Below are 115,343 nucleotides of genomic sequence, written 5' to 3'. Positions count from 1 at the left end.
GAGCAGAAACAGCGCTTCCTGCAGCCGATGATCGAGGGCCGCTTCTTCGGCACCATGGCCCTGACCGAGCCACATGCAGGCTCGTCGCTGTCGGATATTCGTACACGGGCAGAGCCGGCGGCTGACGGCACTTATCGCCTCAAGGGCAACAAAATCTTCATTTCCGGTGGCGACCATCCGCTGTCGGAAAACATCGTGCACATGGTGCTGGCCAAGTTGCCGGACGCGCCGGCCGGGGTGAAGGGCATTTCGCTGTTTATCGTGCCCAAGTTCCTGGTCAACGACGATGGCAGCCTGGGCGCGCGCAACGACGTGCTGCTGGCCGGGCTGTTTCATAAGATGGGCTGGCGCGGCACCACGTCCACGGCACTTAACTTCGGCGATAACGGTAACTGCGTCGGCTATCTGGTGGGCAAACCGCACCAGGGCCTGAGCTGCATGTTCCAGATGATGAACGAGGCGCGCATCGGCGTCGGCATGGGCGCAGTGATGCTGGGTTACGCCGGCTACCTGTACTCACTGGAATACGCCCGCGAACGCCCGCAAGGTCGCCTGCCCGACAGCAAAGACCCCAGCACCGCGCCGGTCTCGATCATTCAGCACGCCGATATCAAGCGCATGCTGCTGACGCAGAAGGCCTATGTGGAAGGCGCCTTCGACCTCGGCCTGTACGCCGCGCGGCTGTTCGATGACACCACCACCCTGGAAACCGACACCGCGCGCAAGCAAGCTCACGAACTGCTCGACTTGCTCACACCGATCGTCAAATCCTGGCCGTCGGAGTTCTGTTTGAAGGCCAACGAACTGGCAATCCAGATCCTCGGCGGCCACGGCTACACCCGCGAATACCCAGTGGAGCAGTACTACCGCGACAACCGCCTGAACCCGATCCACGAAGGCACCCACGGTATCCAGTCCCTGGATTTGCTCGGGCGCAAGCTCGCCCAGAACGGCGGCGCGGGCCTCAAGCAACTGATCCGCCTGATCGCAGAAACCGGCGCGCGGGCGCAGCAGTACCCGTCACTCACGGCGCTGCGCGACCCCCTGGAACAGTTAGTTAACCGCCTGCAAAGCGTGACGATTGGCCTGCTGACCGACCTCGCCCAAGGCAAGATCAACAGCAGCCTGGCGAATTCGGCACTGTACTTGAAGGTGTTCGGGCACACGGTGATTGGCTGGCGCTGGCTGGAGCAGGCGATTCGCGCTGAGGAAGGCTTGGCCAAGGGCAATGCGGCCGATGTTGCCTTCTATAAAGGCAAGCTCCAGGCCGCTCGGTACTTCCTGACCTGGGAAGTGCCGAGCTGCCATCATGAACTGGCGATTCTGGAGGCACGCGATGACACGTGCCTGGGGATGCAGGATGCGTGGTTCTAACCGCTAAGGCTGGCCGATAGCCTTGGCGATGACGTCGACCGTGGCGCTGACTTGCTCTTGGTAACGGTCGAGTTCCTGCTGGTGCTGCTTTTGCATTTCGATCTGCTCGGCGCACAGGTTCAGCGCGGCCAGTACCAATAACTTGTCACCGATCAGCGTCGGGTACTTTTTCTTGGTGGTGGCCAGGGAAGCCTTGAGCATGGTCACGGCGTGCATCAGGGTTTGATCTTCCCCGTCCGGCGCCTTGATCGAGTAATCCTCTCCGAGAATCGAAACGACCTTTATCCCTTCATTCATGCGCCGACAGGACCTGCGCTCACACGCTCAACCAGTGCCTGGATGCGCGCGGCGGTGGCGCCATGCTTTTCTTCCTGCTCCATCAGGTTCAGTTGCAGGCTGTCGTTTTCGTCCTTGGCACGGGCCAGTTCCGCCTTGAGGGATTCGTTGCTGCCCAGCAGGTCCTGATTTTGCTGTACCAGGTCGCTGACCAGTTGTTCCAATTGGCTGAGGGATGCTTCTAACATTTTGATTTCTCGGGCTTTTTAAAAGGGCGGTGACGATAAAGAAAATTCACCTCGGAAGCCAGGGTTATCCCAGGCCGGCAGCCCGTTTTTTAAGGGCCGGGCCGCGCTTTCGACCCTTAGTGACTGCATTTACCCCATCTGGTTCCTGAATCCCCCCCAACCCCTCGTCAGATGCAATAAAAACGCGCGCGCCCTTAAGACTTTAGTCGCATGGCCGATAGCAGATGCACACCCCGTCTCGTGGCCGCACGGATCGCGCTTCTCCCCAGGATTCCAGCATGTCTCTTCGTAATATGAATATCGCTCCGAGGGCTTTCCTCGGCTTTGCGTTTATTGGTGCACTCATGTTGTTTCTCGGTGTGTTTGCCCTGAACCAAATGAGCAAGATCCGTGCGGCAACGGAAGACATCGCCCAGTCCAGCGTGCCAAGCATTCGCGCCCTCGACGAATTCACCCAGCTGACCCTGCGCCTGCGGGTGTTGTCGTACCGCTTGCTGACCAACCGCGAGCCGGACGTGCAGCAAAAGACCCTGGAAGCCTTCGAACTGCGCAACCAGCAGATCCGCACCGCCCAGGGCGTCTACGAAAAAGTCATCGAGAGCAGCGAAGAACGCGCCGCCTATGACGAATACGTGCGTTTGCTCGGCCAGTACCACCAGATCGAAGAGCGCATGAAGAGCTTGTCCCGCGCCAACCAGATCGACGAGCTGCGCACCATGCTCAACACCGAACTGCTGAGCAACTCCGAGCAAGTCAACGCGGTGCTGACGCGCCTGCTGGACATCAATAACGCGATGGCCAACGCCAGCAACCAGCAAGCCAAAGACCAATACGACATGGCCTTTAAGCTGGTGGTGGGCCTGCTGATCGTTGCCACGGCGCTGACGTTGCTGTTCGCCTGGTTGCTGACCCGCAGCATCACCTTGCCGATCGCCCAAGCCCTGGAAGCGGCTGAAGAAGTCGCCGAGGGCAACCTGACGCGCCCGATAAAGGTCGACGGCAACGACGAAGCCGGCCGCCTGCTGGCTGCCATGGCCAAGATGCAGGACAAGCTGCGCGACACCCTGCAACGCATTGCCGGTTCCGCTACCCAGTTGGCGTCCGCCGCCGAAGAGCTGAACGCCGTCACCGACGAAAGCGCCCGTGGCCTGACCCAGCAAAACAACGAAATCGAACAAGCCGCCACCGCCGTCAACGAGATGACCAGCGCCGTCGAAGAAGTTGCGCGCAATGCCGTGAGCACCTCCGAAGCCTCGCGCGCCGCCACCACCTCCGCCGGTGACGGCCGTGACTTGGTGCAGGAAACCGTCAGCGCCATCGAACGCATGAGCGGCGACGTGCAAGCCACCGCTACGCTGATTGGCGACCTGGCGAATGAATCGCGCGACATCGGCAAAGTGCTGGACGTGATTCGCGGCTTGGCCGACCAGACCAACCTGTTGGCCCTGAACGCGGCGATTGAAGCCGCGCGGGCCGGTGAAGCCGGCCGTGGGTTTGCCGTGGTAGCCGATGAAGTGCGGGCGTTGGCCCATCGCACCCAGCAGTCGACCAGCGAGATCGAGCGGATGATCGGCAGCATTCAGACCGGCACCGAGCATGCGGTGGATTCGATGCGCAACAGCACCGAGCGCGCGGAATCGACGCTGAACATCGCCAAAGGCGCCGGGATGTCACTGGATACCATCAACACCGCGATTGTGGAGATCAACGAGCGCAACCTGGTCATCGCCAGCGCGGCGGAAGAGCAGGCGCAGGTGGCGCGCGAAGTGGACCGTAACCTGGTGAATATTCGTGACTTGTCGGTGCAGTCGGCGACGGGCGCCAGCCAGACGAGTACGGCGAGCAGTGAGCTGTCGCGCCTGGCGGTGGATTTGAATGGGATGGTGGGGCGGTTCAGGCTTTAACTGACACCGGTGCCCCCTTGCGGGAGCTGGCTTGCCTGCGATAGCAATCTAACAGTCAATATCCCCAGTGACTGATACACCGCAATCGCAGGCAAGCCAGCTCCCACATTGATCAGCGTATTCCCACAAAAGCTTTTTGACAGCGCAGCAATTCAACAGGTTAGAATCGCTGGCACGCAGACTGCATGGTCAGTTTGCGCCCCGTCTTCCCAGCTCTGGAGTACTGCCTTTGAATGCGACGACCATCAACAGCCTGTTCTTGATCGGCGCGTTGCTGGTGGGTGCGAGCATTCTGGTGAGTTCTCTTTCGTCGCGCTTAGGTATCCCGATTCTGGTGATCATCCTGGCCGTGGGCATGCTCGCCGGCGTCGACGGCGGCGGCATCATCTTCGATAACTACCCAACCGCCTACCTGGTGGGCAACCTCGCCTTGGCAGTCATCCTGCTAGACGGCGGTTTGCGCACACGGGTGGCGAGTTTCCGCGTGGCACTCTGGCCGGCGTTGTCGCTGGCCACGGTGGGGGTGTTGATTACCACCGGCCTCACCGGCATGGCCGCCGCTTGGCTGTTCGACCTCAATATCATTCAAGGCTTGCTGATCGGCGCCATCGTCGGCTCCACCGACGCCGCCGCCGTGTTCTCACTGCTGGGCGGCAAGGGCCTGAACGAGCGGGTCACCGCCAGCCTGGAAATCGAATCCGGCAGCAACGACCCGATGGCGGTGTTTCTCACTGTCACCCTGATCGACATGCTCGCCACAGGCCAGACCGGCCTGCACTGGAGCCTGCTGACCCACCTGATCCGCGAATTCGGCATCGGCGGCATCGTCGGCTTGGGCGGCGGCTGGCTGATGCTGCAGATGGTCAACCGCATCAACCTGGCCACCGGCCTGTATCCGATTCTGGTAATCGCCGGCGGCCTGGTGGTGTTCGCCCTGACCAACGCCTTGCACGGCAGCGGCTTCCTCGCCGTGTACCTGTGCGGCCTGGTGATCGGCAACCGCCCGGTGCGCAGCCGTCATGGCATTTTGCATATGCTCGACGGCATGGCCTGGCTGGCACAGATCGGCATGTTCTTGGTACTCGGCCTGCTGGTCACGCCCCATGACTTGCTGCCCATCGCCCTGCCGGCGTTGGGCCTGGCACTGTGGATGATCCTGTTTGCGCGGCCGCTGTCGGTGATGGTCGGCCTGCTGCCGTTCAAGGCGTTCCACGGTCGCGAAAAAGCCTTTATCGCCTGGGTAGGCCTGCGCGGCGCGGTGCCGATCATTCTGGCGGTGTTCCCGCTGATGGCCGGCCTGCCCCACGCGCAGCTGTACTTCAACCTGGCGTTCTTTATCGTGCTGGTCTCGCTGCTGGTGCAGGGCACGAGCCTGCCGTGGGTAGCCAAGCTGCTGAAAGTGACCGTACCGCCGGACCCTGCGCCGATCTCCCGCGCGGCCCTGGAAGTCCACGTCACGAGCGAGTGGGAGCTATTCGTCTACCGCTTGGGCGCGGAAAAATGGTGCATCGGCGCAGCCCTGCGCGAACTGAAAATGCCCGAAGGCACGCGCATCGCCGCGCTGTTCCGTGGCCAGCAACTGCTCCATCCGTCGGGTAGTACGGTGCTTGAAGTCGACGATTTGCTCTGCGTGATCGGCCACGAACACAACTTGCCGGCCCTGGGCAAACTGTTCAGCCAGGCCCCGCAACGCGGCCTCGACCTGCGCTTCTTCGGCGACTTCGTCCTCGAAGGCGACGCCCAGCTGGGCGCGGTGTCGGCCCTTTACGGCCTCAAACTCGAAGGTATCGACCCGGATATGCCACTGAGCCGCTTCATCACCCAGAAGGTCGGCGGTGCGCCGGTTGTGGGCGACCAAGTGGAATGGAACAACACGCTGTGGACCGTCGCAGTCATGGACGGGAACAGAATCGGAAAAGTCGGCGTCAAATTCCCCGAAGGAAGTCGTCCGGGCCCTGGACTCTTCCTCTAAACTGCGGGGCTATTGGCGCCACGCCCCCCACCTTATTTACCTTGTTCGACCGGTATCCATGACGACTCTGCGCACCTTTTTAGCTACCGCCCTGCTGGGCCTGACCCTTTGTGTCGGCAGCGTTTACGCCGCCGACCCACCCAGCGCCGAGGCCATCCAGCAAACCCTGGACAAGCTGCCCGACCGCAAGCTGCCTGACGCCGACATGAAGGCGCTGCAAACCATCCTGCAACAGACCCTGATTTACCTGGGCAACAAACAGGATTACGAACAGCGCCTCATCGACCTCAAGCGCCAGCTGGAAGACGCCCCGCGTCAGACAACCGACAACCAGCGTGAATTGGCCAGGCTCAAGGCCACTAAAATCATCCCAGTGACGCAACGCTATGCCACCCTGCCGGTGCCGCAGCTTGAGCAATTACTGGTGCAGCGCACGACACAGCAAGGCGACCTGCAAAAATACATGTCTGACGCCAACAGCATGTCTATCGCCGCCCAGACCCGCCCCGAACGCGCCCAGACTGAAATCAGCAGCAGCCAGACCCGCATCCAGCAGATCAATTCGATCCTCAAGGCGGGCAAAGATAACGGCAAGCCCCTCACTGGCGACCAGCGCAACGTATTGAACGCCGAACTGGCCGCCCTCAACGCCTTGATTCCTCTGCGCCGCCAGGAACTGGCGGGCAACAGCCAACTGCAAGATCTAGGCAACAGCCAGCGCGACCTGGCGACGGAGAAAACCAGCCGCCTGGAGCAGGAAATCCAGGACCTGCAAACCCTGATCAACCAGAAACGCTTGGCCCAGTCCCAGCAGACCGTTACCCAACAGTCCATCGAAGCGCAGAAAGCTGGCGGCAGCAGCCTGCTGGCCACCGAAAGCGCAGCCAACCTGAAGCTGTCCGACTACCTGCTCAGAAGCACCGACCGCCTCAACGACCTGACCCAGAAAAACCTGCAGACCAAGCAGCAACTGGACACCGTGACCCAAAGCGACTCGGCGCTGGACGAGCAGATCAACGTGCTCAAGGGCAGCCTGCTGCTCTCCAAGATTCTCTATAAGCAGAAACAAGCACTGCCAAGCCTCAGGGTCGATCGCGACCTGGCGGACGATATCGCCAACATTCGCCTGTACCAGTTCGAGATCAACCAGGAACGCGAGAAAATCAACACCCCCAGCGCCTATGTGGATAACTTGCTGGCCAATCAGCCACCGGATGACGTCACCCCGCAACTACGCCGCACCCTGCTGGAACTGGCGATCACCCGTAGCGACCTGCTGGAGCGCCTGAGCCGTGAACTGAGCGCGCTGCTGAACGAATCCATCACCCTGCAACTGAACCAAAAACAACTGCTCAGCACCACCACCACCCTGCGCGCGACACTCGACGAGCAAATGTTCTGGATCCCCAGCAACAAGCCGCTGGACACCGAGTGGCTGGAAACCGTACCGGCGCACCTGAGCAAGCAAGTCACCACCCTGCCATGGGCCTCCAGCGTCAGCGAACTGTATGACGGCCTGACCCAGCGCCCGCTGCTGTTCCTGCCATTGCTGCTGCTGATCGGTGCCCTGTTGTGGCGGCGCAAAGCGCTGTACCAACGGCTGAACAAGGTCCATCTGGACATCGGCCACTTCAAGCGCGACAGCCAATGGCACACGCCGCAGGCTATCCTGATCAATATCTTGCTGGCGATGCCGGTCTCCCTGGGCCTGGCGCTGTGCGGCTACGCGTTGCAAATCGACGCCCGTGGGCAAAACGCCAACCTGGGCTCGGCCCTGCTGCAAATCGCCCAGGCATGGTTGGTGTTCTACACCGCTTACCGCATCCTCGCACAGGGCGGCGTGGCGGAACTGCACTTCCGCTGGGAAAAAACCCAGGTCCAATTCCTCCAAGGCTGGGTGCGCAAGCTCGGGCTGGTGGTACTGGCCCTGGTGGCCGTGGTGGCAATCGCCGAGCACCAACCGGCGGCGCTGGCCGACGACGTGCTGGGCATCGCCGTGGTGCTGACCTGCTACGCACTGATGGCCTGGCTGCTGGGCCGCCTGCTGCTGCACAGCCCGACCCACGAAAAAGCCTCACTGTTTCGTAAAGCCATGGGCCTGATGTTTACCGCCCTGCCCGTCGCCCTGTTCATCGCGGTGTGCTTTGGCTACTACTACACCGCGCTCAAACTCAGCGACCGCTTGATCAACACCCTGTACCTGCTGATGTTCTGGCTGGTAATCGAAGCCACCTTCGTGCGTGGCCTGGGCGTTGCCGCACGGCGCCTGGCCTACGCGCGCGCCCTGGCCAAGCGCCAGGCGGCCAAGGAAGCCGGTGATGGCGAAGCGGTGATCGAAGAGCCGACCCTGGACATCGAGCAGGTCAACGAACAGTCCATGCGCCTGATCCGCCTGGCCTTGCTCGGCGGTTTCATCGCGGCGCTGTATTGGGTGTGGAAAGACCTGATCACCGTGTTCTCCTACCTGGACAACATCACCCTTTACGAATACTCCAGCGGCACCGGCGCCAATATCAGCATGGTGCCGATCAGTATCGGCGACTTGCTGGGAGCGTCGATCATCGTCGGCATAACCGTTGCCCTGGCGCGCAACTTGCCCGGCTTGCTCGAAGTACTGGTGTTGTCCAAGCTGGATTTGGCCCAAGGCAGCGCGTATGCAACCACCACCTTGCTGTCGTACATGATTGCCGGCATCGGCTTCGTGTCCGCCTTGTCCACGCTCGGCGTGAGCTGGGACAAATTGCAATGGCTGGCGGCAGGCTTGACGGTGGGGTTGGGCTTCGGATTGCAGGAGATCTTTGCCAACTTTATCTCCGGCATCATGATCCTGTTCGAACGCCCGGTGCGTATCGGCGACACCATCACCATCGGCAACCTGTCGGGCACGGTCAGCAAGATCCGCATCCGCGCCACCACCATCACCGACTTCGACCGCAAGGACATCATTGTCCCGAACAAGACCTTCATCACCGGCCAGTTGATCAACTGGTCGCTGACCGACACCATCACCCGGGTCACCCTGAAACTGGGCGTGGACTACGGCTCCGACCTGGACCTGGTGAAGGAATTGCTACTCAAGGCCGCGCGAGAAAATCCACGCGTGCTGAAAGAGCCGGAACCCCATGTGTACTTCCTCAACTTCGGCGAAAGCACCCTCGACCACGAACTGCGTATGCACGTGCGCGACCTCGGTGACCGTAACCCGGTGATCGACGAGGTGAACCGCTTTATCAACCGCGAGTTCAAGACCCACCACATCAACATCTCGTTCCGCCAGATGGAGGTCTACCTCAAGAACCTCCACGGCCAGGAATACAAACTGGTGGAAGTCGACACCCCGGCCAAGCCCGCCAATGACGGAAGCGCGCAAGAACCGCCGCCGAGCAAACTCGACTAACGCGCCTATCCCCAGCAGAATGCTCGGACATTCTGCTGGAGATGGCCGGTGAAAGCCCTCGACGAACTGACCTTCGACAACCGCTTCGCACGCCTGGGCGACGCGTTCTCGACCCACGTACTGCCTGAGCCCCTCGACGAACCGCGCCTGGTGGTGGCGAGTAATGCGGCCATGGCCCTGCTCGACCTCGACCCGGTGGTGGCCGAAACGCCTGTGTTTGCCGAGCTGTTCAGCGGGCATATGCTGTGGGCCGAAGCGGAGCCTAGGGCGATGGTCTATTCCGGGCATCAGTTCGGCGGCTACTCCCCGCAATTGGGCGATGGCCGCGGGTTGTTGCTCGGCGAGGTGTACAACCAAGCCGGCGAGCATTGGGACCTGCACCTCAAAGGCGCCGGGCTGACGCCTTACTCGCGCATGGGCGATGGCCGCGCGGTGCTGCGCTCTTCGATTCGTGAGTTTCTCGCTTCCGAAGCCCTGCACGCCTTGGGCATCCCCAGCAGCCGCGCCTTGTGCGTAATCGGCTCCAACACGCCGGTTTGGCGTGAGAAACAGGAACGTGGCGCGATGGTGTTGCGCCTGGCGCACAGCCATATCCGCTTCGGGCATTTCGAGTATTTCTACTACACCAAAAAGCCCGAGCAGCAGAAGGAATTGGCCGAACACGTGCTTTCATTGCACTACCCCGAGTGCATGGAGCAACCCGAGCCATACCTGGCGATGTTCCGCGAAATCGTCGAACGCAATGCCGAAATGATCGCCAAATGGCAGGCCTACGGCTTCTGCCACGGCGTGATGAACACCGACAATATGTCGATCCTCGGCATCACCTTCGACTTCGGGCCGTTTGCGTTTCTCGATGACTTTGACGCGCACTTCATCTGCAACCACTCCGATCACGAAGGCCGTTATTCCTTCAGCAATCAGGTGCCGATTGGGCAGTGGAACCTCAGCGCGCTGGCCCAGGCGCTCACGCCGTTTATCAGCGTCGACGCCTTGAAGGAAGCCCTCGGGCTGTACCTGCCGCTGTATCAGGCCCATTACCTGGACCTGATGCGCCGCCGGCTAGGGCTGACCATCGCCGAAGAGGATGACCAGAAACTGGTGGAGCAGTTGCTCAAGCTGATGCAAAACAGCGGCGTGGACTACACGCTGTTCTTCCGCCGCCTGGGTGATGAGTCGACGGCGCTGGCCGTGGCGCGGCTGCGTGATGACTTTGTCGACCTCGCCGGGTTCGATGCCTGGGCCGAGCAGTACAAGGCCCGCGTTGCGCGGGACGGCGACTACAGCGAAGCACAACGCCGCGAGCGCATGCACGCGGTAAACCCGCTGTACATCCTGCGCAACTATCTGGCGCAAAACGCCATCGCCGCCGCCGAGTCAGGCGATTACAGCGAAGTACGGCGCCTGCATGAAGTGCTGAGCAAGCCGTTTGAAGAGCAGGCTGGGATGGAGCAATACGCCCAACGGCCGCCGGATTGGGGTAAGCATTTGGAGATTAGTTGTTCTTCATAAAACCTTTAGATAAACGTTTCCACTGACACCCTGAAACGTTCCGCCAGCCAACGTATTTGCCGCACGTTGAGCTGGCGCTTTCCGCTCAGGATTTCTGAAACAACCGACTGTGTACCTACACCTGGCAGATCACTCTGGTTTAAACCGTGCTCGCGCATCATGTAGCGCAGCACGTCGACGCCACTGGCGACGGGCATTGGGCGATGCTCATGATCGTAGGCTTCGATCCAGTCACTGAGGATATCTACCAAGCTCATCAGCGGGCTGTCCTCGTTTTCGCCGACCAGGCTTAACAACTCGTCCAAACCACACACCAGTGCGTCGTAGTCCGCCTCGTTTTCTGGTTTGCGCATCACTGGCGAAACAAATTGCCAGTGTTCGGCCGCTACTCGCATAAGCGCACTCATCTTATTTTTTCCTTCCATTTATCTTTCTCATAATCGCGGTGATCAAGCAGGTGCTTGATGTAAACGCGCTGCGCCCGATACTCCACGCCAGCAATAAGCCGCAGCTTGTTGCCTCCAATATCGAATACATGAAACTCCCCGACCTTATCCGTGGCGGGAAACATGGCTTTCATCGCCGCGAAGTCTTTGGGGGCGTTTTGCTTCATTACCCGATACCACTGATCCAAAGCCGTTGCTGAACGTGGCCACTTTTCCTTTGCTTCCCAGATCCTTTTCTCGCTGATCACTCGCATGCAACATCCTTATCGCATCTTGCTATGAAGGTTAAACCCGAATCCGAATTATCGCAATTTGCTATATTTGCAAACAGACAGATGGCGTAAAACAGAACAAGCGCTGACAGCTTAGATAGGCCGCCTCACACCAGCTTGGGCAAACTGTGAGTGGATGAGTCATTTGCTCCACACCTTGATAAACCCGGTCGCTGACTCCAAATTCACTCCATGGCCAATTCCAAGGAGCCCACCATGTCCGAACCTCTCGTCATCCCCTGCCCTCATTGCAACGGCCTCAACCGCATCCCCGGCGAGCGCCTGGGTGATGCGCCGAAATGCGGGCGCTGTAAGCAACCGGTGTTGCTGAACAAGCCCTTTGAGCTGAAACAAGGCGACTACGCGAGCCAAATAAAAGGCGACCTGCCGTTGCTGGTGGATGTGTGGGCCGAATGGTGTGGGCCGTGCAAGTCGTTTGCGCCGGTGTTTGAGCAGGCGGCTGGGCAGTTGGAGGGTAAGTGTCGGTTGGCCAAGCTGGACAGCGAGGCTAATCAGCAGCTGTCGGCGCAGTTGGGGATTCGCTCGATTCCCAGTTTGATTCTGTTCAAGAACGGCCGCGAAGTGGCGCGCCAGAGTGGGGCGTTTCCGTTGCCGCAGTTGATGAGTTGGTTGCGCAGCCAGGGCGTGTAACCCAAACCCAATATCAACTCGGTCAAATGTGGGAGCTGGCTTGCCTGCGATGGCATCACCTCGGTCTAACTGAAGACCAAGTTGCCTGCATCGCAGGCAAGCCAGCCCCCACAGTTTGACCGCGCTTTAAGCTCGGGGTACGGGGGTTTCGCGGTCCATCATCTGGCCTACGAGTTGTACGCCGAGTTCGCTTAATTGGTGGATGGCCAGGGCGACGTCGCGGTGTTCGCCGGTGAGGTCGCTGGATAGCTTGAGTAGCAGCGTGCGCACGGAAGAGAAGGTTTCGTAGCTGTTAAGCACGAGGGTTTCGGTGGGGAGGTTGGGTGCAACGGTATAAAGGTTAACTATGATGGAACGTCTCCTAGTAGAAGCCGCAACCAGCCGCTACTAAACGGAGGGTGGCAGCTGTACGCAGGTTAGTAGACCGGGGAGACGCAAACCGGCGCGCTCGAAAGCGCCCTCCGTACAGCCACCATCACGTTCAGGAAGGTCCTGACCGAAGAGTTGCTGTACGTCTCACCACGGGCTACTAAACCCGATCACCGAACATTCAGTGACCGAAGAACCTTAAAGACGCCCATCCAGACGCACAAGCCGGGCGATTCTGGCTTATCTGTAGGCAATGAGACAAGGCACACCCCCGCTTGCCAGACCCTTCCTACAGCCCCTGTGGGAACAATCCAAATCCCCCTGCAGGAATGCAAACCAAATGTGGGAGCTGGCTTGCCTGCGATGGCATCACCTCGGTCTAACTGGCAGACCGAGTTGCCTGCATCGCAGGCAAGCCAGCTCCCACAGGGTTATTGTGGTGCTGGCAAGAGTCACGCGTTTTCCAGCAAGTTATGCAACTCCACAAACTGCTGCGTCAGCTTATGCCGTGGGTCCAGGTGGATCAGTGGCTTGTTCTCCTGATGCGACTCGCGCATGCGCACGGAGCTGGCCAGGTACACCGGCAGCACCGGCAGGCCCTCGGCAATCAACTCATCGAGCATCTGCTGAGGCAGGCTTGCGCGGGCCTGGAACTGATTGACCACGATGCCTTCCACTTCCAGGCCTTCGTTGTGGTCTTCCTTCAATTCTTCGATTTCTGCCAGCAGGCCATACAGCGCCTGGCGCGAGAAACTGTCGCAATCGAAAGGGATCAACACGCGATCAGCGGCAATCAGCGCCGATACCGCATAGAAATTCAGCGCCGGCGGCGTATCCAGGTAAATTCGGTCGTAATCTTCGCTCAACTCGTCCAGCAGCTTTCGCAGCTTGTTGATCTTGTGCTTGGCTTCAAGTTTGGGCTGCAGGTCCGCGAGCTCGGCGGTCGCGGTGATGACGTGCAGGTTGTCGAACGGCGTTTCGTAGATATCCACGCGGTTCTTCTTGGAAAACGGCCCGGAAGACAGGGTTTGCTTGAAGAACTCGGCAATGCCCATCGGGATATCGTCGCCGGTCAGCCCGGTGAGGTACTGGGTTGAGTTGGCTTGTGCATCGAGGTCCACCAACAGGGTTCGATAGCCTTCACTGGCGCTGACCGCCGCCAGGTTGCAGGCAATGCTGGACTTGCCAACGCCGCCTTTCTGATTGAACACCACACGCCGCATGGAAAAACCTCCGTGTATCAATGAATGTCCGAGTGTAGAGGGCAAAAGCGCCTGTTAGCTACCTCGTTCATTCATGCACTGCTGCATCAACCGCGCGTCTCACCTCGACTGACATACGTAGCCGATACGCAAAAAGGAATATTCCTACAAGCCAGTCCGGCATCGGGTAAAGGACAATCGGTAAATCTTTACTACCAAATTGTAATTAGCCATGAACAATTCTTTACCAACGTTTGCTAGAACCCCGCAGCACCGGGATAATGCGCGCCACTCGGCTATTGCTCCCTGTCCCGGTATTCGGGGCCAACGGCCGCACATGGAAGCCCGCAGGGGCGGGATAACTTCTCAGTGATCACTTTCAACATCGCCCAATGGCGCGCCTGGGCTCCCGGCCTGGAAAGTGCGCACGACTGGCACGCCTGGTGCCAAGCCCCGGTGTTGCTGCCTGCCAGCGATGCTTCGCCGGACGTATCCTTCCTGCCGGCCATGCAGCGCCGCCGCCTGAGCCGACTGGCGCGCATGGCCTTTAGCGTGGGTTGGCCGCTGGCCGAAGGCCTGCAAGACCTGCCACTCGTGTTTATTTCACGACACGGCGAAACCCCGCGCACCCTCGATATTCTCAGCGACCTGGCCAATGATCAGCCCCTATCGCCGACCCAGTTCAGCCTGTCGGTGCACAACGCGGTGATCGGCCTGTGGTCGATCCTGCGCAATGAAACCAGCGAAATGACTGCCCTAGCCGCCGCCGGCGATGGCCTGGAGCACGGCATGCTCGAAGCCGCCGCGCTGCTCAACGAGGGCGCCCCCGCGGTGTTGCTGGTAATCACCGAAGAACAACCGCCCGAGGCCTATGCCAGCTGGATCCATGACGTGCCCTTTCCCTACGCCGTCGGCCTGCTGCTGACACCGGGCGACGAGTGGCAAATGGAACTAAACAGCGGCGCTGTCCAACTCAGTCAAACCCAGTGGCCCCACGCCCTGAACCTGCTGCGCACCCTGCTCACTGAACAGGTCGCCTGCCAACATGCTTGGAAGAACCGTGTATGGAACTGGCAACGCAAGCCTTGACCGACAAACCACGGGACGCCTATTACTGGCGCCTGTTCGCCACCGCCGCCAGCTTCTTCATGTTCGGCGTGGGCGGGCTGTGCCTGCGTTTGCTGGTATTCCCGTTGCTCAGTTGCCTGCCGGGCAGCGCTGAACAACACCAGCGTCGCGCTCGCCACACCATCAGCAAACTGTTCTGGTTCTTCATCCGCATGATGCAGCGCGCCGGCGTGCTGACCTACAGCGTCGAAGGAGCAGAAAAACTCGGCCGCCCGGGCCAGATGATCGTCGCCAACCACCCGTCGCTGATCGACGTGGTGTTTTTGATCGGCCTGATGCGCCAGACCAATTGCGTGGTCAAGCAGAGCCTGTTCCAGAACCCGTTCACCCGTGGGCCGGTGCGCGATGCAGGCTATATCAGCAATGACGGCAGCGCCGAAATGCTCGATGCCGCCGCCGAGGCACTGCGCCAAGGCCAGACCCTGATCATCTTTCCGGAAGGCACCCGCACCACACCTGGCGCGGCGCCCGCCTTTCATCGCGGTGGCGCCGCCATTGCGCTGCGCGGTGCGACAATCATCACCCCGGTGGTGATCAAGGTCAGCCCCACCACCTTGACCAAGGCAGAACCCTGGTACCGCATTCCTAAACGTCGATTTCATTTCAGTTTGCGCGTGGGTGCCGATATAGAACCACACGCCTTTGCCGCACTCGGGCCCGCGCCCCAGGCTTCACGCAAGCTCAACGATTACCTGCACCACTATTTTATTAAGGAGCTCGCCGAAGATGAGCGACCAACACCGCCTTGAGCACGACATAAAGACGCTGATCATCGAGGCCCTGGGCCTGGAAGACATCAGCGTCGACGACATCGGCAGCGACCAGACCCTGTTCGGCGAAGGCTTGGGCCTGGATTCGGTAGACGCCCTGGAATTGGGCCTGGCGATCCAGAAAAAGTACGGCATCAAAATCGATGCCGACGCCAAAGACACGCGCAATCACTTCACCAACGTGGCCAGCCTTGCGGCGTTCGTCACGGCCAGACAGGCAGCTTGAGACCGGACCATGCAAACTCGTGACGATATTTTCAACACCTTGCGCGACGCCTTGGTGGAACTGTTTGAACTGGAGCCTTCGCGCGTCACCCTCGATGCCAACCTGTACCAGGACCTGGAGATCGACAGCATTGACGCCGTGGACCTGATCGACCACATCAAACGCCAAACCGGCAAGAAGATCGCCGCCGAAGAATTCAAGGCTGTGCGCACCGTAAACGACGTGGTTGAGGCGGTGTACCGTCTGGTCACACCTGCCGCATGAGCCGGCTGATCGGCCTTGGCCTGTTGCTGGCGGGGCTGCTGTATCCGTTTGCGGTGTATTACGGCACCGAGCACTTTGCGCCGTGGCAATTCGGCTTGCTGCTGGGCAGCCTGTGGCTGCTGCGTGCGCTGACCGGCGCACGACGCCCCGGCAGCCGCTGGATGGCGGTGGCGGTGATTGTGTTTTGCCTGTTACTGGCCTGGTTCGACAACCCGCAGCTGCTGCGCTGGTACCCCAGCCTGGTCAGCGCCTTCATGCTGGCACTGTTCGGCCTGAGCCTGAAATACGGCCCGCCAATGGTCGAGCGCCTGGCGCGCATGACCGACCCGCACCTGCCGCCCAAGGCAATTATCTATACGCGCCAGGTCACCGTGGTGTGGAGTGTGTTTTTTCTGTGTAATGGCCTACTCGCCGCCGCCCTCACCTTATGGGCGCCGCTGAGCTGGTGGACGTTGTACAACGGCCTGATCGCCTACGGGCTGATGGGGTTGTTGTTTGCCGTGGAATGGCTGGTACGACAAAGGGTTCGAGGCCGCGTATGAATGGGTTGAAACTTGAGCACCTGCTGCTTGAGCCGCTGGAACAGCGTTTGGTCACCACCGAACCTGCGATGAATCACGCCCAGCTGTGGGCGCAATCCCTGAGCCTGGCGGCAGGCTTGCAGGCGCGCGGTATCCAGCGTCTGGCCGTGCACCTGGAAGACGCAGGCCTGCTGGCGATTGCCCTGCTCGGCGCCTGGCGTGCCGGCGCCAGCGTGTTGCTGCCCGCCGACCTGCAGCCCCAAACGCGCCAGCGCTGGGACGACGCCGTGGATGCCTGGCTGATTGAGGCCGCCGATCTTGACGCGCTGTATCAGCCGCCGTTGAGCGCCGCCGCACTCGACCTGGATACCTGCCAACTGAGCCTGTGTACCTCCGGCTCCAGTGGCGAACCCAAGCGCATCGACAAGACCCTGCGCCAACTGGCTAACGAAGTTCAGGCGCTGGAAACCCTGTGGGGTGCGGACCTTAAAGACGCGTGCATCATCGGCAGCGTTGCCACCCAACACATCTACGGTTTGTTGTTCCGGGTGTTGTGGCCGTTGTGCGCCGGTCGCACCTTTGTGCGCAAACAACTGGCCTTCCCCGAAGACATGCAGCGCGCTAGCCGCGAACACCCACAATTCGCCTGGGTCGCCAGCCCCGCGCTGCTCAAGCGCATGGGCGACAACCTCGACTGGCCCGCGCTGAGCCAGGTGGCACGGGTGTTTTCCTCCGGTGGCGCGTTGCCCATCGAGGCCGCCGGCAGCCTTTATGACCGTTTGCAGCAATGGCCGACGGAAATCCTCGGTAGCTCGGAAACCGGCGGCATCGCCTGGCGCCAAGGCGCGCAGCCGTGGCAGCCGTTCGCCGACGTAGCGCTGAGCCAGGATGCCGACGGCGCCCTGCGCATTGCGTCGCCTTACCTGCCCGAGGGGCATATCGAACAGACCGCCGACGCCGCCCGCATTCATTCCGATGGCCGCTTTGAGCTGCTGGGCCGCCTGGACCGCATCGTCAAGCTGGAAGAAAAACGCATCTCCCTGCCCATGTTGGAGCAGGCGCTGATGGCCCACGCCTGGGTCGCCGAAACCCGCCTGGGCGTGGTGCAGGAAAACCGCGCCTCCCTCGGCGCGCTGGTGGTGCTGAGCGCCGATGGCCTGCATGCGCTGCGCAATCAGGGCCGCCGCACCGTCACCCAAACCTTACGCCAGCACCTGAGCCAACACTGCGAAGCACTGGCCCTGCCACGTCGCTGGCGGTTGCTGCGCCAGTTGCCACTGAATGCTCAAGGCAAACTGCCCCAGGCGGATGTGGCGGCGCTGCTGCTCGCACCACGGCCAAAAGCGCCCGAAGTGCTGGAGCAAGTCGAAGCCAACGGTGAATGGACCGTGCAACTGAGCATCCCGCCGGACCTGGCCTACTTCAGCGGCCACTTCCCGGTCACGCCGGTTTTGCCAGGTGTGGTGCAGGTGGAATGGGCCTTCAACCTCGGCCAGCAGTTGCTGGATTTGCCCACAACCTTTGCCGGCATGGAAGTGCTCAAGTTCCAGCAACTGGTACGCCCCGGCGACCACGTTGAACTGCACCTGCGCTTCGACCAGGAACGCGCCAAGCTGTACTTCGCCTACCGCAACGGCGTCGCGGCCTGCTCCAGCGGCCGGATCCAACTGGTAAACGCCATGCATAACTGCGCCCTGATCCCGGTCTACAACCATGAAGCCGCCGTACCCGCCGTGGTCCACAGCCTGCTGAACAGCGGCCTGCCGTGCCTGTTGGTCGACGACGGCAGCAGCCCGGCCTGCGCGGCGGTCTTGGCGCAATTGGCCACACTCGAAAACGTCACCCTGCTGACCTTGCCCAACAACCAAGGCAAAGGCGGCGCAGTGATGGCCGGTTTCCGCGAAGCCGCGCGCCTGGGCTTCACGCATGCCCTGCAAGTAGACGCCGACGGCCAGCACGACCTGCGCGAAGTCGAGAGTTTCCTCGATACCTCACGCAGGCACCCCGACGCCGTAATCTGCGGCTACCCCGAATACGACGACAGCGTGCCCAAGGGCCGCCTCTACGCACGCTACCTGACCCACGTGTGGGTGTGGATCAACACCCTGTCGCTGCAGATTCGCGACTCGATGTGCGGCTTTCGCGTGTACCCGCTGGCGCCTACGCTGGCCCTGATGGACTCGGCCTACATCGGCACGCGCATGGATTTCGACTCCGACATCCTGGTGCGCCTGGCTTGGCGTAACCAGCCAATGCGCTGGCTGCCGACCAAGGTGCACTACCCCGCCGACGGCGTGTCGCACTTCCGCCTGCTGCGCGACAACGTGCGCATCTCGGCCATGCACACGCGGTTGTTCTTCGGCATGCTGGTGCGTGCGCCGATGATCCTGTGGCGACGGTGGCAGGCATGAGCGACAACACCAAGCACTGGGCCGACCGCGAAGAACGCGGCAGTTTCTGGCTGATGAAACTCACCGCCGTCGCCGCTAAAGTCCTTGGCCGCCGCCTGCTGAGCCCGTTGCTGTACGGCATCGTGCTGTACTTTTTCCTGTTCGGCCGCACAGCACGCCACAGCGCCTGGGAATACCAGCAGCGCCTGGCCGACTGGAGCGGGCGCGATGAGCTGCGGCCTACGCATAAAAAAGTCTTCGGCCAGTTCATGGCGTTTGCCGACTCATTGCTCGACAAGCTCGACGTGTGGAACGGCAAGCTGCACCTGGAACAGATCGAAATCAACGACCCGGCGCAATTGCGCGGGCAACTGCGCGGTGAACGCGGGCAGATGCTGGTCGGCGCGCATTTGGGCAACCTTGAAGTGTGCCGCGCGCTGGCCGAAATGGGTGAACAAGTCACCATGAACGTGCTGGTGCACACCAAGCACGCCGAGCGTTTCAACCGCCTGCTGGGCGAAGCCGGGGCCACCCATTTGCGCCTGATCCAAGTCAGCGAACTGGACCCGGCGACCATGCTGCTGCTCAGCCAGCGCCTGGACGACGGCGAATGGCTGGCAATTGCCGGCGACCGCGTACCCCTGCACGGCGGGCGCAAGGTGCGTGTGGATTTCCTCGGTTTTGACGCAGCATTCCCCCAAGGCCCGTGGCTGCTGGCCGGGCTGCTCAAATGCCCGGTGAACCTGCTGATGTGCCTGAAACACCAGGGCCGCTATCGCTTGACCATCGAGCCCTTCGCGCAATTGATCGAATGGAAGCGCAGCACCCGCGAGCAGGTCATCGCCCTGTGGACCGCGCGCTACGCCGCACGCCTGGGCCAGTTCTGCCTGGAAGCGCCCCAACAATGGTTCAACTTTTACCCTTTCTGGAAGACCGATGACGACGCATCTTGAGCCGGTAACCTTTGGCGAACGCGCTTTGCGCATTGAATACGTGCTGGCCTTGGCCAACCGTCAGGCGCCCACGCAGTTGCAGGGCGACGCGGCGTATCGCCAGCGCATTGCCAAAGGCGCGCAGTTCCTCGACTCGCTGCTGGACAAGGAAGGCGTGATCTACGGCGTGACCACCGGCTACGGCGACTCGTGCGTGGTGGCGGTGCCGTTGCAGCACGTCGAGGCGTTGCCACGTCACCTGTACACCTTCCACGGCTGCGGCCTGGGCAAGTTGCTCGACGCACAAGCCACCCGCGCGGTGCTGGCGGCGCGCTTGCAGTCGTTGTGCCACGGCGTTTCCGGGGTGCGTGTGGAGTTGCTGGAGCGTCTGCACGCATTCCTGGCGCACGACGTGCTGCCGCTGATCCCGGAAGAAGGCTCGGTGGGCGCCAGCGGGGATTTGACGCCGCTGTCCTACGTGGCCGCGACCTTGTCCGGCGAGCGCGAAGTGATGTTCGGTGGCGAACGTCGCCAGGCCGCCGATGTGCACCGCGAACTCGGCTGGGAGCCGCTGGTGCTACGCCCCAAAGAAGCCCTGGCCTTGATGAACGGTACCGCCGTGATGACCGGCCTCGCCTGCCTGGCCTTCGCCCGCGCCGACTACCTGCTGCAACTGGCCACGCGCATCACCGCGCTGAACGTGGTGGCGCTGCAAGGCAACCCGGAACACTTTGACGAGCGCCTGTTCGCCGCCAAGCCGCACCCGGGGCAGATGCAAGTCGCCGCGTGGCTGCGCAAAGACCTGGCGATTGATGCGCCAACCGCACCGCTGCACCGCCTGCAGGATCGCTACTCGCTGCGCTGTGCGCCCCACGTGCTCGGCGTGCTGGCCGACAGCCTGAACTGGCTGCGCTCATTTATCGAGATCGAACTGAACAGCGCCAACGACAACCCGATTATCGACGCCGAAGAAGAACGCGTACTGCACGGCGGGCACTTCTACGGCGGGCACATCGCCTTCGCGATGGACAGCCTCAAGACCTTGGTGGCCAACGTCGCCGACCTGCTCGACCGCCAGCTCGCACTGCTGGTGGATGTGCGTTACAACCACGGCTTGCCGAGCAACCTGTCCGGCGCGCCGGCCGACCGCGCGATGATCAACCACGGCTTCAAGGCCGTGCAGATCGGCACCAGTGCCTGGACCGCCGAAGCGCTGAAAAACACCATGCCGGCCAGCGTGTTCTCGCGCTCCACCGAGTGCCATAACCAGGACAAAGTGAGCATGGGCACCATCGCCGCCCGCGATGCCATCCGCGTGCTGGAGCTGACCGAACAGGTGGCCGCCGCCACCCTGCTCGCGGCCAACCAAGGTGTGTGGCTGCGTGCCCAGGCTGAGGATGCGCGGCCACTGCCGCCGGCCTTGGCAGCCATGCATGAAGCACTCGCCAAAGACTTCCCGCCGGTCATCGAAGACCGTGCGCTGGAAGGCGAACTGCGCCTGTGCCTCAAGCGTATCGCCGAGCAACACTGGAGGCTGCATGCGTAGCCAAGGCGTGTTGCATTGCGACACTGAAATCCGCGTGCCGTTTTTCGACATCGACACCATGAACGTGGTGTGGCACGGGCATTACGTGAAGTACCTGGAAGTGGCGCGCTGCGCGCTGCTGGACAAGCTCGGCCATAACTACACCGCGATGCTCGAATCCGGCTACGCCTGGCCGGTGATCGACATGCAGCTGCGCTACGTGCGCGGCGCCACCTTTGGCCAAACGATCAATGTGCGCGCCAGCCTGGTGGAATGGGAGAACCGTTTGAAGGTGAATTACCTGATCACTGATCTGGCCAGCGGCGAACGCCTGACCCGCGCCAGCACCGTGCAAGTGGCGGTAGAGATTGCCAGCCGCGAAATGCAGCTAGCCTCGCCGAAAATATTCACCGACGCCGTCGAAAGGGCCTTGGCATGAGAGTTTTAATCCTGTTTGCAAGCGTGATGCTGAGCCTCAGCGCTCATGCTTTTGAACGGCCGTCGAAAGGGCCTTGGCATGAGAGTTTTAATCCTGTTTGCAAGCGTGATGCTGAGCCTCAGCGCTCATGCTTTTGACCTGCAACAGCTGAGCGACCAGTTGGCTAAACCCTCAGTGATCCACGGCACCTTCACCCAGGAAAAACACCTGCGCGCCCTGCCGCAACCCTTGGTCAGCAAAGGCACCTTCGTGCTCGCCAAAGACCACGGCCTGCTGTGGCTGTTGAAAACGCCGTTGCAACAGGACTACCGCATCAGCACCGAAGGCATCGCGCGCCGCGACGCCAACGGCTGGCAGCTGCTGCCGAACAAGAGCGCCGGTGCCGAGCAGAACCGTCTGTTCCTCGCCGTACTCCAAGGCGACAGCAGCGGCCTGCAGCGCGACTTCGACCTGCAACTGCAAGGCGAGGCCAAGCAATGGAAGCTGACGCTGACCCCACGCTCATTGCTGCTCAAGCAAGTGTTCACCCAGATCAATATCGACGGCGGCGAGCTGGTCCAAACCATCCAACTGCTGGAAACCCAAGGCGACAGCACCGTGCTGCGCATGCAGGACAGCACGGCCGGCCAACCGTTGAGTGAAGCGGAGAGCCACGACTTTGCCCAGTGAGCGCCTGTTACCGCGCCTGTTCCTGATCCTGCTGGTGGCTGTACTGGCCCTGGCCGGGTGGCAGTGGCGCCAGGGTGCGCCGCTGTCGGCCAACCTGATGGAGCTGGTGCCGGGCAGCACGCCGGATGCACTGGAGCTCAAAGCCGAACAGCGCATGCAAGAACCGCTGAACCGCGAAATGCTGGTGTTGGTCGGGCATGCCGATCGGCAACAAGCCGTGACAGTCGCGCAGCAATTGGGCGAGCGCTGGCAAGCCAGCGGGCTGTTTGAAAAAGTGCAGTGGAACCTGCAAGCCGACCTGCCGGCGTTGCGCGAGCAACTGCTCCGCGGGCGACTGGCGATGCTCTCAGCCAAAGACCGCGAACAACTGATCGAGCACCCCGACGCCTTCATTCAGCAGCGTGTGCAAGCGTTGTTCGACCCGTTCACCGGGTTCAGCCTGGTGCCAAGCCAGGACGACTGGCTGGGCCTCACCGGACGTATCCAGAACAGCCAGCCGCAGCACGGTTCGGTGCAACTGGATATCGGCAGCGGCGCGTTGATCGCCGATGCCGACGGCAAAAGCTGGGTGCTGCTGCGCGCGCGTACCACCGGCAATGCCTTCGATATGAAACTGCCGCTGCAAGTGGCGGATCTGCTCCAGGCCAGCCGCACGCAGGCCAGTGAACAAGACGCGCAATTGCTCGCCGCCAGCGGGCTGCTCTACGCGGCCAATGGTCAGCAACAAGCGACCCGCGAAATCACCTGGGTCGGCGGCGGCGCCACCCTGGGCATTCTGTTATTGCTGTTGTTGGCGTTCCGCCGCTGGCGCGTGCTGCTGGCCTTTGTGCCGGTGCTGGTGGGCATGCTGTTTGGCGCGGTGGCCTGTGTGGCGCTGTTCGGCCATATGCATGTGATGACCGTGGTGCTGGGCTCCAGCCTGATCGGCGTGGCGGTGGATTACCCGCTGCACTACCTGTCCAAAAGCTGGAGCCTGCAGCCGTGGCGCAGTTGGCCGGCGTTGCGCCTGACGCTACCAGGGCTGAGCCTGAGCCTGGCCACCAGTTGCATCGGCTACTTGGCGCTGGCCTGGACGCCCTTCCCGGCGCTGACGCAAATCGCGGTGTTCTCCGCCGCCGGTTTAGTCGGCGCCTACCTGTCGGCCGTGTGCCTGTTGCCCGCGCTGCTCAAAGGCGTGGAGCTGCGCCCAGCGCAATGGCCGCTGCGCATCGCTGAAGGCCTGTGGCTGTTGCGTGCAGCCTTGATCAAACGCGTACCAAGCCCGGTGCTGCTGGCGCTGGTGCTGGTGTTTTGCGCCGGTGGCCTGTGGCACCTGAACAGCAAAAACGATATCCGCCAATGGATCGGCGCCCCACCGCACTTGCTGCAGGAAGCCCAGGCCGTGGCGCGCATCACCGGGTTCCAGCCCACCAGCCAATTCTTCCTGGTACGGGCCGACAATCAGCAGCAGTTGCTGGAGCGTCAGGCGGCCTTGGGCCAGCGCCTGGACCAACTGGTGAATATGGACAAGTTGCAGGGCTACCTGGCGCTCAACCAACTGGTCAGCCTGCCCGCCGAGCAACAACAACTGCGCGATGCGCTGAACCAGTTGCCGCAACACTGGCAGCCGCTGCTGGACCTTGGCGTGCCCGCCAGCGCGCTGCAAGCCGAAGTCGCGCAGCTGCAAGCGCTGCCCACCGAAGACATCGATGCCGCGCTGGCAGGCCCGTTGGCCGAGCCTTGGCGCACATTGTGGCTAGGCCCGGTAAACGGCGGCGTGGCGGCGATGGTCAGCCTGCAAGGCTTAAACAACCCTGCGTTGCTACGGGTGCAGGCGCTGGACCTGCCCGGCGTGCAATTGGTCGATCGCCTGGGCGACTTGAACCGCGTGTTCGCCGACACGCAGATCAGCGCCGCTGAATTGAAATTGATGTCGTGCGTGCTGATCGTGCTGTTGCTGATCCTGCCGTTCGGCTTCGGCGGCGCCTTGCGCATCGTCGCACTGCCGCTGCTCGCGGCGCTGTGCAGCCTGGCCAGCCTGGGTTGGTTGGGCCAACCGCTGACCCTGTTCAGCCTGTTCGGCCTGCTGCTGGTCACGGCCATCAGCGTCGACTACGCGATCTTGATGCGCGAGCAAATCGGCGGCCCTGCCGTGAGTCTTTTAGGTACGCTACTGGCAGCGCTGACGACTTGGTTGTCGTTTGGCCTGCTGGCAGTGTCGAGTACGCCGGCCGTGAGTAATTTCGGCCTGTCGGTCAGTTTGGGCCTGGCGTTCAGCTTTATGCTGGCGCCTTGGGCCGGCCAACAGAAGCACGCCTTATGAATGTGATTACCGCCAAAATGGCAAGGAGCCATCGTGCCCACAGTTGAAATGGAACGTCGCCAGGTGGTGGTGATTGGTGCCGGCCCGTCCGGTGCGATCGCTGCCGCGCTGTTAAAGCGCAACGGGCATGATGTATTGATTATCGAGCGTCAGCATTTCCCACGTTTCTCGATTGGCGAAAGCCTGCTGTCGCACTGCATCGATTTTATCGAAGAAGCCGGCATGCTCGAGGCCGTCCAGGCGGCAGGCTTTCAGTTGAAAACCGGCGCCGCGTTTGCCTGGGGCGAGCGCTACAGCGCGTTTGATTTTGGTGACACGTTCAGCAACGGCAAGCCCACCACCTTCCAGGTGCAGCGCGGCGAATTCGACAAATTGCTGGCCGACCAGGCCGCCGTGCAAGGCGTGGACATTCGCTACGGCGAAACCATCGTCGGCGTGGACTTCGCCGGCGAAAGCCGCTACCTGCACGTGCGCCGCGAGAATGGCAGCGAGTACCACCTCAAGGCCAAGTTCGTGCTCGACGCCAGCGGCTACGGCCGCGTGCTGCCGCGCCTGCTGGACCTGGAAGCACCGTCAAATTTCCCGCTGCGTCAGGCGGTTTTCACCCACGTTGAAGACCACATCGACCACCCAGGCTTCGACCGCACCAAGATCCTGATCACCACCCACCCCACCCAGCGCGACATCTGGTTCTGGACCATCCCGTTCAGCAACGGTCGCTGCTCGGTGGGCGTGGTTGCGGCCAAGGAGCATTTCGACGGCCGCGACAGCGACCTCGACGCCTGCCTGCGCGGCTTTATCGCAGAAACCCCAAGCCTTGCCGGCGTGCTGCAAAACGCCGTGTGGGACACGCCCGCGCGCACCATCGGTGGCTACTCCGCCAACGTCAAAACCCTGCACGGCCCGGGCTTTGCGCTGCTGGGCAACGCGGCGGAATTCCTCGACCCGGTGTTTTCTTCAGGTGTGACCATCGCCATGCGCTCGGCAAGCATGGCCGCGGGGCTGCTGCATCGCCAACTCAAGGGCGAAACAGTGGATTGGCAAACCGAGTTTGCCGAGCCGTTGAAGCGCGGCGTCGATACCTTCCGTTGCTACGTCGAAGGCTGGTACGCCGGCACCTTCCAGGATGTGATTTTCCACCCGAGCAGCTCGCCGGAGATTCGCCGGATGATCAGCTCGATCCTCGCCGGCTATGCGTGGGATGAGCGCAACCCGTTTGTCAGCGAGCCCAAGCGGCGGTTGCGGATGTTGTCGGAGATTTGTGCGGGCGAAACAGTATGAGCACTCAATACCTGAGTAAAAACTACGTCGAAGAAACCAAGTTCGGCTTCTGGTTCCTGCGCAGCCACACCTGGCAGCATCACGTGTTGCGCGTGGCGATCAACGACCTGCGCAGCTTGTTCACCGAGCCACTACCGGTAGCGCCGGTGTTGCTGGACGCCGGTTGCGGCCAGGGCAAATCGTTCCAGTATTTACAGCACGTGTTCGCGCCGCAGCGGCTGATCGGCCTGGACGCCGACCCTCACAGCCTGGAACTGAGCAAGGCCGAAGCCGCGCGCCAGGGCCTGACCATCGAGCTGATCGGCAGCGACTGCGCCACCCTGCAAGTGCCGGATGAAAGCGTCGATATCCTGTTCTGCCACCAGACCTTCCACCACCTGGTGGAACAGCATCGCGCCTTGAAAGAGTTCTACCGCGTGCTCAAACCGGGCGGCTACTTGCTGTTTGCCGAGTCCACCGAAGCCTACATCGACACCTGGGTGATTCGCTGGCTGTTCCGCCACCCGATGCACGTGCAGAAAAGCGCCGAAGAGTATTTGCAAATGCTGCGCGAGCAGGGCTTTGAATTCGGCCCGCAGAACGTCTCGTATCCGTACTTATGGTGGAGCCGTTCCAGCGATTTCGGCTTGCTCGAGCGCTGGGGCCTGCGCAACCCGCCACCGGTGGGCCAGCGTGAAGAGACCTTGGTGAACTGCGTGGCGCGTAAGCCTTTAGTGAGCGCCGCACCATGATCCGCCTGCTGTTGATCGGCTGCCTGTTGCTGCTGAGCGCCTGCGCTAGCCAGCCGCCATTGCCGGAAAAACCCCCAGCCCTGGCCTTGCCGATGCAACTGCATGTGCAGCGCCTGGCAGGCGGCCAGAGCCTGGATTGGCTGCTGGTGATCCAGCGCGAAGGCGCAGCCATTCGCTGGTCGATGATGGACCCGCTGGGCATTCCCCAGGCCCGGCAAAAGCTGGTAGATGGCCAGTGGCAGGCCGATGGCTTGCTGCCGCCCAACCCTCAAGCCCGCGAGTTGTTCGCCGCACTGCTGTTTGCCCTGACCTCGGCGGATGACGTGCGCGCGCTGTACCCCAGCGCCCAAGCCATGGACCTCACGCGCACGCTGCCAGGCCATTGGCAAATCGTGTATCAGTCTTCCGAGGTGTTTAGCGTGAACATGACGGGCCAGCCGTTGAGCTACCGCATCACGCCGCTTGGGGTTGCCCGATGACAGCTTATCTAAATGCGCTGGGCGTGATCTGTGCCTTGGGGCGCGGCCAGGCCGAGGTCAGCCGCAGCCTGTTTGCCGGCGACTGCTCCGGTATGCGCGCCGAGAGCGGCTGGGTGCCGGAACGTGTGTTGCCGGTGGGTGGCGTGCGCAGCGAGCTAGCGACTATCCCTGTCGAACTGAACCAGCAAAGCAGCCGCAACAACCAGTTGCTGCTGGAAGCGGCGTTGCAGATTGAAAGCGAGATCCGCCAGGCAATCCACGATTACGGCGCATCGCGAGTCGGCGTGGTTTTGGGCACCAGCACTTCGGGCATTGACGAAGCCAGCCGTGGCATCGCCAATTACCTGCGCGACCAGCAATTCCCCGGCGACTACGACTACCAACAACAGGAACTCAGCGCCCCGGCGAATTTCCTTGCCGACTGGCTGCAACTGAGCGGCCCGGCCTATGTGATTTCCACCGCCTGCACCTCCAGCGCCCGCGCGTTGATGAGTGCTCAACGCCTGCTGGACCTGGGCATGTGTGACGCGGTGATCTGCGGCGGTGTCGACAGCCTGTGCAAGCTGACGCTGAACGGTTTTACCTCGCTGGAAGCCGTCTCCAGCGAGCGCTGCAATCCCTTTTCAGTGAACCGCAATGGCATCAATATCGGCGAAGCGGCGGTGCTGTTTCTGATGACTAAAACACCTGCACCCATTGCTTTGCTGGGCAGTGGCGCCAGTTGCGACGCGCACCATATCTCCGCGCCCGAGCCCACCGGCAAGGGCGCGTTGCAGGCGATGCGCAAGGCTTTGGCCAGCGCGAAGCTTGCGCCCGAGCACATCGGTTACCTGAACCTGCACGGCACCGCCACCCAACACAACGACGCCATGGAAAGCCTGGCTGTCGCCAGCCTGTTTCCCGAAGGCGTGGCCTGTTCTTCGACCAAGCCCATGACTGGCCACACGCTCGGTGCAGCCGGCGCGCTGGAAGCGGCGTTCTGCTGGCTGAGCCTGACACACGGCTTGGTACCACCGCATGTGTGGGACGGCCACGCCGACCCGGCGCTGCCGGCCTTGCAATGGGCGCAGGCCGGCGACACCCTGAAAAAGCGCTGCCTGATGAGCAACTCGTTTGCTTTCGGCGGTAATAACGTCAGCCTGATAATCGCAGAGGCCCCATGATCGATTGGCCACTCGCCGAACTGCTGCCCCATGCGGGCGACATGATCCTGATCGACCAGGTGTTGTCGTTCGATGAAGAGCAGATTCACACCCGCCTCACCGTCAAGCCCGGCGGCCTGTTCAACCGCGCGGACGGCAGCCTGCCGGCCTGGGTCGGCATCGAGCTGATGGCGCAAAGCGTCGCCGCCTATGCCGGGTGCCGCGCGCGCCAGAAAGGCGATGCGGTGGAATTGGGCTTCCTGCTCGGCACCCGCAAGTTCGAGTGCAACGTGGAACACTTCCCGGCAGGCGCCGAGTTGCGCATCCACGGCCTGCGCTCGCTGGAAGACGACAACGGCATGGGTGTGTTCGAATGCCACCTCACCGGCGACGGTATCCAGGCCAGCGCACGCTTGAACGTATTTCGACCGCCACAGGCGGCCAATTATTTAGATGAACCGAAGGACGAAACGCCATGACTGAATCCGTACTGGTCACCGGCTCCAGCCGTGGCATCGGCCGCGCCATTGCCCTGCGCCTGGCGCAGGCCGGGCATGACATCGTGCTGCATTGCCGCAGTGGCCGCGTTGAAGCGGACGCGGTGCAGGTCGAGATTGAAGCCTTGGGCCGCAAGGCTCGCGTGCTGCAATTCGATGTGGCGGATCGCGCCAGCTGCAAGGCAATCCTTGAGGCCGACGTGGAGCAACATGGCGCCTACTACGGCGTGGTGCTCAATGCCGGCCTGACCCGCGACGGTGCGTTCCCAGCCTTGTCCGAAGACGATTGGGACGTGGTGATGCGCACCAACCTCGACGGTTTCTACAATGTGCTGCACCCGGTAATGATGCCGATGATTCGTCGTCGCACCGCCGGCCGTATCGTGTGCATCACCTCGGTGTCGGGGCTGATCGGCAACCGTGGGCAGGTCAACTACAGCGCGTCGAAAGCCGGCTTGATCGGCGCGGCCAAGGCCCTCGCTATTGAATTGGGCAAGCGCAAAATCACCGTCAACTGTGTGGCGCCCGGCTTGATCGACACTGCGATGCTGGATGAAAACGTGCCGGTAGAAGAGCTGATGAAAATGATCCCGGCACAGCGCATGGGCACGCCGGAAGAAGTCGCCGGTGCAGTGAATTTCCTGATGTCGGCCGAGGCTGGCTACATCACGCGCCAGGTGTTGGCCGTGAACGGAGGCCTGTGCTGATGAAGCGCGTCGTCGTCACCGGCATGGCCGGCATGACCTCCCTGGGCTGCGACTGGGACACCATCGCCGCCAACTTTCGCGCCAACCGCAGCGGCATTCGGCGCATGGACGAGTGGGACCGTTTCACCGAACTGAACACGCGACTGGCCGGGCCCATCGACGATTTCGTGGTGCCTGCCCATTGGACGCGCAAGCAACTGCGCAGCATGGGCCGCGTCTCGCGCCTGGCCGTGTGGGCGGCAGAGCAGGCGCTGCAGGACGCCGGCTTGCTCGGCGACGAGTCGATCAAGGACGGGCGTATGGGCGTGGCCTGTGGCTCGTCCACCGGTAGCACCGATGAGATCAAGGCGTTCGGCAATATGCTGCTGAACTCCGTGGCCGAGGGGCTGAATGCCAACTCCTATGTGCGCATGATGCCGCACACCACGGCGGCGAATATCAGCATCTTCTTTGGCCTCACCGGGCGGCTGATCCCGACGTCCAGCGCCTGCACCAGTGGCAGCCAAGGCATCGGCTATGCCTACGAGGCGATCAAGTTCGGTCGCCTGCCGTTGATGCTCGCCGGCGGCGCGGAAGAATTGTGCCCTACCGAAGCGATGGTGTTCGACGCGCTGTACGCCACCAGCCTGAAAAACGATGCGCCACAGACCAGCCCACGCCCTTACGACAGCGGCCGCGATGGCCTGGTGATCGGCGAAGGCGGCGGCATGTTGGTGCTCGAAGAACTCGAACACGCGTTGGCACGCGGGGCGCACATCCACGCCGAGCTGGTGGGTTTCGGCAGCAACGCCGACGGCCAGCACACCACACGCCCGGAGCAGAAAACCATGCGCCGCGCGATGGAACTGGCCCTGGAAGATGCCGGGCTTGAGCCTTCGGCCATCGGCTACGTGAACGGCCATGGCACTGCCACTGATCAAGGCGATATTGCCGAGACATTGGCGACCAGCAGCCTGTTCGGCAGCCGCATGCCCATCAGCTCGCAGAAAAGCTTCCTCGGCCACACCTTGGGCGCGTGCGGCGCACTGGAGTCCTGGTTCAGCATTGAAATGATGAACCGCGACCAGTACGTGCACACCTTCAACCTCGATTCGGTCGACCCGCAATGCGGCGAGCTGGATTACCTGCAAGGTGGCTTTCGCGAAATGCACAACGATTACGTGATGAACAACAACTTTGCGTTTGGCGGCGTCAACACCTCGCTGATCTTCCGCCGCTGGTCCTGAATTTTTAATCGATTGGAGAAAACGGAATGTCTTCCTTGCTACGCGCCACCCTGATCACCCTGGCGTTGCTGACCACCGCCGGCTGCACCAACAAACCGGTGCTCAACACCCAGCACGCGCTGCCGGCCGACACCCAGGTCAGCGAAGACAAAATGAAGCAGGTCATCGTCAACGCCCTGCAAAAACGCGAGTGGACCGTGCAACGCCTGAGCCCACAACTGGTGCAGGCCGAAATCACCGTGCGTAACCAGTACTACGCCGCCATCGACATCCGTTACACCCGCAACAGCTACGCCATCACCTACCGCGACAGCCGCGACCTGGGCTACAAGGACGGCAAGATCCATCGCAACTACAACCGCTGGGTGAACAACTTGGACAGCGACATCATGGCGGGTTTGCGCAGCAATGGCGCGAATGAGCCGGGGTCGGCGGCGCAGTTGTTTGAGCAGACGGGGACGTCGAAGCAGAACTGATACACCCGCTTTCCTGTGGCGAGGGAGCAAGCTCCCTCGCCACAGGTTATTCGCCCGTCATACCAACGCCTTACGGGTTAGAAGTTCCACAAACGCCCGGGGGTCGGCGGCGCAGTTGTTTGAGCAGACGGGGACGTCGAAGCAGAACTGATACACCCGCTTTCCTGTGGCGAGGGAGCAAGCTCCCTCGCCACAGGTTATTCGCCCGTCATACCAACGCCTTACGGGTTAGAAGTTCCACAAACGCCTTGGCCATCGGGGTTTGCGCGCCTTTGCGTTGCACCAGCCACACGGCCGTCACTGCTTCCTGATCGAGCAGCGTGCGATACACCACGCCATCAATGCGTATGCGCTGGTAAGACGCCGGCAGCACCGACACACCCAACCCCGCCGCCACCAAACCGATGATGGTCATCGCCTCTCCGGCTTCCTGGGCGAAGTGCGGGCTGAAGCCGGCGTCACGGGCCAGGCTGAGCAGTTGCGCATACAGGCCACTGCCATAGGTGCGTGGGAAGAATACAAACGGCTCCTGCGCCAGTTGCGCCAGGTGCAAACCGCGCTCGCTGCCTTCCACCAGCGGGTGGCCGGCATTCAGTACGGCGACCAGAGGCTCACGCATCAGTTCGATGACGCTAAGCGAGTCGGGCAACGGCAGCGGCCGCATAAGCCCGACCTGGATCGACTCATCCACCAGCGACTCGGCCACTTCGGTGCTGCTCATCTCTTGCAGGTTCAGGTGCACCGCCGGGAACGCCTGACGAAACGCAAAGATCGCCTGCGGAATGCTGGAATTGAACGGCGCCGACGAGGTGAAGCCAATCTTCAACTCCCCCAGTTCGCCCAACTGCGCGCGCCGGGCCACGTCCGCCGCCTTGTCTACCTGCGCCAGCACTAATCGCGCCTCGTGCAGGAACAACCGCCCCGCCTCACTCAGCTCGACCCGACGATTGGTCCGCTCAAACAAGCGCGCGCCCACCTCTTGCTCCAGCGCCTGAATCTGCTGGCTCAGCGGCGGTTGCGAGATGCCCAGTACCTGCGCGGCACGGCCAAAATGCAGCTCTTCGGCGACGGCGATGAAGTACCGCAGGTGACGCAATTCCATGCAAACCTCATTAGGTCGTTAAAGCTATCAAACAGGTCGAATAATATATTGGAAAGAATCATTAGGCAGCTATATTCTTTTTTGCATTGCCAGTCCTGGCAGGCTTTCCCTCGCCGAGGTCCCCGTGAAATCTGCTGTCGCTCCATCTGCTCAAGACGTCCCACCTACCGCCTTAGATGAGGTGGTGGCACAGCTCAACGAGCAGTTCATCGAAAAAGGCACGCCGATGTTCATGCGCACCGTGCTGGCGCTGTTCTCCGGTGGGTTTGCGACCTTTGCGCTGCTGTATTGCGTGCAGCCGATGATGCCGGCGCTGTCCCACGAGTTTTCCATCAATGCGGCGCAAAGCAGCCTGATCCTGTCGGTTGCCACGGCGATGCTTGCCTTGGGATTGCTGATCACCGGGCCGATTTCCGACCGGCTGGGGCGCAAGCCCGTGATGGTGTCCGCGTTGTTCTGTGCCGCGCTGGCGACCATCGCCAGTGGCTTGATGCCGACGTGGGAAGGGATTCTGCTGATGCGCGCGTTGGTGGGTTTGTCACTGAGCGGTCTGGCCGCTGTAGCGATGACCTACCTGAGCGAAGAGATTCACCCGCAACACATCGGCCTGGCCATGGGGCTCTACATTGGCGGCAACGCGATTGGTGGCATGAGCGGGCGCCTGATCATGGGCGTGCTGATCGACTTCGTCAGTTGGCACACCGCCACGCTGATCATCGGCGCCCTGGCGCTGATCGCGGCCACGGTGTTCTGGAAGATCCTCCCCGAGTCGCGCAACTTCCGCGCCAGCAGCCTCAAGCCACGCAACCTGATGGATGGCTTTGTCATGCACTTCAAGGACGCGGGCCTGCCGTGGTTGTTCCTCGAAGCGTTCCTGCTGATGGGTGCGTTCGTGACGATGTTCAACTACATCGGCTATCGCCTGCTGGCTTCGCCTTACGAATTAAGCCAAGCCCTGGTCGGCCTGCTGTCGCTGGTGTACCTCTCGGGCATCTACAGCTCGGCGAAAATCGGCTCACTGGCTGATCGGCTCGGCCGTCGTCGTGTGTTGTGGGGCACCATCGTGCTGATGCTTTCGGGGATGTTACTGACACTGTTCACCCCGCTATGGCTGGTGGTGCCGGGCATGCTGATCTTTACCTTCGGCTTCTTCGGCGCCCACTCGGTGGCCAGCAGCTGGATCGGCCGCCGCGCAGTCAAGGCCAAGGGGCAGGCGTCGTCGCTGTACTTGTTCTGCTACTACGTGGGCTCGAGTATTGCGGGTACGGCGGGTGGGTTCTTCTGGCATTTTGCCGGGTGGAATGGGATTGGTGGGTTTATCGTGGCGCTGTTGATTGGCGCGCTGTTGGTGGCGTTGAAGCTGGCGAAGCTGGCGCCGCTGGGGAATGTATAGGCCTGACGCGATTTGCTGTATGTGGGAGCTGGCGTGCCTGCGATAGCGGTAGTGAATTCACCACCGCTATCGCAGGCAAGCCAGCTCCTACATTTGTTTTGTGTACACCCTAATAAAAAGCCCGGCACTGCCGGGCTTTTTCATTACTCGTGGTACTGCGCCGACAGCTCATGCACCGCGCGCAGGAACGCGCCGGCATGTTCCGGGTTCACTTCCGGCGTGATGCCATGGCCGAGGTTGAACACGTGCCCGCTGCCCTTGCCGTAGCTGGCCAGGATGCGGCCGACTTCGGTGCGGATCGCTTCCGGCTTGGCGTAGAGCACGGTGGGGTCCATGTTGCCTTGCAGCGCCACCCGGTTGCCAACGCGGCTGCGCGCGTCACCGAGGTCGCAGGTCCAGTCCAGGCCGAGTGCATCGGCACCGGCGTCGGCGATGCTTTCCAGCCACAGGCCACCACCTTTGGTGAACATGATCACAGGTACTTTGCGGCCTTCGTGTTCGCGGATCAGGCCGCTGACGATTTTGCGCATGTAGGCCAGGGAGAATTCCTGGTACGCCGCCGACGACAGGTTGCCGCCCCAGGTGTCGAAGATCTGCACCGCTTGCGCACCGGCCATGATCTGGCCGTTGAGGTAGCTGGTCACCGACTGGGCCAGTTTGTCCAACAGCAGGTGCATGGCTTGTGGGTTGTCATAGAGCATGGCCTTGGTCTTGCGGAAGTCTTTCGACGAGCCGCCTTCGACCATGTAGGTGGCCAGGGTCCATGGGCTGCCGGAGAAGCCAATCAGCGGCACACGGCCATTCAGCTCGCGGCGGATGGTGCTGACGGCGTCCATCACGTAACCGAGGTCTTTGTGCGGATCAGGGATCGGTAGGGCTTCGATGTCGGCGAGGGTGCTGACGACTTTCTTGAAACGCGGGCCTTCGCCGGTTTCAAAGTACAGGCCTTGGCCCATGGCGTCAGGGATGGTGAGGATATCGGAGAAAAGGATGGCCGCGTCCAGTTGTGGGTAGCGGTCCAGCGGCTGCATCGTGACTTCGCAGGCGAACTCCGGGTTCATGCACAAGCTCATGAAGTCGCCGGCATTGGCGCGACTGGCGCGGTATTCCGGCAGGTAGCGACCGGCCTGACGCATCATCCACACGGGCGTGACATCTACGGGTTGCTTGAGCAGGGCACGAAGGAAACGGTCGTTCTTGAGGGCAGTCATGTCGGCATCCGCAAAAAAAGTACGGGCATTTTCTCAGAGCGCGACGCAAAAGGCACGGAGTGAGCCGTGCCTTTTGTCTATCGGGTCAATTTGTCGCGGTGATTGGACCTCGCACTTGAGCCTCTTCGTTGACTCGTAGCATCGCCTCGGTGTATCTGATGTAAGGTCCGTAAAGAACACGCCCGCTTTTGTGTGCGGCTTAGCCGGGCTTAGACGCCCAGGTAATCCAGGATCCCTTCAGCGGCATTACGCCCTTCGAAGATCGCGGTTACCACCAGGTCAGAACCCCGAACCATATCGCCACCGGCGAAGATTTTCGGGTTGCTGGTCTGGTGCTTGTACTGGCCTTGTTCCGGGGCTACAACACGGCCCTGGCTGTCGGTCTGGATTTCGAACTGCTCGAACCACGGCGCCGGGCTTGGGCGGAAACCGAAGGCGATGACCACGGCGTCAGCCGGGATAATCTCTTCGGAACCCGGGATCGGCTCAGGGCTGCGACGGCCACGGGCGTCCGGCTCGCCGAGACGGGTCTCGACCACCTTCACGCCTTCGACACGGTCTTCACCGACGATGGCGATCGGCTGGCGGTTGTAGAGGAATTTCACGCCTTCTTCCTTGGCGTTCTTCACCTCTTTGCGCGAGCCGGGCATGTTGGCTTCGTCACGACGGTACGCACAGGTCACCGACTTGGCGCCCTGGCGGATCGAGGTGCGGTTGCAGTCCATCGCGGTGTCACCACCGCCGAGCACCACAACCTTCTTGCCTTTCATGTCGACGAAATCTTCCGGCGACTTTTCAAAGCCCAGGTTGCGGTTGACGTTGGCGATCAGAAAGTCGAGCGCGTCGTAAACGCCCGGCAGGTCCTCACCGGCAAAGCCGCCCTTCATGTAGGTGTAGGTGCCCATGCCCATGAACACCGCATCGTATTCGGCGAGCAGTTGCTCCATGGTGATGTCTTTACCGATTTCGGTATTGAGACGGAACTCGATACCCATGCCGGTGAACACTTCGCGACGGTGGCTCAGTACGGTTTTTTCCAGCTTGAACTCGGGGATGCCGAAGGTCAGCAGACCGCCGATTTCCGGGTTCTTATCGAACACCACCGGGGTCACGCCGCCACGCACCAACACGTCGGCGCAGCCCAAGCCCGCCGGGCCTGCTCCAACGATCGCGACACGCTTGCCGGTCGGCTTGACCTTGGACATGTCCGGGCGCCAGCCCATGGCGAACGCGGTGTCGGTGATGTACTTCTCCACCGAACCGATGGTCACCGCGCCGAAGCCGTCGTTAAGGGTGCAAGCACCCTCGCACAGACGATCCTGCGGGCACACCCGGCCGCAGACTTCCGGCAGGGTGTTAGTCTGGTGCGACAGCTCGGCGGCGGCGAGGATGTTGCCCTCAGCCACCAATTTGAGCCAGTTGGGAATGAAGTTGTGCACCGGGCACTTCCATTCGCAATACGGGTTACCGCAACCCAGGCAGCGGTGGGCCTGGTCGGCCGAGTGCTGGGGTTTAAAGGGCTCGTAGATTTCCACGAACTCTTTCTTGCGTTGACGCAACAGTTTCTTCTTCGGATCTTTGCGCCCGACATCGATGAACTGGAAGTCGTTATTCAGACGTTCAGCCATGTTAAAACCTCATCAAACTGTTCAGGCGCATATCACTGCGGGTTGGCACGGATGCTGGAAAGCAACGTTTCAGCAGCCATGTTAAAACCTCATCAAACTGTTCAGGCGCATATCACTGCGGGTTGGCACGGATGCTGGAAAGCAACGATTTCAGGTTGGCAGCCTTGGGCTTGACCAGCCAGAAACGACGCAGGTAATCATCGAGGTTTTCAGCGAGGTTACGCCCCCATTCGCTGCCGGTTTCCTCGACGTATTCGTCCAGCACGTGCTGCAAGTGGTTCCGGTAGGACTCCATGGCTTCACCGCTGATCCGCTGGATCTCGACCAACTCGTGGTTGACCTTGTCGACGAAGGTGTTGTCCTGGTCGAGCACGTAGGCGAAACCGCCGGTCATGCCCGAACCGAAGTTGTAACCGGTCTTGCCCAGTACCGCGACAAAGCCCCCGGTCATGTACTCGCAGCAGTGATCGCCAGTGCCTTCCACCACGGTGTGGGCACCGGAGTTACGCACGGCGAAACGCTCACCGGCCGTACCGGCGGCGAACAGCTTGCCGCCGGTGGCACCGTACAAGCAGGTGTTGCCGATGATGGCACTGTCCTGGGTCTTGTAGATGCTGCCTTTAGGCGGAACGATCACCAGCTTGCCGCCGGTCATGCCCTTGCCCACGTAGTCGTTGGCGTCACCTTCCAGGTACATGTGCAGGCCGCCGGCGTTCCACACGCCGAAGCTCTGGCCCGCAGTGCCGTTGAAGCGGAAGGTGATCGGCGCTTTCGCCATGCCTTGGTTGCCGTGCTTGCGCGCGATTTCGCCGGAGATGCGTGCGCCGATGGAGCGGTCGCAGTTGCAGATATCCAAGGCGAATTCGCCACCGCTGGCGTCGTTGATCGAGGCGCTGGCCATCTCGACCATCTTCTCGGCCAGCAAGCCTTTGTCGAACGGCGGGTTGCGCTCCACCTGGCAGAATTGCGGCTTGTCTGCCGGGATGTGATCGCTGCCCAACAGCGGCGTCAGGTCCAGGTGCTGTTGCTTGGCAGTCTGGCCTTCGAGGATTTCCAGCAGATCGGTACGCCCGATCAGCTCTTCCAGCGAGCGCACGCCCAGCTTGGCTAACCACTCACGGGTTTCTTCGGCGACGTAGGTGAAGAAATTCACCACCATGTCGACGGTGCCGATGTAGTGATCCTTACGCAGCTTCTCGTTCTGAGTCGCGACGCCGGTGGCGCAGTTGTTCAGGTGGCAGATGCGCAGGTATTTGCAGCCCAGGGCGATCATTGGCGCGGTGCCGAAGCCGAAGCTTTCGGCGCCGAGGATCGCAGCCTTGATCACGTCGAGGCCGGTTTTCAGGCCGCCGTCAGTTTGTACACGGACTTTGCCGCGCAGGTCGTTGCCGCGCAGGGTCTGGTGAGTTTCAGCCAGGCCCAGTTCCCACGGCGCGCCGGCGTACTTGATGGACGTCAGCGGCGAAGCGCCGGTGCCGCCGTCGTAGCCGGAGATGGTGATCAGGTCGGCATAGGCCTTGGCCACGCCAGCGGCGATGGTGCCCACGCCGGCTTCGGCTACCAGTTTCACCGAGACCAGCGCCTGCGGGTTGACTTGTTTCAAGTCGAAAATCAGCTGCGACAAGTCTTCAATCGAGTAGATGTCGTGGTGCGGCGGCGGCGAAATCAGGGTCACACCCGGCACCGCATAACGCAGCTTGGCGATCAAACCGTTGACCTTGCCGCCTGGCAGCTGGCCGCCTTCACCGGGCTTGGCGCCCTGGGCGACTTTGATCTGCAACACTTCGGCGTTGACCAGATATTCCGGGGTTACACCGAAACGGCCAGTCGCAACCTGCTTGATTTTCGAGCTCTTGATAGTGCCGTAGCGCGCCGGGTCTTCACCGCCTTCGCCGGAGTTGGAACGCGCACCCAGGCGGTTCATGGCTTCGGCCAGGGCTTCGTGGGCCTCAGGCGACAAGGCGCCGAGGGAAATACCCGCGGAGTCGAAGCGCTTGAGGATCGATTCCAGCGGCTCGATTTCGCTGATGGCCAGCGGCGTGTCCAGGGTTTTCACCTTGAACAGGTCGCGGATCATCGACACCGGGCGGTTATCCACCAGCACGGTGTATGCCTTGAACTTGGCGTAGTCGCCCTGCTGCACAGCGGCTTGCAGGGTGCTGACCACGTCCGGGTTGTAGGCGTGGTATTCGCCACCGTGCACGAACTTGAGCAGGCCGCCTTGCTGGATCGGCTTGCGCGCGCTCCAGGCTTCGGCGGCCAGGGCTTTCTGTTCGGCTTCGATGTCGACGAAACGCGCACCCTTGATGCGGCTCGGCACGCCACGGAAGCTCAGCTCGCAGACTTCTTCAGACAGGCCGATGGCTTCGAACAATTGAGCGCCGCGATAGGACGTGACGGTGGAGATACCCATCTTCGACAGGATCTTCAACAGGCCCTTGGTGATGCCTTTACGGTAGTTCTTGAACACCTCGTAGAGGTCGCCCAGCACTTCACCGGTACGGATCAGGTCACCGAGCACTTCGTACGCCAGGAACGGATAAACCGCCGAGGCGCCGAAACCGATCAACACCGCAAAGTGATGCGGGTCGCGGGCTGTGGCGGTTTCGACGAGGATGTTGGAGTCGCAACGCAGGCCTTTTTCGGTCAGGCGGTGGTGCACCGCACCGGTCGCCAGGGAAGCGTGGATCGGCAACTTGCCTGGAGCGATATGACGGTCAGTCAGCACGATCTGGGTACGACCGGCACGCACCGCTTCTTCAGCCTGATCGGCGACGTTACGCACAGCGGCTTCAAGGCCGAGGCTCTCGTCGTAGTTCAGGTCGATGATCTGGCGGTCGAAGCCTGGGCGCTCCAGGGTCATCAACGAACGCCACTTGGCTGGCGAGATCACTGGCGAGCTGAGGATCACGCGGGAGGCGTGCTCAGGCGACTCCTGGAAGATGTTGCGCTCGGCACCGAGGCACACTTCCAGCGACATCACGATGGCTTCGCGCAGCGGGTCGATCGGTGGGTTAGTCACCTGGGCGAACTGCTGGCGGAAATAGTCGTATGGCGTGCGCACACGCTGGGACAGCACGGCCATCGGCGTGTCATCGCCCATGGAGCCGACCGCCTCGTAGCCTTGCTCGCCGAGCGGGCGCAGCACTTGGTCGCGCTCTTCGAACGTGACCTGGTACATCTTCATGTACTGCTTGAGTTGGTCGACGTCATAGAAAGCCGAACCGTGGTCGTTGTCTTCCATGGTCGCCTGGATGCGCAGGGCGTTCTTGCGCAGCCATTGCTTGTACGGGTGACGCGACTTCAAGCGGTTGTCGATGGCGTCAGTGTCGAGGATCTGCCCGGTTTCGGTGTCCACGGCCAGGATCTGGCCAGGGCCTACGCGGCCTTTAGCGATAACGTCTTCAGGCTTGTAGTCCCATACGCCGATTTCCGACGCAAGGGTGATGAAACCGTTGGTGGTGGTGACCCAACGCGCCGGGCGCAGACCGTTACGGTCGAGCAGGCACACCGCGTAGCGGCCGTCGGTCATTACCACGCCGGCCGGGCCGTCCCACGGCTCCATGTGCATCGAGTTGTACTCGTAGAACGCACGCAGGTCCGGGTCCATGGTCTCGACGTTCTGCCACGCTGGCGGAATGATCATGCGCACGCCACGGAACAGGTCAATGCCGCCGGTGACCATCAGCTCGAGCATGTTGTCCATGCTGGAGGAGTCGGAGCCCACACGGTTGACCAGCGGGCCGAGCTCTTCGAGGTCCATCAAGTCGTTGGCGAACTTGGTGCGACGGGCCACAGCCCAGTTGCGGTTGCCGGTGATGGTGTTGATCTCGCCGTTGTGGGCGAGGAAGCGGAATGGCTGGGCCAGCGGCCATTTCGGCAGGGTGTTGGTGGAGAAGCGCTGGTGGAACACGCAGATTGCGGTTTGCAGGCGCTCATCGCTCAGGTCTGGATAGAAGGCGGTCAAATCCGCCGGCATCATCAGGCCTTTATAAATGATGGTCTTGTGCGAAAAGCTGCAGATGTAGTGGTCGGTATCCAAGGCGTTGGACACTGACGAACGACGACGCGAGGTAAACAGCTTGATCGCCATGTCCTGGTCGCTCAGGCCACTACCTGCGATGAACACTTGTTCGATCTGCGGCAGGCGCTCCAGGGCCAGGCGGCCGAGCACGCTGGTGTCGATCGGCACTTTGCGCCAGCCGACAAGTTGCAGGCCGGCAGCGAGGATCTCGCGGTTCATGTTCTCGCGAGCGGCTTCGGCTTTGACTGGGTCCTGGTTGAAGAAAACCATGCCCACGGCGTATTGCTTGGGCAGGTCGACCGAAAATTGCTCTTTGGCGACAGCGCGCAGGAACTGGTCGGGCTTTTGAATCAGCAAGCCACAACCGTCACCGGTCTTGCCGTCGGCGTTGATCCCACCGCGGTGGGTCATGCAGGTCAGGGCCTCGATGGCCGTTTGCAAAAGGGTATGACTGGGCTCGCCCTGCATGTGGGCTATCAGGCCGAAACCGCAGTTATCCTTGAATTCATCGGGTTGGTACAGACCTGCTTTCATAGACACTTTCTCACCAGGCTGCCTCTTATACCGAGGCAAATTTCTTTTTAATTCAACCGGTTACCTTCCACGCCGAACGTACGCCGGCTTAGCGGGGGCAAAAGGGAGGTCATTGTACACACCGACACGAACGCTCACAAATTTAGCGACGAAATGTCGCAAATCTATGTCGCATTTATGAAAGGTTTAAAGCGATATGCTGTGCTAGTCAAACTTTTTTAATTCTGACCGCTACGACTCAAAAGTGACGTGTGCAGACACCACAAAGCGCGCGGCCTTCAGGGCTGCACGCTTTGTCGTTTTTTTTTGAGGTGCCGAGAGGGCGGCCTGGGTAAGGCCGCCGAATCTTCAGCGAGTTGTTGCGAGTTCTTGTTGAACGCTGGCAACAGTGCGAGGCCAAGGTTTACCAGCCTGAACCTTCGCTGGCAAGGCCTTGATAGCGGATTCAGCTGCTGCACGGCTGGAGAAGTTGCCGTAAGTGATCACGTAGAGAGGCTTGCCGTTGAGCACTTTCTTGAAATAACGGTACTCGCCGCCCTGCTCTTTCACGAACGCCTGGGCATTGGCTTCGGAGCTGGTGCCGAGGATCTGCACCACGAAGTTGCCGGTCGGCTGGCTGGTGTACCAGCTGCTGCCGGCGGCGCCTGCCTTGGCGACAGTGGCTGCTGGTTTTTCAGCAGGCTTGGCAGCCGGTGCCGGCTTGGCGGCTGGTGCCGGTGCGACAGGCTTGGCAACCGGAGCCGGTTTGGCGGTGGCGACGGTCGGTGCCGGGGTCGGCTTGGCCGCTGGCGTGGCTGCCGGGCCGGCTGGTACGCCTGCAGGCGGCGCGGTAGTGGTCACGGTCGGTGGCGTGGCACTGGAGCCTTCCACCGGCACACCGTCGTCGCCTTCGGAGATACCACCGGCTTCTTCGGCGAGCGGGCCGCGCATCACCGGCTGGCCCACCATCGGCAGGTTGGTCGGTTGGCCGGAGTTGGCGAATTCGACATTTGGCGTGGGCTTGCCCAGTGGCAACTGCGCCTGTTCGGTTGGCGCGCCGGCGGTGGCGGGTGCCTTGCTGCGACCTGGGATCAACCAGGCGGCGGCGACAGCGACCACGACAACGGCGGAAATAGCCAATACGTGCTTCTTAGGCATAGTAAACCCCATCTTTGGACGCTTAACCGCAGAGCGGCTTGCAATCATGGCTTCGATCAAGGCATCCCGGGCAACCTGGTTGATGGTGCCAGGCCAGCCGTCGGAGCTTTCGTGAATATCAGAGATCTGCGCAGCGGAGAAAAGTTCGATACCGGCCCCGGCGCCTTCGAGGCGTTGAGCCAGGTATTCGCGGGTCTCTTCCTCTTCGTACGGCTGCAATTCGATAACGTGAAACAGCTCCTGGTCGCCACTGATCTGCTCCAGATCAGCGATCAACGACGATTCGCCAAAGAGGAACACGTGCGGGCGGCCTTCAGGCGTGCCCGCGGCCAGCGCCAGCAGGGCTTCCAGAGCGGATTCGTCGAGCTGCTCGGCGTCGTCCACCAGCAGGTAGACTTCCTGGCCGGTCAGGCCCAGTTGCACCACTTGCTTGAGAATCGCGTTCGGCTCGGCCGTGGCCACGTTCAGCGCTTGGGCCACTTGGCGCAACACGCCCGCCGCATCACCGGCGCCACGGGCCGACACCACCACGCTCTGTACCGATTGCTTGTTGGTGCTGGCGACCAGCGCCTGGCGCAGCAGGGTCTTGCCGCTGCCCAACGGGCCAGTGACTACCAGCAGCAATTGGCTGTAGCGCGCCAAATGGTGCAGTTGGCCAAGCACCGGCTTGCGCTGGGCAGGGAAAAATTTGAAGCCCGGCACCCGTGGAGCAAAGGGGTCGTGGCTTAGCTGGTAATGGCCGAGGAACGCCTCGTCGGCATGCAAACTAGTCATCGGGATCTTATTAACCTTTAAGCTGGGCCAGGGCGCGGTAATCCGCTCCCAGCGTGGCCTGTAAAATCTCTTTCGGATAATCGTCGGTCACTACCGCTTCGCCCATGCGGCGCAGCAGTACCAGTCGCAGGCGACCGTCGATCACTTTCTTGTCGATTGCCATATGTTCGAGGAAATCCGCCTCGGTCATCTCGGTAGGTGGAACGACCGGCAAACCGGCGCGCTGGAACAGGCGAATGCCACGATCACGTTCCTGGGCGCTGATCCAGCCCAGCCGTTGCGACATCTCCAACGCCATCACTGTGCCAGCCGCTACGGCTTCCCCATGCAACCACACACCATAGCCCATGTGCGTTTCGATCGCATGGCCGAAGGTGTGGCCAAGGTTCAGGGTGGCGCGTACGCCGGACTCCCGCTCGTCGGCATTCACCACCAGCGCCTTGGCGGCGCAGGAGCGGGAAATCGCTTCGGTGAGTGCAACCTGGTCCAGAGCGCGCAGGGCGTCCATTTGTTCTTCAAGCCAGGTCAGAAACGGCTCGTCGCAGATCAGCCCGTACTTGATGACTTCCGCCAGGCCCGCCGACAGCTCGCGCGGCGGCAGGGTGTTGAGGGTGGCGGTGTCGATCAGCACAGCTTGGGGCTGATAGAACGCGCCGACCATGTTCTTGCCCAGCGGGTGGTTGATGCCGGTTTTGCCGCCCACCGACGAATCGACCTGGGACAACAAGGTGGTCGGCACCTGGATAAAGTCCACACCGCGCTGGTAACAGGCCGCCGCAAAGCCGGCCATGTCGCCGATCACACCGCCGCCCAGGGCAACCACGGTGGTACGCCGGTCATGACGCGCGGTCAGTAGGCCATCAAAGATCAGTTGCAGGGTTTCCCAGTTTTTGTGGGCCTCGCCATCCGGCAAGATCACCGAAATCACCGAGTACGCCGCAAGGCTGCGGCTCAGACGCTCAAGATACAGCGGCGCGACCGTTTCGTTGGAGATGATCGCCACTTGCCGCCCGGCAATATGCGGTGCGAGCAACTCGGGCAGGTCCAACAAACCTTCGCCAATATGGATTGGGTAGCTGCGCTCGCCTAGATCGACCTTAAGTGTCTGCATGTGTCCCCGCGTGAAGATGTATGTACGATCGGCAACGCTCGGATCTGACGTCGCCTGATGGCTCTGCGCCACACCCCTAAGGCTGATAGCGCGCCGCCGAGAATAGCGCATTTCGGGTCTGGCTTTAACGGGGTGGCAACTGCTGCAAGCGCTCAAGAATGTCGAGAACCACCATTCGTGGTGGCCGCTCATCGGTTTCCACCACCAGATCGGCGATTTCCCGATAGAGCGGATCGCGCAGCGCCAGCAAATCCCGCAAGGTCTTGGCTGGGTCGGCGGTACGCAACAGCGGGCGATTGCGATCACGGGCGGTACGGCCCACTTGCTGCTCGACCGACGCATGCAGATAAACCACGCGACCACCGGCATGCAGCGCCCGACGGTTTTCATCGCGCATGACCGCGCCGCCGCCGGTGGCCAATACCACGCCATCGCAGCCGCACAGCTCGGCAATCATCGCCTGCTCGCGGTCGCGAAAGCCCAGTTCACCTTCCTTATCGAAGATCCATGGGATATTGGCGCCCGTGCGCAATTCAATTTCCTTGTCGGAATCTTTGAATGGCAGGCGCAGCTCTTTGGCCAGCAAACGGCCGATGGTGCTTTTACCAGCCCCCATCGGTCCTACAAGAATCAAATTTCGCACAGAATCAACGACTCACAGCAATCGCCTGGTTATTCATAATACGCGGAGTCAGGAATACCAGCAGCTCGGATTTTCTTTGCGCAACCACATCGCGCCGGAAAAGGCGGCCAAGATACGGCACATCGCCCAAAAATGGCACTTTATCTACCACTTTGCTTTGGGTATTGGAGAAAACCCCGCCGATGACGATGGTCTCGCCATCCTTGACCAATACCTTGGCATTAACTTCGTTTTTCTTGATCGGCGGCACGTCATTGAGCTTATTCAGGTAATCGGGCTCATCCTTGGTGACCTTGACCTCCATGAACACCCAGCCGTCAGGGGTAATTTGCGGGGTGACCTCCAGCGACAGCGAAGCCTCCTTGAAGGACACTGACGTTGCACCCCGGCCGCTGGATTCCTGGTAGGGGATTTCGGTGCCCTTGAGGATGCGCGCGGTTTCCTTGTCGGAGGTGACCACCTTGGGCTGTGAGACGATTTCACCGTTGCCGGTTTTCTCCATGGCGGTCAGCTCCAAGTCCAGCAACAGGTTGTCGGTGATATAGGCGATGCCCAGGCCTGCCGTACCGGTGAGCGAACCCATGTCGACAAACGGTGAGCTGGGCGGGTTTACCGGCGGCTCAACCCCTTCGCCCAAGGGCTTGCTGATACCACCCGCGCCCCAGTTGCCACGGTTGAGTCGGCCGCCCCAGCGCACGCCCAGGCTTTTGTCGTAATCGACATTGGCCTCGACGATCCGCGCTTCAATCATCACCTGGCGCACTGGAATGTCCAACTGCGCCACGATCCGCCGCAGCTCTTCGAGCCGCTCGCTGGTCTGGTAGGCGATGATGTTATTGGTGCGGTCATCCACCGCCACTGAGCCGCGCTCATCGGTGATGCCTTCCAGGCCCGTCACCGACTGGAACAACTTGGCCAGGTCCGCCGCCTTGGCGTAATTGACCTGCAACAGCTCCCGGCGCAACGGCGCCAAATCCGCCATCTGTTTACTTGCCTCCAGTGTCAGCAGTTCGCGAGCCGCCAGCTCTTCGGCCGGCGCCACCAGCAACACACCGGCTTTCACGCGCTTGTCCAAGCCTTTGCTTTGCAGCACCAGGTCCAGCGCCTGATCCCAGGGCACCTCTTTGAGCCGCAGGGTGATCGAGCCCTGCACCTCATCGCTGGCCACCAAGTTAAGCCCCGCGACATCCGCAATCTGCTGCAATACGACACGCACATCGATGTTCTGGAAGTTAAGGTTCAGCTTGTCGCCGGCATAGGGAGTGCCCAGAGCTGCCTGACCGGGAGGCGGCAGCTGGATCAGATCCACACGATTGGGCACAGCAGATGCCATCGGTGCCGTGAACGCTATCCATAGCGCCACACCGAAGGACGAGAAAGTCCTTTTCATTGTTTGATTCCGTTATGAGTTGACGTTTAACACGAGGGTTCGCGAACGCTCCAGCCATGCGCCCTGTTCATCCGGGAACAGTTCGGCCAGTTCGATGTAACTGTCATGAATAGCTGTGACCCGGCCATGGTGAGGCCCCAAGTAATCGCCGACTGCTAGGCGATGCACCGTCGAGGCCGCACGCAGCAATACAAAGGTCTGTAAGCCACGGGACAACGTGCCGACCATTTCGAACCGGTCGATGGCCAGACCTTCCAAGGCGCCACGCTTGCGCGCGAGGTCCGGCGCACGCGCCGGCCGGCCTGACACGTGGCCCACTTGCAAGGCCAGCGGCTGGAACGGATCACGCAGGGAGGCGGCGGCGTAGACAAATCGCGCGCCCTGCTCGACTGCCTGGGCAGGCTTGCCATGGCCTGAGGCGCTTCGATAACTCTTGGCCAGCAGATCAAGGCGCAGCAACGACCCATCAGGCCGAAGCACCACATCATGTGCGGTGACGATGCGCGGCAGCCCGCCCAAGCCGCTCACAAACATTGCCAGGTCGTGGTAGGCGCCAAACACACCGACCTGCACGGGTTCCTCGATGTAGAACGGATGAGGCTGCTCATCCAATACCGTGACGTCCTCGACCACCAGGCCATTGGCAACCGCCAGCCGGGCAATGTCTTCCAACAAGCCGGGCATGTCGGATTCGCCGGGCAACTGCCGTAAAAGCCCGGCGACCTGATCCTCCGTCACTTGAGCCTGACGGGTGAGCCCCTCAAACCCCGCGACCTTGCCGGCATTTTGCGCGTGCGCCTGTTGCAGGATTACTTCCTGCGCCTCTAACGCTTGCAGCCGCTCACGGGCCGGGGCCAGCAACACAACATCGCCCACCAGCACCACCAGGCCCGCCAACGCGCAGCCCAACAGGGCCTTACCGGGTAAGGGCCATTTCGCAGCGTTGTGAGAGAGCGTAGAGAAGTCGAGCCTGGGCAGGCTCAAGGCTGGGCCTCGGTGGATTCGCCCTGGCGCACCATGAGTTGGAATTCGTTGCCGCCACCCTCGCCCTGCGCACGCACATGCTGCAACCGGGTAGCGTGGGCACCTTCAGAGGCCTGCAAGCGGCGCATCAACTGGGCGATATCCTGGCTGGACTCGGCACTGCCACTGATACTCACCGTGCCGCCCTTGGCGACAACCTCATGCAGGTGCACGCCATCGGGCACCGCACGCGCCAACTGGTCCAATAGCTGCGCGCTGGCCGAACGGCCTTCGTGCAGGTCCTGCACCACCTTCATGCGTTGCGCCAATTGCTGGCTTTGTTCTTGAAGGTTGTCGAAGGTCTTGAGACGCGCATCCTCGACGGTGACTTCCTTGCCCAAATGGTTATTTCGCGCGGCTTGCCGGTCAATTGCCTGGTCGATCACCTGATCCGCCAGCCACACCGCCGCGAGCGCCACACAAGCGAACGCCAGCAAAAATATCAGGAAGTATTTGCGCCGCCGTTCCGCCAGCGCCTGGCGCCAAGGCAAAAGATTGATTCGTGTCATCCAGCGAAACTCCTCAGGGCCAACCCGCAAGCAATTCCCATCCCGTGGGCATCCACGGCCCACTGTGCGCCATCGACTCGATGGCCCGGCATGAAGCTGGCGAAATCCTGACTGCAAGCGCGCTCCAATGCAAACCCTTCGACATCCACGACCCGCGTCACCAGCCCGGCCAGGGCCAAAACCGCTTCGCGGGCTTCGACCTGCTGCTTGAGGCACGCCGCCAGCAGCACCTCGACGCGGGCCGGGTCGTGAGCCAAAGGGCCGCGCACCTGAAAATCGATGGCGACGTCGTCCAAGGGGTAAGGAATGTATTGATCGGCCTCCATCTGGATCTTCCAGACCATCTCCTCGTCGCTGAGCCCTGCCGCCATTTCTATCACCCGCGTGATAACCGAAGGGCCCGCCACCGCCACAGCCGCCTGCCTGGCCGAAGTATGCAACTCAGATAACGCCTGTTGCAGTACCCGCCCAATCGCCTCAAGGTCCAGCAGCGTGCCATCAACCACCGCATTGGCAGGCAAGCGCTGTGTGACATAGCCATGAACGCTATAGCCACGGGTTGAACGGCCCAGTTCAATCAGCTTGATGCCGGTGTCATTGATGTCGACGCCCAGCATGGTGTCGACTTTTCGCCTGAAAAATCCCTTTCTCATAAAACTCCCTAAAACTTTGCCTGTCATACCGCCTGATTAGCGCGGGGCATCGTGCATTCGGTCGACTTGTTTGAGTGGTGCGAATGACGCCCCAGGCCGAAAATGCTTTAATGCCCAGCGTTTTTCCCCGCTTTTTTCTGCTGCTCGGGTTGATCCATCGTTTGTTATGCATGCCCCGACGCGTAACTCATTCTTTTCTCTGGAAATCCAAAAGCCTTGATTCGTCTGCTGAAGTTTTTCGGGTACTCCATTGTCGCGATCGTCTGCGGGCTGATGCTCGTACTCAGCGGGGCCTACCTCTACCTTAGTCCGGGTTTGCCCTCCGTAGAGGCACTCAGAAGTATCCAGTTGCAGATTCCTTTGCGGGTCTACAGCAGCGACGAAAAACTGATCGCGGAGTTCGGCGAAATGCGCCGCACACCGATCCGTTTCGCCGATATTCCGCCCAATTTCATCAATGCCCTGCTCTCGGCTGAAGATGATAATTTCGCCAACCACTACGGCGTCGACCCCAGCAGCCTGGTGCGTGCGGCCACTCAGTTGGTAAAAAGCGGACACATTCAATCCGGCGGTAGCACCATCACCATGCAGGTGGCGAAGAACTTCTTCCTCACCAGCGAGCGCAGCTTTTCGCGCAAGGCCACTGAAATCCTGTTGGCCCTGCAGATCGAACGTCAGCTGACCAAAGATGAAATCCTTGAGCTGTACGTGAACAAGATCTACCTGGGTAACCGCGCCTACGGCATCGAAGCGGCGTCCCAGGTCTACTACGGCAAGTCGATTCGTGACGCCAGCCTGGCGCAGATGGCGATGATTGCCGGCCTGCCTAAAGCCCCTTCACGCTTCAACCCACTGGCCAACCCGGCGCGCAGCAAAGAGCGCCGCGACTGGATCCTGGGCCGCATGTACAAGCTGGGCAAGATCGACCAGGTCGCCTATGAAAGCGCCGTGGCTGAGCCGTTGAACGCCAGCTACCACGTGCCGACGCCGGAAGTGAACGCACCCTACATCGCGGAAATGGCGCGGGCCGAGATGGTCGGCCGCTATGGCAGCGAGGCCTACACTGAAGGCTTCCGCGTGACCACAACGATTCCGAGCGACCTGCAGGAAATCGCCAATAACTCGGTACACGCAGGCTTAGTCACCTACGACCAACGCCATGGCTACCGTGGCCCTGAATCGCGCCTGCCGGGCAAGACCTTGAGCGCCTGGACCACAGAATTGGGCAAACAGCGCCCAATCAGCGGCCTGGAGCCGGCCATCGTCACCCAAGTGAATAAAGATGGCGTGCAGGTGCTGACCCGCACCGGCGAAGGTCATGTTTCGTGGGACAGCATGAAGTGGGCACGCCCCTTCCTGAACACCAACAGCATGGGCCCGATGCCCAAGCAGCCGTCTGACGTGGCGCAAGTGGGTGATTTGATCCGCGTGCAACGCCAGAAAGACGACAGCCTGAAGTTCAGCCAAGTACCTGTGGCGCAAGGCGCGCTGGTGTCCCTGGACCCGCAGAACGGTGCGATCCGCGCCCTGGTCGGCGGTTTTGCCTTCGAGCAAAGCAACTACAACCGCGCGACCCAGGCCAAGCGCCAACCGGGCTCGAGCTTCAAGCCGTTCGTCTACAGCGCTGCGCTGGATAACGGCTACACCGCCGCCAGCCTGGTCAACGACGCGCCGATCGTGTTTGTCGACGAGTACCTGGACAAGGTCTGGCGCCCGAAGAACGACACCAACACCTTCCTCGGCCCGATCCGTATCCGCGAGGCGCTGTACAAGTCGCGCAACCTGGTGTCGATCCGCTTGCTGCAGGCGATGGGCGTGGGCAAGACCATCGACTACATGACGCGCTTCGGCTTCGCCAAGTCGGACCTGCCGCCAAACCTGTCCCTGGCCCTCGGCACCGCGACCCTCACGCCAATGGAAATCGCCACGGGCTGGAGCACCTTTGCCAACGGCGGCTACAAGATCACGCCGTACCTGATAGAAAAGATCGAAAGCCGTAACGGCGACACCCTGTTCACCGCCAACCCGCCACGCGTGCCGGGTGACGTGGTCAATGGCGTGGCCGCGACGGATGGCCTCGCGGCACCGAGCAACGGCGGAATCACCATCGAACCGACCCCAGGCGCAGCGCCTGCGGCAAACGCCGCTGCGCCCACCGAGCCACAAGCGCCGGCAGTGGCTGAGCGGATCGTGGATGGTCGCACCACATATATCCTCAACAGCATCCTGGAAGACGTGATCAAGAAAGGCACCGGCCGTCGCGCACTGGCACTGGGCCGTGCGGATATCGCGGGCAAGACCGGTACCACTAACGAATCCAAGGACGCCTGGTTCTCCGGCTACAACGGCGACTACGTGACCACCGTGTGGACCGGCTACGACCAACCGGAAAGCCTGGGCCGCCGCGAGTTTGGTGGCACCGTCGCGCTGCCGATCTGGATGAGCTACATGGGCGCGGCCTTGAAGGACAAGCCGCTGCACACCCAGCCCGAGCCGGAAGGCATTCTCAGCCTGCGGATTGACCCGGTGAGCGGCCGTGCGGCATCGCCGAGCACGCCGAATGCGTTCTTCGAGCTGTTCAAAAGCGAAGACACGCCACCGTCGGTCAACGAGCTGGGCAATGGCGTTGCACCGGGCAGCCCGCTGCCGGCGGACGAGGGGGCACCGATCGATCTCTTCTAACTCGATCTGCGGCTGAGCGCAGCTCCAATGTAGGAGCTGGCTTGGTACCGCCACAAAAAAGCCCCGACTCGCGAGAGCCGGGGCTTTTTGTTGGTGCGCTACAACGGCTTAGCCGTTGAACACATCATCCACGCTTTGCAGCGGGTAGTGCTTCGGATACGGCAGGGTAGCCACACCGGTCTCGATGGCGGCTTTGGCCACGGCATCGGAGATCAGGGTGATCAGGCGCTTATCCATTGGCTTGGGAATGATGTACTCACGGCCGAATTCCAGCTTGATGCCACCGTAGGCGTCGCACACTTCCTGAGGCACCGGCAGTTTGGCCAGTTCACGCAGGGCGTTGGCGGCAGCCACTTTCATCTCTTCGTTGATGCGCTTGGCGCGAACGTCCAGGGCACCACGGAAGATGAACGGGAAGCCCAGTACGTTGTTGACCTGGTTCGGGTAGTCCGAACGGCCGGTGGCCATGATCACGTCGTCACGGGTGGCGTGCGCCAGTTCCGGGGCAATTTCCGGATCAGGGTTGGAGCAAGCGAACACGATCGGGTTGGCCGCCATGGACTTGAGGCCTTCAGCGCCCAGCAGGTTCGGGCCGGACAGGCCAACGAACACGTCTGCACCGTTGAGGGCGTCAGCCAGGGTGCGCTTGTCGGTCGCGTGGGCAAACATCGCCTTGTACTGGTTCAGGTCGGTACGCTCGGACTGAATAACGCCCTTGCTGTCGACCATGAAGATGTTTTCAAGCCGGGCGCCCATGCTCACCAGCAACTTCATGCAGGAGATGGCCGCCGCGCCGGCGCCCAGGCAGACGATTTGCGCGTCAGCCAGCGTTTTGCCGGCGATTTCCAGGGCGTTGATCATGCCGGCCGCAGTAACGATCGCGGTACCGTGCTGGTCATCGTGGAATACCGGAATGTCGCACTGCTCGATCAGGGCCTTTTCGATCTCGAAGCACTCAGGTGCCTTGATGTCTTCCAGGTTGATGCCACCGAAGGTGATGGAAATGCGCTTAACCGTGTCGATGAACGCCTGCGGGCTTTCGGAATCGACTTCGATGTCGAAAACGTCGATGCCGGCAAAGCGCTTGAACAGCACACCCTTACCTTCCATGACTGGCTTGGATGCCAATGGGCCGAGGTTGCCCAGGCCGAGAATCGCGGTGCCATCGGAAATCACTGCAACCAGGTTGCCTTTGCCGGTGTACTTGTACGCCAGTTCAGGGTCGCGGGCGATTTCACGTACGGGCTCGGCAACGCCAGGGCTGTAGGCCAGCGACAGGTCGCGGGCGGTGGCAGTGGCTTTGGTGAGCTCTACACTCAGCTTTCCTGGACGAGGATGGGCATGATATTCGAGAGCGGCAGTTTTCAAATCAGACATATCGGCATTCCGCTTTTACTGTTGGTCGACGGACCGCCGAGGATACGCGTGTCGCAAAGTCCCTACAAGACTGGGCAGTCACAGGTGTCAAGGGCCCTGCGCTACGACTTTTGGCCAAGAGCCACGGGATACAAGGGCTTAACTGTTCACAATCACCTTAAAAAATGTCTACAATTTTTTATTCAAAAATCAATTTTGCAACGCTTCGCCAAATCGCGGCCACAAAAAAGGCGTCCACAAGGGACGCCTTTTTCAACAGCTGACAAAAACCCAAAGGGCTTTTGAGCCTTACTCTGCTGGAGTAGCAGCAGGCTTCTTGCCGAAAGCACCAAAGCGATCTGCGAAGCGCTGTACACGGCCGCCGGTGTCCAGAGTTTTCTGCTTACCGGTGTAGAACGGGTGGCACTCGTTGCATACGTCAGTACCCAGTGGCTTGCACAGGTTCGAACGCGTTTCGAACTTGTTGCCGCAGCTGCAGGTTACTGCGATGGTTTCGTACGCTGGATGGATATCGGCTTTCATGGTGACTTCCTCGGGCTAGCGTGCCGCCACACGACACTATTGTCGAATACCGCACGTAATTAGGCCGCGGATTCTACCAGACCTTTTTAAACGCGCAAGCGGCGGCGCCTGTCGTTTGCGCACATAAAAGCCCCTTTCATCAGAAAACTTCCGGCTCACCACGATCATTGTGGGAGCCGGGCTTGCCCGCGATGGCGGCGTGTCAGGCACCCAATCCGGCGACTGATACGCCGCTAGCGCGGGCAAGCCCGGCGCCCACAGAAGTGCTGCCTCCAACACCCGAGACGGGACACCTCCACCGCAGGTCTGCTAGGCTCGCGCCCCTGCGCCACCGCCTGCCTTTATAAGAGACCCCCCGCGTGCCCGACGCCATTTTGCGCCTAGCCCTGCCCTCGCCTCTGCGCCGCCTGTTCGACTACCGCGCCCCGGCCGGCGTGCTGCGCGCGCAGTTGCAGCCGGGCATGCGTGTGCGCGTGCCGTTCGGGCGGCGGGAAATGATCGGCATCCTGGTGGAAGTCGCCGACCACAGCGAAGTGCCCGCAGAAAAGCTCAAGCCCGCCATCGCTATCCTCGACGCCACTGCGCCACTGCCCCCGGCCTTGTTCAAGCTGTGCCTGTGGACTGCCCAGTATTACCAGCACAGCCTGGGTGACACGCTGAGCTGGGCGCTGCCGGTGCTGCTGCGCCAGGGCGAGTTGGCCGAAGCACGCCAAGAACGCTTCTGGTCGATGGTGCCCGGCGCCCGCCTGGACGACCCGCGCATCGCCCGCGCGCCGCGCCAGCGTGAAGCCCTGGCCACGCTGGCGCAGCACCCCCACGGCGTGGCGCATCAGCTATTAAGCAAGCTGATGCTGAGCAAGGACAGCCTCGACCTGCTGCTGGCCAAGGGCCTGGTGCAGGTGGAAATCCGCAAGCACGCGCCGGACCCGCGCCACGAACACTGGCTGGCCCAACCCGAACTGCCGCTGAACCCCGAGCAACGGGCTGCTTATGAAGCCATCCGCGCAGGCGCAGGCAGCTTCCATGCGTTCCTGCTGGCCGGCGTGACCGGCAGCGGCAAGACCGAAGTCTATTTGCAGCTCATCCGCGAAACCCTGAAGGCCGGCAAACAGGCACTGGTGCTGATCCCCGAGATTAACTTGGGCCCGCAAACCCTGGCGCGTTTCGAGCAGCGCTTCAATGCGCGCATCGCCCTGGTGCATTCGGCGGTCAACGACCGCGAACGCCTGGAGTCCTGGCTGGCGGCGCGGGACGGTGAGGCCGACATTATTATCGGCACCCGTTCGGCGCTGTTCACGCCAATGAAAAACCCCGGGCTGATCATCATCGACGAGGAGCACGACGGCTCCTATAAACAGCAGGAAGGCCTGCGCTACCACGCCCGCGACCTGGCGCTGGTACGCGCACGCCAGGAAGACATCCCGATTGTGCTGGGCTCGGCCACGCCTTCCCTGGAAAGCCTGCACAACGCCTACACCGGCCGTTACGGGCTCCTACGCCTGAATGAGCGCGCAGGTGGCGCCAAACAACCGCGTTTCCTGCGCCTGGACGTCAAAAGCCGCCCGCTGGACAGCGGCATTTCCGGGCCAATGCAACAAGCCATCGGCCAGACCCTCGCCGCCGGCCAGCAAGTGCTGGTGTTTCTCAACCGCCGGGGCTTTGCGCCGACGCTGCTGTGCCATGACTGCGGCTGGATGTCCGAGTGCGAGCGCTGCGATGCGCGCATGACCGTGCACCAGCGCCACGGCGAGTTGCGCTGCCATCACTGCGGCCATGTGGAACGGGTGCCACGCCACTGCCCGCAATGCGGCAAGGTGGACTTGCGCCCAGTGGGCGCCGGCACCGAGCGTGCTGAAGAGCGCCTGGGGATTTTGTTCCCGGACTACCCGGTACTGCGAGTCGATCGCGACAGCACGTCGCGCAAAGACGCAATGAACCAGCTGTTCGCGACCATCCAGAAAGGCCAGCCGTGCATCCTGATCGGCACGCAGATGCTTGCCAAAGGGCACCACTTTCCACGGGTGACGCTGGTGTCGATCCTGGATGCCGACGGCGGCCTGTTCTCCGGCGACTTCCGCGCCAGCGAACGCATGGCGCAGTTGATCGTGCAGGTCGCGGGCCGGGCCGGGCGGGCCGAAGAGCCGGGCCGAGTGATTATCCAGACGCACCTGGCCGACCATCCGCTGTTGATCCAGCTGACCGAACAAGGCTACTTTGCCTTCGCCGAACAGGCCTTGAGCGAACGCCGCGCCGCCGGCCTGCCGCCCTTTTCCCATTTGGCCTTGCTGCGCGCCGAAGCCCACAAACCGGGGCAGGCAGAAAGTTTTCTGGATGAGGCGTGCAGCGCCGCCGAACGTTTGCTTGGCGAACTGGGTCTGACCGGCATCGAATTGCTCGGCCCGGTGCCCGCGCCTATGGAACGCCGCGCCGGGCGTTATCGCGCCCAGCTACTCTTGCAGGCAACGTCCCGCGCACCACTGCATCGGCTATTAAGTAGCTGGTTACTTGCCCTGGAGCAAATGCCCAGCGGCCGGCAAGTGCGATGGTCGTTGGATGTGGACCCGGTAGACCTGTATTGATAGCAGGCACGCCAGCGCCCACATTTTGAAATGTGAATACCCTTAAATGTGGGAGCGGGCTTGCCCGCGATGAGGCCCGCAGGTCCGCCATCTGGTCTGAACGGTTGGCAAGCCCGCCCTCGCCACGGATAATGCCCAGTTTTTCCACCTGCGCATCGCGCGCCGCCGCTTGCGGTCGAAAGAGAACACCATGAAAGACACCATTCGCCAGTTGATCCAGCAAGCCCTCACCCAACTCGTCAACGAAGGTGTGTTGCCTGAAGGCCTGACGCCGGCGATCCAGGTGGAAAACACCCGCGATAAGACCCACGGCGACTTCGCCAGCAACATCGCGATGATGCTGGCCAAGCCTGCGGGCATGAAGCCGCGCGACCTGGCGGAAAAAATCATCGCCGCACTGCCGGCTGACGAGAGCGTCACCAAGGCTGAGATCGCCGGCCCAGGCTTCATCAACTTCTTCCAGAACACCCAGGCCCTGGCTTCGCGCCTGGACGCCGCCCTGGCCGACGCCAAGATCGGCGTGCGCAAGGCCGGCCCGCTGGAGCGCGTGGCGATTGACCTGTCGGCCCCCAACCTGGCTAAAGAGATGCACGTGGGCCACTTGCGTTCGACCATCATTGGCGACGGCGTGGCGCGGGTGCTGGAGTTCCTCGGTGACACCGTAATCCGTCAGAACCACGTGGGCGACTGGGGCACCCAGTTCGGCATGCTGATGGCCTACCTGCAGGAAAACCCGATCACCAGCAACGAGCTGGCCGACCTGGAAAACTTCTACCGCGCCGCCAAAAAGCGTTTTGACGAGTCCGAAGAGTTCGCCGACCGCGCCCGTGGCCTGGTGGTCAAGCTGCAAGCCGGCGACAAGGAATGCCTGGCGCTGTGGGGCCGCTTCCGCGAGATCTCGTTGTCGCACTGCCAGGAAATCTACGAGCTGCTCAACGTGAAGCTGACCATGGCCGACGTGATGGGCGAAAGTGCCTACAACGACGACCTGATCAACGTGGTAAACGACCTCAAGGCCAAGGGCCTGCTGGTGGAGAGTAACGGCGCGCAGTGCGTGTTCCTCGAAGAATTCAAGACCGCCGACGGCGAGCCGCTGCCGGTCATCATCGTCAAGGCCGATGGCGGCTACCTCTACGCCACCACCGACCTGGCGGCCGTGCGCTACCGCAGCGGCGTGCTGAAAGCCGACCGCGCGCTGTATTTCGTCGACCAGCGCCAGGCCCTGCACTTCCAGCAGGTGTTTGAAGTGGCACGCCGCGCAGGTTTCGTCACCCACCCGATGCACATGGAACACATGGGCTTCGGCACCATGAACGGCGCCGACGGCCGCCCGTTCAAGACCCGCGATGGCGGCACCGTGAAGCTGATCGACCTGCTGAACGAAGCCCAGGAGCGTGCCTACAACCTGGTGAAGGAAAAGAACCCGGAGCTGGCCGAAGCCGAGTTGCGCAACATCGCCCGCGTGGTGGGTATTGGCGCGGTGAAATACGCCGACCTGTCCAAGCACCGCACCAGCGACTACAGCTTCAACTTCGAACTGATGCTCAACTTCGAAGGCAACACCGCGCCGTACCTGCTGTACGCCTACACCCGCGTGGCCGGCGTGTTCCGCAAGCTGGGCAAGGACTTCAGCGAAGTTGAAGGCCAGATCGTGCTCGATGCTCCTCACGAACAGGAATTGGCGGCCAAACTGGCGCAATTCGCAGAAGTGTTGAACAGCGTCGGTGAGAAAGGCACGCCGCATGTCCTCTGCACCTATTTGTATGAAGTCGCCGGCCTGTTCTCCAGCTTCTACGAGCACTGCCCGATCCTCACCGCCGACGACGAAGCCCAGAAGCAAAGTCGCCTGCGCCTCGCCGCACTGGCTGGACGGACCCTCAAGCAAGGCCTGGAATTGTTAGGCCTGGAAACCCTGGAGCGTATGTAAGTTGGCTGCCAAGAAAAAACCTGCACCCAAGCGCGGCGCCAGCCGCTATCAAGCCCCGGCGAAAAAGCCGATTCCGGGCTGGTTGTGGATGGCCATCGGCCTGGCGGTCGGTGCGTTTGTCGTGATCCTGATGAAGCTGGAGCCGGGCAAGGGCGATGACGTTAAACGCGTCAAGCAAGAGCAGCAGAAAGCCACGAAAATGGCCGAAGCCAACAAGACGGCGCCGAGCCCGACCGCGCCGGTGAAGCCGAAGTACGATTTCTACACGCTGCTGCCGGAATCGGAAGTGATCGTGCCGCCCGACGCCGTGCCGGAGAAAACCCTGCCGACGCCGCAAGTGCCGACCACACCCGTGACGCCTGCGGAAGCGGCGAAAATCGACACCGCACGCGCTCAAGCGGCGCTGGCCGGGATCACCCCGCCGCCGCCACCGCCGGTTGCGCAGACCAAAGCGGCACCGGTGACCAAGTTCTTCCTGCAAGCGGGCTCGTTCCCGAAACAGGCGGACGCGGATCGGGTGCGAGCGCAGATCATTCTGCTGGGCCAGACGGTGACGGTGGAGTCCGGCACGGTGAAGGACTCGACTTGGTATCGCGTGCTGGTAGGGCCGTTCAGCAACCGTGAACAGCTGACCGTGGCGCAGAAACAATTGGCCGGCGCCGGGTTTAGCAACCTGTTGTTACAACAACGCCAGAGCCGCTGATTCATAGCCAACTCGGTATACATGTGGGAGCTGGCTTGCCTGCGATGGCGGTGTAACAGTCATTATTTTCAGTGACTGACACACCGCCATCGCAGGCAAGCCAGCTCCCACAGTTGGTTTTGGGACGCTCCCAAAAATGTGTCAGACCAATAAACACCACTCGTCCGCCACACCCCCCTACGGTTGAAATCCCCCTCACCACCCCCATATGAGATTCCATCAGGGCATTTTCGCCCCGCTGCGTGGAGACTCTCCCCTTGACCACCATCGTTTCAGTACGTCGCCACGGCAAAGTCGTCATGGGCGGCGACGGCCAGGTTTCCCTTGGCAACACCGTGATGAAAGGCAACGCCAAAAAAGTGCGCCGCCTGTACCACGGCCAGGTTCTCGCGGGCTTTGCCGGCGCTACCGCCGACGCCTTCACCCTCTTCGAGCGTTTCGAGGGCCAGTTGGAAAAACACCAGGGCCACCTCGTGCGCGCCGCGGTCGAACTCGCCAAAGAATGGCGCACCGACCGTACCCTCAGCCGCCTGGAAGCCATGCTGGCCGTTGCCAACAAAGACGCTTCCTTGATCATCACCGGTAACGGCGACGTGGTTGAGCCTGAACATGGCCTGATCGCCATGGGTTCCGGCGGTGGCTACGCCCAGGCGGCAGCCAGCGCACTGTTGAAGAAAACCGACCTGTCGGCCCGTGAAATCGTCGAGACTGCCTTGGGCATTGCCGGCGACATCTGCGTGTTCACCAACCACAACTTCACCATTGAGGAGCAGGACCTCGCCGAGTAAGCCCTAGGCTTATTCCCGCTTGAGGCCGCAAACACTATGTCCATGACTCCCCGCGAAATCGTCCATGAACTTAATCGCCATATCATCGGCCAGGACGATGCCAAGCGCGCCGTTGCCATTGCGCTGCGTAACCGCTGGCGCCGGATGCAACTGCCCGAAGAATTGCGCGTTGAAGTAACGCCGAAGAACATCCTGATGATCGGCCCGACCGGCGTCGGTAAAACCGAAATCGCCCGGCGCTTGGCCAAGCTGGCCAATGCCCCGTTCATCAAGGTCGAAGCCACCAAGTTCACCGAAGTGGGCTATGTGGGCCGCGACGTCGAGTCGATCATTCGTGACCTGGCCGACGCTGCCCTGAAGCTGCTGCGCGAACAGGAAATGACCAAGGTTAGCCACCGCGCCGAAGACGCCGCCGAAGAACGCATCCTCGACGCCCTGCTGCCGCCGGCACGCATGGGTTTCAACGAAGACGCCGCACCGTCATCCGATTCCAATACCCGCCAGCTGTTCCGCAAGCGCCTGCGTGAAGGCCAACTGGACGACAAGGAAATCGAGATCGAAGTCGCCGAAGTCTCCGGCGTCGATATCTCCGCACCGCCTGGCATGGAAGAAATGACCAGCCAGCTGCAGAACCTGTTCGCCAACATGGGCAAGGGCAAGAAGAAAAGCCGCAAGCTCAAGGTCAAGGAAGCGCTGAAGCTGGTGCGCGACGAAGAAGCCGGGCGCCTGGTGAATGAAGAAGAACTCAAGGCCAAAGCCCTGGAAGCCGTCGAGCAACATGGCATCGTGTTTATCGATGAGATCGACAAAGTGGCCAAGCGTGGCAACTCCGGAGGCGTTGATGTGTCCCGCGAAGGCGTACAGCGCGACCTGCTGCCGCTGATCGAAGGCTGTACCGTGAACACCAAGCTGGGCATGGTCAAGACCGACCACATCCTGTTTATCGCCTCCGGTGCATTCCACCTGAGCAAGCCAAGCGACCTGGTGCCGGAGCTGCAAGGCCGTCTGCCGATTCGCGTGGAACTCAAGGCGCTGACCCCGGGCGACTTCGAGCGCATCCTCAGTGAGCCGCATGCGTCGCTCACCGAGCAGTACCGCGAGCTGCTGAAAACTGAAGGCTTGGGTATCGAGTTCCTGCCGGACGGGATCAAGCGTTTGGCGGAGATTGCCTGGCAGGTTAACGAGAAGACCGAGAACATCGGTGCGCGTCGTCTGCATACCTTGCTTGAGCGTCTGCTGGAGGAAGTTTCCTTCAGCGCGGGCGACATGGCGGGTTCGCAGAATGGCGAAGCGATCAAGATCGATGCTGACTACGTGAATAGCCACCTGGGCGAATTGGCGCAGAACGAAGACCTGTCTCGTTATATCCTGTAAGCCTCACAGGAAATGGTTTGTGTAGGAGCCAGGCTTGTGTGGCCGAGGATCATCTCTGAGCGAACCCCCAAATGACCCAATTCCCTACCGCTGTAAACCTGCATAAAACCTCCAACACCCTCGGCCTCACCTACGGGCCCGATGAGGTTTACCAGTTGCCCGCCGAACTGCTGCGGGTGCACTCGCCTTCCGCCGAGGTCCAGGGCCACGGCAAACCCATCCTGCAGTTCGGCAAACTCAATGTCCGGCTGATCAAGATAGAACCGGCCGGTCAGTACGCACTGAAATTGACCTTTGACGACGGGCATGACAGCGGACTGTTCACCTGGGACTACCTCTACCAGTTGGCCATGCGCCAGGAAGCACTGTGGGCCGACTATCTTGCTGAACTTAAAGCGGCCGGAAAAACCCGCGACCCGAGTGAGTCGGTCGTGCGGCTGATGCTCTAACTCAGGCGTCTTGCTCTTTAGAGGGCATTTTCTAATTTCATCTGCTTGAATGCCCTGTCGCGCGGCCAACGATTGGCCCGCTTGCGAAAAAAATTAAACTCGGGTAACCAATAGAACTGGCAAGTTCCCTGCATTTGACGATGCGGTATTTACGGTCACCCGAGTCGCAGTACCAGGCTGGTGTCGTGTATCGAAATTGGGTGCGCAGCAATCGCCGGTACTCGTCTTTCGGACAATGGAGCGTCGTAGATGAGTAACAAGAATAACGATGACTTGAAACGCCAGGCCTCAGAAAACACCCTGGGGCTGAACCCGATCATCGCGTTACGAAAAAAGGATTTATTAGCCTCGGCGAAGATGGTGCTGACCCAAGCCATCAAGCAACCGTTACACAGCGTCAAGCACGTGGCCCACTTTGGCGTCGAATTGAAGAACGTGATGTTTGGCAAATCCGCGCTGGTGCCCGAAGGCGATGACCGTCGCTTCAACGACCCCGCCTGGAGCCAGAACCCGCTCTACAAACGTTACCTGCAAACTTACTTGGCGTGGCGCAAGGAACTGCACGACTGGATTGGCGACAGTAACCTGTCGGAACAGGACATCAGCCGCGGCCACTTTGTGATCAACCTGATGACCGAAGCCATGGCCCCCACCAACAGCGCGGCCAACCCGGCGGCGGTCAAGCGCTTCTTTGAAACCGGCGGCAAAAGCCTGCTCGATGGCTTGTCCCACCTGGCCAAGGACATGGTGCACAACGGCGGCATGCCGAGCCAGGTCAACATGGGCGCCTTTGAAGTGGGCAAGAGCCTGGGCACCACCGAAGGCGCCGTGGTCTTTCGCAACGACGTACTGGAGCTGATCCAATACAAGCCGATCACCGAGCAGGTGCACGAGCGCCCATTGCTGGTGGTGCCGCCGCAGATCAACAAATTCTATGTATTCGACCTGAGCCCGGAGAAGAGCCTGGCGCGCTTCTGCCTGCGCAATGGTTTGCAGACGTTTATCGTCAGCTGGCGCAACCCGACCAAGGCCCAGCGCGAGTGGGGCCTGTCGACCTATATCGAGGCGCTCAAGGAAGCGGTCGATGTGGTCACGGCGATTACCGGCAGCAAAGACATCAACATGCTCGGCGCCTGCTCCGGCGGTATCACCTGCACCGCGTTGCTGGGCCACTACGCGGCGCTGGGGGAGAAGAAGGTCAACGCCCTGACCCTGCTGGTGAGCGTGCTGGACACCACCCTGGACACCCAGGTAGCGCTGTTTGTCGACGAGCAGACCCTGGAGGCAGCCAAGCGCCATTCCTACCAGGCTGGCGTGCTGGAAGGCCGCGACATGGCCAAGGTGTTTGCCTGGATGCGCCCCAACGACCTGATCTGGAACTACTGGGTCAATAACTACCTGCTGGGCAACGAGCCGCCGGTGTTCGACATCCTGTTCTGGAACAATGACACCACGCGCCTGCCAGCAGCGTTCCATGGCGACTTGATCGAACTGTTCAAGAACAACCCACTGATACGCGCCAACGCCCTGGAAGTGTGCGGCACGCCGATCGACCTCAAGCAGGTCACCGCCGATATCTACGCCCTGGCCGGCACCAACGACCACATCACGCCGTGGCAGTCTTGCTACAAGTCGGCGCAGTTGTTTGGCGGCAAAGTGGAGTTTGTGTTGTCAAGCAGTGGGCATATCCAGAGCATCCTCAACCCGCCGGGCAACCCCAAGGCGCGTTACCAGACCAGCGATGGCCTGGCGGGCAAGGCGCTGGATTGGCAGGAGAATGCCACCAAACATACTGACTCCTGGTGGCTGCATTGGCAGGCCTGGCAGGCGGAGCGGTCGGGTAAATTGAAGAAAGCACCTACAAGCTTGGGTAACAAAACCTATGCCGCAGCTGAGGCGGCGCCGGGTACTTATGTGCATGAACGATAAGCAAATTGTGTAGTTGAAATGAGATCAATGTGGGAGCTGGCTTGCCTGCGATAGCGGTATGCCGGTAAGTGACAGAATGCCATCGCAGGCAAGCCAGCGCCCACATAGACCGAGTTCCTACCGATAAATAGCACCACTCCACAGGGCTTGAGCATGCCGCAACCGTTCATCTTCCGTACCATCGACCTGGATGGCCAGACCATCCGTACGGCGGTACGCCCGGGCAAGCCTCACTTGACGCCGCTGCTGATTTTCAACGGCATCGGCGCCAACCTTGAGCTGGTGTTTCCGTTCGTCCAGGCGCTGGACCCGGACCTCGAAGTGATCGCCTTTGATGTGCCGGGCGTGGGCGGTTCGTCGACGCCCAATCGGCCTTATCGCTTTCCCGGCCTGGCCAAACTCACCGCGCGCATGCTCGATTACCTCGACTATGGCCAGGTGAATGCGGTGGGTGTGTCCTGGGGCGGCGCGCTGGCGCAACAGTTCGCTTATGACTACCCGGAGCGCTGCAAAAAGCTGATCCTGGCCGCCACCGCAGCCGGTGCCTTTATGGTGCCGGGCAAGCCTAAGGTGCTGTGGCTGATGGCAAGCCCAAGGCGCTATATCCAACCGTCCCACGTGGTGCGCATCGCGCCAATGATTTATGGCGGCTCGTTCCGCCGCGATTCAAAACTGGCTGCCGAGCACGCGAGCAAAGTGCGCTCGGCCGGCAAGCTCGGTTACTACTGGCAGCTGTTTGCGGGGTTTGGCTGGACCAGCATCCATTGGCTGCACAAGATCCGCCAACCGACCCTGGTGCTGGCGGGTGACGACGACCCGCTGATCCCGTTGATCAATATGCGCATGCTGGCCTGGCGCATTCCGAATGCGCAGCTGCACATCATCGATGATGGCCACCTGTTCCTGATCACCCGGGCTGAAGCCGTGGCGCCGATCATCATGAAGTTTCTCGAAGAGGAGCGCCTGCGGGCGGTGATTCATCCGCGACCGGCGGTGTAAGGACTACACCGCCGCGCAACTTGCCCAGAACCGACTATGGTTCTCAATTGGCGTGCCTGTTGTTGCCCTGACGAAGGAGTGTTGGCTCATGCGAGAAAGACCCGTGACGAACCCGGCGCCCACCCCTGCTGTGTTCATCAATGCGCAAAATGCGATCACCGGCCTGCGCGGTCGGGATTTACTCGCAACCCTGCGCAGCGTCGCCGCCCACGGCTTGCGCAACCCGGTGCACACCGCGCGTCACGCCCTGGCGCTGGGCGGTCAGTTGGGTCGCGTGTTGCTGGGCGAAACGATGCATGAACCCAACACCAACGACGCGCGCTTCATCGACCCCACCTGGAAACTCAACCCGCTGTACCGTCGCAGCCTGCAAGCCTACTTGAGCTGGCAGAAACAGACCCGCCACTGGATCGACGACAGTGCCCTGAACGCGGATGACCGCGCCCGCGCGCACTTCGCGTTCTCGCTGCTCAATGATGCGGTGTCGCCTTCCAACACGCTGCTCAACCCGCTGGCCATCAAGGAGCTGCTCAACTCCGGCGGCAACAGCGTGGTGCGCGGTGTGAGCAACCTGTTTGATGATTTACTGCACAACAACGGCCTGCCCCGTCAGGTCAGCAAGCATGCGTTTGAAGTCGGCAAGACCGTGGCGACCACGCCCGGCTCGGTGGTGTTTCGCAACGAGCTGCTGGAGCTGATCCAGTACAAGCCCATGAGCGAAAAACAGTACGCCAAGCCGCTGTTGATCGTGCCGCCGCAAATCAACAAGTACTACATCTTCGACCTCAGCCCGGCCAATAGCTTTGTGCAGTACGCGCTGAAAAACGGCCTGCAGACCTTTATGGTCAGTTGGCGCAACCCGGATGTGCGCCACCGCGAATGGGGCCTGTCCACCTATGTGGCGGCGCTGGAGGAAGCGCTCAACGTGTGCCGGGCGATCACCGGTGCCCGCGAGGTCAACCTGATGGGCGCCTGCGCCGGTGGCCTGACCATCGCCGCACTGCAAGGCCATCTGCAAGCCAAGCGCCAGCTGCGACGCATCTCCAGCGCCAGCTATCTGGTGAGCTTGCTGGACAGCCAGATCGACAGCCCCGCCACCCTGTTCGCCGATGAACAAACCCTCGAAGCCGCCAAGCGCCGCTCCTACCAGCAAGGCGTGCTCGACGGTCGCGACATGGCCAAGGTGTTTGCCTGGATGCGCCCCAACGACCTGATCTGGAACTACTGGATCAACAATTACCTGTTGGGCAAGGAGCCACCGGCGTTCGACATCCTGTACTGGAACAACGACAACACGCGCCTGCCCGCCGCGCTGCATGGCGACTTGCTGGACTTCTTCAAGCACAACCCGCTGAGCCATCCTGGTGGCCTTGAGGTGTGCGGCACGCCTATCGATTTGCAGAAGGTCACGGTGGACAGCTTCAGCGTGGCCGGGATCAACGACCACATCACGCCGTGGGATGCGGTGTACCGCTCCACGCAATTGCTCGGCGGTGAGCGGCGCTTCGTGCTGTCCAACAGCGGGCATGTGCAGAGCATCCTTAACCCGCCAGGCAACCCCAAGGCCAATTACGTCGAAAACCCCAAGCTAAGCAGCGACCCGCGCGCCTGGTACTACGACGCCAACCATGTCGAAGGCAGCTGGTGGCCGCAGTGGCTGGAGTGGATTCAACAGCGCTCCGGCGCACAACGCGAAACATTGACTGCCCTGGGCAACCAGAATTACCCACCCATGGAAGCGGCGCCGGGCACCTACGTGCGCGTGCGCTGAGCTCAACGACCCCATTAAGAAGATTGGATGAAGACTCGCGACCGTATCCTTGAATGTGCCCTGCAGTTGTTCAACCACAAGGGCGAGCCGAACGTGTCGACCATGGAGGTGGCCAATGAAATGGGGATCAGCCCCGGCAACCTCTACTACCACTTCCATGGCAAGGAGCCGTTGGTACTCGGGCTGTTCGAGCGCTTTCAAAATGAACTGGCACCGCTGCTCGACCCGCCGGCGGATGCACAACTCAGAGCCGAAGATTACTGGCTGTTCCTGCACTTGATCGTCGAGCGCATGGCCCATTACCGGTTTCTGTTTCAGGATTTGTCGAACCTGGCCGGGCGCCTGCCGAAGCTGGCCAAGGGCATTCGCAATTTGCTTACGGCACTGAAGCGAACACTGGCTTCATTACTGGCGCGACTCAAGGCGGCGGGGCAGTTGGTCAGTGATACCCAGGCGCTGGGGCAACTGGTGGAACAGATCACCATGACCTTGCTGTTTTCCCTGGATTACCAGCGGATTCTCGACCGTGAAGGGGAAGTGCGCGTGGTGGTGTACCAGATCATGATGCTGGTGGCGCCGCACTTGTTGTTGCCGGCACGGCAGGCGACCGAGCGGTTCGCCCTGAAATATCTGGATGACATGGATTAAAAATGTGGGAGCGGCGGTGGTCATAAGATCGCCAATAAAAAACGCCCTTCGCCCTGAAATATCTGGATGACATGGATTAAAAATGTGGGAGCGGCGGTGGTCATAAGATCGCCAATAAAAAACGCCCAACCTTCGCAGGCCGGGCGTTTTTTGTACCCTGAAAAAATCAGGACTGACTGGATGGCGTCGGGGTTACCGGCGATGCAGTCGGGGCAGTAGCAGCGTGGGTCGGTGCGGACACCGAGTTGGCTGTCGAAGCGGTTGGCGCTGGGGTTGCAGGCTTGGCCGCAACGGCAGGCTTTGGCGCTGCTGGCTTTTTCGCTACAGCGGGCTTCTTCGCGGCGGCTGGTTTTGCCGCTGGCTTGGCAGCCACAGGTTTTGCTGCAGCAGGCTTGACGGCCGGTTTAGCGGCGGCTGGCTTGGCGGCAGATTTCGCAGCGGCGGTTGCAGCGTTGGCGCAGGTTTAGCGCTGGCTTGGCAGCTGCTTTAGCGGCCGGTTTAGCGCAGGCTTGGCGCGGTTTTGCGCGCTTTAGCGGCTTGGCCACAGGTTTCGCAGCCGGCTTGGCAGCCGCTTTAACCAGAGGCTTGGCCGCAGATTTTGCAGCCGGTTTGGCGGCAGGCTTAGCAGCCGGTTTAGCCGCGGCAGTTTTAGCCGGGGCCACTTTGGCGCCCGTGAGTTTTTCGATTTGCTTGGTCAGCGTATCGACCTTGCTGTGCAGCGTCTTCAGTTCCGCTTTGCTGGGCACGCCCAGTCGCGAAATGGCACTGTTAAGACGCTTGTCGAAAGTCTCTTCCAACTTGCCCCATGTATCAGAAATGCTCGACTTGGCAGAACCTGCACTCGCCTTGGCCGCCTCGACTTTTTTACCCACTGTGGTCTTGGTCAACTTCTCGGCTTTCTCGCCGTCCTTGACCAAAGTCTCGAAGTACTTACCGCCGTCACTGCTAACCTTCGAGTACACGCCTAAACCAGCAAGCCAGATCTTACGGGAATATTTTTCAACTTCCCCGATCCACGAGCTGCCTTCTTTCTGAGTAGTCTTTTTAACAGCCATCCCGATGTCTCCTTAGTGTTTACGCGCGACACGTTCTAGCAATGTCGTCAGCTCTTCGAGCTTAGCAGAGAGTGTCTCAACGTCATGTTTAGACGCAATGCCGATCCGATTCAAGGCACTTGCAACACGCGTGTCAAAAGCTTTCTCAACTTTATCGAGTTGAACTTCAACCAAACCTTTGACGCTTGAGACGTTACTCTTTACTTGGTCAATCTGACTGTTGGCAGCATCAAGTTGTTCAACCACAACTTTTTTGCCTTTACTTTCAACATGTTGACCAGTCTTAACCAGCTCTTTGAAGTACTCCCCGCCCTCGCTTCCAACCTTGGCATAGGCACCAAGACCGGCCAGCCAGATCTTGCGGGCATAGCTTTTTACGTCACTCAGGGTAGTGGTCTGTGCGTCGATTTTTTTCTGCAAAATAACTTTGGCCATGGTGCACCTCACGCAAATTAGGGTCGAGGAACGGCCCACAGGAGTTGAGGGCTTGGGCACAAAGTAGGGCGAAAAATTAGAATCGGCACCCTAAGAACACCTCGATCAGGCCAGCGCCTTATCCAGGGCTTTCTCGATTTCGGACTTGATAGTGCCACTCATGGCCGACATCAACAGGCCCAGCTCCACATCGATACGCAGCGAATCATCCGCCACTAATACTGTGCCTTTAACCCCCGAACGTTTGAGGTTCAGGGTGTCGCCGGACCAGGATGGCTCCAGGCCATATTGCTCCTTGAGTTTCTGCGCCAACTTCTCGGCCTTCGCACGCGCGCCGTCTTTACCCAGGGAATGTGCACGCTCAACGGTAATACGGGCCATTGCAATGACTCCTCTTTATAACGACTCAGAACACCTGCCATGCGGCAAAAGGTCTCGGTGACCCCCTATCTTACCTTCAGCCTTGCCAAGACAAAGCAAGCCTTGGGGATTATCATGTCCCGCATTCTCTTTTGGTGACAGCGATATGACTGATCAGCGCAAAGGCAGCGATGCCGAACCCACCACTCACTTCGGCTTCAAGAACGTTCCGGAAAGCCAGAAAGCGGAAAAAGTCGCTGAGGTGTTCCACTCCGTCGCCGCCAAGTACGACCTGATGAACGACGTGCTGTCGGGCGGCATGCACCGCCTGTGGAAGCGCTTCACCATCGAACTGTCGGGCGTACGCACCGGCAACCGCGTGCTGGACATCGCTGGCGGCACGGGCGACCTGGCCGCCAAGTTCTCCAAGCTCGTCGGCCCTACCGGCCAGGTGGTGCTGGCGGACATCAACGGTTCGATGCTCAAGGTCGGCCGTGATCGCCTGCTGGATAAAGGCGTGGCCGGCAATATCGAATTCGTTCAGGCCGATGCGGAAAAGCTGCCGTTCCCGGATAACCATTTCGACTGCGTGACCATCGCTTTCGGCCTGCGCAACGTCACCCATAAAGAAGACGCGATCCGCTCGATGCTGCGCGTGCTCAAGCCGGGTGGCCGCCTGTTGGTGCTGGAGTTCTCCAAGCCGACCAACGCGCTGATGTCCAAGGTCTACGACACCTACTCGTTCGCCTTCATGCCGCTGATGGGCAAGCTGATCACCAATGACGCCGAGAGCTACCGCTACCTGGCCGAATCGATCCGCATGCACCCGGACCAGGAAACCCTGAAGTCGATGATGGTGGAGGCCGGTTTCGACCGCGTGACCTACCACAACATGACCGCAGGGGTAGTCGCCCTGCACCGCGGCATCAAGCCCTGATGCTGCTCAAAGGCCTTCTCGCCAGCGTTGAACACGGCGTCAACCGTGTACTGCGCCTGGACAGCACCGCCCTGGCGCGGCTCGCGCACTTGAACGGCAAAGTCATTGCCGTCGACTGCACGAGCCCGGCCCTGCAGCTGTTTATCCTGCCCAGCGATGAAGGCCTGCTGCTCGCGACCCAATGGGCCGCCGAAGCCGACTGCACGCTGCGCGCACCGGCGTCGAGCCTGTTGCACTTGGCCCTGAGCCGCAACAAGACCGCCATCCTCCACGGCCCTGAAGTGGAATTGGAAGGCGACAGCGCGGTGCTGATGGACCTGGCCGCCGTGCTGCAAGACCTGGAGCTGGACTGGGAATACGAGCTGTCACGCTGGATCGGCCCCGTGGCCACCCAGTTGATCAGCGGGCACCTGCGCAGCCGTTCGCGCTGGTACCAGCAAGGCTTCGCCAGCCTCAACCAGAACCTTGCCGAATACCTGAGCGAAGAATCGCGCACCCTGGTCGGAGAACGCGAAGCGCAAGCGCGCTTTCGCGAACTCGACAAGGCCAAAATCGACCTGGAACGCCTCGAGGCGCGCTTCGAGCGCCTGAGCCGTTCCCTTGATCCAAGCGATAACGCATGAAGCTGCTCGCCGTCCGCCGTTTGTTTCGTATCCAGCGCGTCGTAATTCGCTACCGCCTCGATGACCTGCTGTTCGCCCTGCCCTTGCCGTGGTTCCTGCTGGCGGTGCGCTACGTGCTGCCGTGGCGCTGGTTCCCGCGCAAACAGCTGGAACTGAGCCGTGGCGCGCGCCTGCGCCTGGCGTTGCAGGATTTGGGGCCGATCTTTATCAAGTTCGGGCAGATCCTCTCCACGCGTCGCGACCTGTTGCCCGAAGACATCGCCGACGAGTTGATGCTGCTGCAGGACCGCGTACCGCCGTTTGACTCCCAGCAGTCGATGAAGCTGATCGAAGAGCAGCTGGGCAAGAAGATCAGCGAGGTGTTCAGCCGTTTCGACGTCGACCCGCTGGCCTCGGCCTCGGTGGCGCAAGTGCACGCGGCGCAGCTCAAGACCGGCGAAGAAGTGGTGGTGAAGGTGATTCGCCCCGGCCTCAAGCAGATTATCGGCCAGGACCTGGCGTGGCTTTTCATCCTCGCCCGTGCCGCCGAGCGTTTCTCCGCCGACGCGCGCCTGCTGCATCCGGTGGATGTGGTCGCCGACTACGAAAAGACCATCTACGACGAACTCGACCTGCTGCGCGAAGCCGCCAACGCCAGCCAGCTCAAGCGCAACTTCGAAGGTTCATCGCTGCTGTACGTGCCGCAAGTGTATTGGGACTGGTGCCGCCCCAAAGTGCTGGTGATGGAGCGCATCTATGGCGTGCAGGTCACCGACCTCGCGACCCTGGCCGACCAGCGCACCGACATGAAAATGCTCGCCGAGCGCGGTGTGGAGATCTTCTTCACCCAGGTGTTCCGCGACAGCTTCTTCCACGCCGACATGCACCCGGGCAACATCTTCGTCAGCACCGTGAACCCGTGGAGCCCGCAGTACATCGCAATCGACTGCGGCATCGTCGGCAGCCTGACCCCGGAAGACCAGGACTACCTGGCACGCAACCTGTTCGCCTTCTTCAAGCGTGACTATCGCCGCGTGGCGCAGTTGCACATCGATTCGGGTTGGGTGCCGGCGGAAACCAAGCTCAACGAATTCGAAGCGGCGATCCGCACCGTGTGCGAGCCGATTTTCGAAAAACCGTTAAAAGATATTTCCTTCGGCCAGGTGCTGATGCGCCTGTTCCAGACCGCGCGGCGCTTCAATATGGAAGTGCAGCCGCAGCTGGTACTGCTGCAAAAAACCCTGCTGAACATCGAAGGCCTGGGCCGCCAGTTGTACCCGGACCTCGACCTGTGGAACACCGCGCAGCCGTTCCTGGAACGCTGGATGCGCGAACGCGTCAGCCCAAAAACCTTGCTAGGCAACCTGCAAAGCCAGGTCGAACAGTTGCCGCACCTGGCCAATATGACCCGCGACCTGCTGGAGCGCATGTCCCAGCCGCACGCCAAAGACCCCGCGCCGCCTTGGCAGAAACGCAAGGACGACTGGTTCCTGCGCCTGCTGGGCGCCGCGCACCTGGTGGGCGGTGTGATGCTCGCCATCGGTGGGCCGCTGAACCAACTGGGCCATTGGCCGGCCGGCATCATGGTCGCCGTGGGTGTTTATCTGATCGTGCGTCGATAGCCGATCCGGTTATACACTGTCGCAAATTGCCGGAGCGGAACATGAAAGACTGGCTGGACGAGATCAAGTGGGACAGTGACGGCCTGGTGCCGGCCATTGCCCAGGACTACAAGACCGGGCGCGTGCTGATGATGGCCTGGATGAACCGCGAGGCCCTGAGCCTGACCGCCACTGAGCAGCGCGCCATTTACTGGTCACGTTCGCGTGGCAAACTGTGGCGCAAGGGCGAAGAGTCCGGGCACGTGCAAACCCTGCACGAGATGCGCATCGACTGCGACGCCGACGTGGTGATCCTGATGGTCGAGCAGATCGGCGACATCGCCTGCCACACTGGCCGTCACAGCTGCTTCTATCGCGTGTTCGAGAACGGCGAGTGGAAGGTGGTCGAACCGGTGCTCAAAGACCCGCACGCCATCTATTCGGCAGGACACTGAACATGACTGACACCCTGAACCGCCTGGCCCAGGTGCTCGAAGATCGCAAAGCCGCAACCGCCGAGGGCTCGTATGTCGCCAGCCTGTATGAAAAGGGCTTGAACAAGATCCTGGAAAAGCTTGGCGAAGAATCCATCGAGACCATCATTGCCGCCAAAGACGCACAAATCAGCGGGGATTGCAGCGACGTGATCTACGAAACCGCCGACCTGTGGTTTCATAGCATGATCATGCTTGCCCAGCTGGGGCTGCATCCACAGGCTGTACTTGATGAACTGGACCGTCGCCATGGCTTGTCCGGGCACGCCGAAAAGGCCTCGCGCCCGTCCGCCTGAATAACTTCTACAGAGGAATTGCAGCATGGGCATTTTTGACTGGAAACACTGGATCGTCATTCTGGTGGTGGTGGTACTGGTGTTCGGCACCAAGAAACTCAAGAACCTGGGCACCGACGTGGGCGAGTCGATCAAGGGCTTTCGTAAAGCCATGAACGACGACGAAAAGCCTGCGGACCCGGTCGTAAACCCAGTGCCGCCGGCCCAGCCTGTACACCCACAGGCGACCCAGCCGATCACTGAGCGTCGTACCTTCGACGTACAGGCTGAAAAAGTCGAAGAGCCGACCCGCAAAGACTCGTGAGCACTGACTAATGTTTGGTATCAGCTTCTCTGAACTGCTCCTCGTCGGCCTCGTGGCCCTGCTGGTATTGGGGCCGGAACGCCTGCCCGGTGCCGCGCGCACGGCCGGCCTATGGATCGGGCGCCTGAAACGCAGTTTCAACGCCATCAAACAGGAAGTTGAACGGGAAATCGGCGCCGACGAGATCCGTCGGCAACTGCACAACGAACATATTCTGTCGTTGGAGCAGGAAGCACGCAAAATCCTGTCGCCGGTGAATGAACCGAACAAGCCGGCAGAGCCCGTGGCGACACACGCGCCGTGGCCGAGCACAGCATCGCGCCCGCTGCGCAAGCGACGCCTGCTGCGCCCACCCCGACCGAGCCAGCGCCGACGCCCGTTGCGTCGCCCGCTCCCCATGACCCTACATTGCCGCCGCGAGCCCCATGAGCGCTGATAAACCGGAAAACGACCAGCACATGCCACTGGTCTCGCACCTCACCGAGTTGCGTACCCGCCTGCTGCGTTGCGTAGCGGCCATCTTCATTATCTTTGCCGGGCTGTTCGCCTTCACCCAGCAGATCTACACCTTCGTTTCGACGCCGCTGCGCCAGTACCTGCCGGCCGGTGCGACGATGATCGCCACCGACGTGTCGTCGCCGTTCCTAACGCCACTGAAGCTGACCATGATGGTCTCGCTGTTCCTGGCGATCCCAGTGATCCTGCACCAGATCTGGGGCTTTATCGCGCCGGGCCTGTACAAGCATGAGAAGCGCATCGCGGTGCCGTTGCTGGTGTCGAGCATCCTGCTGTTCTACACCGGCATGGCCTTCGCCTATTTCCTGGTGTTCCCACTGATCTTCAAGTTCTTCGCTGCGGCCACGCCGGCCGGCGTGGAAATGATGACCGACATCACCAGCTACCTCGACTTCGTGATGACGCTGTTCTTCGCCTTTGGCGTGGCCTTTGAAATCCCGGTGGCCGTGGTGCTGTTGGTGTGGATCGGCGTGGTCGACGTCAAATACCTGAAGAAAGTCCGCCCATACGTGATCATCGGCTGCTTCGTGGTCGGCATGATCCTGACCCCGCCGGACATCTTTTCGCAGACCCTGTTGGCCGTGCCGATGTGGATGCTGTTCGAGGTCGGCATCCTGTTCAGCAGCTTGATCACCAAGCGTGGCGAGCACCCGGATGACCAACCCGCCGACGACGACCAGCCGCCAGCGACTCAGCCGTGAACCTGCTGTTGCTTGAAGAGGCCGACTTTATCGCGGCCGACCGGGTGATCCTGCGTGATCGGCGCCTGGTGCATATGCAGGAAGTCCACCGCGCCGTGGTGGGCGACAACCTGCGGGTGGGGCGCATTGGCGGGTTGATGGGCAGTGCGCAACTGCTGCGCCTGCAGGCCAGTGAAGCCGAACTGCAAGTGAGCTTCGACCTGCCGCCGCCGGCCAAACTGCCATTGACCTTGCTGCTGGCCCTGCCGCGCCCGAAGATGCTGCGTCGGGTGCTGCAAACCGTGGCGGCCATGGGCGTGCCCAAGGTGGTGCTGGTCAACAGCTACCGCGTGGAGAAGAGCTTCTGGCAAACCCCATTCCTGGAGCCTGAGGCGATTCGCGAGCAGCTTATCCTCGGCCTGGAGCAGGCGCGCGACACGGTGCTGCCCGAGATCATCATCGAAAAACGCTTCAAGCCGTTCGTCGAAGATCGCCTGCCGGCCATGACCGAAGGCACCCTCGGCCTGATCGGCCATCCTGGCGATTACCCGGCCTGCCCGCGTGGGCTGGATGAGCCTGTAACCCTCGCCATCGGCCCGGAAGGTGGCTGGATACCCTACGAAGTGGACCTGCTGACCAAGGCTGGCTTGCAGCCGGTACAACTGGGCGCGCGCATCCTGCGTGTAGAAACCGCCGTAACCGCCCTGCTCGCCCGCCTGTTCTGACTCTAATCCCGATCGTTCCCACGCTCCGCGTGGGAACGCCCTCATGGACGCTCTGCGTCCGCTCTTGTGACGCAGAGCGTCACGGGATGCATTCCCCGCAGAGCGCGGGAACGATCATCGCACCTACAGAATAATCCTACGCCGCCGATAGCCTCTGAATAAGTCCAAGCCTTGTTCAAGGGGAGTTCGCAGTATGTATCGTTGGTTAGCCGAAAAACTGGGGAATGTGAGCGTCAACCGCAAGTTAAGCATTGGCTTTGGCTTGGTGTTGGTCCTGACGTTGTTGATCACCTTCACCGGCTGGACTGGCCTGGGCGATGTGATCAGTCGGGGTGACAAGCTAGGCTTTATCTCCAGCCTCAACGGGCTGACCAAAGACCTGCGCCTGGCGCGCCTGGACTTTGAAATGCGTCGCGGCGAACAAGGCACCGATGCGGTCAACGGCCTGCTCACCCAGCTGGACAACGGGTTGAACACCGCGCTAACCCTGATCGAGCAACCCGACGACAAGGCCCTGGTCGAGCAACAACAGGATGCCCTGAACCAATACAAAAAGGCCTTCACCGCCATGGTCCAGGCTGGTCTCAAGCGTGAAGGCGCGCGCAGCAAGCTCGGCGACACCGCCGATAACGCCGTGGCCAAGATCAACGAAGTCGAAAAAAACCTTCTGCAAGGTGACAGCGTCACCCAGTTCAACAGCGTGGTCGACCTGAGCAAGCTGATCCAGCAATCGCGCTTCCAAGTGCGCGGTTACACCTACAGCGGCAAGACGGAAGCCGAAAAGCCGGCCCTGGATGCCATCGATAACGCCCTGAAGAAAATCACCGAACTCCAAGGTCAACTGCCGGCCCAGTACCAGGCCAACCTGCAAGAGGCCGGCGTGTCGTTGCAAGCCTACCGCGCGGCTGTCAGCCAGTACCGCGACTCCCAGGTCGCCAGCGCTGCTGCGCTGAAAATCATGACTGGGCAAGGCGATATCCTGCTGGGCCACAGCGAAAAACTCACCACCTCGCAAACCGCAGTGCGCGATGCCGATGCGGCACACGCCAAACAGTTGCTGCTGCTGGCCACCGTGCTGGCGTTGATCTTCGGCATCGTCGCCGCTTGGGCCATTACGCGCCAAATCGTCATTCCGCTGAACCAGACCCTCAAAGTCGCTGAGCGCGTGGCCTCCGGCGACCTGAGCCACAACCTCAACTCCGCACGCCAGGACGAGCTGGGCCAATTGCAGCGCTCCATGCAAAGCATGACCGTCGGCCTGCGTGAGTTGATCGGCGGTATCAGCGACGGCGTCACCCAAATCGCCAGCGCCGCCGAGCAACTGTCCGCCGTGACTGAGCAAACCAGCGCCGGGGTCAACAGCCAGAAGGTCGAGACCGACCAGGTGGCCACCGCCATGAACGAAATGGCTGCGACCGTGCAGGAAGTGGCACGCAACGCCGAGGAAGCCTCTGAGGCGGCCGTGGCGGCTGACCAGCAGGCCCGTGAAGGTGACAAGGTGGTCAGCGAGGCCATCGCCCAGATCGAGCGCCTGGCCACCGAGGTCGGCAACTCTACCGAGGCCATGGGCCACCTGAAACGCGAAAGCGACAAGATCGGCAGCGTGCTCGATGTGATCAAGTCGGTGGCCCAGCAAACCAACCTGCTGGCACTCAACGCCGCGATTGAAGCGGCGCGGGCCGGTGAAGCCGGACGTGGCTTTGCCGTAGTGGCCGACGAGGTGCGCAGCCTGGCCCAACGCACCCAGAAGTCCACCGAAGAGATCGAAGAGCTGATCGTCGGCCTGCAAAGCGGCACCCAGCAGGTGGCGACCATCATGGACAACAGCCGTGGCCTCACCGACAGCAGCGTCGAGCTGACCCGCCGCGCCGGCAACGCACTGGGCAACATCACGCGCACGGTCTCGACTATTCAGGCGATGAACTCGCAGATTGCCACCGCCGCCGAGCAACAAAGCGCCGTGGCCGAAGAGATCAACCGCAGCGTGCTGAATGTGCGTGATGTGTCTGAACAGACCTCTTCGGCCAGTGAAGAGACCGCAGCGTCCAGCGCGGAACTGGCGCGCCTGGGTATTTACCTGCAAACCCTGGTAGGCCGCTTCAAGGTTTGAGCCCCTCGCGACGGCCATCATGGCCGTCGCCTTCACAAGTTGTGAAATTTCCTACACGCTTTTCAGGTCGAGGATTACACACCTTCCGCCGAATAGAAGTAGCGTTTCAACTCCCCTGACCGTGTCAGCCGGACTGTCGAAACGCTCCCTTTACTCGTAGGAGGTTCACCATGTTTGGTCCACTGACCCGCGCACTCGGCAACGCCAGTGTCACCCTTAAACTCTTCTTGAAGGTCAAGGACGTGTCGGAACAGACCTCGGCCGCGAGTCAGGAGACGGCGGCGGCCAGTGTCGAACTGGCGCGCCTGGGCGCGGATTTGCAGCGCTGGGTGGGCAAGTTCAAGGTCTGAAAATACCTTTTTGGGGGCCGCTGCGCGGCCCAACGAGAGCAAGCTTCCTCGCCACAAAAAACGATCTTTTTGCAGCGGTTACAACACTTGGCGCAGGAAAGCCTGGGCCCGCGGGTCTTTGGGCGCATCGAAGAACTCGGCCGGGGCCGCGTCTTCCAGCAACTTGCCATGGTCGAAGAACAACACCCGGTCGGCCACTTCGCGGGCAAAGCCCATCTCGTGGGTGACGCAGACCATGGTCATGCCTTCAAGGGCCAGGGTCTTCATCACGTCCAGCACTTCGCCGACCATTTCCGGGTCCAGCGCCGAGGTGGGCTCGTCAAACAGCATTACCTTGGGCTCCATCGCCAAGGCGCGGGCGATCGCCACGCGCTGTTGCTGACCACCGGACAAGCGTGACGGAAACTCGTTGGCTTTTTGCGCAATGCCAACCTTTTCCAGCAGCGCCAGGGCCTTGGCCTCGCGCTCTTGCTTGCCACGCTTGCGCACGACTTTTTGCGCCAGGCACAGGTTTTCCAGCACGGTCATGTGTGGGAACAGGTTGAAGTGCTGGAACACCATGCCGACTTCGCGGCGATAGGCGTTGACGTCGGTTTTCGGGTCGGCCAGTTGCAGGCCGTCGATGCTGACCGAGCCTGAATCGAATTCTTCCAGGCCATTAAGGCAGCGCAGGAAGGTCGACTTGCCTGAACCCGAGGGGCCGATCACAACCAGCACTTCGCCCTTGGCGACCTGGGTGCTGACATGGTCCACCGCGCGCACCACGTGGCCACGGGTGTCGAAGACTTTTACCAGATCGCGAACTTCAATCACTTTGCGCGAGCCTCCGCTCAAGCCGGCTGGCCATTTTCGACAGCGGCAGGTTGATCAGCAGGTACAGGCCTGCCACACAGAACAGGATTTCAAACGGCGAGAACGAGGTGGTGATCACCTCGCGGCCGCTTTTAAGCAGCTCGGTAATCGCGATCACCGACACCAACGAGGTGTCTTTCACCAAGCTGATAAATTGCCCAGCCAGCGGCGGCAGCACGCGTTTGAACGCTTGCGGCAACACCACATGGCGCATCGACTGGCTGGCACTCAAGCCCAGCGAGCGCGCGGCTTCGTTCTGGCCACGGGTGATCGACTGCACGCCGGCGCGGACGATTTCCGCTACATAAGCGCCGGTGAACAGCGACAGCGCCGCGATCCCGGCAAATTCCCGGGACAGGTTGAGCACCGTGCCGATGAAGAAGTAGAAAATGAAGACCTGCACCAATAGCGGCGTACCGCGCACCAGTTCGACGTAGATCGTCGACAAGTCGCGCAAGGTCGGGTTAGTCGACAGTCGGCACAGGCCAGTCGCCAAGCCGATTGCCAGGCCCAGGATGCCTGAGACCACCGATAACCACAGCGTGGTCCACAGCCCCCACATCAATGGGCCCAAGGCCCAATGCCGGGTCACGCCCACCACGTCGCCTTCGGCGACATCATCGCCGCGCGAAACCTGCAGGCTGTTGTCGGCCACGGTGAGCTTTTGCTCAGCACCGGCATCGTTACGCAGGGTGACTTCGGCTACGTCGCCCTTGCGCACCAGTTCGACCACGGTGGAAATGTCGGCGGCGCGCTGCGACGTTTCGGCCTGATAGGCGAAGTACTGCGGCACGCGGTTCCAGCGCCACTCGTAGGACATCAGCGAGGTGGCGTAGTACAACGCGCCCGCCAGGCCAACCAGCACGACCACGGTTAGCAGGTGCCACGGCCATTGGGCTTTTTTCTGTTTCATTTCAGGTTCCGGGAGGTGTATCGCCTGGCGGGCCGTCATCGCGAGCAAGCCCGCGATACAGGCAACTCGGTCGTTATCCCTGGCGGGCCGTCATCGCGAGCAAGCCCGCGATACAGGCAACTCGGTCTCAGCCTTTATTCCATGTCCTTGAGCCACTCGGAGCTCTTGAACCACTTGTCATGGATGCGATCGTAGGTGCCGTCGTTGCGGATCTGGTGCAGGAAGTTGTTGATGTAGTTGAGGCTGTCGTAATCGCCTTTTTTCAGGCCGAACGCCAACGGTTCGAAGGTGAAGGGTTCGTCCAGGAACACCAGCTTGCCGTTACCGACTTTTTTCTCGGCAACGACGTTGTACGGTGCGTCATACACAAAGGCATCAGCCTTGCCGTTGACCACGTCCAGCACGCCTTCTTGCTCGTTGTCATAGCCGTGGTACTTGGCTTTGGAGATCAGTTTTTTGGCGACCATCTCACCGGTGGTGCCCAGCTTGGAGGTCAGGCGGTATTTTTCGTCGTTGAGGTCTTTGTAGGACTTGATAGTGCCTTCCAGGTCCTTGCGAATCAGCAGGGTCTGGCCAACCACGATGAAGGGTTCGCTGAAGTTCAGGCGCAGGTTGCGTTCCTGGGTCAGGGTCATGCCGCTGCCGATCATGTCGAACTTGCCGGTCAGGAAGGCTGGGATGATGCCGTCGTAACCGGTGGACACCAGCTCCAGCTTGACGCCCATGGACTTGGCCATGGCCTTGAGGATGTCGACTTCAAAACCGATGATTTCACCGCGTTTGTCTGTCATTTCGAACGGCATGTAGGTCGGGTCCATGCCGACTTTCAGCGTGCCGCGCTTGACCGCATCGTCGATGGCACCTGCGTGAGCGGCAGTGGCCGCGACCAGCGCGGTGACGCCAAGCATCAGCATCGAAAGATACTTTTTCATCATCAAGTCCCCTGAACGATTCTTATAAGGTCGGGGCACAAAAAGGCTGCACCCATTCGGGGTGCGATCCTAACCCACTCGTTGCCCGTCACAAAGGTTTCGCGGGTAAATGTTAACGGCGTATGTCGGATGCGCCCCACAACGGTGCAGCCAAGCGCAAAGATAGACACGTCAGGCCGCGGGCGCGCCAATTGACTGATATGTAAGTAGTTATGGCGATCACTCGATTTCCACCAGCCAAGCAGTGTCCTTGAACCACTTGTCATGCAGGCGATCGTAGGTCCCATCCTGGGCCACCTGACTCAAGAAGTGATTGATCCAGTTGAGGCTGTCGTAATCCCCTTTTTTCAGGCCGAACGCCAAGGGTTCAAAGGTAAACGGCTGCTCCAGTGCCAACAGGGCATGGTTTTCCGGCCTGGCCATGGCAATCAGGTTGTAGGGCGCATCATGAATAAACGCATCGACCTTGCCCTCACGCACCTGTCGCACGCCCTCCTCGGGGGTGGCGAAGCTGCTCAACCGAGCTGCTCCCAAAAAGCGCTGTGCCGCAGACTCCCCGGTGGTGCCCTCGGTAGCCGCAATCCGGTAGCCGGCCTCGTCCAGGTCTTCGATACTGGCAATCTTGCCGGCCAGGCTTGGATGCAGCAGCACGGTCTGGCCGACCACGATAAAGGAGTCGCTGAAATTGAGCTTCAGGTTGCGCTCCTGCGTGACGGTCATGCCGCTGCCAATCAGGTCAAACTTCTTCGCCATCAACCCCGGCACCAAGTCGGTATAGGGCACGGCGACCAGCTCAAGCTCGACGCCCAGGGCGCGGCTCATCGCCTGCAGTAAATCAACCTCGAAGCCGACGATGCGCCCCTGCTTGTCGGTCATTTCGAAGGGGACATAGACCGGCGTGGTGCCGACTTTCAGCACACCACGTCGCACGGCATCATCAAGGGCGCCCGCGCTTACCCAGCCGGCATAGAGGACGACGACAGCGCCGATCAGCCATGCCGAACAATACCTTTTGATCATGAATCCCCCTGAGGCCTAGTCAATTTGGGGGGCGATGCTAACCCAGCCGCAGGCACGACAATACGTCTCGAACAAAGGTCTTTTGTTTCGAAATAACAAGGCGTTAGGGATAAAAAGAAGAATCGTGAAACGCTGTAGGACCAGCGCTTCGAACACCCCCGAGGTGAGCCCTCGGGGGGGGTCTGAATCAGGCCGTTTGGGCCTGGGACAGCAGCGGTTTCAGCGGCAGCAAGGGCGCATGCGGATCAGCCTTGATCGATGCACGCCAAGCGCCGAGCCACTCGGCGTGGCCTTCGCTCCACACCTGCTGGTGCAGGCGAGCCAGGGCTACCGGATCGCTGAGCAACGCCAGGCGCTCGCCGTTGTTGAGGCCGGCAGGGCCGACTTTCAACGCATGGCGCACACGCTCCTGACGCAAGTGCTCGATCGGCTCCGCCTCACGGTGACGCGAGGTCGCCAGGGCACAGGCCAAGGCGTTCTGCTGCGGGTCGACCACCGAACGCACAAACCCGTCATTCAGGGCGTGCCAACGGTTTTCGTGGGTGTACTTCTCGGTCGACAGCAGGGCCTGCGGCGGATTGTATTCCTCAGGAATCAGGAACAGGCTCTCGTCGCGGGACTTGAGGCCCAGCTTGACCCGGCTGGAAATCACCGACACCGGGATCGACAGCATCAGCGAACCGACGATCGGGATCAGCCACCACAGGAAGCTTGGGTTCAACCACACCACCAGCAGTGCCCACAGGAAGCCCAGCAGGGTTTGTGGACCGTGGCGTTTGACCGCTTCACCCCACGGGGTGGAGTCGTCGTCACGCTGCGGCGAGTTCCAGGTCGCAGCCCAGCCGAGGAACGCGGCGAGCACGAAGCGGGTGTGGAATATCATCCGCACCGGTGCCAGCAGCATGGAGAACAACATCTCCAGCAACATCGACAAGGTCACTTTGAACTTGCCGCCGAACTCTTTCGCGCCCTTGGCCCAGATCAGAATGATGCTCAGCAACTTGGGCAGGAACAGCAGCACGATGGTGGTGGAGAACAGCGCCACCGCCTTGTCCGGATGCCATTGCGGCCACAGCGGGTACAGCTGGCGTGGCGCCATGAAGTACTGCGGCTCCATCAGGGTGTTCACCGCCAGCAACGCGGTGGACAACACCAGGAAGAAGAACCATAACGGCGCCGACAGGTAGGACATCACGCCGGTCAGGAACACCGCGCGGTGCACCGGGTGCATGCCTTTAACCAGGAACAGGCGGAAGTTCATCAGGTTACCGTGGCACCAGCGACGGTCACGCTTGAGCTCATCCAGCAGGTTCGGCGGCAATTCTTCATAGCTGCCCGGCAGGTCGTAGGCAATCCACACGCCCCAGCCGGCACGGCGCATCAGCGCTGCTTCAACGAAGTCGTGGGAGAGGATCGCACCGGCAAAGGCGCCTTTACCCGGCAACGGCGCCAAAGCGCAATGCTCGATAAACGGCTTCATGCGGATGATCGCGTTGTGGCCCCAGTAGTGGGATTCACCCAACTGCCAGAAGTGCAGGCCGGCGGTAAACAGCGGGCCGTACACGCGAGTGGCGAACTGCTGCATGCGCGCATACAGGGTGTCCATGCCCGACGCCCGTGGCGCGGTCTGGATAATCCCGGCATCCGGCGTGGCTTCCATCAAGCGCACCAGGCTAGTCAAGCATTCGCCGCTCATCACGCTGTCGGCGTCGAGCACCACCATGTACTTGTAGTCACCGCCCCAGCGACGGCAGAAGTCGTCGAGGTTGCCGCTTTTGCGTTTAACGCGACGGCGACGGCGGCGATAGAAAATCTTGCCGAAACCGCCGGCTTCGCGGCACACGTCGAGCCAGGCTTGCTGTTCGGCGATGCAGATATCAGCTTCGTTACTGTCGCTGAGCACGAAGAAATCGAAGCGGTCCAGGTCGCCGGTGGCGGCTACCGATTCGAAGGTGGCGCGCAAACCGGCGAATACCCGGGGCACGTCTTCGTTGCAGATCGGCATCACCAACGCGGTACGGGCATCCTTCGGAATCGGCTCGTCGCCGGCACTTTTACCGGAGATCCGGTATTTATCGTGACCGGTGAGCAGTTCCAGGAAGCCCATCAGCGCAGTCCAGAAACCGGCCGACACCCAGCAGAACAAGATCCCGAACATGATCAGGATGCTGGTTTGCAAGGCGTAAGGCAGTACTTGGGTCGCGGTTTGCAGCAGGGTCTGGTTGCGCACTTCGTCGAAGTCGACCAGCGACCAGCCCTGGTACGGCATGATGCCTTTCATGTACCAGCCGGCCACGATGGTCTGACCGAGCATCAGTATCAGCAGGATGTAGCGACGGATCGAACCGACGGTACGCCAGCGCGCGGCCGGCAATACGCGATCGTCTTTGGGCGGCAGGGGTGGGTTGGTGCGACCGGTCATCCGGCGCCAACCGCGCACCAGGATGTTGGTGCGCCAAGGCTCAGGCACGACTTTGGTCCGACGAATCGGCGGCGTGGCCTTCAAGCAAACCCGGCCGCTGGCGTCGAGCGCGAGCATTTCCGCGTCTTGCAGCTCTTCGGCGGTATTGAGGGTCAGCCGACGGCCGACCGAGGCCTGGGCGGCATCGGTCGGTGCGTCGAAGGTCTTGGACGACAAGCGTTCGTGCAGCTCACTGAAGGAGGTGCAGCCCGCCAATTCGGCGCGCTGCTCTGCGGTCATCGGGAGATGCGCCAGGTACTCGGACAGCGTCTCGGGCGTGGCTTGAGAATTACTCATCGGCAGGCAACTGGTAGCTCCAGGTCTCGGTCAGGACTTGTTCTGTCTTGCTCGGCTCCGGATTAGAGAGTGGCGTGGCCGGGGCAGCTTCTGGCTGCTTGGCTTCCTTGTCTTTGGCTTCTTTGGCGTCTTTAGCTTCTTTTGCTTCTTTCTTGGCCTGTTTCTCGTGTTGCTTGGCCAGAAGCTTGTCGGCCTTGAGTACTTGGGTCGAAGGCTTCTCTGGCTCAGGCTGCGGAACATCCTGGACCAGCGCCGCGCGCATTTCGGTCGGTTTGCCTGCGTCTTTGATCTTCATGCGCAGGGTCAGGCGCCAGCCTTTGGTGTGCTCGTTGTAGCGCACGCTGTTTTCAACGATTTCGGCGTTGTCGCCAACACTCACCTGGCTGCGCACCGGGGCGTCCGCCGGCAGGGCTTTGAGGGACGGGCCCTCGAAGTCGACCAGGTAGGCCACGCTGCCGTCAGGCTGACGGATCAGGTTGGATTGCTTCACGTCACCGGTGGAGCGCAGGGTCTGCTTGACCCAGGCGCTGTCGGCCGGGTGCAGGGCTTTCTCGTCCATGGTCCAGTGCAGGCGGTAGCTGATGTCCAGCGGCTCGCCGACTTTTGGCAGCTCGGCCGGGCTCCAGAACGCAACGATGTTGTCGTTGGTTTCATCGGCGGTCGGAATCTCGACCAGGTCGACGGAACCCTTGCCCCAATCGCCTTCAGGCTCGATCCAGGCGCTTGGGCGCTTGTCGTAGTTGTCGTCCAGGTCTTCGTAGTGGCTGAAGTCGCGGCCGCGTTGCAGCAAGCCGAAACCACGCGGGTTTTCTACGCTGAAGTTGCTGACCGACAGGTGTTTAGGGTTGTTCAGTGGGCGCCAGATCCACTCGCCGTTGCCGGCATGGATCGACAGACCGCTGGAGTCGTGCAGTTCACGGCGGTAGTTAAGCACTTTGGACGGCTGGTTCGCGCCGAACAGGAACATGCTGGTCAACGGGGCAACGCCCAGCTTGGTGACCTTGTCACGCAGGAACATTTGGGATTTGACGTCGACGATGGTGTCGCTGCCAGGGCGCAGGATCAGGCGATAGGCGCCGGTTGCGCGTGGCGAATCCAGCAGGGCGAAGATCACCAGCTGCTTTTCACCCGGTTTTGGACGCTCGACCCAGAACTCGGTGAAACGCGGGAACTCTTCACCGGACGGCAAGGCAGTGTCGATCGCCATGCCACGGGCAGACAGGCCATACGACTGGCCTTTGCCGACGACGCGGAAGTAGCTGGCGCCGAGCATGGTCATGATTTCGTCTTGCTTGTCATCTTTGTTGATCGGGTACAGCACACGGAAACCGGCATAACCCAGTTGTTCGGTGGACTTGGGATCATATTTCGCGTCGCCGAAATCGAAACGCGTCGGGTCGTATTTGATTTCATGAACGCTGTCGGCGGTCACTTCGTTGATTTTCACCGGCGTGTCGAAGTGCATGCCCTGGTGATAGAAGGACAGCTTGAACGGGGTGTTTTGATCGGCCCACTCAGCTTTTTCGTTGCGGAAACGAATCTTCTGATAGTCGGCGAATTTCATTTCGCGAAATTCGTTCGGCAGATTGCTGCGCGGAGCTTCGTATTTCTGCCCGGCCAGCTCTTTTGCCTTGGCCGACACATCATCCAGACTGAATGCCCACAGTTGACCCGCGCCGAACAGGCAAAACAGGGCGGAGCCTGTCACCAGTGCGTTTCGTAACCGTTTGGCAGACAATTTTGGTGCATTACAGGGACTAACAATCACGAGCAACCCTCGCCGAAAACAGATCAAAAAACCAACGGCCAGCTATCTATATGCCAGGTTGGCGAGCATTGTTCCGACTCCCCTGGGTCAAAATGATTCCCCAATGGCCGTCGGACAAGTCTCTACCTAAGTCAAAATGGACCAAACAACGCTGATCCCCGTAGCGCGCGATTATCTAGTAGCCCGCGAAACAACGCATCAGGGACAACGAAGTATTTGTAGCGAAACCCTGCGTTTTTAGGCATTAAAGTCGTTTTTAATACATTCACGTCTGTAAGAGGAAGGTTACAGGGCCATCATTGACCAAATGCACCTGCATATCCGCGCCAAAACGCCCTGACGCCACCTTGCCATGCATTTGTTGCGCTTGTAACAACAAGTGTTCAAAAAGCGCCGCTCCCAGGGCCGGAGGGGCCGCCGTGGAGAAGCTCGGCCGCAACCCGCTTTTGGTATCCGCCGCCAGGGTGAACTGCGACACCAGCAGCAAACCGCCGCCGATATCCTTCAACGACAAGTTCATTTTGCCCTCGTCGTCGCTGAACACCCGATAGTTAAGCAGCTTGTGCAGCAGTTTGTCGGCGCTCTCGGGCGTATCTGAAGGCTCGACGGCCACCAGCACCAGCAAACCTTGGTCAATCGCCCCTACAACTTCGCCTTCCACCTCGACCCGAGCGCCACTCACCCGTTGCAACAGGCCCTTCATGCTTCTTCTGGCGGCAGATCAAGCAGGCGCCGTGCCATCTCGCCGGTCGCGCGCACCAGCGCATCAGTGATGCCGGGCTCGGACGCGGCATGGCCGGCCTCACGGATCACCTGCAACTCGCTGTTGGGCCAGGCCTGATGCAATTCCCAGGCGTTGTCCAACGGGCAGATCATATCGTAGCGACCATGAATGATTACGCCAGGCAGATGGGCGATCTTGTGCATGTCGCGAATCAGCTGGTTGGGCTCAAGGAAAGAGTTGTTGGTGAAGTAGTGGCACTCGATACGGGCGATCGACAGCGCGCGCTGCGGTTCGGAAAACCGCTCGACATGCTGCGGGCTCGGGCACAGGCCCAACATGCGCCCTTCCCAGCCGGACCAAGCCTTGGCCGCGTGCATCTGGGCGATCTGGTCATTGCCGGTCAGGCGCTTGTGGTAAGCGGCGACCATATCGTGGCGCTCATCTGCCGGGATCGGTGCGAGGTAGTCCTGCCAGTAATCCGGAAACATGCGGCTCGCGCCTTCCTGGTAGAACCAGTGAATGTCCTGCGGGCGAGCCAGGAAAATGCCGCGCAAGATCAGGCCATGCACGCGCTCGGGGTGGGTTTGCGCGTAAGACAGGGACAGGGTCGAGCCCCAGGAACCGCCAAACAGCACCCATTTGTCGATGCCCAGGTGTTCGCGGATGCGCTCAAGGTCAGCGACCAGATCCCAGGTGGTGTTGTTTTCCAGGCTGGCGCGAGGCGTAGAGCGCCCGCAGCCACGCTGGTCGAAGGTGACAATGCGGTACAGGTTGGGATCAAAGTAGCAGCGGCTCTGGGCGTCGCAACCGGAGCCGGGGCCACCGTGGATAAAGACCACGGGCAAACCTTCGGGGGAGCCACTTTCATCGACGTACAGCGTGTGGGTGTCATCGACGGCCAGATCGTGCCTGGCGTAGGGTTTGATCTGCGGGTACCAAGTCTGCATTGCGCGCTCCGTAGGGTGTCGGGTTCATCCCTGAGGGGACGTCTATTATTTTTTCCGTCTGGCATCATAAACCCGAATTGTGCAATGAGCATGTCCTTGAGTACTTAGACCTGTGTCAGCCGCTCGCTCCTCACGTAAGACAACAGGTAGTCGTACAGCTGATCCACCTCCGGCGCCTGGCCGCGCGCGCGCAAACAGCCGTGGACCAAGCCTTTGCCGGGATACAGCACGGCCTCGACGCCCGCCGCTTGCAGGCGTTCGGCATACAGCATGCCGTCGTCGCGCAGCGGGTCGAACTGGGCCACGGCGATCAGCGCCTTGGGCAAGCCGCTGAAATCCTCGGCCAGCAGTGGCATGGCATAGGCCGACGGCTTGCCCGCCCCCTGCAGGTACAGCGCCAGGTAGTCGCCAGTGTCGGCGGTACTGAGCAGCGGCGCGTCCATGCAGTCACGGCGCGACGGCAAATCGGCCGGCCCGCCCAACCCGGGATAAATCAGCACCTGGGCGCAGGGCAGCGGCAGGCCGTCGTCGCGCAGGCCCAGGCACAACGCCGCCGCCAGATTGCCGCCCGCGCTGTCACCCATCACCACCAAGCGCTGCAGGTTGATGGCGTGCGGCCCCTGCCCCGCTTGGATCGCCTGCCAAACCGCGCGGCAATCTTGGTACGCCGCCGGGAACGGATGCTCCGGCGCCAGACGGTAGTCGATGGCAATCACCAGCACCTGCAGCGCGCTGGCCAGTTCGAAGCAGATGAAATCATGGGAATCCAGCCCGCCGACCACCCAGCCGCCGCCGTGCATATAAAGGAGGCATGGCCAGCCTTGCGCTGGAGGGGTCGTTGCGGGGTGATAGCAGCGAACCTTCACCCCGCCAAGCGTAGCGTCCGAGACTTGCAGCTCATCAGGCTGCGCCGGGGTGAACGCCTGGCACATGCGATCGTAGTTCTGGCGCAAGCCGGCCAGCGATGAATCGTCACTGGTGAAGGACTCAGTCTTGGCAACAAAGGCCGCCATCTGCGGAGAAATCGGGTACATGCGCAAATATCCCTATCAATGGAAATCAACCTATGGGAGCGGGCTTGCTCGCGAAGGCGGTGTATCAGTCGCCTGATGAGTGGCTGACCCACCGCCACGCGGGCAAGCCCGCTCCCACATTTGCTCGTGCCCGGCTAGGGTTTGGCTTGCTCGCGAAGGCGGTGTATCAGTCGCCTGATGAGTGGCTGACCCACCGCCATCGCGGGCAAGCCCGCTCCCACATTTGCTCGTGCCCGGCTTAGGGTTTTAGGCTGGCTTGCACGGCCGCCGCGCCATCGCCGCCATCAAACGCCGTAACACCCGCCAACCAGCGCTGCAAGTCCTCGGGGTGGTCGCGCAGCCATTGCTTGGCAACCTCCTGGGGCGATTGGCGTTCCATGATCGGCACCATCAGTTGGCTTTCCTGGGCGGCGGTGAAGGTCAGGTTGGTCAGCAAGCGGTTGGCGTTGGGGCAGCGCTCGGCGAAGTCCGGCGCAGTGACGGTAGAAACCGTGGCGCGGCCTTCGTCGGCGCCGAACACATCTTCGCTGCCGGTGAGGTAGGCCATTTTCATGTTGATGTTCATCGGGTGCGGGGTCCAACCGACAAACACCACGAACTCCTTGCGATTCACCGCGCGCTGCACCGCCGCCAGCATCCCCGCTTCACCGGACGCCACCAGCTTGAAGCCGCCCAGGCCGAAATGGTTGGTGTCGATCATTTTCTGGATGTCGGTATTGGCGCCACTGCCAGGCTCGATGCCGTAGAGCTTGCCGCCCAGTTTGTCTTTGAAGCGGGCGATGTCAGCAAAGGTTTTCAACCCAGCGTCGGCTACGTATTGCGGCACGGCCAGGGTGGCTTGGGCGTCAGACAGGCTGGGCGTGTCGAAGACCTTGACCTGCTTGGCGGCCAGGAACGGCGCGATGTTGTTGTCCATCGCCGGTTTCCAGTAACCGAGGAAGATATCCAGGCGCTTGTCGCGGATGCCAGCAAAGATGATCTGCTGCACCGCGCTGGTCTGTTTGCTGTCATAGCCCAGGCCGTTGAGCAGCACGTCGGCCATGCCGGAGGTGGCGACCACGTCGGTCCAACTGACCACGCCCATGCGCACGGTTTTGCACGACGCAGGTTCTGCGGCCATGGCGTGCGCACTGAGTAGCGCGGCGCCGGTGAGGGTCAACAGGTAGCGGTTGAACAGTCTTTTCATGGAAAGAGGTCTCACTCGGCAGCTTTTATTGTGGGGAGTGGCGTCTAGCGCGCCGTGCCCAGCACCTTACCCGGCGAAACCTTATTTAAAGAGACCTACAGCGACCCTGTTTTGCACTGGGGCGACTGTGGTATTGCAGAACAAAACGCATGGCGACACTTTTACAGAACGCTCCTTCCCCCCAAGTGCCTTGTTAACATATCAATATAACAGTGCGAGTTACCGTCCCCGAGAACTCGCACTTTAATTACCTTGAATAACGCTGCCGCCCCCAACCTAAAAACCCTTCCAGCAACTGCTTCAACACCACCCGCGTCGGCTCAGCCAAATCTGGCCGATAACGAAACGGCTCAAACTCTTCCATATAAGCGCTCTGGCACAACTCCAACTGCACGGCGTGGATATCCTGCGCCGGGTCGCCGTAATGCCGGGTGATGTGCCCGCCCTTGAAGCGCCCGTTGAGCACGTGGGTGTACTGCGGATGCGTGGCGCAGATGGCTTCCAACTGGCTCGCCAGCTCGGGGTCGCAAGCCGCGCCGTTGAAGGTGCCGAGGTTGAAGTCCGGCAGCTTGCCGTCGAACAGGTGCGGGATCACCGAGCGGATCGAGTGCGCATCAAACAGCAATGCGTAGCCGAACTCGGCTTTGAGCCGCGCCAGTTCCTCTTGCAGGGCGCGGTGGTACGGGCCCCAGATCTTTTGCAGGTAGGTGGCGCGCTCCTCTGCCGACGGCTCCAGGCCTTCGCGGAACAGCGGCACGCCGTCGAACAATGTCGCCGGGTACAGGCCGGTGGTGGCGCCGACGTACAGCGGCTTGTCGTCCGATGGCCGGTTCAGGTCGATCACAAACCGCGAGTACTCCGCCGACAGGGTGCTGGCGCCCAGCGCCTCGGCAAAGTCATACAGCGTGGGGATGTGCCAGTCGGTGTCCGGCAGGCTTTGCGCCTCGGGGATCAAGCCGGCTTCGACCGCAGGCGTCAGGCGCAGGCCGGCATGAGGCATGCTGATCAGCAGCGGTACGCGGCCTTGTTTGAAGTTCAGAACCTTATCCAAAGCAGTACTCCTCGTTCACAAAGGCAGCCTTAAACAGTGACATCGACGCCGTGGCGCACAACGCGTTTATCCAGCTCACCGCCGAGCCAGTAGGCCAAGTCGGCGGGGCGATCAATCTGCCAAGCGACAAAATCAGCGACCTTGCCCACTTCCAGCGAGCCATGGGTATCGCCCATGCCCAGCGCGGTGGCCGCATGCTGGGTGGCACCGGCCAGGGCTTCTTCCGGGGTCATGCGCAGCAGCGTGCAGGCCATGTTCAGCATCAGGCGCACCGACAAGGCCGGCGAGGTGCCGGGGTTGAGGTCACTGGCGATGGCAATCTTCACGCCGTGCTTGCGCAGGGCATCCATCGGCGGCAACTGGGTTTCACGCAGAAAGTAGAACGCACCCGGCAACAGCACCGCGACGGTGCCGGAGGCAGCCATGGCGATCGCGTCGTCTTCGGTCATGAATTCCAGGTGGTCCGCCGACAGCGCGTGGTAACGCGCGGCCAGGCTGGAACCGTGCAACGACGACAGTTGCTCGGCGTGCAGCTTCACCGGCAGGCCGAGTTGCTGGGCAACCTTGAAGACGCGCTCAACCTGCTCCGGGGAAAACGCCAGGTATTCGCAGAACGCATCCACCGCGTCCACGAGCCCTTCCGCGGCCAGGGCCGGCAGCATCTCGGCGCAGATGTGGTCGATGTAATCGTCAGCGCGATCCTTGTACTCCGGCGGCAACGCGTGGGCCGCCAGGCAGGTGGCGCGCACGCTGACCGGCAGCGCTTCGCCGAGGCGACGGATCACCCGCAGCAATTTACGCTCACTGGCCAGGTCCAGGCCGTAGCCGGATTTGATCTCCACCGTGGTCACGCCGTCACGCAGCAAACTGCGCAGGCGCTTGTGCGCGCTGGCAAACAGTTCATCTTCAGTGGCGGCGCGGGTGGCGCGTACGGTGCTGGCAATGCCGCCACCCTTGGCCGCGATTTCGGCGTAGCTCACGCCTTCAAGGCGCTGCTCGAATTCGCCGCTGCGATTGCCGCCGAACACCGTGTGGGTGTGGCAGTCGATCAGCCCGGGGGTGACCCACGCGCCTTGCAGGTCATGCACCTGGGCGTAATCCGCCGGCGGCACTTGGCTGCGGGGGCCGACCCACTCGATGAGTTGGCCTGCAGTGACCATGGCGGCATCCTCGATGATCGAGTACTTGCCGCCTGCCATGGTTGCGACGTGGCAGTGTTGCCAAAGCGTTTTCATCAACGCCTCCCTAAGTTAACGATGAGACAAAGCCGTGTCGTAATGGACCTTGGCCGTTTGCCCGGCAGCGGGTTTGACCCACAGCAGGTAGGCCAGAACCAGCAGCACGATCCACACGGCGCCGACCAGCAAAGCGGCCTGGGTGTCCGGGAAATAACCCAGCACACCAAACACGAACAGCATGAACACGATGGCAGCCGCGGGCGCATACGGCCAGAACGGTACCGGGAATTTCAGCTCGGCGACCTGTTCTTTGGTCATCGAGCGGCGCATCGCGACCTGGGTGAACAGAATCATCAGCCACACCCACACGGTGGCGAAGGTGGCAATCGAGGCGATCAGCAGGAACACGTTTTCCGGGATCAGGTAGTTGAGCACCACGCCGCCAAGCAGCGCCGCGCCCATCACCACCACGGTCATCCACGGCACGCCTTGCTTGGACAGCTGGGCAAAGCCCTTGGGCGCCTGCCCTTGCTGAGCCAGGCCGTACATCATGCGGCCGGCGCCGAAGATGTCGCTGTTAATGGCCGAGACGGCCGCCGAGATCACCACGATGTTGAGGATGGTTGCTGCCGAGCCGATGCCGAGGTTGCTAAAGATCTGCACGAACGGGCTGCCCTCGCTGCCGATCTGCGGCCACGGGTAAATCGCCATCAGCACAAACAGGGTCAGCACGTAGAACAACAGGATGCGCAGCGGCACCGCGTTGATCGCCTTGGGGATCACGCGCTGCGGGTCTTTGGCTTCACCGGCGGTGATGCCGATGATTTCGATGCCGCCGAAGGCAAACATCACCACCGCGAACGAGGCGATCAGGCCGCCGATGCCGTTGGGCATAAAGCCGCCGTGGGCCCACAGGTTGCTCAGGCCGCTGGCCTGGGTATCGCCGGCCGAATGGATGCCGAACAGCATGATGCCGAAGCCACCGAGGATCATCGCCACAATGGCGCCGACCTTGAGCAACGACAGCCAGAACTCCATCTCGCCAAACACTTTGACGTTGCACAGGTTCAGGCCGCCGATCAAAAACACGATGCCAAGCACCCACACCCAGCGCGCAACTTCGGGAAACCAGAAGCCCATGTAGATGCCAAAGGCGGTGACGTCGGCCAGACAGACGATGATCATTTCAAACGCATAAGTCCAGCCGAGGACGAACCCGGCCATAGGCCCCAGGTAGGTGCTGGCGTACTGGCCGAAGGAGCCGGAAACCGGGTTGTGCACAGCCATTTCGCCGAGGGCGCGCATAACCATGAATACCGCGGCGCCGCCGATCAGGTAGGCCAGCAGCACGGCGGGGCCGGCCATCTGGATGGCTGAGGCGGAGCCGTAGAACAGCCCGGTGCCGATCGCGGAACCGAGTGCCATGAAGCGAATATGTCGGGCGCTAAGCCCGCGTTTCAAACCTTTTTCTTGCTGGTGCATTTCTCGTCCCTAATTATTCTTATGAGGAGAAGATCGTTCCCTCGCGCTGCGTGGGAAGGCCGCCTTGGACGCTCTGCGTCCGCTTTCGGAGCCGTGACGCGGAGCGTCACAGGAGGCGTTCCCACGCAGAGCGTGGGAACGATCAGCGTGTTAGAGACTTGGTAGCAACTTGGCCGGCACCAGCTCATTCAGGCAGCGGGTGGCGAGCAGTTCGCTGGCGGCATTGATGTCCGGGGCGAAGAAGCGATCCTTGTCGTAGAAGCCCACTTTGGCGCGCAGGATGCCACGGGCTTTTTCCAACTTCGGCGAGGTTTTCAGGCCATCGCGCAGGTCCAGGCCCTGGCACGCGGCCAGCCATTCCACCGCCAAAATGCCACGGGTGTTCTCAGCCATTTCCCACAGACGCTTGCCTGCTGCCGGCGCCATCGACACGTGGTCTTCCTGGTTGGCCGACGTCGGCAAACTGTCGACGCTGTGCGGATGGGACAGTGCCTTGTTTTCGCTGGCGAGCGCGGCGGCGGTCACCTGGGCAATCATGAAGCCGGAGTTGACCCCGCCATTGCCCACCAGGAACGGCGGCAGTTGCGACATGTGCTTGTCCATCATCAGCGAGATACGGCGCTCACTCAGGGAGCCGATTTCGGCGATGGCCAGCGCCATGTTATCAGCGGCCATGGCCACCGGTTCCGCGTGGAAGTTACCACCGGAGATCACGTCGCCTTCGGCTGCAAACACCAGCGGGTTATCCGACACGGCATTGGCTTCCACCACCAGCACTTCGGCAGCCTGGCGGAACTGGGTCAGGCAGGCGCCCATGACTTGCGGCTGGCAGCGCAGGGAGTACGGGTCTTGGACTTTGTCGCAGTTCTGGTGCGACTGGGACACCTCGCTGCTTTCACCGAGCAGGTCGCGATAGGCCGCAGCCGAATCGATCTGCCCACGCTGGCCACGTGCGGCGTGGATACGCGCGTCAAACGGCGAGCGTGAGCCGAGTACCGCTTCCACGGTCAGGCCGCCGCAGGCCAGCGCGCCGGCGAACAGGTCTTCGCCTTCGAACAGGCCACGCAAGGCGTAGGCGGTGGACACTTGGGTGCCGTTGAGCAGCGCTAAGCCTTCTTTGGCGGCGAGGGTCAGCGGCGTCAGGCCGGCGACTTTCAGTGCTTCGGTGGCTTCCAGCCATTCGCCTTTGTAGCGCGCCTTGCCTTCGCCCAGCAGTACCAACGACATGTGCGCCAACGGCGCCAGGTCGCCGGAGGCACCGACCGAACCTTTGAGCGGGATGTGCGGGTACACCTCGGCGTTGATCAGCGCGATCAATGCGTCGATGACCTGGCGGCGGATCCCGGAGAACCCACGGCTGAGGCTGTTGACCTTGAGCACCATGACCAGCCGCACCAGCGCGTCGCTGATCGGCTCACCCACGCCGGCGGCGTGGGACAGCACCAGCGAACGCTGGAGGTTTTCCAGGTCCTCACTGGCGATGCGGGTCGAGGCCAGCAGGCCGAAACCGGTGTTGATGCCGTAGGCGGTGCGGTTCTCGGCGAGAATCTGCTCCACGCAGGCAACACTGGCTTCGATCTGCGCCGTGGCGCTGTCATCCAGGCTGAGGGTTACCGGCTGCTGGTAGATAGCCCGCAGTTGGGCAAGGCTCAATTGGCCTGGAATCAGATTTAGCGCAGTCACATTCATGCTCCTTGTGAATTATTTTTAGTGCAATTATTATTTTTAGTGCAAATTAGGTAATACGTGGTGCAGCAAAGCGGTGTCTTTAAGCAACGCGGCGGCACTCGCGATGTCTGGCGCCAACCAGCGGTCCTGCTCGTAGGCCGGGACCTTTTCACGCAGCAGGCGCCAGGCGCTGTGGGTGCCCGCGCCGAAACGCTGGTCCTTGAGAAACTCGAAAGCCTGGGCCGCCAACAGGTATTCGATGGCGAGAATCTGGGTAACGTTGGCCAACAGCTGGTGCAGCTTGAGCGCGGCGTTGGTGCCCATGCTCAGGTGGTCTTCCTGCAGGCCCGAGGTGACGAAATTGTCGAGCACCGCCGGTTGCGCCAACTGGCGGTTTTGCCCGCACAGCGAGGCGGCGACGTACTGCACGATCATCATCCCGGAGTTAACCCCAGGGTTGCTGACCAGGAACGCCGGCAAGCCGCTGACGTGCGGGTTAATCAGGCGGTCCAGACGGCGCTCGGCCACCGAGCCGATTTCGGCCATGGCGATGGCGAGCATGTCGGCCGCCAATGCCACGGACTGCCCGTGCGGGTTGGCCTGGGACACCACGCGGTAGTTATCCGGCGTGCCCAGCAACAGCGGGTTATCGGTGGCGCTGTTAAGTTCGGTCTCGATCTGGCGGGTGGCGTGTTCAACTTGGTCGCGCGCCGCGCCGTGAATCTGCGGGATCGAGCGGATGCTCAAGGCGTCCTGAGTACGAATGCCCTTGCTGCTGGCGATCACTTCACTGCCATCGAGCAAGGCGCGCAGGTTGATGCCGACTTGCTGCATGCCCGGGTGCGGCTTGAGGGCGATGATGGCTTCGTCGAAGGCGTCGATCTGGCCGCGCTGGGCCTCAAAGCTCATGGCGCCGATCACGTCGGCCCATTGCAGCAAGTGGTGGGCGTCGGCCAGGGCCAGGCAGCTCAGGCCGGTCATGCACGGCGTGCCGTTGACCAGGCACAGGCCGTCTTTGGCGCCGAGTACCACAGGCTGCAAGCCTTCTGCGTGTAATGCTTCTTGCGCTGTCACGATCTGACCGCGATAGCTCACCGTGCCGACACCGAGCAAGGCCACGCCGACGTGGGCCATGTGGGTCAGGTAGCCCACCGAACCCTGGGACGGTACTTGCGGGGTGATGCCGTGGTTGAGCAGCGCCAGCAGCGAATGCACCACCTGCGGGTGCAGGCCGGATTTGCCGTGGCTGTAGTTGATGACAGCCGCGCAAATGATCGCACGGGTTTGCTCGTCGCTGAGCACCGGGCCGACGCCACAGGCGTGGCTCAAAAGCGTATTGCGCGACAGCTGGCTGAGTTGCTCGCCCTTGAGCGACACATTGCACAGCGCGCCCAGGCCGGTGTTCACACCATAGGCGCGCTCACCGCTGGTGACGATGCGCTGCACGATGGCCTGGGCATTGTCGATGCGCGCCCAGGCGTGGCCCGAGAGTTCGATCTCGGCGCCGAAGCGGGCGACGGCGACCACGTCCTGCCAGCGCATGGGGGCGTCGGCGATGATGATTTTTGCTGCCTGGGACATCTTAAGCCTCTTGAATTGATCGTTCCCACGCTCTGCGTGGGAATGCCGCCTGGGACGCTCCGCGTCCCGCTATCAGGTGTGACGCAGAGCGTCACGGGATGCATTCCCACGCAGAGCGTGGGAACGATCACTTACACCACCGCCGCCCGTCGCTGAACAAACCGGTCCACATACTCATCCGCCGGCGAATGCAGGATCTCGCGCGGGGTGCCGACCTGGATCAGCTTGCCGTCCTTGAGGATCGCAATCCGGTTGCCGATGCGCACGGCCTCGTCGAGGTCGTGGGTGATGAACACGATGGTTTTGTGCAGGGTCTTTTGCAGCTCGAGCAACTGGTCCTGCATCTCGGCGCGGATCAGCGGGTCGAGGGCGCTGAACGCTTCGTCCATCAAGATGATGTCGGTATCCGCCGCCAAGGCGCGAGCCAGGCCCACACGCTGGCGCATGCCGCCGGACAGCTGGTGCGGGTATTTGTTTTCGTAGCCTTTGAGGCCTACGGTTTCGATCCAGTGCAGCGCGCGTTCGGCGCAGACCTGCTTGGTTTCGCCACGCACTTTCAGGCCGTAGGCGACATTGTCGAGCACGCTCTTGTGGGGCAGCAGGCCGAAGCTCTGGAACACCATGCTGATCTTGTGCCGACGGAATTGGCGCAAGGCTTCCATGTCCAGTTGCAAGATGTCTTCACCGTCCACCAGGATCGCGCCGCTGGTAGGGTCGATCAGGCGGTTGAAGTGGCGCACCAAGGTGGATTTGCCGGAGCCCGACAGGCCCATGATCACGAAGATCTCGCCGGTGCCGATGCTCAGGGACAAGTCATTTACGCCGACCACGCAACCTGTCTCGGCCAGTACCTGGTCCTTGGTCTTGCCCTGGCCAACCAGCGCCAGGGCTTCCTTGGAGCGGTTGCCGAAGATCTTGAAGACGTTTTTAACTTCAATTTTGCTGACAGTACTCATTTGCTCGCCTCATGCCGTGGACGACCATAGGCCTGGGTAATGCGGTCGATGACCACTGCGAGAATCACAATCGCCAGACCGGCTTCGAGGCCACGGCCGACGTTGAGGGTCTGGATGCCGACGAGCACGTCTTCGCCCAAGCCACGGGCACCGATCATCGAGGCGATCACCACCATCGACAGCGCCATCATGGTGGTCTGGTTGATCCCGGCCATGATGCTCGGCAGGGCCAGCGGCAGTTGCACCCCAAAGAGTTGCTGCCAGCGGTTGGCACCAAAGGCGTTGATGGCTTCCATGACTTCGCCATCGACTTGGCGAATGCCCAAATCGGTGAGGCGAATCAGCGGCGGTGCGGCGTAGATCACCGTGGCGAAAATCGCCGGCACCTTGCCCAGGCCGAACAGCATCAGCACCGGGATCAAGTACACGAAGCTCGGCATGGTTTGCATGATGTCGAGCAACGGCATCAGCACCGAACGCAGGCGATTGCTGCGCGCCGACAGAATGCCCAGTGGAATGCCGATCAGCACCGAGATCACCGTGGCGACCATCATCAAGGCCAGGGTTTGCATCAGCTTGTCCCACAGGCCAACCGCACCCACCAGAAACAGCAGGCCGACGATCACGGCCGTGGTCACCACCTTGCGGGTGGCGTGCCAGGCGATGCCGCCGACGATGGCCAGCATCAGCCACCAGGGCGCTGCGCGCAGCAGCCCTTCCAGGTTGACGATGGCCCATAGCAGGGTGTCGGAGATCTGCCGGAACACATCGCCGTAGTTGGTGACCAGCGAGTCCACCCAACCGTTGACCCAGTCGGCGATGGAAAACGTAAAACTCTCAGGAAACATATCGTGCTCTCGATCCAGTGGGTTGTGGCCGGGCGCCCGGTTGCCTGCTCAGACAACCGGGAACGCTCGCCCTACAAGGCCGCGTCGATTTTCTTGGCTGCGTCGTCGCTCACCCATGCGTGCCAGACTTCAGGATGTTCCTTGAGAAAAATTTTCGCCAGTTTTGGCGACTCAATTCGCTCTTTGGCCATGCGGCCCAGGTTCTGGTTCAGCAGGTCGATCGGCAGGTTGACCTTCTCCAGCACCGCCACCAACTCCGGCGCTTGTTCGTGGAAGGTCTTGGACAAGCCGACCTTGATGCTCACGCTTTTATCCACACCGGGCTTTTCTTCCAGCTTGACCAGGTCCACCTGGCCCATCAGCGGAGTGGGCGACCAGTAGTAGAACAGGATCGGCTCGCCACGCTTGTAGCTCGACAGCACCGCCGCATCCAGCGCCGGGCCGGTGCCTGGGCGGAAGTTGGTGTAGGTGCTTTCCAGGCCGTAGCTTTTGAGCATTTCGCTGTTGTCCAACTCACAGGTCCAGCCGGCCGGGCAATTGTAGAAACGGCCTTTGGACGGCTCTTCCTGGTCCTTGAATACCGAGGCGTATTTGGCCAGATCCGCGATGTTTTTCAGGTCCGGCGCCTTGGCTTCCAATTTGCGCTTGGCGTCGCCTTCGATCACGTAACGCGGCACGTACCAACCTTCCACCGCACCGACGACCGGCGCACCCACGCCGACGACTTTGCCGGCCTTCTCAGCCTTGTTCCAGACTTCGCTGCGGCCGACCCACTCTTCGGCAAACACTTGGATGTCGTTGCTGCTCAGGGCGTTTTCCATGGTGATGGAGTTGCCCGGCAGGCTGTCGGTTTTACAGTCGTAGCCTTTTTCCAGCACGGTTTGCAGGATGTCGGTGAGCAACATGCCGCTTTCCCAGTTCAAACCTGCAAATTTCACCGGCTTGCCGGATTCACACCAACCGGCCGCCTGGGCGCCAGCAGAGGCCAGCAAGCCCGCAGAAAACAAGGTGGCCAGCAGGGTCTTATTCATCTTCATTGTTGTGACGCTCCCAATCTTGAAATGGATTACGGCAGTCAGTAGGCGTCCTGCCCTGTCCACGTCCCATCAGGCCTGTGCAACCAGCCCGTTTGCTATTGGTGTAGCGCCCTGCTCTACCGGCAGGATCAGGTGTTCAGGAATTGCGCTGTGCCACTTTTTCGCACAGACGTAATAGAGGGCTGCGGGAAGTACCAGACCGATGATCCAGGAAATATCCACATCACCCAGCGCGGCCACCAGCGGGCCGGTGTAGAACTTGGTGGAGATGAATGGCAATTGCACCAACACGCCGAAGACATAGACGCTGATACCGAGCAGGTTCCAGCGACCGTAGCGACCGTTCGGGTCGGCCAGCGCCGGCACGTCATAGCGCTCGCGGGTGATGCAGTAGTAATCCACCAGGTTGATCGCGCTCCAGGGCGTAAAGAACGCCAGCAGGAACAGGATGAAAGACTTGAAAGCACCGAGGAACGAGTGCTGGCCGAGCAACGCGATCAGGGTCGCAGTACCGACAATAACCAGCACGAAAACCAGACGCTGCAGGCGCGTGACTTCCAGGCGACCGCGAAAACCGCTGATGATGGTCGCGATGCACATGAAACTACCGTAGGAGTTCAGCGTAGAGATGGTGACCTTGCCAAAAGCGATGCTGAAGTACAGCAGCGCAGCGGTGGCACCCGTGCCGCTCAAACCAACGATGTAAGCCACTTCGTGCCCGGCGAATTGCCCGTTGGACATGGCCGCGGCAAACACGCCGAGGATCATCGCCACCTGTGCACCAATGACCGAACCCGCGCCAGCGGCGAGAAAGGTTTTCACCGAGGACGTCTTGCTCGGCAAGTAACGTGAGTAGTCCGCCACGTAAGGGCCGAAAGCGATCTGCCAGGATGCCGCGAGCGACACCGCCAGCAAAAAACTGCTCCAACTGAAGTGGCGGATTTGCAGCAGTGCGCCAATGTCGGTCTGGCTGATCAGGCGACTGAACAGGTAGACGAAGGCGATCACACCGATGACGCTGGCGATGCGGCCGATCCAATGGATCACCCGGTAACCGAGCACCGTGACCAGCACAATGACACTGGCGAAGATAAGGATACCGACGCTGTCACTGACACCAAACAACTGGCCCAGCGCTTGGCCGGAAAGCACGGTGCCGGTCGCGGTAAAGCCGAGGTACATCAAACAGACCAGCACGATCGGGATGGCCGCGCCATAAACACCAAACTGCACGCGGCTGGAGATCATCTGCGGCAAGCCAAGCTTCGGCCCTTGCGCCGCATGCAACGCCATGACGCCGCCGCCAATCAGTTGGCCGATCAGCAGACCGATCAACGACCAGAACACATCACCGCCCAGCACCACGGCCAAGGCCCCGGTGACAATGGCGGTAATTTGCAGGTTGGCACCCATCCATAGGGTGAACTGGCTAAACAGACGACCGTGTCTTTCCGCTTCCGGGATGTAGTCGATCGAACGCCTTTCGATCAACGGGGTGGTGCTTGCACGTGCGTCCTTTGCAGCCATGTCTGTTCAACCTCTGATGGATTGTTTTTTGGTGGTGCGGGTGAAACATGTCTTGTGTACACAGCCGGTCAACTGTGGGGCCTGTCAGTAAAACCGAGGTGATGCCATCGCAGGCAAGCCAGCTCCCACAGGAACCTTGCCAGCCGTTACTTGATCATCGGGAGGTTGAGGCCCTGCTCTTTGGCGCAGTCGATGGCGATCTGGTAACCGGCATCGGCGTGGCGCATCACACCGGTGGCCGGGTCGTTGTGCAGCACGCGAGCAATTCGTTCAGCGGCTTCGTCGGTGCCGTCGCAGACGATCACCATGCCGGAGTGCTGCGAGAAGCCCATGCCAACGCCGCCGCCGTGGTGCAGCGAAACCCAGGTCGCGCCGCTCGCGGTGTTGAGCAAGGCGTTGAGCAGTGGCCAGTCAGACACGGCGTCGGAACCGTCCTGCATGGCTTCGGTTTCGCGGTTCGGGCTGGCAACCGAGCCGGAGTCGAGGTGGTCACGGCCGATCACCACCGGCGCTGACAGCTCGCCGCTGCGCACCATTTCGTTGAACGCCAGGCCGAGCTTGGCGCGCTGGCCCAGGCCAACCCAGCAGATACGTGCCGGCAGGCCCTGGAAGCTGATGCGCTCGCGCGCCATGTCCAGCCAGTTGTGCAGGTGCGCGTCGTCGGGGATCAGCTCTTTGACTTTGGCGTCGGTCTTGTAGATGTCTTGCGGGTCGCCGGACAGTGCCGCCCAACGGAACGGGCCGATGCCACGGCAGAACAGTGGGCGGATGTAGGCCGGTACGAAGCCTGGGAAAGCGAAGGCGTCTTCCACGCCTTCTTCTTGCGCCATCTGGCGGATGTTGTTGCCGTAGTCGAAGGTCGGGATGCCTTGCTTCTGGAACTCGAGCATGGCTTTTACGTGCACGGCCATCGACTGTTTGGCGGCCTTGATCACGGCAGCCGGTTCGGTCTTGGCGCGGGCGCGGTATTCGTCCCAGGTCCAGCCGGCCGGCAGGTAGCCATTGAGCGGGTCGTGGGCACTGGTCTGGTCGGTGACCATGTCTGGGCGCACGCCGCGCTTGACCAGTTCCGGCAGGATTTCCGCCGCATTACCCAGCAAGGCGATGGAGATGGCCTTGCCTTCCTTGGTGTATTTGGCGATGCGGGCCAGGGCGTCGTCGAGGTCGGTGGCTTGCTCGTCGACATAGCGGCTGCTCAAGCGGAAATCGATGCTGACCTGCTGGCACTCGATGTTCAGCGAGCACGCGCCGGCCAGGGTCGCGGCCAGCGGCTGAGCGCCGCCCATGCCGCCGAGGCCGGCGGTGAGTACCCAGCGGCCGGTCAGGTCGCTGTTGTAATGCTGGCGACCGGCTTCGACGAACGTTTCGTAGGTGCCTTGAACGATGCCTTGGCTGCCGATGTAGATCCAGCTGCCGGCGGTCATCTGGCCGTACATGGCCAGGCCTTTGGCATCCAGTTCGTTGAAGTGTTCCCAGCTGGCCCAGTGCGGCACCAGGTTGGAGTTGGCGATCAGCACGCGCGGGGCGTTGCTGTGGGTCTTGAACACGCCGACCGGCTTGCCGGATTGCACCAGCAGGGTTTCGTCGTCATTCAGGTTGGTGAGGCTCTCGACGATCTGGTCGTAGCACTCCCAGTTGCGCGCCGCACGGCCGATACCACCGTACACCACCAATTCTTTCGGGTTTTCGGCCACTTGCGGATCGAGGTTGTTCATCAACATGCGCAGCGGCGCTTCAGTCAGCCAGCTTTTGGCAGTGAGCTTGTTACCGCGGGCGGCGCGGATTTCGACGTCACGGTATTTTGTAGGCTTGGTCACAGCTAAGACTCCTCGGCGATCGATGCGCGAACATTGATGGTGCGAAGGAGAGTCTTACGCACACATCTTTACTTGTACATACAAGCATATGCAATCGAGCGGCCAACTTTCTTAGCGAGGGCGTGAGATTTTTTGGGAAGGTGTGTGAAAGCCTTGGAAATTAAGGCCTGGAGGCTTGGTGAAATTTCTTGCGGAGGCGTTTTGCAGCGAGGGAGATTGTTCATAACAGCGTGGCGTTGCGCCACGCTGGGGCGTTCGGTAACAAATTGGTGCGCTGGCCGGAAACAGATCCCTTGAACAACACAGAAACACGTGTGGGAGCTGGCTTGCCTGCGATGACGGTGTGTCAGCCAGCACATCCAGTACTGATACACCGCCATCGCAGGCAAGCCAGCTCCCACAGCTTTTAACCGAGTGCGGTCAGTTCGATGACGCAGCAGCGGCCGGTAACCGATAGGTCCAGCAGGTCGGTGTTACCGTCGATTTGCAGGCAGTCGTGATGACCCAGCTTTTGGTCCAGCACCTTCACTTCATCCGCCACGCTGAACACCAGCACGGTCTGCGCCGTGGTGAAAAACCGCTGCACACCATCCACCCACTGAAAGCGCGCGTGGTAACGCTGGGGCGAATAAATCAGGTTGAAATCGCGGATCGGCCCGGTGATCAAGCGGCAAGAAACCTCGCTCTCACCACTGAACGCAAACGGCTGCAGCGGTAACAAGCCACGTTGCTCTTCGCCATCCACCGTCAGCACCATGCCCGCGCCTTTGATCACGGTGATCACGCGCTGGTAGCCGGCGAAGGTGGAAAACCCGCCCGACTCGGCGATATCGGCAATCGACAGGCGCCAGCCGAAGCCATCCAGGCCTGTACCTGCGTCACGGGTGATTTCTTCGGTACTGCCGCCGCCGTTTTTCCACGGCATGCGGATGTAATCGGCGGCGCGCCAGACTTTCACTGCACTCATTTACTGAAACGTCCTTCCAGGCTATGACGGGAACCGGGGTGGATCAAACGCGCAGCGGTCACCGGCTGGCGCCCCGACCAAGTGCGGCGGCGAATCAACAGGCACGGCTCGCTCGGCTCGATCTGCAGCAGCTTGCACTCTTCAGCATCGGCGAGGATCGCTTCAACCACGTGCTCGCCTTCGGTCAGCGGCGCAACTTGGTTCAAGTAGGCGTACGGCGTTTGTTGCGTGAAGTCTTGCTGCAAGTAGTCCGGCGCCACCAAGGCGTTGACGAAACGGTCTTCGATTTGCACCGGGATGTCGTTTTCGAAGTGCACGATCAGCGAGTGGAACACCCGCCCGCCTTCGCGCATTTCTAGGGCGACGGCGCGCTCGGAACCTGCGGCCTCTTCGCACAAGTGGATGACTTGGCAGGTATGCCGATGGCCGCGGGAGGCGATCTCGTCGGCGATGTTGTGCACTTCAAACAGCGCCGATTGGCTCTTGGGCTCGGCGACGAACGTGCCGACGCCTTGCATGCGCACCAGCAACCCTTCGGCGGTGAGCTCGCGCAGGGCGCGGTTGATGGTCATGCGGCTGAAACCCAACTGGCTGACCAGCTCGCTCTCGGACGGCACGCGGTAATGCGGCGGCCAGTTGCCGTTGAGGATCTGCTGGCTGATCATCTGTTTGACGCGGGCATACAAGGGCGCCGGACTTTCGTCCATGTGGGCAGCCAGCGAAGACTTGGCAGGCGGAGTCGGCACAGGGAATCCTTGCAGGGGGAAAAGATGCATAGATTGCCGGAGTTTACCGAGCAGGCAAACGTCTGTATATGTATATACAAATAAACACACGACCGGGGTGCCTTGATCATGTCCGCTTTCTTTGCCGAACGCGCGCTGCTGCCTAATGGATGGGCCAACGATGTACGTTTTGAAGTCAGCGCCGATGGCGTGCTGACCCACGTTGAGCCTAATGCCAGTGCAGACGGCGCCGAACGGCTCAGAGGCCCGGTGTTGGCGGGCATGCCGAACCTGCATTCTCATGCGTTCCAGCGTGCCATGGCGGGCTTGGCCGAAGTGGCCGGCAACCCGAATGACAGCTTCTGGACCTGGCGCGATTTGATGTACCGCATGGTCGGCAAGATCAACCCGGACCAACTGCACGTCATCGCCCGCCAGCTGTATATCGAGATGCTCAAGGCCGGTTACACCTCGGTGGCCGAATTTCACTACGTGCATCACGACGTCAGCGGCCAGCCGTATGCCGACCGCGCGCAGCTGTCGCGGCAAATCAGCCAGGCGGCCGCCAGCAGTGGGATTGGCCTGACCTTGGTGCCGGTGCTCTACTCCCACGCAGGCTTTGGTGGCCAGGCGCCGAATGAAGGCCAACGACGGTTTATCAACAGCACTGAAAACTACCTGGACCTGCAAGCGCAGCTCAAGCCGATCCTCGCCGCGCAACCGGCGCAGCAGTTGGGCCTGTGCTTTCACTCCCTGCGCGCCGTCACGCCGCAACAAATCCATGATGTCCTGGCTGCCAGCGACAAGGCGTGCCCGGTGCATATCCACATCGCCGAGCAGCAAAAAGAGGTCGACGATTGCCTGGCCTGGAGCGGCAAACGCCCGCTGCAATGGCTGTATGACAACGTCGAGGTGGATGAGCGCTGGTGCCTGGTGCACGCCACTCACGCGGATGCTGACGAAGTGGCGCGCATGGCCAAGAGCCGCGCGATTGCCGGTTTGTGCCTGACCACCGAAGCCAACCTGGGCGACGGGATTTTCCCGGCCGTGGATTTCCTCGCCCAAGGCGGGCGCATGGGCATTGGCTCCGACAGCCATGTGTCGCTTAGTGTGGTGGAAGAGTTACGTTGGCTGGAATACGGCCAGCGCCTGCGTGACCAGCGGCGCAACCGCTTGTACCGCAGTGATCAGCCGATGGTCGGCCGCACGCTGTTTGATGCTGCATTGGACGGCGGCGCCCAGGCGCTGGGCCAGCCTATTGGTCGTTTGGAAGTGGGTAAACGCGCGGATTGGCTGGTGCTCGACGGCAACGATCCGTACCTGGCGACGGCGACTGAGGATGGGATTCTTAATCGCTGGCTGTTCGCCGGCGGTGATCGGCAAGTGCGCGATGTGCTGGTCAACGGCAAGTGGGTGGTGCGCGATGGGCGGCATGCGGGTGAGGAAGAGAGCAGCCGCGCCTTTACGCAAGTCCTGAGAGACCTGCTGGGCTAACAGGCAACACATAACAAATGTGGGAGCTGGCTTGCCTGCGATAGCATCACGTATGCATCACCGAGGTGTTTGCATCGCAGGCAAGCCAACTCCCACATTTTTTGATTGGCGGTGACCCAGGCTTAGTGCGAGGTCTTCGCCATCTGCGTGTCCGACGTACGCCAGATCAACCGCGTCGTGTCATACCCTTGCTGGCGCGCCCGGCTCAGCAGGTCCTCGCGGGTGTCGGCACTCACCGTAGGTGTGCGCGACAAGATCCACATGTAGCGCCGGCTTGGGCTGCCGACGAGGGCGGTCTTGTAGTCATCGCTGACGTACAGCACCCAGTAATCGCCCTTGGCGACGCCCGGCAGCAGCGCCGTGAACCAGTTATTGAATTCCACCCAGAGCTTGTCGGTCTTGCCCGGCACTTGCGGCGTGGCCGTGCCCTTGGCTTCCTGCCACTGCCACTCAGGTGTCAGGCAGCGGTTGAACACCGACATGTCGCCATCAGGCAGCAAGGTGTAACGGGCTTCGGACTGCGCGCAGTTGCGCTGGAAGTACATCGGTAATCGGGCCAACTCATACCAGGTGCCCTGGTAACGCTTGAGGTTGACGTTGCTCGCTGTCTTGGGTTGCAGATCATCGCCAGAATGGCTGGCGCAGCCCGCCAAAAACAGGCTGGCACAAAGGCACAAAACAAAACGCATCATTCTTCTTCTCCCGCAGGCTCGCGCCCCGGTTTACTTCAGGCCTTGCCCGGAAAACATCAGAACTTTGTCACCGGCATATTGAACGCTGATAAAGCTGTTTTTATCGCCCCAGGTGCAACTGGACATGCCCAGTGCGCCGGAACAGTCGGTCGGCTTGCCCAGCAGCGACTCCACCTCAGCCTTGGCCATGCCAGCCGACAACTTCGCGTAATTTTCTTGGTTGACCTTGCTGCAAGCGGCCAATAGCACGCAAAAAGCCAGCAGGGCGAGACGGCGTAACGACATGGAAAAACTCCTGGAGGGACGAAGCAGCTTGGGTATCTGCCAGAAGCTTAGAAGGGAAAAGAGGTGTCTGGTTCCCGATGTGCAAAAACAAAAAAGCCCCGAAAACGCTGAAACGTTTCGGGGCTAGCCGCGGATTACTTCTTGTGGTAGCCGGTCACGCGCTCAACTTCTTCCTTCGAACCTAGGAACACGGCCACACGCTGGTGCAGGCCTTCGGGTTGGATGTCGAGGATACGCTGGTGGCCGTCGGTGGACGCGCCGCCTGCTTGCTCAACCAGGAACGACATCGGGTTGGCTTCGTACATCAAGCGCAGTTTGCCCGGCTTGGACGGCTCGCGGCTGTCGCGTGGGTACATGAACAAGCCACCACGGGTCAGGATACGGTGTACGTCAGCCACCATCGCGGCGACCCAACGCATGTTGAAGTTTTTCTTCAACGGGCCTTCCTCACCGGCCATCAACTCGCCGACGTAGCGGGTTACCGGCTCTTCCCAGTGGCGCTGGTTGGACATGTTGATCGCGAATTCCTGGGTGGATGCAGGAATAGTGATGTCTTCGTGGGTCAGCACAAAGCTGCCCATTTCGCGGTCCAGGGTGAAGCCTTTGACGCCATCGCCCAAGGTCAGCACCAGCATGGTCTGCGGGCCGTAGATCGCGTAACCGGCAGCGACCTGCTCAGTGCCTGGCTGCAGGAAGGCCTTTTCGTTCAAGGCTTCGTTCTGGCTCAGGTACTCGTTCGGGCAGCGCAATACCGAGAAGATGGTGCCGACCGGTGCGTTGATGTCGATGTTGGACGAACCGTCCAGTGGGTCGAACACCAGCAGGTAGGCGCCCTTGGGGTACTTGCCCGGGATCTGGTAGGCATTGTCCATTTCTTCGGACGCCATGCCGGCCAGGTGACCGCCCCATTCGTTGGCTTCGAGCAGGATCTCGTTGGAGATCACGTCGAGCTTCTTCTGCACTTCGCCTTGAACGTTTTCAGTGTCCATGCTGCCCAGGACACCACCCAGTGCGCCTTTGGATACGGCGTGGCTGATTTCCTTGCAAGCACGCGCCACCACTTCGATAAGGAAGCGCAGATCGGCAGGCGTGTTGTTGCTGCGGGTCTGCTCGATCAAATAGCGACTCAGGGTAACGCGGGACATGGAAGGCTCCGGAGAATGGGGGGCTTAAAAACCCGCGCAGTTTAACGCGAGTCGGGGCGTATTTCCTCTAATCAGAGGATTTAACTCCAATAGAGTTCACGGTTTGGCCGCAGGTTGGCGCAACAAACTGTAGGCCATCGCCCCCAGCGCCGCCACACCCAACAGGAGCACGGCCCACAGGCCGAGTTTCTTCCAGTCGGTGCCTGCTTCGGGCGATGCGGCGACGGCGGCGGTTTTGACCACCACCTCTCCCGCAACGCTGGCCTGGCCTAACGTCTTGAGACGTTCGGCGCTGTAGTCGGGGATCAGGGTCGACAACGGCAGGTTCGCCGCCTTGACCGAGCCATTGCCCAGCGCCAGGGTGAACGGTGGCTCACCCCGCGCCAGGAACACCAACTGCGTGGCGCGCACGGCAAAACGCAGGGCCGGCGCTTCAACGCCCAAGCCACCGCCGCGCTCATCCACCTGCAACTTGAGCTCGCCGACGGCAATGCCCGGCAGTTGCAACTCGTCCTGCACGACGTCTTGGCCGTTCTGGGCCAGGCGGTACAACAAGCCATTGCTCAGCGGCTGCCAGGCTTGCTTGGCTTCACGGCGCCCCGCCAAGGCGACCGGCGCCAGCGTGTTCGGCTGCTTCAACTCGATACGCAAGCGCTCGACATTCAGACCCGTCGGCAGCTGCCAGCTGTATTCCCCGGCCTTGAGCCGCGTACCCGACAACGGCTGCGACCACACCAACGGCATCGGCAGACTGCTGCTGGTGGCGCTCACAAGCTTGGCCGAGGTCAGCGTCGGCGCGACCTGGCCTTGCCACACCAAGCGCAGGTAACGCGCCGATTGCCCCGGCAAGCTCACGTCATGCTGCTCGACCCGCTCGTCGGCAAACGACAGGCGCGCCACCTGGCCATCGCCCCAGGATTCCCAGTGCTGCAAGTCGTCACTGGCTTCAACGCTGGAAGCCGTCCTGTTCGCGGCTCCAGTCCAGGCTCAGTTGCTGCAACGGCGCCTTGATCGCGCTGGCGTCCAGCACCCAGCCACGCAGTACTTGCTTGCCGGCCTTGGACGGGCGCACCTCGAGCAGCGTGCCTTCAGCAGTGGATTTCATCACCACGTCCGGCACGCTTTCGCGGGTGTCGGCGGCGTACAGCGGGAACCACTTCACATCGGCCACATTGCGGCTTTCGGTGCGTTGCGCTGATTGGCGCGACAACGCATACGCCTGAGGCTCACCGGCGGCATTGAACACGCGCACATCGCTCAGATCGGCCTGGCGCGCGCTCAATTGCACAGACAGCGGCAACTCCAGGCGATACCAAGGGCCGTTGCCACTCACCGCCAACGGCACCTGCGTGGTGAAGTCGGCGGGCGTTTCCTGCGCCCATACCGACAACGTCGTACACAAGCCCACCGCGATTACGCTCAACTTACCGATCAAGAGGATGCTCCTTCAGTTTCCAACACAGGCTCGGCACGCTTGGGCGGCAGTGGTGCAAAGTAGCCCACCACCAGCAACAGCCCGCCCACGCCGATAAACGACACAATCCGCGCCAGCCCGCCACGGTTACTCAGCTCGACAAAGAACAGCTTGGCGACCACCACTGCAATCAACGCCGCGCCGATCAACCACACTTCGCGACGATGGCGCAGGTGGCCGCCGATCATCAGGCCGAGGGCGATCAGGGTCCACACAATCGACAGGCCGGCCTGTACCAACATGGACGCCAGCAACGCATCCAGTTGGAACGGCACACCCGCCCAGTGGTGGGCGGTGCGCATCACCAAGGCGGTGAAGAAGGCAAACAGCGAAGCCCCCGCGACACCTTGGGCGACTAGCTCGGCACGCGGCCCACGCTGCGGCGCAACACTGCGCGACCACAGGTAAATACCCAGCAATGCGAACAGCAGGCCCAGGTCCAGCGGGTTAAGCAGCGGCACGTACGGCAGCGGTTCAGCGGTGCCGTCGCTGAAAATATTCGCCAGCCAGAACCAGCCGAGCATCAATACCGCCAGCGGCAACGCGGCCAGCACGCGGTATTCACGCGGATACGCCGACACCGGCCACGGCCAACTGCGAGGCGCAGCCGCCAGCACCAGGTACAGGCTTGGCAGAATCGCCCAACCCAACCAGCGCCAGGCGTTGTATTCGCTCGACAGCATCAGCAGGCCGTAACGCAGCTCCAGCGCCAGCACGCCGATCAACATCCAGCAGCCGAGCACGTGGGCGATGCTCAATACGTTGCCCGGCACCCGCGCAGCCAAACGGCGCAGCGAGAGGAAATGCACAACGAACACCGCCAACCAAGCCAGCCAGCCGTACTGCGCCGCCGGGTGGTAGTAGTCATGGGCAGACACCAGCAACACCACACCCGCCGCCGGCATCAGCAAGGCGCACAGCATGCCCAGCGATGCCCAGCGCAAACGTTCGGCCAGCACTGCCCAGATCGCCACGCTAATCGCCGCGATACCGAGCAAAAATGGCCCCTGCAGCGCCTGCGGGATAAACCGCAACACTTCCCCGATCAGCGCCAGCGTCCACCAGGCCGCGCCCCACACCAGCAGCAGGTCGGACAGGCGTTGCAGCTTCAACACGGCAAACACCGGCGCATGCGGTTCACGCTGCAAGCGCCAGGCGCCCACCATCGCGGCCAGGCCCAGCACCATTGGCGTCCAGAAACCGCTGTGCGCCATTGGGCGCAAGCCCTCGCTGCTCAACGGCCCGAGCAACTGCGGCACCGCCAACAGGAACGAAGCGCCGCCGATCAGTTGCAGCAGCAACCCAAACACGAAACTCACGCGCTGCTGCAAGTACAGGCTCAGCCAGATAATCAGCAAACCGCTGGCCGCCCATACGCCGCTGGCGCTTTCCCATGGCAACACAAACAGCACTGCGAGGTTGATCAGCACCAAACCGGCGAGCAGCACCACCGACAGCCCGCGCAGCAGCCGCACATCGCTACGCACCAGGTCATCGCGCGCGGCCATCAGCATGCCGCCGACCAACGCCAGGCCGATCAGCGAGGCGGTCAATAAGCCGGTCCACCCGGCGCTGAATACCGCCGCCCCATCACCGCCCTGCAAGCGCAACAGGAACAACGCACCGCCAAGCAGTTGCACGCCGAAGGCGGTGAACAGGAAGGTGCGCGAGCCGATGCGCAGGCCGACAAACAGCGTCACAAGACCCGCGATTGCCCAACTGACGGCGGTGCCTTGGGTCAGCAGCAGCAACGGTGCAAGCAGGTACAAAAAGCTCAGGCCCAAGCTCGCCAGCACGGGCAGGCCTTTGCGCTCCCAGTGCGCCGCCTGTTCGGTCGATGCCTTGCGCAACTGATCGAAGCTGAACAGCAGCGCCGCACCCAGCAACAGCGCGCCCAGCGGTGCACCGTCGAGCAAGGTCAGTTCGCCTACGCGCAGTTCGCTGAGGAACGCCAGCGCCGAACCCAACTGCAACAACAGGCCAAATGCCCGCGCCAGCGGCCGCTGTTGGCGCAAGCCGAGCCAGAAGATCCCCGCGCCCTCCACCGCCCACGCCGCCGCCGTCCAGCGCGCATCAAGGCCCAGCGGAATCGCCAGGCTGGCAAAGATCACCCCCAGGGCCAGGCAGGTTTCCGCCAGCAGCAAGGCGCGCCCACTACTCAGCAACCGCGCCAGGCCCATGTAGATAAGCCCTAGGCCCAGCGCACTGAACGCGGCGGCAAATTCCAGGTGCTGCACCAGCGCGAACTGCAGGCCGAAGCCCACCAGCGGCGGCCCGAACAGCATGCTGCCATCGACATAATCGCCCTTGGCCGCCGACCAGCGCAGCAGCGCATGACGGTCTTCGGGGGCATCGCCCATCTCTTGCAACTTACGTCGGGCGAACAACAGGCCGATGGCCAAGTACATCAGGAAAAACAGGATCAGAAACGGCTCGGTGCTCCACAGCAGTTCCGGTGTGTACGAACGCAGGCCCCAGGCGAAACCGATGCCGAAGGTGCCGACAAACCCGATCAGGTTGAGCAAGCGCCAGGCCTTGAACCAGGCGATGGCGAGGATGCCGGCGTTGAGCAACGCAAAATAGCTGAACAGCGCCACATGGTTACCGGCGCCGGTGGACGTAAGAATCGGCGCGGCAAACCCACCCAGCGCTGCCGCGCACGCAAGGCCAAGGGCGTCCTGAGTGATCGCCAGGATCGCCGAGAACACCGTGACCGCCACCAACAGGCCGAGCGCAGCGCTCGGGTCGATCAATGGGTGCAAGCGCATCGCGGCAAACACCGTCAGGTACAACACGGCAATCCCGGTGCCTTGCAGCATCAGGCCGTAATTGCTGTTGCGCAGCCGTAACCACCAACCCAGGCCCAGCAGGCCGATGGCGGCAGCGGCAACGCCGGCGTAACGCAGTTCGATCGGCACCACCACACCTTCGGTGGCATAGCGCAGCAAAAATGCCAGGCCGAGAAACAACAGCACCACGCCAACGCGCAGCACGGTGTTACCGCCAAACAACCAAGTGCGTGCGCCACTGATGGCGCGCTCGATCAGGTTGGGGCCACGGGGAATGACAGGTTCTTTAGGTGTTGGCGTCGGCGCTGGGGCCCAGACGTCATCCGGCAGCGGCTGGCTGGTTTCGGCCACTGTGGCGACAGGTGCCAGTTCGGCGGGCAGTTCCCAAACAAGTTCGGGCTTTTCAACCACAGGTACGGGTTCAGGGAGAGGGGTTTCAACAATCACGCTGCTGGTCGGCGCGGGCACTTCCAGCTGCCGCAGGCGCTCACCCAGCGCTATCAGCGCCTTCTGCGTGGTCTCCAACTGACGAGCTTGCTGGTCCGCTTGGGCGGACAGCCTCGACAGGCGAATCGCCTGGCCAATGCCCAAGCCCAATAGCGCACCGAAACCGGCATCGGTGAACGACTCATCGAGTGTCCAGCCGAGCACCAGGCCAATCAGCATGAAGATCCATTGCATAGTCGATATCCCTAAGCAGCCCGAGGCGGGCAAACCGGGGGCTAGTATATCGACGCAGCACTAATGTGGGAGCGGGCTTGCCCGCGATAGCGTGTCGCATATTTGCAAACTGACACTGCGCTATCGCGGGCAAGCCCGCCCCCACACTTGGATCAGCGGTGTTTAGTCGAGGGCTTTCCAGATCTCGGTGGCGTATTCGCGGATCGTGCGATCCGAGCTGAACCACCCCATCCGCGCCGTATTGAGCACCGCCGAACGCCACCACGCCTTGGAGTCATGCCAATGCGCCTCGACCCGTGCCTGGGCATCCCAGTAGGAATCGAAGTCGGCACACACCAGGAAACGGTCGTAGTCGATCAGGCCATCGATCAAACCCACATAACGGCCCGGATCATCCGGCGAGAACACCCCGCCCCGGATCGCTTGCAGCACATCGTTGAGGCGATGGGAGGCGGCAATTTCCGGCCCGGCGTTGAATTCACCGGCGTGCTTGCGGGCTTCCACCTGCTGCGCACTGAGGCCGAAAATAAACATGTGATCAGCGCCCACGCGCTCGTGCATCTCCACGTTGGCGCCGTCCATGGTGCCGATGGTCAGCGCGCCGTTGAGGCCGAACTTCATGTTGCTGGTGCCCGAGGCTTCGAAGCCCGCCGTGGAGATCTGCTCCGACAAATCTGCCGCCGGGATGATGCTTTCCGCCAGGCTGACGTTGTAGTTGGGCAGGAACACCACCTTGAGCAAGCCGCGCACGGTGGGGTCGTTGTTCACGGTGCGGGCGATGTCGTTGGTCAACTTGATGATCAACTTGGCCTGGTGATAACTCGCGGCGGCCTTGCCCGCGAAGATCTTCACCCGTGGCACCCAGTCAGTGCCCGGCTCGGCGCGTATCGCCTGGTACAGCGCCACGGTGTGCAGCAGGTTGAGCAACTGGCGTTTGTATTCGTGGATGCGTTTGACCTGCACGTCGAACATCGCCGCCGGGTTGACGGAGATGCCCAGGCGCTCGTGGATGATCTCGGCCAGCGCGCGCTTGCTGTGCAGGCGCTGATCGGCGAAGGCTTTGCGGAAAGACTGCTTCTCGGCGAAGGTTTCCAGCTCCGTCAGGCGGGTTTCCATGGTGTCGAGAATGTCCGGGCCCAGCGCTTCCACCAGCATCTCGGTGAGCTTGGGGTTGGCCTGGTACAGCCAGCGGCGGAAGGTGATGCCGTTGGTTTTGTTGTTGATGCGCTCCGGGTACAGCTTGTGCATCTCGGAGAATACCGTGCTGCGCATCAGCTGGGTGTGCAAGCCGGACACGCCGTTGACGCTGTGGGAGCCCAGGAACGCCAGGTTGCCCATGCGCACACGGCGGCCGTTGTCTTCTTCGATCAGCGACACGGCGCGCAGCACGTCAAAGTCGTGAATGCCTTTGGCGCGCAGCGAGTCGATGTGCTGGGCGTTGATCAGGTAGATGATCTGCATGTGCCGGGGCAGCATGCGTTCCATCAGGCCCACAGGCCAGGTTTCCAATGCCTCGGGTAGCAAGGTGTGGTTGGTGTAGGAAAGGGTTTCAACCGTCACATCCCACGCGGCTTCCCACGGAATGTCATGCAGGTCGACGAGTTGGCGCATCAGCTCAGCCACGGCAATCGAGGGGTGAGTGTCGTTGAGCTGGATGGCGGCGTGCTCGCCCAGGCTCAATACCGAGCCGTGCATGTTTTTGTGGCGGCGCAGCAAGTCTTGCAAGGAGGCGGCGACGAAGAAGTATTCCTGGCGCAGGCGCAGTTCCTGCCCCGCTTCGGTGCTGTCGGCCGGGTAAAGCACTCGCGAGATGCTTTCGGCGCGGGCGACTTCGGCGACGGCGCCCAAGTGGTCACCGGCGTTGAAACGTTCCAGGTGCAGGTCTTCCACGGCGCGTGCACGCCACAGGCGCAGGGTGTTGACGCTGGCGCCACGCCAGCCAACGACTGGGGTGTCATAAGCAACCGCGCGCACGGTTTCACTGGGCGTCCACACTTGGATCAGCTTGCCGGAGGCGTCCGGCAGGGTTTCGACGCTGCCGCCAAAGCCGATCGGGTAAATCACTTCGGCCCGCTCGAATTCCCATGGGTTACCAAAGTCCAGCCAGCGCTCGGTCTGTTCCTGCTGCCAGCCATCAACAATCGCCTGGCGGAACAGGCCGTGCTCATAACGAATGCCATACCCGTGGCCGGCAATGCCCAGGGTCGACATGCTTTCCATAAAGCATGCCGCCAAGCGGCCCAGGCCACCGTTGCCGAGCGCCGCGTCGGGCTCCAGCAGGCGGATGCGCTCCAGGTCGACTCCCAGTTCGGAGAGTGCTTCGCGCGCGATCTCCAGCACGCCAAGGTTGCTCAGGCTGTCGTAGAGCAAACGACCGATCAGGAATTCGAGAGAGAGGTAATAAACCCGCTTCTGGCCTTTGCGGTAAATACGCCGTGTATGGTCCATCCAATGGTCGACCATCTGGTCGCGCGCGGCCAGGGCAATGGCTTCAAACCAGTCGTGGTCGAAGGCGTGGTCGGGGTCTTTGCCCACCGCGTAGGTGAGTTTGGTCAAGACAGCATCGCGGAATGCGGCTACCTCTGCTTCTCGTGCAAGCGGTTCCTGAGACATCGGTGCGACCTCGGGCGAGATTGAAGGAGTTGCTAGAGCCTAGTCGGTCTGACAGACGGCGGACGTGCTGGTTCGGCAGTTTTTTAACTCATTCACCTTTGCGGGAAATTGATGCAGGGGTCGTGCCCGAACGGCGCTTGAGCAGCCTTCGGGCTGAAAACCGCAAAATATTGTTCAAAAAATCATCAATCCCGGTATTATCGCGCGCCCGGATATAGCCCCACCTTGGAACCCTGATGAAGCCTCAACTGATCGCCGCCGCGGAACTCGACCGTCTCGAGACCTGGCAGAAATATTCCGCCCACATGTGCGGTGGCTGCGTGTCCAGCTGCTGCACGCTGCCGGTTGAGGTGAAGATCAAGGACCTGATCCGCATTGGCATCGTTGACGAGTTCGAACGCGGCGACCCGCCGAAGAACATCGCCAAGCGTTTGCAGAAGGAAGGCATCGTCGAGCGCTACAACTCCAAATCAGAAATTTTTACCCTGCAGCGCATGAGCAACAACGATTGCCTGTACCTGGATCG

95 protein-coding genes and 7 pseudogenes (2 of these 102 cut by a window edge) are annotated in these 115,343 nt (G+C 61.3%); 52 read left to right on the top strand and 50 right to left on the bottom strand.

The genetic code is table 11. The features are described from left to right. Positions 1-1,374 carry the 3' portion of an acyl-CoA dehydrogenase gene (locus tag GJU48_RS02085; protein WP_094949255.1) on the top strand. It extends 429 nt beyond the left edge of the window, so only the last 1,374 of its 1,803 coding nucleotides appear in the window; the start codon falls outside the window, past its left edge; its stop codon occupies positions 1,372-1,374. A 3-nt stretch (positions 1,375-1,377) separates the two neighbouring features. Here GJU48_RS02085 and GJU48_RS02080 read toward each other — a convergent pair whose 3' ends face one another. Then, positions 1,378-1,671: a cell division protein ZapA gene (locus GJU48_RS02080; protein WP_094949256.1), complete on the bottom strand. Its 294-nt coding sequence runs from the start codon at positions 1,669-1,671 to the stop codon at positions 1,378-1,380. Further along, on the bottom strand, positions 1,668-1,898 hold the full coding sequence (locus tag GJU48_RS02075; RefSeq protein WP_038844376.1) for a hypothetical protein: 231 nt from the start codon (positions 1,896-1,898) through the stop codon (positions 1,668-1,670). Before GJU48_RS02075 ends, GJU48_RS02080 begins: the two co-directional genes overlap by 4 nt. A gap of 224 nt (positions 1,899-2,122) precedes the next feature. Here GJU48_RS02075 and GJU48_RS25570 point away from each other — a divergent pair. From GJU48_RS25570 to selO, 5 genes and pseudogenes are all read left to right on the top strand, one after another. Then, positions 2,123-2,899: pseudogene (locus GJU48_RS25570) on the top strand (MCP four helix bundle domain-containing protein); the annotation flags it as partial. Between the two features lie 30 nt (positions 2,900-2,929). After that, positions 2,930-3,802 (top strand): methyl-accepting chemotaxis protein, encoded by an 873-nt coding sequence (locus GJU48_RS25565; RefSeq protein WP_371923444.1) that lies wholly within the window; start codon positions 2,930-2,932, stop codon positions 3,800-3,802. 229 nt (positions 3,803-4,031) lie between these two features. Then, positions 4,032-5,774 (top strand): potassium/proton antiporter, encoded by a 1,743-nt coding sequence (locus tag GJU48_RS02065; RefSeq protein WP_094949258.1) that lies wholly within the window; start codon positions 4,032-4,034, stop codon positions 5,772-5,774. A 58-nt stretch (positions 5,775-5,832) separates the two neighbouring features. Beyond that, positions 5,833-9,171 carry a mechanosensitive channel MscK gene (mscK, locus tag GJU48_RS02060; protein ID WP_094949259.1) on the top strand — a complete coding sequence of 1,113 codons (3,339 nt, stop codon included), beginning with the start codon at positions 5,833-5,835 and terminating at the stop codon, positions 9,169-9,171. Positions 9,172-9,219: 48 nt separating this feature from the next. After that, positions 9,220-10,683 carry a protein adenylyltransferase SelO gene (gene selO, locus GJU48_RS02055; RefSeq protein ID WP_094949260.1) on the top strand — a complete coding sequence of 488 codons (1,464 nt, stop codon included), beginning with the start codon at positions 9,220-9,222 and terminating at the stop codon, positions 10,681-10,683. Positions 10,684-10,688: 5 nt separating this feature from the next. Here selO and GJU48_RS02050 read toward each other — a convergent pair whose 3' ends face one another. After that, the gene (locus GJU48_RS02050; protein WP_094949261.1) at positions 10,689-11,090 is read right to left on the bottom strand and encodes a helix-turn-helix domain-containing protein; all 402 of its coding nucleotides are present in this window, start codon (positions 11,088-11,090) and stop codon (positions 10,689-10,691) included. Continuing rightward, complete coding sequence (locus GJU48_RS02045) at positions 11,087-11,383, bottom strand: type II toxin-antitoxin system HigB family toxin (RefSeq protein ID WP_094949262.1); 297 nt, start codon at positions 11,381-11,383, stop codon at positions 11,087-11,089. The genes GJU48_RS02050 and GJU48_RS02045 overlap by 4 nt, the downstream gene beginning before the upstream one ends. Positions 11,384-11,617: 234 nt before the next feature. Between GJU48_RS02045 and trxC the strand changes: the two genes are divergently transcribed. Then, complete coding sequence (trxC, locus tag GJU48_RS02040; protein ID WP_017138537.1) at positions 11,618-12,052, top strand: thioredoxin TrxC; 435 nt, start codon at positions 11,618-11,620, stop codon at positions 12,050-12,052. Between the two features lie 126 nt (positions 12,053-12,178). On the opposite strand, the gene GJU48_RS02035 is transcribed toward trxC, so the two are convergent. Together GJU48_RS02035 and GJU48_RS02030 are read right to left on the bottom strand one after the other, a co-directional pair. Beyond that, a complete protein-coding gene (locus tag GJU48_RS02035) occupies positions 12,179-12,400 on the bottom strand; it encodes a DUF6124 family protein (RefSeq protein WP_176462897.1) in 222 nt (73 codons plus the stop codon). Positions 12,401-12,873: 473 nt separating this feature from the next. Then, on the bottom strand, positions 12,874-13,644 hold the full coding sequence (locus GJU48_RS02030) for a ParA family protein (protein ID WP_012721840.1): 771 nt from the start codon (positions 13,642-13,644) through the stop codon (positions 12,874-12,876). Positions 13,645-13,992: 348 nt separating this feature from the next. Between GJU48_RS02030 and GJU48_RS02025 the strand changes: the two genes are divergently transcribed. The 20 genes and pseudogenes from GJU48_RS02025 (at position 13,993) to GJU48_RS01935 (ending at position 31,328) form a co-directional block, all read left to right on the top strand. After that, a complete protein-coding gene (locus GJU48_RS02025; protein WP_094949264.1) occupies positions 13,993-14,712 on the top strand; it encodes a beta-ketoacyl synthase chain length factor in 720 nt (239 codons plus the stop codon). Further along, positions 14,688-15,500, top strand: a complete 813-nt coding sequence (locus tag GJU48_RS02020) for a lysophospholipid acyltransferase family protein (RefSeq protein WP_094949265.1) — start codon at positions 14,688-14,690, stop codon at positions 15,498-15,500. Before GJU48_RS02025 ends, GJU48_RS02020 begins: the two co-directional genes overlap by 25 nt. Next, complete coding sequence (locus tag GJU48_RS02015) at positions 15,478-15,747, top strand: phosphopantetheine-binding protein (protein ID WP_032904077.1); 270 nt, start codon at positions 15,478-15,480, stop codon at positions 15,745-15,747. The genes GJU48_RS02020 and GJU48_RS02015 overlap by 23 nt, the downstream gene beginning before the upstream one ends. A 9-nt stretch (positions 15,748-15,756) precedes the next feature. Beyond that, positions 15,757-16,011, top strand: coding sequence for an acyl carrier protein (locus tag GJU48_RS02010; protein ID WP_094949266.1), 255 nt, complete (start codon positions 15,757-15,759; stop codon positions 16,009-16,011). After that, complete coding sequence (locus tag GJU48_RS02005) at positions 16,008-16,553, top strand: COG4648 family protein (protein ID WP_094949267.1); 546 nt, start codon at positions 16,008-16,010, stop codon at positions 16,551-16,553. Before GJU48_RS02010 ends, GJU48_RS02005 begins: the two co-directional genes overlap by 4 nt. Beyond that, a pseudogene (locus tag GJU48_RS02000) lies at positions 16,550-18,202 on the top strand (ApeI family dehydratase); the annotation flags it as partial. The gene GJU48_RS02005 and the pseudogene GJU48_RS02000, both read left to right, overlap by 4 nt. Before the next feature lie 9 nt (positions 18,203-18,211). Further along, a complete protein-coding gene (locus GJU48_RS25035) occupies positions 18,212-18,943 on the top strand; it encodes a glycosyltransferase family 2 protein (protein WP_256671237.1) in 732 nt (243 codons plus the stop codon). Continuing rightward, positions 18,940-19,875: an LpxL/LpxP family acyltransferase gene (locus tag GJU48_RS01995; protein ID WP_094949270.1), complete on the top strand. Its 936-nt coding sequence runs from the start codon at positions 18,940-18,942 to the stop codon at positions 19,873-19,875. Before GJU48_RS25035 ends, GJU48_RS01995 begins: the two co-directional genes overlap by 4 nt. Then, the gene (locus GJU48_RS01990; protein WP_094949271.1) at positions 19,859-21,400 is read left to right on the top strand and encodes an HAL/PAL/TAL family ammonia-lyase; all 1,542 of its coding nucleotides are present in this window, start codon (positions 19,859-19,861) and stop codon (positions 21,398-21,400) included. The genes GJU48_RS01995 and GJU48_RS01990 overlap by 17 nt, the downstream gene beginning before the upstream one ends. Next, positions 21,393-21,818 (top strand): acyl-CoA thioesterase, encoded by a 426-nt coding sequence (locus GJU48_RS01985; RefSeq protein WP_094949272.1) that lies wholly within the window; start codon positions 21,393-21,395, stop codon positions 21,816-21,818. The genes GJU48_RS01990 and GJU48_RS01985 overlap by 8 nt, the downstream gene beginning before the upstream one ends. Positions 21,819-21,896: 78 nt before the next feature. Beyond that, positions 21,897-22,487 carry an outer membrane lipoprotein carrier protein LolA gene (locus tag GJU48_RS01980; protein ID WP_094949273.1) on the top strand — a complete coding sequence of 197 codons (591 nt, stop codon included), beginning with the start codon at positions 21,897-21,899 and terminating at the stop codon, positions 22,485-22,487. Continuing rightward, positions 22,477-24,789 carry an MMPL family transporter gene (locus GJU48_RS01975; RefSeq protein WP_094949274.1) on the top strand — a complete coding sequence of 771 codons (2,313 nt, stop codon included), beginning with the start codon at positions 22,477-22,479 and terminating at the stop codon, positions 24,787-24,789. The genes GJU48_RS01980 and GJU48_RS01975 overlap by 11 nt, the downstream gene beginning before the upstream one ends. 33 nt (positions 24,790-24,822) lie before the next feature. Continuing rightward, positions 24,823-26,070, top strand: coding sequence for an NAD(P)/FAD-dependent oxidoreductase (locus tag GJU48_RS01970; RefSeq protein ID WP_242154019.1), 1,248 nt, complete (start codon positions 24,823-24,825; stop codon positions 26,068-26,070). Further along, on the top strand, positions 26,067-26,801 hold the full coding sequence (locus GJU48_RS01965) for a class I SAM-dependent methyltransferase (protein ID WP_094949276.1): 735 nt from the start codon (positions 26,067-26,069) through the stop codon (positions 26,799-26,801). The genes GJU48_RS01970 and GJU48_RS01965 overlap by 4 nt, the downstream gene beginning before the upstream one ends. Further along, on the top strand, positions 26,798-27,280 hold the full coding sequence (locus tag GJU48_RS01960) for a hypothetical protein (RefSeq protein WP_094949277.1): 483 nt from the start codon (positions 26,798-26,800) through the stop codon (positions 27,278-27,280). Before GJU48_RS01965 ends, GJU48_RS01960 begins: the two co-directional genes overlap by 4 nt. Then, positions 27,277-28,443, top strand: coding sequence for a beta-ketoacyl-[acyl-carrier-protein] synthase family protein (locus tag GJU48_RS01955; protein ID WP_094949278.1), 1,167 nt, complete (start codon positions 27,277-27,279; stop codon positions 28,441-28,443). The genes GJU48_RS01960 and GJU48_RS01955 overlap by 4 nt, the downstream gene beginning before the upstream one ends. Continuing rightward, the gene (locus tag GJU48_RS01950) at positions 28,440-28,901 is read left to right on the top strand and encodes a hotdog family protein (protein ID WP_083355642.1); all 462 of its coding nucleotides are present in this window, start codon (positions 28,440-28,442) and stop codon (positions 28,899-28,901) included. Before GJU48_RS01955 ends, GJU48_RS01950 begins: the two co-directional genes overlap by 4 nt. Continuing rightward, positions 28,898-29,626 carry a 3-oxoacyl-ACP reductase FabG gene (fabG, locus tag GJU48_RS01945; RefSeq protein ID WP_094949279.1) on the top strand — a complete coding sequence of 243 codons (729 nt, stop codon included), beginning with the start codon at positions 28,898-28,900 and terminating at the stop codon, positions 29,624-29,626. The genes GJU48_RS01950 and fabG overlap by 4 nt, the downstream gene beginning before the upstream one ends. Further along, positions 29,626-30,852 carry a beta-ketoacyl-ACP synthase gene (locus GJU48_RS01940; protein WP_094949280.1) on the top strand — a complete coding sequence of 409 codons (1,227 nt, stop codon included), beginning with the start codon at positions 29,626-29,628 and terminating at the stop codon, positions 30,850-30,852. Before fabG ends, GJU48_RS01940 begins: the two co-directional genes overlap by 1 nt. Positions 30,853-30,878: 26 nt before the next feature. Continuing rightward, on the top strand, positions 30,879-31,328 hold the full coding sequence (locus tag GJU48_RS01935) for a hypothetical protein (protein ID WP_094949281.1): 450 nt from the start codon (positions 30,879-30,881) through the stop codon (positions 31,326-31,328). A 208-nt stretch (positions 31,329-31,536) separates the two neighbouring features. Here GJU48_RS01935 and GJU48_RS01930 read toward each other — a convergent pair whose 3' ends face one another. Continuing rightward, the gene (locus tag GJU48_RS01930) at positions 31,537-32,430 is read right to left on the bottom strand and encodes a LysR family transcriptional regulator (RefSeq protein WP_094949282.1); all 894 of its coding nucleotides are present in this window, start codon (positions 32,428-32,430) and stop codon (positions 31,537-31,539) included. Positions 32,431-32,611: 181 nt separating this feature from the next. Between GJU48_RS01930 and GJU48_RS01925 the strand changes: the two genes are divergently transcribed. Continuing rightward, positions 32,612-33,823: an MFS transporter gene (locus GJU48_RS01925; protein ID WP_371917644.1), complete on the top strand. Its 1,212-nt coding sequence runs from the start codon at positions 32,612-32,614 to the stop codon at positions 33,821-33,823. A gap of 143 nt (positions 33,824-33,966) precedes the next feature. On the opposite strand, the gene hemE is transcribed toward GJU48_RS01925, so the two are convergent. The 10 genes and pseudogenes from hemE to pilM all read right to left on the bottom strand — a co-directional run bounded on the left by hemE (position 33,967) and on the right by pilM (position 48,460). After that, entirely contained in the window at positions 33,967-35,034 is a 1,068-nt protein-coding gene (gene hemE, locus GJU48_RS01920) for a uroporphyrinogen decarboxylase (RefSeq protein ID WP_094949284.1), read from the bottom strand. Positions 35,035-35,243: 209 nt separating this feature from the next. Beyond that, positions 35,244-36,662, bottom strand: a complete 1,419-nt coding sequence (locus GJU48_RS01915) for an FAD-dependent oxidoreductase (RefSeq protein WP_094949287.1) — start codon at positions 36,660-36,662, stop codon at positions 35,244-35,246. Positions 36,663-36,774: 112 nt separating this feature from the next. Next, positions 36,775-41,220, bottom strand: coding sequence for a glutamate synthase large subunit (gltB, locus tag GJU48_RS01910; RefSeq protein ID WP_094949288.1), 4,446 nt, complete (start codon positions 41,218-41,220; stop codon positions 36,775-36,777). Positions 41,221-41,568: 348 nt separating this feature from the next. Next, complete coding sequence (locus GJU48_RS01905) at positions 41,569-43,131, bottom strand: AAA family ATPase (protein WP_094949289.1); 1,563 nt, start codon at positions 43,129-43,131, stop codon at positions 41,569-41,571. A 10-nt stretch (positions 43,132-43,141) separates the two neighbouring features. Then, the gene (gene aroB / locus GJU48_RS01900; protein WP_094949290.1) at positions 43,142-44,242 is read right to left on the bottom strand and encodes a 3-dehydroquinate synthase; all 1,101 of its coding nucleotides are present in this window, start codon (positions 44,240-44,242) and stop codon (positions 43,142-43,144) included. Between the two features lie 124 nt (positions 44,243-44,366). Continuing rightward, on the bottom strand, positions 44,367-44,885 hold the full coding sequence (gene aroK, locus GJU48_RS01895) for a shikimate kinase AroK (RefSeq protein ID WP_071482666.1): 519 nt from the start codon (positions 44,883-44,885) through the stop codon (positions 44,367-44,369). 4 nt (positions 44,886-44,889) lie between these two features. Next, a pseudogene (locus tag GJU48_RS01890) lies at positions 44,890-46,143 on the bottom strand (type IV pilus secretin PilQ); the annotation flags it as partial. Between the two features lie 144 nt (positions 46,144-46,287). Continuing rightward, entirely contained in the window at positions 46,288-47,259 is a 972-nt protein-coding gene (locus GJU48_RS01885) for a pilus assembly protein PilP (protein WP_094949292.1), read from the bottom strand. Continuing rightward, a complete protein-coding gene (locus GJU48_RS01880) occupies positions 47,256-47,807 on the bottom strand; it encodes a PilN domain-containing protein (RefSeq protein WP_094949293.1) in 552 nt (183 codons plus the stop codon). Before GJU48_RS01880 ends, GJU48_RS01885 begins: the two co-directional genes overlap by 4 nt. Continuing rightward, positions 47,804-48,460 carry a type IV pilus assembly protein PilM gene (gene pilM / locus GJU48_RS01875; RefSeq protein ID WP_094949294.1) on the bottom strand — a complete coding sequence of 219 codons (657 nt, stop codon included), beginning with the start codon at positions 48,458-48,460 and terminating at the stop codon, positions 47,804-47,806. Before pilM ends, GJU48_RS01880 begins: the two co-directional genes overlap by 4 nt. Before the next feature lie 219 nt (positions 48,461-48,679). Between pilM and GJU48_RS01870 the strand changes: the two genes are divergently transcribed. After that, positions 48,680-51,142, top strand: coding sequence for a penicillin-binding protein 1A (locus GJU48_RS01870; RefSeq protein ID WP_371917645.1), 2,463 nt, complete (start codon positions 48,680-48,682; stop codon positions 51,140-51,142). Positions 51,143-51,250: 108 nt separating this feature from the next. On the opposite strand, the gene GJU48_RS01865 is transcribed toward GJU48_RS01870, so the two are convergent. Both GJU48_RS01865 and rpmE read right to left on the bottom strand, forming a co-directional pair. Continuing rightward, a complete protein-coding gene (locus GJU48_RS01865; protein ID WP_094949296.1) occupies positions 51,251-52,519 on the bottom strand; it encodes a malic enzyme-like NAD(P)-binding protein in 1,269 nt (422 codons plus the stop codon). A 288-nt stretch (positions 52,520-52,807) separates the two neighbouring features. Beyond that, positions 52,808-53,041: a 50S ribosomal protein L31 gene (gene rpmE / locus GJU48_RS01860; protein ID WP_094949297.1), complete on the bottom strand. Its 234-nt coding sequence runs from the start codon at positions 53,039-53,041 to the stop codon at positions 52,808-52,810. Between the two features lie 359 nt (positions 53,042-53,400). Here rpmE and GJU48_RS01855 point away from each other — a divergent pair, with 359 nt between their 5' ends. From GJU48_RS01855 to GJU48_RS01810, 10 genes are all read left to right on the top strand, one after another. Then, complete coding sequence (locus tag GJU48_RS01855) at positions 53,401-55,620, top strand: primosomal protein N' (protein WP_094949298.1); 2,220 nt, start codon at positions 53,401-53,403, stop codon at positions 55,618-55,620. Between the two features lie 190 nt (positions 55,621-55,810). After that, positions 55,811-57,547: an arginine--tRNA ligase gene (argS, locus tag GJU48_RS01850; protein WP_094949299.1), complete on the top strand. Its 1,737-nt coding sequence runs from the start codon at positions 55,811-55,813 to the stop codon at positions 57,545-57,547. Position 57,548: 1 nt separating this feature from the next. Further along, a complete protein-coding gene (locus tag GJU48_RS01845) occupies positions 57,549-58,250 on the top strand; it encodes an SPOR domain-containing protein (protein ID WP_094949300.1) in 702 nt (233 codons plus the stop codon). Positions 58,251-58,507: 257 nt separating this feature from the next. After that, complete coding sequence (gene hslV, locus GJU48_RS01840) at positions 58,508-59,038, top strand: ATP-dependent protease subunit HslV (protein ID WP_064450299.1); 531 nt, start codon at positions 58,508-58,510, stop codon at positions 59,036-59,038. A 36-nt stretch (positions 59,039-59,074) separates the two neighbouring features. Beyond that, positions 59,075-60,412, top strand: coding sequence for an ATP-dependent protease ATPase subunit HslU (hslU, locus tag GJU48_RS01835; protein ID WP_083355661.1), 1,338 nt, complete (start codon positions 59,075-59,077; stop codon positions 60,410-60,412). Positions 60,413-60,483: 71 nt separating this feature from the next. Next, on the top strand, positions 60,484-60,861 hold the full coding sequence (locus GJU48_RS01830; protein ID WP_094949302.1) for a gamma-butyrobetaine hydroxylase-like domain-containing protein: 378 nt from the start codon (positions 60,484-60,486) through the stop codon (positions 60,859-60,861). A gap of 249 nt (positions 60,862-61,110) precedes the next feature. Next, positions 61,111-62,790 carry a class II poly(R)-hydroxyalkanoic acid synthase gene (gene phaC, locus GJU48_RS01825; RefSeq protein ID WP_094949303.1) on the top strand — a complete coding sequence of 560 codons (1,680 nt, stop codon included), beginning with the start codon at positions 61,111-61,113 and terminating at the stop codon, positions 62,788-62,790. Between the two features lie 153 nt (positions 62,791-62,943). Continuing rightward, positions 62,944-63,789 carry a poly(3-hydroxyalkanoate) depolymerase gene (phaZ, locus tag GJU48_RS01820; RefSeq protein ID WP_094949304.1) on the top strand — a complete coding sequence of 282 codons (846 nt, stop codon included), beginning with the start codon at positions 62,944-62,946 and terminating at the stop codon, positions 63,787-63,789. A gap of 88 nt (positions 63,790-63,877) precedes the next feature. Next, positions 63,878-65,560, top strand: a complete 1,683-nt coding sequence (gene phaC / locus GJU48_RS01815; protein WP_094949305.1) for a class II poly(R)-hydroxyalkanoic acid synthase — start codon at positions 63,878-63,880, stop codon at positions 65,558-65,560. Positions 65,561-65,587: 27 nt separating this feature from the next. Beyond that, positions 65,588-66,208, top strand: a complete 621-nt coding sequence (locus GJU48_RS01810) for a TetR/AcrR family transcriptional regulator (protein ID WP_094949306.1) — start codon at positions 65,588-65,590, stop codon at positions 66,206-66,208. A gap of 166 nt (positions 66,209-66,374) precedes the next feature. Here GJU48_RS01810 and GJU48_RS01805 read toward each other — a convergent pair. The 3 genes and pseudogenes from GJU48_RS01805 to GJU48_RS01795 form a co-directional block, all read right to left on the bottom strand. Then, positions 66,375-67,263: pseudogene (locus GJU48_RS01805) on the bottom strand (phasin family protein). A gap of 12 nt (positions 67,264-67,275) precedes the next feature. Continuing rightward, positions 67,276-67,698 (bottom strand): phasin family protein, encoded by a 423-nt coding sequence (locus GJU48_RS01800; protein WP_094949308.1) that lies wholly within the window; start codon positions 67,696-67,698, stop codon positions 67,276-67,278. Positions 67,699-67,803: 105 nt separating this feature from the next. Continuing rightward, positions 67,804-68,079, bottom strand: a complete 276-nt coding sequence (locus tag GJU48_RS01795) for a polyhydroxyalkanoic acid system family protein (RefSeq protein ID WP_094949309.1) — start codon at positions 68,077-68,079, stop codon at positions 67,804-67,806. A gap of 145 nt (positions 68,080-68,224) precedes the next feature. Here GJU48_RS01795 and ubiE point away from each other — a divergent pair, with 145 nt between their 5' ends. From ubiE to GJU48_RS01740, 11 genes and pseudogenes are all read left to right on the top strand, one after another. Then, the gene (gene ubiE, locus GJU48_RS01790) at positions 68,225-68,995 is read left to right on the top strand and encodes a bifunctional demethylmenaquinone methyltransferase/2-methoxy-6-polyprenyl-1,4-benzoquinol methylase UbiE (RefSeq protein ID WP_094949310.1); all 771 of its coding nucleotides are present in this window, start codon (positions 68,225-68,227) and stop codon (positions 68,993-68,995) included. Then, the gene (locus GJU48_RS01785; protein ID WP_094949311.1) at positions 68,995-69,618 is read left to right on the top strand and encodes a ubiquinone biosynthesis accessory factor UbiJ; all 624 of its coding nucleotides are present in this window, start codon (positions 68,995-68,997) and stop codon (positions 69,616-69,618) included. The genes ubiE and GJU48_RS01785 overlap by 1 nt, the downstream gene beginning before the upstream one ends. After that, complete coding sequence (gene ubiB, locus GJU48_RS01780) at positions 69,615-71,219, top strand: ubiquinone biosynthesis regulatory protein kinase UbiB (protein ID WP_094949312.1); 1,605 nt, start codon at positions 69,615-69,617, stop codon at positions 71,217-71,219. Before GJU48_RS01785 ends, ubiB begins: the two co-directional genes overlap by 4 nt. A gap of 41 nt (positions 71,220-71,260) precedes the next feature. Next, a complete protein-coding gene (gene hisI, locus GJU48_RS01775) occupies positions 71,261-71,653 on the top strand; it encodes a phosphoribosyl-AMP cyclohydrolase (protein WP_058423690.1) in 393 nt (130 codons plus the stop codon). Positions 71,654-71,655: 2 nt separating this feature from the next. Then, positions 71,656-71,988 carry a phosphoribosyl-ATP diphosphatase gene (locus GJU48_RS01770; protein ID WP_083355678.1) on the top strand — a complete coding sequence of 111 codons (333 nt, stop codon included), beginning with the start codon at positions 71,656-71,658 and terminating at the stop codon, positions 71,986-71,988. A 25-nt stretch (positions 71,989-72,013) separates the two neighbouring features. After that, complete coding sequence (locus GJU48_RS01765; protein WP_012721795.1) at positions 72,014-72,292, top strand: twin-arginine translocase TatA/TatE family subunit; 279 nt, start codon at positions 72,014-72,016, stop codon at positions 72,290-72,292. A 10-nt stretch (positions 72,293-72,302) separates the two neighbouring features. Then, positions 72,303-72,721: pseudogene (tatB, locus tag GJU48_RS01760) on the top strand (Sec-independent protein translocase protein TatB). Next, positions 72,718-73,509, top strand: a complete 792-nt coding sequence (tatC, locus tag GJU48_RS01755) for a twin-arginine translocase subunit TatC (RefSeq protein ID WP_094949314.1) — start codon at positions 72,718-72,720, stop codon at positions 73,507-73,509. Before tatB ends, tatC begins: the two are co-directional and overlap by 4 nt. Further along, on the top strand, positions 73,506-74,213 hold the full coding sequence (locus GJU48_RS01750) for a 16S rRNA (uracil(1498)-N(3))-methyltransferase (protein WP_094949315.1): 708 nt from the start codon (positions 73,506-73,508) through the stop codon (positions 74,211-74,213). The genes tatC and GJU48_RS01750 overlap by 4 nt, the downstream gene beginning before the upstream one ends. Positions 74,214-74,406: 193 nt before the next feature. After that, positions 74,407-76,323: a methyl-accepting chemotaxis protein gene (locus GJU48_RS01745; RefSeq protein WP_094949316.1), complete on the top strand. Its 1,917-nt coding sequence runs from the start codon at positions 74,407-74,409 to the stop codon at positions 76,321-76,323. Positions 76,324-76,493: 170 nt separating this feature from the next. Continuing rightward, on the top strand, positions 76,494-76,673 hold the full coding sequence (locus tag GJU48_RS01740; RefSeq protein ID WP_155295915.1) for a methyl-accepting chemotaxis protein: 180 nt from the start codon (positions 76,494-76,496) through the stop codon (positions 76,671-76,673). 78 nt (positions 76,674-76,751) lie between these two features. Here GJU48_RS01740 and GJU48_RS01735 read toward each other — a convergent pair whose 3' ends face one another. The 22 genes and pseudogenes from GJU48_RS01735 to hutC form a co-directional block, all read right to left on the bottom strand. Beyond that, positions 76,752-77,486: an amino acid ABC transporter ATP-binding protein gene (locus tag GJU48_RS01735; RefSeq protein ID WP_094949317.1), complete on the bottom strand. Its 735-nt coding sequence runs from the start codon at positions 77,484-77,486 to the stop codon at positions 76,752-76,754. Next, complete coding sequence (locus GJU48_RS01730) at positions 77,479-78,438, bottom strand: amino acid ABC transporter permease (protein ID WP_094949318.1); 960 nt, start codon at positions 78,436-78,438, stop codon at positions 77,479-77,481. Before GJU48_RS01730 ends, GJU48_RS01735 begins: the two co-directional genes overlap by 8 nt. A gap of 134 nt (positions 78,439-78,572) precedes the next feature. Next, complete coding sequence (locus tag GJU48_RS01725; RefSeq protein ID WP_094949319.1) at positions 78,573-79,370, bottom strand: transporter substrate-binding domain-containing protein; 798 nt, start codon at positions 79,368-79,370, stop codon at positions 78,573-78,575. 219 nt (positions 79,371-79,589) lie between these two features. After that, positions 79,590-80,390 carry a transporter substrate-binding domain-containing protein gene (locus GJU48_RS01720; protein ID WP_094949320.1) on the bottom strand — a complete coding sequence of 267 codons (801 nt, stop codon included), beginning with the start codon at positions 80,388-80,390 and terminating at the stop codon, positions 79,590-79,592. A 185-nt stretch (positions 80,391-80,575) separates the two neighbouring features. Then, positions 80,576-83,148, bottom strand: a pseudogene (gene mdoH, locus GJU48_RS01715) (glucans biosynthesis glucosyltransferase MdoH); the annotation flags it as partial. Continuing rightward, positions 83,141-84,916: a glucan biosynthesis protein G gene (locus GJU48_RS01710; RefSeq protein ID WP_094949340.1), complete on the bottom strand. Its 1,776-nt coding sequence runs from the start codon at positions 84,914-84,916 to the stop codon at positions 83,141-83,143. The gene GJU48_RS01710 and the pseudogene mdoH, both read right to left, overlap by 8 nt. A 265-nt stretch (positions 84,917-85,181) precedes the next feature. Then, entirely contained in the window at positions 85,182-85,619 is a 438-nt protein-coding gene (dtd, locus tag GJU48_RS01705; protein WP_094949322.1) for a D-aminoacyl-tRNA deacylase, read from the bottom strand. Beyond that, positions 85,616-86,587, bottom strand: a complete 972-nt coding sequence (gene pip, locus GJU48_RS01700) for a prolyl aminopeptidase (protein ID WP_056860643.1) — start codon at positions 86,585-86,587, stop codon at positions 85,616-85,618. Before pip ends, dtd begins: the two co-directional genes overlap by 4 nt. A gap of 104 nt (positions 86,588-86,691) precedes the next feature. Further along, positions 86,692-87,621: an alpha/beta hydrolase gene (locus tag GJU48_RS01695; protein WP_094949323.1), complete on the bottom strand. Its 930-nt coding sequence runs from the start codon at positions 87,619-87,621 to the stop codon at positions 86,692-86,694. Positions 87,622-87,859: 238 nt separating this feature from the next. Next, the gene (locus tag GJU48_RS01690; RefSeq protein ID WP_094949324.1) at positions 87,860-88,807 is read right to left on the bottom strand and encodes a choline ABC transporter substrate-binding protein; all 948 of its coding nucleotides are present in this window, start codon (positions 88,805-88,807) and stop codon (positions 87,860-87,862) included. A 247-nt stretch (positions 88,808-89,054) separates the two neighbouring features. Further along, on the bottom strand, positions 89,055-89,858 hold the full coding sequence (gene hutG / locus GJU48_RS01685; RefSeq protein ID WP_094949326.1) for an N-formylglutamate deformylase: 804 nt from the start codon (positions 89,856-89,858) through the stop codon (positions 89,055-89,057). 29 nt (positions 89,859-89,887) lie between these two features. Further along, entirely contained in the window at positions 89,888-91,093 is a 1,206-nt protein-coding gene (hutI, locus tag GJU48_RS01680; RefSeq protein ID WP_094949327.1) for an imidazolonepropionase, read from the bottom strand. A 15-nt stretch (positions 91,094-91,108) separates the two neighbouring features. Continuing rightward, positions 91,109-92,518 carry an amino acid permease gene (locus tag GJU48_RS01675; RefSeq protein ID WP_094949328.1) on the bottom strand — a complete coding sequence of 470 codons (1,410 nt, stop codon included), beginning with the start codon at positions 92,516-92,518 and terminating at the stop codon, positions 91,109-91,111. 150 nt (positions 92,519-92,668) lie between these two features. Next, positions 92,669-94,207, bottom strand: a complete 1,539-nt coding sequence (gene hutH / locus GJU48_RS01670) for a histidine ammonia-lyase (protein ID WP_094949329.1) — start codon at positions 94,205-94,207, stop codon at positions 92,669-92,671. Positions 94,208-94,243: 36 nt separating this feature from the next. After that, positions 94,244-95,767, bottom strand: a complete 1,524-nt coding sequence (locus GJU48_RS01665) for an HAL/PAL/TAL family ammonia-lyase (protein ID WP_094949330.1) — start codon at positions 95,765-95,767, stop codon at positions 94,244-94,246. A 131-nt stretch (positions 95,768-95,898) separates the two neighbouring features. Then, complete coding sequence (locus tag GJU48_RS01660) at positions 95,899-96,723, bottom strand: quaternary amine ABC transporter ATP-binding protein (RefSeq protein ID WP_094949331.1); 825 nt, start codon at positions 96,721-96,723, stop codon at positions 95,899-95,901. Next, positions 96,720-97,571: an ABC transporter permease gene (locus GJU48_RS01655; RefSeq protein ID WP_083355696.1), complete on the bottom strand. Its 852-nt coding sequence runs from the start codon at positions 97,569-97,571 to the stop codon at positions 96,720-96,722. Before GJU48_RS01655 ends, GJU48_RS01660 begins: the two co-directional genes overlap by 4 nt. Before the next feature lie 71 nt (positions 97,572-97,642). Next, positions 97,643-98,608: an ABC transporter substrate-binding protein gene (locus GJU48_RS01650; protein ID WP_094949332.1), complete on the bottom strand. Its 966-nt coding sequence runs from the start codon at positions 98,606-98,608 to the stop codon at positions 97,643-97,645. Positions 98,609-98,677: 69 nt separating this feature from the next. Continuing rightward, entirely contained in the window at positions 98,678-100,135 is a 1,458-nt protein-coding gene (locus GJU48_RS01645) for a purine-cytosine permease family protein (protein WP_094949333.1), read from the bottom strand. 146 nt (positions 100,136-100,281) lie between these two features. Beyond that, positions 100,282-101,952, bottom strand: coding sequence for a urocanate hydratase (hutU, locus tag GJU48_RS01640; protein ID WP_094949334.1), 1,671 nt, complete (start codon positions 101,950-101,952; stop codon positions 100,282-100,284). A gap of 406 nt (positions 101,953-102,358) precedes the next feature. Next, positions 102,359-102,919, bottom strand: a complete 561-nt coding sequence (locus GJU48_RS01635) for a HutD/Ves family protein (protein WP_094949335.1) — start codon at positions 102,917-102,919, stop codon at positions 102,359-102,361. Then, on the bottom strand, positions 102,916-103,626 hold the full coding sequence (hutC, locus tag GJU48_RS01630; RefSeq protein ID WP_232000148.1) for a histidine utilization repressor: 711 nt from the start codon (positions 103,624-103,626) through the stop codon (positions 102,916-102,918). Before hutC ends, GJU48_RS01635 begins: the two co-directional genes overlap by 4 nt. A gap of 147 nt (positions 103,627-103,773) precedes the next feature. On the opposite strand from hutC, the gene GJU48_RS01625 reads away from it, so the two are divergent. Then, complete coding sequence (locus GJU48_RS01625) at positions 103,774-105,138, top strand: formimidoylglutamate deiminase (RefSeq protein ID WP_094949336.1); 1,365 nt, start codon at positions 103,774-103,776, stop codon at positions 105,136-105,138. 122 nt (positions 105,139-105,260) lie between these two features. Here the strand turns inward: GJU48_RS01625 and GJU48_RS01620 are convergent, their stop codons facing one another. The 6 genes and pseudogenes from GJU48_RS01620 to GJU48_RS01595 all read right to left on the bottom strand — a co-directional run bounded on the left by GJU48_RS01620 (position 105,261) and on the right by GJU48_RS01595 (position 114,817). Beyond that, positions 105,261-105,830 carry a lipocalin family protein gene (locus GJU48_RS01620; protein WP_094949337.1) on the bottom strand — a complete coding sequence of 190 codons (570 nt, stop codon included), beginning with the start codon at positions 105,828-105,830 and terminating at the stop codon, positions 105,261-105,263. A gap of 30 nt (positions 105,831-105,860) precedes the next feature. Beyond that, positions 105,861-106,115: a hypothetical protein gene (locus GJU48_RS01615; RefSeq protein WP_017849914.1), complete on the bottom strand. Its 255-nt coding sequence runs from the start codon at positions 106,113-106,115 to the stop codon at positions 105,861-105,863. Between the two features lie 134 nt (positions 106,116-106,249). Further along, on the bottom strand, positions 106,250-107,260 hold the full coding sequence (locus tag GJU48_RS01610) for a class 1 fructose-bisphosphatase (RefSeq protein WP_094949338.1): 1,011 nt from the start codon (positions 107,258-107,260) through the stop codon (positions 106,250-106,252). A gap of 96 nt (positions 107,261-107,356) precedes the next feature. After that, a pseudogene (locus GJU48_RS01605) lies at positions 107,357-108,692 on the bottom strand (DUF3999 domain-containing protein). Beyond that, complete coding sequence (locus GJU48_RS01600; RefSeq protein ID WP_094949339.1) at positions 108,692-112,204, bottom strand: DUF2339 domain-containing protein; 3,513 nt, start codon at positions 112,202-112,204, stop codon at positions 108,692-108,694. The pseudogene GJU48_RS01605 and the gene GJU48_RS01600 overlap by 1 nt, the downstream one beginning before the upstream one ends. A gap of 162 nt (positions 112,205-112,366) precedes the next feature. Further along, entirely contained in the window at positions 112,367-114,817 is a 2,451-nt protein-coding gene (locus tag GJU48_RS01595) for a glycogen/starch/alpha-glucan phosphorylase (protein WP_094952190.1), read from the bottom strand. 236 nt (positions 114,818-115,053) lie between these two features. Between GJU48_RS01595 and GJU48_RS01590 the strand changes: the two genes are divergently transcribed. Further along, a protein-coding gene (locus GJU48_RS01590; RefSeq protein WP_003171132.1) for a YkgJ family cysteine cluster protein crosses the window boundary here: on the top strand, positions 115,054-115,343 show its 5' portion. 145 nt of this gene lie beyond the right edge of the window; 290 of the gene's 435 nt are visible here — the first part of the coding sequence; it begins with the start codon at positions 115,054-115,056; its stop codon lies off the right edge, out of view.

Origin of the sequence: Pseudomonas sp. IB20 (genome assembly GCF_009707325.1) — a bacterium.
GTDB lineage: Bacteria > Pseudomonadota > Gammaproteobacteria > Pseudomonadales > Pseudomonadaceae > Aquipseudomonas.
This window is presented reverse-complemented; position numbering and strand designations above follow the sequence as displayed.

Bases quoted from the DNA above. Each gene is read 5' to 3' on its own strand.
- aroB (WP_094949290.1), bottom strand. From the start codon at position 44,242: ATGCAGACACTTAAGGTCGATCTAGGCGAGCGCAGCTACCCAATCCAT.
- GJU48_RS01935 (WP_094949281.1), top strand. From the start codon at position 30,879: ATGTCTTCCTTGCTACGCGCCACCCTGATCACCCTGGCGTTGCTGACC.
- rpmE (WP_094949297.1), bottom strand. From the start codon at position 53,041: ATGAAAGCCGATATCCATCCAGCGTACGAAACCATCGCAGTAACCTGC.
- hutC (WP_232000148.1), bottom strand. From the start codon at position 103,626: ATGGACGAAAGTCCGGCGCCCTTGTATGCCCGCGTCAAACAGATGATC.
- GJU48_RS01800 (WP_094949308.1), bottom strand. From the start codon at position 67,698: ATGGCCAAAGTTATTTTGCAGAAAAAAATCGACGCACAGACCACTACC.
- GJU48_RS01665 (WP_094949330.1), bottom strand. From the start codon at position 95,767: ATGTCCCAGGCAGCAAAAATCATCATCGCCGACGCCCCCATGCGCTGG.
- GJU48_RS02045 (WP_094949262.1), bottom strand. From the start codon at position 11,383: ATGCGAGTGATCAGCGAGAAAAGGATCTGGGAAGCAAAGGAAAAGTGG.
- fabG (WP_094949279.1), top strand. From the start codon at position 28,898: ATGACTGAATCCGTACTGGTCACCGGCTCCAGCCGTGGCATCGGCCGC.
- GJU48_RS01625 (WP_094949336.1), top strand. From the start codon at position 103,774: ATGTCCGCTTTCTTTGCCGAACGCGCGCTGCTGCCTAATGGATGGGCC.
- trxC (WP_017138537.1), top strand. From the start codon at position 11,618: ATGTCCGAACCTCTCGTCATCCCCTGCCCTCATTGCAACGGCCTCAAC.
- GJU48_RS01980 (WP_094949273.1), top strand. From the start codon at position 21,897: ATGAGAGTTTTAATCCTGTTTGCAAGCGTGATGCTGAGCCTCAGCGCT.
- hemE (WP_094949284.1), bottom strand. From the start codon at position 35,034: ATGACTGCCCTCAAGAACGACCGTTTCCTTCGTGCCCTGCTCAAGCAA.
- GJU48_RS01985 (WP_094949272.1), top strand. From the start codon at position 21,393: ATGCGTAGCCAAGGCGTGTTGCATTGCGACACTGAAATCCGCGTGCCG.
- argS (WP_094949299.1), top strand. From the start codon at position 55,811: ATGAAAGACACCATTCGCCAGTTGATCCAGCAAGCCCTCACCCAACTC.
- GJU48_RS01795 (WP_094949309.1), bottom strand. From the start codon at position 68,079: ATGGCCCGTATTACCGTTGAGCGTGCACATTCCCTGGGTAAAGACGGC.
- GJU48_RS01965 (WP_094949276.1), top strand. From the start codon at position 26,067: ATGAGCACTCAATACCTGAGTAAAAACTACGTCGAAGAAACCAAGTTC.
- GJU48_RS02030 (WP_012721840.1), bottom strand. From the start codon at position 13,644: ATGCGGCGTGTGGTGTTCAATCAGAAAGGCGGCGTTGGCAAGTCCAGC.
- GJU48_RS01610 (WP_094949338.1), bottom strand. From the start codon at position 107,260: ATGTCCCGCGTTACCCTGAGTCGCTATTTGATCGAGCAGACCCGCAGC.
- GJU48_RS01595 (WP_094952190.1), bottom strand. From the start codon at position 114,817: ATGTCTCAGGAACCGCTTGCACGAGAAGCAGAGGTAGCCGCATTCCGC.
- GJU48_RS01930 (WP_094949282.1), bottom strand. From the start codon at position 32,430: ATGGAATTGCGTCACCTGCGGTACTTCATCGCCGTCGCCGAAGAGCTG.
- GJU48_RS01655 (WP_083355696.1), bottom strand. From the start codon at position 97,571: ATGTTTCCTGAGAGTTTTACGTTTTCCATCGCCGACTGGGTCAACGGT.
- GJU48_RS01950 (WP_083355642.1), top strand. From the start codon at position 28,440: ATGATCGATTGGCCACTCGCCGAACTGCTGCCCCATGCGGGCGACATG.
- GJU48_RS01740 (WP_155295915.1), top strand. From the start codon at position 76,494: ATGTTTGGTCCACTGACCCGCGCACTCGGCAACGCCAGTGTCACCCTT.
- GJU48_RS01905 (WP_094949289.1), bottom strand. From the start codon at position 43,131: ATGACTAGTTTGCATGCCGACGAGGCGTTCCTCGGCCATTACCAGCTA.
- GJU48_RS01990 (WP_094949271.1), top strand. From the start codon at position 19,859: ATGACGACGCATCTTGAGCCGGTAACCTTTGGCGAACGCGCTTTGCGC.
- GJU48_RS01695 (WP_094949323.1), bottom strand. From the start codon at position 87,621: ATGTACCCGATTTCTCCGCAGATGGCGGCCTTTGTTGCCAAGACTGAG.
- GJU48_RS01615 (WP_017849914.1), bottom strand. From the start codon at position 106,115: ATGTCGTTACGCCGTCTCGCCCTGCTGGCTTTTTGCGTGCTATTGGCC.
- GJU48_RS01745 (WP_094949316.1), top strand. From the start codon at position 74,407: ATGTATCGTTGGTTAGCCGAAAAACTGGGGAATGTGAGCGTCAACCGC.
- GJU48_RS01940 (WP_094949280.1), top strand. From the start codon at position 29,626: ATGAAGCGCGTCGTCGTCACCGGCATGGCCGGCATGACCTCCCTGGGC.
- GJU48_RS25565 (WP_371923444.1), top strand. From the start codon at position 2,930: ATGGCCAAGATGCAGGACAAGCTGCGCGACACCCTGCAACGCATTGCC.
- GJU48_RS25035 (WP_256671237.1), top strand. From the start codon at position 18,212: ATGCATAACTGCGCCCTGATCCCGGTCTACAACCATGAAGCCGCCGTA.
- GJU48_RS02075 (WP_038844376.1), bottom strand. From the start codon at position 1,898: ATGTTAGAAGCATCCCTCAGCCAATTGGAACAACTGGTCAGCGACCTG.
- GJU48_RS01650 (WP_094949332.1), bottom strand. From the start codon at position 98,608: ATGAAGATGAATAAGACCCTGCTGGCCACCTTGTTTTCTGCGGGCTTG.
- GJU48_RS01785 (WP_094949311.1), top strand. From the start codon at position 68,995: ATGCTGCTCAAAGGCCTTCTCGCCAGCGTTGAACACGGCGTCAACCGT.
- phaC (WP_094949305.1), top strand. From the start codon at position 63,878: ATGCGAGAAAGACCCGTGACGAACCCGGCGCCCACCCCTGCTGTGTTC.
- GJU48_RS01600 (WP_094949339.1), bottom strand. From the start codon at position 112,204: ATGCAATGGATCTTCATGCTGATTGGCCTGGTGCTCGGCTGGACACTC.
- hslU (WP_083355661.1), top strand. From the start codon at position 59,075: ATGTCCATGACTCCCCGCGAAATCGTCCATGAACTTAATCGCCATATC.
- GJU48_RS01725 (WP_094949319.1), bottom strand. From the start codon at position 79,370: ATGAAAAAGTATCTTTCGATGCTGATGCTTGGCGTCACCGCGCTGGTC.
- GJU48_RS02080 (WP_094949256.1), bottom strand. From the start codon at position 1,671: ATGAATGAAGGGATAAAGGTCGTTTCGATTCTCGGAGAGGATTACTCG.
- GJU48_RS01960 (WP_094949277.1), top strand. From the start codon at position 26,798: ATGATCCGCCTGCTGTTGATCGGCTGCCTGTTGCTGCTGAGCGCCTGC.
- GJU48_RS02050 (WP_094949261.1), bottom strand. From the start codon at position 11,090: ATGAGTGCGCTTATGCGAGTAGCGGCCGAACACTGGCAATTTGTTTCG.
- GJU48_RS01660 (WP_094949331.1), bottom strand. From the start codon at position 96,723: ATGAGTACTGTCAGCAAAATTGAAGTTAAAAACGTCTTCAAGATCTTC.
- dtd (WP_094949322.1), bottom strand. From the start codon at position 85,619: ATGAAGGGCCTGTTGCAACGGGTGAGTGGCGCTCGGGTCGAGGTGGAA.
- GJU48_RS02015 (WP_032904077.1), top strand. From the start codon at position 15,478: ATGAGCGACCAACACCGCCTTGAGCACGACATAAAGACGCTGATCATC.
- hutH (WP_094949329.1), bottom strand. From the start codon at position 94,207: ATGAATGTGACTGCGCTAAATCTGATTCCAGGCCAATTGAGCCTTGCC.
- phaZ (WP_094949304.1), top strand. From the start codon at position 62,944: ATGCCGCAACCGTTCATCTTCCGTACCATCGACCTGGATGGCCAGACC.
- GJU48_RS02010 (WP_094949266.1), top strand. From the start codon at position 15,757: ATGCAAACTCGTGACGATATTTTCAACACCTTGCGCGACGCCTTGGTG.
- hutI (WP_094949327.1), bottom strand. From the start codon at position 91,093: ATGAAAACGCTTTGGCAACACTGCCACGTCGCAACCATGGCAGGCGGC.
- gltB (WP_094949288.1), bottom strand. From the start codon at position 41,220: ATGAAAGCAGGTCTGTACCAACCCGATGAATTCAAGGATAACTGCGGT.
- GJU48_RS01730 (WP_094949318.1), bottom strand. From the start codon at position 78,438: ATGAAACAGAAAAAAGCCCAATGGCCGTGGCACCTGCTAACCGTGGTC.
- phaC (WP_094949303.1), top strand. From the start codon at position 61,111: ATGAGTAACAAGAATAACGATGACTTGAAACGCCAGGCCTCAGAAAAC.
- GJU48_RS01675 (WP_094949328.1), bottom strand. From the start codon at position 92,518: ATGCACCAGCAAGAAAAAGGTTTGAAACGCGGGCTTAGCGCCCGACAT.
- GJU48_RS01865 (WP_094949296.1), bottom strand. From the start codon at position 52,519: ATGTCTGATTTGAAAACTGCCGCTCTCGAATATCATGCCCATCCTCGT.
- GJU48_RS01690 (WP_094949324.1), bottom strand. From the start codon at position 88,807: ATGAAAAGACTGTTCAACCGCTACCTGTTGACCCTCACCGGCGCCGCG.
- GJU48_RS01620 (WP_094949337.1), bottom strand. From the start codon at position 105,830: ATGATGCGTTTTGTTTTGTGCCTTTGTGCCAGCCTGTTTTTGGCGGGC.
- pip (WP_056860643.1), bottom strand. From the start codon at position 86,587: ATGCAGACTTGGTACCCGCAGATCAAACCCTACGCCAGGCACGATCTG.
- GJU48_RS01645 (WP_094949333.1), bottom strand. From the start codon at position 100,135: ATGGCTGCAAAGGACGCACGTGCAAGCACCACCCCGTTGATCGAAAGG.
- GJU48_RS01765 (WP_012721795.1), top strand. From the start codon at position 72,014: ATGGGCATTTTTGACTGGAAACACTGGATCGTCATTCTGGTGGTGGTG.
- GJU48_RS02005 (WP_094949267.1), top strand. From the start codon at position 16,008: ATGAGCCGGCTGATCGGCCTTGGCCTGTTGCTGGCGGGGCTGCTGTAT.
- GJU48_RS01995 (WP_094949270.1), top strand. From the start codon at position 18,940: ATGAGCGACAACACCAAGCACTGGGCCGACCGCGAAGAACGCGGCAGT.
- pilM (WP_094949294.1), bottom strand. From the start codon at position 48,460: ATGAGAAAGGGATTTTTCAGGCGAAAAGTCGACACCATGCTGGGCGTC.
- GJU48_RS01635 (WP_094949335.1), bottom strand. From the start codon at position 102,919: ATGAGTGCAGTGAAAGTCTGGCGCGCCGCCGATTACATCCGCATGCCG.
- GJU48_RS01810 (WP_094949306.1), top strand. From the start codon at position 65,588: ATGAAGACTCGCGACCGTATCCTTGAATGTGCCCTGCAGTTGTTCAAC.
- GJU48_RS01880 (WP_094949293.1), bottom strand. From the start codon at position 47,807: ATGACACGAATCAATCTTTTGCCTTGGCGCCAGGCGCTGGCGGAACGG.
- GJU48_RS01770 (WP_083355678.1), top strand. From the start codon at position 71,656: ATGACTGACACCCTGAACCGCCTGGCCCAGGTGCTCGAAGATCGCAAA.
- GJU48_RS01830 (WP_094949302.1), top strand. From the start codon at position 60,484: ATGACCCAATTCCCTACCGCTGTAAACCTGCATAAAACCTCCAACACC.
- ubiE (WP_094949310.1), top strand. From the start codon at position 68,225: ATGACTGATCAGCGCAAAGGCAGCGATGCCGAACCCACCACTCACTTC.
- GJU48_RS01915 (WP_094949287.1), bottom strand. From the start codon at position 36,662: ATGGCTGAACGTCTGAATAACGACTTCCAGTTCATCGATGTCGGGCGC.
- tatC (WP_094949314.1), top strand. From the start codon at position 72,718: ATGAGCGCTGATAAACCGGAAAACGACCAGCACATGCCACTGGTCTCG.
- mscK (WP_094949259.1), top strand. From the start codon at position 5,833: ATGACGACTCTGCGCACCTTTTTAGCTACCGCCCTGCTGGGCCTGACC.
- GJU48_RS01720 (WP_094949320.1), bottom strand. From the start codon at position 80,390: ATGATCAAAAGGTATTGTTCGGCATGGCTGATCGGCGCTGTCGTCGTC.
- GJU48_RS02020 (WP_094949265.1), top strand. From the start codon at position 14,688: ATGGAACTGGCAACGCAAGCCTTGACCGACAAACCACGGGACGCCTAT.
- ubiB (WP_094949312.1), top strand. From the start codon at position 69,615: ATGAAGCTGCTCGCCGTCCGCCGTTTGTTTCGTATCCAGCGCGTCGTA.
- GJU48_RS01955 (WP_094949278.1), top strand. From the start codon at position 27,277: ATGACAGCTTATCTAAATGCGCTGGGCGTGATCTGTGCCTTGGGGCGC.
- hisI (WP_058423690.1), top strand. From the start codon at position 71,261: ATGAAAGACTGGCTGGACGAGATCAAGTGGGACAGTGACGGCCTGGTG.